Here is a 115,343-nt window from a genome sequence, read left to right on the forward strand (position 1 = left end):
GAGAGGCGGTGTAAGTGAACTGTAGTTGCCATGTTTTACGGCAATGAGAGCAGAGATAGCGCTGATGTCCGGCAGTGCTTTTGCCGTTACGCACCACGCCTTCAGTAGCGGAGCAGGAAGGGCATCTGATGGAAATGGAAACCACGCAAGCACCTTAAAATCACCATCATACACTAAATCAGTAAGTTGGGAGCATTACCTAATTCTGCACCCTGAATATGGTTACTTTAAGCCTAAGGCTGTTACTTACATTAAACTCCTGAAAGCCCGCTCATCACCTCCTTGTAGTTTTGACAAGGAGCAGGATTTTTATTGTTCAATAATTTGAACCAAAATATTTTTTCGCCTTACTATTAGTACCCTATAGTTTTATAAAAGAGGGTTTATAATTTTACTTATGACAGGGTAAGCATTTACAAAAATGTGATGCGCTTTTCATTTCCTAAAACACTTCTCACCTAAACTATCAATACTTTTAACTTAATTAATCTCCTCTTAAATACCTCAATATCGAATGCTATGTCAGTGACATCTTAAATCATCAACACAAAAATTTTCATTAAGTCAGTGGTGGTTATATGAAACTGAGAAAAAGATTCTGCTTATGCATCGTAACTTCTGTAGGGTTATTAGCTGGTTGTATCAATTCCCCATGGAACCCCTTTCCTAGTAATGCAGGCAAAATAGAAGGGGTTGTGTGGTGCAACCAGAGATATCTTGATATGGTTGATGATTATCAGAAAATTGATTACGAAACTAAAAAAAAGCTGGCTTTAGCCAAAGAAGGTTACGTTTATGCACTGGCTGCTACACTAACCTTGCAAAAAAATAACTCTGACAAGCAATTTAACTTCATAACCCCTAGTTATCTTGAGAAAATAAAAGAGCTCTCGAAAGATAATGTGGGTTTTTTTAACGGCTTTGCTGCAGAATCATTTATATATAGCAACCAATTCACTGGGGAAAAAGAACTCATTGTTGCTTTTCGAGGCTCAGATGATTTTTTTAAAGATTATCTGTTCCAAAACCTTGCACCGTTTCCGGTTCAAAATAAGTATGCTCGCGAATATGTTAAAGAGGCTATAAAGTACAGGGAAAGAAGGGCCGGTTTTTTTGGTCCAAAAACAGTTGTTGTAGGTAACTCTCTTGGCGGAGGTCTAGCAGCTCATGTAACGAATAGTGAAGAGACTGCGAATGATATTACAGACGCTTGGGTCTTTAATCCCTCGCCCAGAACAGGTGTACTTCCCCCTCTAGGTGGAAACCCTAAAATCAGGCTCCTTTCAACCAAATCAGAAGCATTAAATATCTCTCAAAGAAAGGGCTTGGGAGTTCAGCACCAGAATGAATATACAGGATTTAATCTGATAAAAAGCAGCTCAATTTACAATCATTATAGATGGGTGCTTATGAGAGAAATTCTATGGTATGCCGACTTTGCATTTTATTTAGATTCAGATAAAAAAGCCAAAACCACTCCCCCACTGGAAATAATACAGGCACAAAATATAACCTCAGCACAATGCGGAGAAACAAATAAGATAACCGACGCCAGACGGAAAGAATATGAAGAGGATGTCAGTTCTCGTATTAAGAAAGGAAGTGTTGATTTAAAAGAAGTTACTGAGGTTGATAAAAAACACCTCTAAATTACTGCGCCAAATATATTGCGATAAATGGTTATCGTTAATATGTGATAAAGCGTTTTAAGAGCCATAAAAGAGACGACTTAATAAATATTGCATCCAAAGAAGAGGCATAAATCCACCACTAAAAAGGAACCATTAAGGATTAAAAAAGGTTCCTATTTGGTACTAAAAATGAATCATTAATGTACCAAAAAGGGCATTTTTTGGCCATTTTTTCAACTTTGCGTAAGGAATTTATTGACCAGCTTAGTCAGTGCCTCTAAGGTTGTGACAATTTCAGGCTTAAATCATACGGAGTTGTCACATGATTATTCATGTTGGTAATGGTAAGGGCGGCTGTGGAAAGTCCACACTGGCCGTTAACCTGGCTATTGAGTATGCCCGTCGTGGTGAAGATGTACTTTATATCGATGGTGATAAGCAGGGTACAGGAACTCGTTTTTTTAACGACCGTAATGAAGCAGGCCACCAGCCGATAGTTCATGCCATTCAAAAGTTTGACAATATCCGCGATACCCTGCTGGATATGAAAAAACGGTAATGCTCCCAACTTACTGATAGTGTTTTATGTTCAGATAATGCCCGATGACCTTGTCATGCAGCTCCACCGATTTTGAGAACGACAGTGACTTCCGTCCCAGCCTTGCCAGATGTTGTCTCAGGTTCGGGTTATGTCGCTCAATGCGCTGAGTGTAACGCCTGCTGATAACGTGCAGCTTTCCCTTCAGGCGTGATTCATACAGCGGCCAGCCATCCGTCATCCATACCACGACCTCAAAGGCCGACAGCAGGCTCAGAAGACGCTCCAGTGTGGCCAGAGTGCGTTCACCGAAGACGTGCGCCACAACCGTCCTCCGTATCCTGTCATACGCGTAAAACAGCCAGCGCTGACGTGATTTAGCACCGACGTAGCCCCCCCTGTTCGTCCATTTCAGCGCAGACAATCACATCACTGCCCGGTTGTATGCGCGAGGTTACCGACTGCGGCCTGAGTTTTTTAAGTGGCGTAAAACCGTGTTGAGGCCAACGCCCATAATGCGTGCACTGGCGCGACATCCGACGCCATTCATGGCCATATCAATGATTGTCTGGTGCGTACCGGGCTGAGAGGCGGTGTAAGTGAACTGTAGTTGCCATGTTTTACGGCAATGAGAGCAGAGATAGCGCTGATGTCCGGCAGTGCTTTTGCCGTTACGCACCACGCCCTTCAGTAGCGGAGCAGGAAGGACATCTGATGGAAATGGAAGCCACGCAAGCACCTCAAAATCACCATCATACACTAAATCAGTAAGTTGGGAGCATTACCCGTTTCCGAATGCAAAAAAGAGAAATCTGTTACACACTCATAACGCCCTTAGCTATTCTTGTCATACAGACATTACTTAGGGAGAGAGTTATGCGATGTCCAGGCTGTCAGAAAGAGTCGTTTTTATACGGTACACGTGATGTGTGCATGGATATAAACGATCCTGAAAAGGTGGTACCCGCCGTAAGAGGAAGTCACTGCCTGACATGCGGAAGGGTGATTATAGATGGCACGGAAAGTGGAATATTCGATGCCAGGCTACAGGCGCGAGAAGCGACTGATGCGTAATCGCGCGGGTTAGCAGGTTCTGAAACGTTATTCAGGTGTTTTCCTGTCAGCCAGGTTTGTTACAGCCACTTCCTGTTCAGTTATCCTTCATTCAGCCTGAAAACCCGCAAACGCGGGTTAACACAGGTTAAGCTGTTCGCTGCACCGTATAAGTTCTGTACGACAGGATGCCTGACTCCATCTTAAGATGTTCAGGTATAACACGAAGAAATCTGTTGGCTTGGCATGATTACCAGGTCAACGGACCCGATCTCAGTCATGCTCTGATCGATCGCTTCAGCGCATCAAAACTGTGATGACGGCAGAGGTCAGCTTTATCTGAAAGTATTGCGCACTCCGCCCGAGCGCTTTTATCAAGCTCATTAATCAGCACTCAATTTCAAGTGGCCCCCACTGGGCGGACATTGACGAGCGCTGTGCGTTTAACATAACGCCTCAGGGCATGATGTAAGATATGACAGGACGTGAAACAGTCGAGATCCCAACAAAAGAGCAGGCCACCCATTACCGAAGCGGCTGAATATTTTGCATTCAACATTTAAATAAATGCTGATTATTTATGCCATGAAAAATAAGCCCTTGGGCGAGTTTCCAGATAAGCGCTGATAATCAGGAATTTCCTTACTGTTATTTAAAAAGTGTCTGGATATGATTTCCGACGCTAAGCGGAACCATTTATCCCTGATGTTCATGCTTAAAGCATATCTTTAATTGTATATTTCTTTACGACTATTTCTCGTAAGCTTCGCCGGGGCGCGTGCGCACCTGTAGAGGTTTGTGAGCCTGAAATTCAGAACGGATTTTTAAAATGAAATACAGTACACAGCAAATTATTTTACACTGGCTTTCAGCCATTATTATAATCTGGGCAACCCTGAGCGGATTTTATGTGGCGTTTTGTCATCCCGATCAGCCTGTTAAAGAGTGGATAGGTTTTTTTAACGTTTCCCTGACAACCCTGTTTATCCCGTTTTTTATATTACGAGTGTGGTATCTCTTCAGACATGGCAGTCCGGCAGAAAGTCTGTTAACGCCGGGAGAACAGCGTATTGCGCATCTGGGGCATCTGGCTTTGTATGCAAATATTAGTGTAGTGCTGATAACGGGCGTGCTGATGATGAATCATGCTATCGATGTCTTCCATATGTTTCACGTGCCGCAACCCCTGCATAGCGTGAGTGCCATTACGTTTTTTAATCAAGTACACGTTCTCGCGTGCATGACGCTTGCACTGCTAATCGCCGGACATATTCTGGCTGTTTTAAAGCATCAACTTAACGGAAAACATATATTACGCAATATGTGCCCCTGAAGCAGAATGCCTTATTGTTTGGACCTTTTCGGTCAGGTGCAGGCAGTGGCAATGTTTAAGAAACTGTCAGGTCTGGCATGAGATTTAAACATTTACTCTCTGGCTGACCACTGCAGACGTTTTTCAGACATCCAGCCCGAGGGTGGCCGGGCTCGGTGTCTGTCATTAACGCCTGAAAGATTAATAAGAAGCAAAACGTGGTAATGCTCCCAACTTCAGTAAGTTGGGAGCATTACCTAATCACGCCATGACGCAGAAGATGGCCGCTGAGCTACTGGCACTGCGTCATGCCGCCTCAGAGCTGGTGGAGGTATCACGGGCAGGGCTGGAATATATCGACGCGATACCAGCGGATATAGCCAGCGCGTTTGATGCGATGCCGGGGTTTAGCCGGGACTGGGCCGAGGACACTATAAGTGAGGCCAGGCAATTACTACTGACCGGGCGGCTATAGGACTAAATTACAGGGACAAAAAACCCGCCTTAGCGGGTTTTGGAGGAGGCCAACGATTAACCAGCTTTTGCTTCGCGGTAACGTAAAGTGCCTGTGCGCTCTGCAAGGTCAAAAGACTCTTTAAGCTGACGCATGGCTTCCGCTTTACGCTCAGCGACGGTCATTTTCTTAATAGAAGTATCTTGTTTTGATTGCATAACCTTTTCTTCCTCATGTTATTTCTTTCCGATTATGAGGCGCTGCGACGACGTTCTATCAGCGCGACCGAGAGAGAAACGATATCCGCAAAGTCTTTCGAGGCGCTGGCTCTTAGCGCCAGATTCCATTTGCTGAGTATACGGGCATTAACAGCCAACTCACTTCCGGCCTTAATCCGTCCGTTATCCGCCAGCCATTCAGCCACATCAGCCCAGTCCCACAGCGGCAACTGATTTTTGATGCGCTGTACCGGAGAAGGAAAGCCGCCCTTACCACGCGCGCCGTCTTTAAAAAGGCTGATTGCCTGGCGGGACATTTCAGTACTGGCAGCTATGTCACTGAGTCCGACAAGAGCGGAATCAACAGAACTGACTATAGCGCCGATCCGGGCTGATTCAATGTGATCTACGGCAGACGCGATGGCGATGTCCAGTGATTCAGCCTCGCGGTCAAACTCCAGATAAACCGATTTGCCATAGGCACAGATAATCGCATCGCTGCAGCCGTTCGTAAAAAGCGCATCCTCAAGACTGACGTGGATGAGGAGATCTGGCCAGGACGCGGACCGGTGAGCCCCTGTTCAATCGGCCAGTTCCGCGACGGCGATTTTCGCCGTGAACATGCGCCGTTCCGCATTGATATTTCCAACGCCTCGCAGGTGGCTTCTGTCACCAAAGAAGTGCTGGCGGAAGGGTATTTCGGCAAAAAGCTGCAGGAGGAGATCCGCTTTCGTGCGGCACGCCGTCTCAGCATCAAAAATGCGCTGGAACAGCTGCCCGATCCCAACAACCGCGTCATGCTGAGCGCCAACAAAGATGCGCTTGGACTGCCTACACCTTCTCTCTACTGGGATGTCGACGACTACGTGATAAAAGGCACAGAGAAAACGCGTGAGTGCTATGACGCCATTGCGGCCCGTCTCGGCGCCACCCGTATAAAACACAGCAAAAGCGGCAAATTCTCCAATCGCCAGCACATTACCGGCACGCTCTCTATGGGACTCGATCCCGCGACCAGCGTGACCGATGCGTGGGGACGCGCCCATGATCATGAAAACCTGTTTATGGTCGGCACCGGCGTGATGCCAACGGTGGGAACCTGTAATGTTACGCTTACCGCGATGGCGCTGGCGCTGCGTACCGCGGATAAAATCCTGCAGGAGACGCAACATGGGTAAGTCCTGGAGAACGCGACTGGCGGCGGGTGTGCTGCTGGCAGTATGCACACAATTGTATGCGGCGGATGAGAGTACGTTAATCAAGCGTGGGGAATATCTGGCGATAGCAGGCGACTGCGGTGCCTGTCACACCGAAGAGGGTAAAGCGCCGTTCAGCGGTGGTCATGCCATTGCGAGTCCGCTTGGCATCATCTTCAGCACCAATATCACACCGTCTAAAACCGCCGGTATTGGCGATTACAGTGAAGCGCAGTTTGCGGCCGCGCTGCGTAAGGGCATCCGTGGAGATGGCAGCCAGCTTTATCCGGCGATGCCCTATACCGCTTATGCCCGTCTGACCGACGAAGATGTTGCAGCGCTGTATGCTTACTTCATGCATGGCGTACAGCCCGTCGATATCCGCCCGGAGGCTACCGCGCTGCCGTTTCCGTTTAACCTGCGCTTCAGCATGGCTGCCTGGAACTGGTTGTTTGCGGACAACATGGTCTACCAGCCCGATGCAACCCAGTCGCAAGCGTGGAATCGTGGCGCTTACTTGGTGCAGGGGTTAACCCACTGCAGTACCTGCCATACGCCACGAAACTTTCTGATGGCGGAACAGCAGGACAAGAATCTGCAGGGTGCGTCACTTGGCACCTGGTACGCGCCGGATATTACCCCGGCAACACTGCAGGGCAAAGCCCACTGGACGCGTAAGATGCTGGCAGATTATCTGGCGACTGGTCATGCTGCGAACGGCGCCACGGCTGGCGGGCCAATGCTGGAAGCAATCGATAAGAGCTTTTCACGCATGACACCAGACGATCGTAACGCGATTGCAACCTATCTGCTTCCCGCCACCCAGGCAGTGAGCGAGCCGGCAACTGCAAAAACGCTGACACCGGTGCAGGGCGATGATATGCCGCAGTCTCTGGCAGGTCTCAGTGAGGGTGAGCAGGTTTATCGGGACAACTGTGCGTCATGCCATAACCTCTCAGGTCAGGGGTTAAATGGCCTGCCGGCGCTGCAGCACCATCCTGTTCTGGATAAGCCCACCGCTGATAACGTGGCAATGGCGGTATTGCAGGGCGTCTGGCCGGAAAACGGGCAGGGAATGATAGGGTTCGTCGATTCGTTAAGCGACGGGCAGGTGGCCGCGGTCACCAATTATGTGATGCAGGATATCGGGCACAGCCAGGTAACGATCAGCGCGGCGCGCGTTCAGGCGCTGCGCAAGGGCGGAGACACGTCGCCGCTGATGGTGATTGCCCGTGTCGGCATGGCGGCGGCAGGTGGGGTACTGATTCTGGGCCTGTTCTGGCTCAGAAAAAAGCGCGCCGCTAAACGCTAAATCCTGGGCCTCTGCTTCATCGCTGAAGCGGAGGTTTTTTATACATTTTCAGGTGGAAGCTTTCTGTACAGACCGAGACATGAAGGTGTAAATATGACATTGCAAGGTACAAATCTGCTTCAAGTATGCCTTACACTGTTGCGGAGTTACTGCTTTCACAATTACGCAACAGACTTTCGGACAGGCCGCAGCTGACGGTCACTACACTGAAAACCCGCTTTAACCACTGTAGGTGACAGGTAACCACTATGGAGGGAAGACCGCCGTTAGTAAGCCTTGTAGATCTTATGAGTACACTGATAAAAAATATATAAAACATTGTGTTAGTGAATAACAGCGCAGCAAAGGCTGTTTTCAGCTTATCGTTAAAACGGATTTTGCTGCCTATAGTGGATATCTGAGACACAGAAATGAAATACTCATACATAACGATGCAGCCCTGACTAGGCGCTTCAAAGCATTTTATTGGGTGCATACCTACACAGTGAAGTTATCAATGAGAGTGTGTAATGATTTTTACTGGCCAAAAGCAGCTAACCACAAGAAGCTATCGAAATTAACAAACAGGCATCAACGACAAGCAGGACAGTGAGCAACTGGCAGGTTGAGCCTGATGGGCCAGCAGTACGTTTGAAGACATTGCAACGTTAGGGATGAACCCCATAATTTAACATAAATAGCATTATACGAACTGGGTGGTGTTTTTTATATTAAATCACTTTGGCTAATTTTGACCATTTCCAGCTATTTAGTGACAAGACTGCTTCAGCTCTTCATCTCATCAGTCAGACCAGTTGCACTCATAACAGACTGAATATTCATACCATTCTTTAACAGATTGTGGGCGATCTCGAGGCTGTCTTCCTGCACGCCCTCCCGTAAACCTTCTTCTCGTTCCTCCAGACGACCTTCCTGACGGCCTCTCTGCTCAAGCTGCTGTGCAATCGTCATCAGTTCATCTGCATGTTGTGGTACCCGCTGCGCCAGTTAGCGGATAAAGCCGCCTGCATCGGGGGGGGGGGCACCCGCCTGGAGCATATATATTACCAGTGCGTGCATCACTGCCGGACTCCAGCCTGAGCGTCGAGGGGTCGTAAATCGCGAACAGCGCAGGCGGCAGATGTAGCTTCATAAAGTCCCGCGCAGTCTGCTGGTGAGAGAGAAATGTTTTGAAGACCGCATTATGCGGCGCAGGCGTGTTGTTGTTCTTCATTGCGTCACCTGAGCATTTTCCCTGAGCTTCTATGATATTAACGAGGCTTGAATCAAAGCAGACTTCCTGAAGCCTGATATATTTCTCAAATTGACGGCGCACTCTGTCAGACAAATATTTTTTAGCCATTCTTTAGCGACTGCCCCAACCAAATATAAAAGAGTATCAAAGCGTTATTTATAAATACTATCAATAATAACTACGCATCAATACCGGATTACTATCCGCCAGCGCAGTAAAGGGTAACTACAGGGAGATCACGCGTGAAAGATTTTAAAGGTAACAAACAGGCTCTGCCTGTGCGCTACTGTAAACAGTGTCACAAACCCATGACGTGGCGCAAAAAGTGGGAGAAAAACTGGGACGAGGTACAGTACTGCTCTGAACGCTGCCGCCGCGCCGCGAAAGCGGCACGGACAGCAGCAGAGTCATAAGGGGTTAGTTTGCAGGCGCCGTTTCTTGGCGCTTGTCACCAAACCGTTCCCGCATGTGCGCTTCAATCTGCTCCAGTGACTTGCCACGCGTTTCCGGCAGCACCAGCGCGACAAAAATCAGCGATCCGACATTGATAGCGGCAAAAATAAAGAAGGCGTTGTTACCCACTAGCGACAGCAGAGGCGGAAAGGCAAAGGCCACTGCCGCATTACAGATCCACTGAAAAGCCACCGCCGAGCCGGTCAGTACGCCGCGTACCTGCATTGGAAAGAGTTCTGACATCAGCAGCCAGTATACCGGTGAAATGCACATCTGCATAAAGAACAGAAATACCAGAATACAGGCGAGCGCCAGCAGGCTCTGCGTCATGCTGTTCGGCATAAATACCAGCACCGCGCCCAGCGCCAGCTGCATTGCAATCACAATACATAACCCGGTCATCAGCATTTTGCGTCGGCCAAAGTGACTGATTGCCTTGATACCGGCAAACGTCGCCAGTACGGAAACTACACCATTGCCGATGGTCGCAGCAATCGAGGCGCTGGTTCCCATGCCGGTACTCTTCAGGATAATCGGCGTGTAGTACATAAAGGCGTTGACGCCGGTAAACTGCAGCACAATGCCCATGCCGCAGCCCATCAGCAGCAGACGGACAATCCACTTCTCTTTCAGCAGTTCACGCGCCGCGGGCCCCTGTCGTGCCATACGGGCGTTTTCGCGCATCTCTTTCATTTCAGCTTTAATTTCGCGCGGGTTTTCGCGCAGCTTACGCATGATGCGCATCGCTTCACTGAGGCGGCCCTCCGCGACCATCCAGTGCGGCGACGCCGGGACAAAGAAAGTGCCGATAAACAGCAGTACGCCCGGTACCATTGCCAGCGCCAGCATATAGCGCCACATTTTCGGATCGTGCAGCAGCAGACTCATCGCCGCGCTGACGATATAAGCCAGCAGCTGGCCTGAAACAATCATCAGCTCATTGCGGCTTACCAGCGGCGCACGACGCTTGGGTCCTGCGATCTCAGCGATAAACACCGGCACAGTCGATGAACCGCCGCCCACGGCAATGCCGAGTATAAACCGCATTACCACCATGATTTCAATATCGGGGGCTACCGTGGTACCAAAGGCGCCGGCGACAAACAGCAGCGCCAGACTGCGCAGCGTAATACGGCGGCCAAAGCGATCGGAAACGTAACCGCTGAGAAACGCACCTACCGCGGAGCCAAACGTCAGGGAGGATGTCACCAGCCCTTCGGTAAAAGGCGTAAGGTTAAGCCCGCCCTGTGCGGCAGGTAGTGTCATATAGGGCAGTGCGCCGGAAATAATTCCGGTGTCATAGCCGTATGCGAGGGCTCCCATTGTGGCCACCAGCACCACAAAAAACAGTCGTTGCTGAACGGTGAAATTAAGCGCGCCGCCGTCGTCCGGCGAGTCTTGAGAAGAGTTTTGCATAGCTGCATCCCTGTTTAAATGGCACACACAGCACGTTGCTGTGTAAAGAAAGGTATGAGTATAGGAGCGATTTTCGGAATGGGATCTGAATCACATAATTCGTTAAAAGCAGCGGGTCCCCGGTACTAAACCAGTAAGGTATGCCGTCTGCCTCTGTAAGCCGGGCGCAATCATATTGCTGTATCCGTTTCCGGTACGCCCGTGCCGGCCGATACCTTACCCTGCACTGCCTGAAAGGATGCTGCCTGATGCCCGTGAATTTTGATCTTAATGACCTCTATGCGTTCCGCGCGCTGGTGGAATATGGCAGCTTTCGCCTGGCAGCAGAGTCGATCTGCCTGTCGCAATCTGCGCTGAGCCGCCGGATTGAAAAACTGGAAGCGGCGCTCGGCACGCGGCTTTTTGACCGCACAACGCGTCGCGTTATGCTGACGCTCTATGGCCAGAGCTTTGCTGAGCGATCTGAACAGCTGCTGGCAAACGTGGAAGCGGTACTGGCTGACATCAATCAGGTAAGCCAGGAGCGCACCGGTCTGGTGACGGTCACGACAGTGCCTTCGGCTGCGTACTACTTTATGCCTGAAGTGATCCGGCGCTTTCGCGCACGCTATCCGCGGGTGCGGGTCAAAATTATCGACAGTAGCGTGGGCAATGTTATTGAGGCGGTCAGCAGCGGCCAGGCGGATTTCGGGATTTGCTTTGCGAAAAGCCTGCCGCCAGCCATTGAATTTTTACCGCTGGAAGAGGATGTGTATGTTGCGGCCTGCCGGCACGAACACCCGCTGACGCGCCGATCATCACTGAGCTGGGAGGAGTATTTTCAGCAGGAGTATATCGGGCTGGATAAGGTATCAGGTAACCGCTCCCTGCTCGACCAGGCGCTGGCGCATATCATTCCGGCCCGGCCCAGCATCTGTGAAACGCGCCACGTCACTACCCTGTTAGGCATGGTCGAGGCGGGCATTGGTATTGCGGCAGTGCCGGCGATGTCGATGCCCTCCTCAGGACACTCCTTACTGGCGCAGATACCGCTGACGCATCCGGTGGTGACCCGATCCGTGGGTCTGATTCGCCGTCGTGGCCGTATTCAGTCATACGTTGCCGCCGAGCTGGAGAAGCTCATTACTGAACAGTATCACCCTGCTTAGCGGTCGCGGTTACGCTGTGCATACCGGTTGCGGTCACAATTTTCTGCGCCTGCGGAGAGGCCAGGAAACTCAGAAGCGCTTTACCTTCATCGGGATGCTGCGCGTTTACCGTTACCGCGCCGGCGAAGCGGGTAATGTACTGCACATTTGCCGGCAGCTCACCGGCAAAACTGACACCCGGCACCGGCAGCAGCTCGCTGACCTGCTGGAAGCCAATGGCGTAACGTCCCTGCGCCACCTGCGAGGCGACCGGAATGCGCTCCACCATCTGCGCTTTTGTCTGCATCTCCCGATCGATCCCCAGCTTTTTAAACAGCTCATTACTGACATAGCGGCCGCTGGCGCTGTCTGAATAGGCGACAGACTTTGCGCTAAGCAGTGTCGTACGCAGCTCAGCATCGGTTTTAATCGCCGGCAGCGGATCGCCCTGCTTTACCACGATACCAATCGGCGAGTCTGCCAGCTCCTGGCGGGTGCCGGCGGCAATGCGCTTATCCTGCTGCAGATGCGTCAGCGCATCACCGACCATAATTACTACATCAGCCTGTTCACCGCGTGCCAGGCGGTTAGGGATAGCCTGCGGCGTCTTCCCCATAGAGGGGCCGGGGATAACTACCAGATGGTTACCGCTCTGTTTTTCATAGACGGGTGCCAGTTTTTCCAGTGCAGCTTTAAAGCCGCCGGAGATCATCACGCTGACATCCTGCGCCAGCACGTTGGTGCTGAACGAAGCGAGCATGATTGCAGTAAGGCTCAGAATCGGTTTATACATTATTTCATTCCCTGTTAGCGTGCGGTTTGCAGCGTCAGTGCGCGACGACGATAGAGATAGAGCGTGGCGAGCAGCGCGCAAATTGCGGCAAAGCTCATCCAGTAGCCTGGCGACGCTTTATCACCGGTATACTCAATCAGCGCAGTGGAGATAACCGGCGTAAAGCCGCCAAAGACCGCGGTCGCCAGGCTATAAGCCAGTGAAAAGCCCGCCACGCGCACTTCAGCTGGCATGATCTCGGTCAGAGCAGGGATCATAGCGCCGTTATAGAGGCCGTAAATGAAGGAAAGCCACAGCAGTACCGTCAGCATCATAGAGAAGCTTGGTACCGCCGCCAGCATGGTCAGCGCCGGGTAAGCGGTTGCCAGCGCCAGCAGCGTCATCGCGACCAGCACTGGCTTACGGCCAAAGCGGTCAGACAGGGCACCGCCCACCGGCAGCCAGAGAAAGTTAGAAATGGCCACCAGCAGCGTGACCAGCAGACTATCTGATGCGCTGAGCATCAATACTTTTTTGCCGAAGGTGGGCGCGTAAACCGTGATCAGATAGAACGCGGTAGTGGTCATCGCCACCATCAGCATGCCCGCAATCACAACCGGCCAGTTGCTCAGCAGCGTTTTAAATACCTCACCCATCGCCAGATGTTTACGGCGCGCGGTAAACTCCTGCGTCTCTTCCAGCTTGCGACGCAGAATAAAGATAAACGGCACGATCAGGCAGCCAAACAGGAACGGGATACGCCAGCCCCAGCTGCTGATTTCACCCGGCTCCAGCGCAGCGTTCAGGGCAAAGCCCATTGCGGCTGCAACCATAATGGCAACCTGCTGACTGCCAGACTGCCAGCTGGTGTAAAACCCTTTTCGTCCCGGCGTGGCAATTTCAGCAAGATAGACCGAAACACCGCCCAGCTCAGCGCCTGCTGAAAAACCCTGCAGCAGACGGCCGGTCAGCACCAGCAGGGGTGCCCAGAGGCCGATACTCTGATAAGAGGGGATCAGTACAATCAGGAATGTGCCCGCCGCCATGATAGAGAGCGTGACGATAAGCCCTTTACGACGGCCCACTTTGTCGATGTACGCGCCAAGTACAATGGCGCCGATAGGACGCATCAGAAAACCGGCGCCAAAGACGGCAAAGGTCATCATCAGTGAGGCAAACTCACTGCTGGCCGGAAAAAAGGTATGGGCGATATAGGTGGCGTAGAAGCCAAAGAGAAAAAAATCGAACTGCTCCAGAAAGTTACCGGATGTCACGCGCAGTATGGCACTGATACGCGAACGGGTGGTCATGGGTGAGGTAAAGGAATGCATCAGAATCTCCAATTGTCATGGGCGCTTTATCGTTGCGCCTGTCACGAAAGACTGGATCAGAAAAATAGAGTTAATAAGCGCAATAAACTCATGCACTGATGCGTTACATGCATTAATACAGACCCGAAGCTGAAAATCATTTTATATATTAGGTTGTTAAATATTTGTAAGCATCATGTCAGGAATATTCAGGCTGAAAGGAGATACATCAGCTTTGTGACCAGCTTCAAGCCTAAAGTCCAAACTTTTACACTCAAAAGCTGGTAATGCTACCAACTTACTGATTTAGTGCACGATGGTGTTTTTTGAATTGCTCCAGTGGCTTCTCTTGCCATCAGTTGTCCCTCCCGTTCAGCTACTGAAGGTGTGGTGCGTAACGGTATAAGCACTGCCGGACATCAGCGCTATCTCTGCTCTCACTGCTGTAAAACATGGTAACTGCAGTTTAGTTACACCGCTTCTCAGCTCGGTACACACCAGAAGATTATTGATATGGTCATGAATGGCGTCGGATGCCGGCCCTCAGCGCATTATGGACGTGGGCCTCAACACCATTTTCCGCCATTTGAAAAACTCGGGCCACAGTCAGTAACCTCGGGTATACAACCGGGGGTGATGTGATTGTCTGCGCTGAAATGGACGAACAGTGGGGCTAGGTCAGTGCGAAATCACGCCAGCGCTGGCTGTTTTACACGTATGACAGGATACGCAGGACAGTTGTGGCCCGTGTATTCGGAGAACGCACTATGGCCATGCTGGAACGTCTTATGAACCTACCGTCGGCCTTTGACGTGGTGATATGGATGACGGACGGCTAGCCGCTGTATGAATCACGCCTTAAGGGAAAGCTGCACGTTATAAGCAAGCAATATACGCAGCGAATTGAGCAGCATAACCTGAATCTGAGGCAGCATCTGGCAAGGCTGAGCAGGAAGTCACTGTCATTCTCAAAATCGGAGGAGTTGCATGACAAAGTTATCGGGCATTATCTGAACATAAAACATTATCAGTAAGTTGGAGTCATTACCCGTAAGTTATGGCATTGATAACTGTATACTGAAGTGGTCAACTAAAACTGGCCACCGCGTTAGAGTTTTTCCAGTATCGGTTTTCCGATTCGTTTGGTGGTAACCCACAGTTATATTCATGCGGCCTGAGCGCGCTGTAATACCCAACGATATAGTCCGTTATAGCGTGAGCTGCTTCGCTGAAGCTTACGTAGCCCGTCATCGGCACCCATTCGTTCTTCAGGCTCCTGAAGAAGCGCTCCATTGGGCTATTATCCCAGCAGTTTCCGCGCCGGCTCATACTCTGCTTGATTCGGTATCGCCACAGTAACTGCCGGAACTGCCTGCTCGTATAATGACTGCCCTGATCGCTGTGGAACATTAACCCCATGGGCTTACCGCGAGTTTCCCATGCCATTTCCAGCGCTTTCATGGTGAGCCTGCTGTCCGGCGAGAACGACATTGCCCAACCCACTGGTTTTCTTGCGAATAGGTCGAGGACAACGGCGAGGTACGCCCAGCGTTTACCTGTCCAGATATTGGTCACATCACCGCACCACACCTGGTTTGGCTCTGTTACGGCGAACTGTCGCTCAAGATGATTCGGGATAGCAACGTGCTCATGCCCCCCACGCTTATACCGGTGAGTCGGCTGCTGACAACTGACCAGCCCCAGCTCTTTCATGAGTCTGCCAGTGTCACGGGGCAGACGGAAAGCAAGATTGTTGCCTGTCTATAAATAAACTCTGTTCTCAACGAGACGCCTGCACTAAGGCCATGCCGGGCTGGCACGGACACGTGCGTATCCTGAAAGAGAAACCTGCCAGCACACTGATTTCCTCACGAGCTCAGTTTCTGCGATTTCCTGGCTTTGCAGATTCAAGGTAATTGTCTGCCATGACGTTCATCGCCTGTCATGAGTGGTTATATGTGAGAACTATCACTCCTTACAGCTTATATAAGCTATAAGGAGTGGATGTTATGGCTTGATCATAAGCTGTAGTGAGTAAACATAAGCTATAGGAAGTAATGTAAGTTCTGCTATTTTATAGCTGAGAAGCCGGAAATGCATATAAACCCTTAAAAATCAGCAGGATAATCTCAAGTAAGAAAGACTCTGACTTGTTAATCATAAGCTGTAGTGAGTAATCAGCTACTCGCCATCACTGCATAAGCTATAGTGAGTGGAATAAGCGGCAATTTGCGTTCTTTATAAACTGTAGTGAGTAAGAGTCTTCAGGGGGAGAGGTTATATAAACTATAGTGAGTGACCTCGACTCCTCAGCGCATAGATATAAGCTATAAGGAGTAAAACGCGCCCTTTGTACCACAGAGCTAAGCTGTAGTGAGTAGTTTTTCTAAAATTAATAAAATTCAGAGAGTTACTATAAGACTGTACTTACAGCCTCATTAATTCTTTGCTCTCCTGATAAGAGAACCACTCATCACAGCTTATCTGTTACTGAGACTTAAAAATCTTTTCCAGATCCTGAAGTGAAATACCGAGCTTATCCAGAAGTTCAATCTTTTCCTGCAGTTGCGGATCGAGTGGCTCTTTTGTTTTCGTTGTTGCCTTCGGTACTTCCAGCTGCTCCGTCTTGGGCGCTCTGAGCTTTGGATAGCGATTATGGACCTGGAAGTAGACGCTGCGTCCCTTCTGAACTTCGCTATAGTCCAGATAACCAATCTCTTTGAGCTGCTCCATCGCACGGCGCACTGTCTGGTTCTGCGAAAACACAGGAGAGCGCAGATTCAGCCTTTCGCGAAGGCGCGCCAGTGAGATAGGGGCCGGGTTCTTGGGAAGGCTTTCAATGTAGGTATAGAGCGCCTGAGCGGACTCACGGCGTTTAAGCGCGTTGATCGCCTTGAGCTGCAGTAACACCTTGTGATCAAACTCGTAGAGCTCGAAAAGCTTCGGGTCAGCCTGCAGGATAACAATGTCCTTTTTGGTATCGTAAAAAGCAGACTGGACCAGATGCGTGATGTATTCTTTTGCATCGTCGCCGCTTTTTGAAGAGAAAGAGATGGTAGTGCTGGCAATACGCTTCAAAGACGGGCTGATACGCTCTCTGAGCTGCTTTGAGGAGCGACTTGAGGGAATGCCGCAGAGCTTGGCAAACTCTACAAATGAGAGCTGTACCTTGTCGCCAATGACCTTGTCTTTGTGCTTTGCAAAGGAATGGATGATCCCGACCCAGGTCTTGAAATCGTTATCCATATCCAGGCGCGGGCCGACTATCTCAACCTTTTCATAACCTTCTGCTTTCGCAAGAGACAGGCGCGTCAACTCCTCGGTGGCATCGGTTGTTGAAGAGGTGTTTTTCTTGCTGTTTTTTAACGACTTAAGCGTAGGGACAAATACGCCCAGGCGCATCAGTGCCACCGGCTGCACGGTATTATTGGCATTCGGCGTCAGGGTTACGATTTCCCCGGATTTTGTGTCTTTTTCTTCAAAAAGCTTTGTTAAGTCAAGATTGTCGCTGGCCACAAGCGTTCCTGCACACGTTTCAGAGGATCGTTGAGCATGATCAACCGATCCGGATTGTGAATTGTTAGATAACAACTCGCCAATGATCGAAGTAACCCTCTGACAAGCAATCAGATTAGTTATCCACAATCAAAACGGGAAATGAGCGATAAACTCACTATAGCTTATGTCTTTTCCTAATTACAGCTTATATTTTACTTTCTATAGCTTATTGTGATCTCTGTATAGCTTATATTTTACTTGTTATAGCTTATGCGGACCCCTCTTCAGGCCAGAGCTGGTGCGGCCTGCGGCGATCGGGGATCTCTTTGGGATCTATAAAGGATCTCATTAGGATCAATTTATTGGGATCTATCGCGTGGATAAGTGGATAACTCTAAGGGCTTTCTGCTTAACAGGCATACTCGCGCCATCATCAACGGGTCATTTACAGCCGATCTCTGCTGCAGATAAACCGTCGCTGTAGCCACTCTTAGCCAGCCTGCATTTATGTGCTGGTGAAAGCCTTGAGGTGCTATGGGGTCTCACCCTCACTCTATGAAAGAAATGTGATGAGAGACCTCTCTGAAATTGTCTGAGGTGTTTTGTGCTCACTACCAGTTCGTCATACATTCCCTTTTAAGCGATTACTCAGCAATAATGTCACAGGATGAGGAGCCAACATTATGCTCGCATATAAAAACCCTGGTCGTATAGGACTGCTAAAAGGTATGCTAAAAATGCTCCCACTTATTTTTTAAGAAACTGTTATTAAATAATATTTTTATTTTATCAGGCTTGATTGTGTGTTTTTTGCACAGACCTATAAGATATTGAAAGCAACGTTATCAGCACAGCCACCACAACTATCGGACAAGTTCTTCGCATCAATTTGTACGTTGAGACGCTACAGATATACCTCCTCCTATGATTCAAGACGTGGGCAACGAACAGCGGTTCCAGTTAACAGACCATGTGGCGTCTTAAGTGGAAAGTAGTCATTATGAGTTTCCCTATCACTTCTGCATGTTTGATCGATAATTCTTATAAGCTGAACGTTAGGGATTCAGGGCCAGGCAGATTGGGCAGTTGAGTCAACTGTGAAGACTAAGCCGTGCAGAATCAGGATATTCAATGATGGGAATTTCAGGTTGAAATTTTCCCATATTGGCGAGATATAACAGTAAGTTAGAGCGGTTTTTTGGTGGGTATCCAATAAAAAGGGGAGATACTCACTGGAGTAACTCCCCTTCTTTTGCACACTGGATTGAAAATTATTTTGTGAGCATCTTTTCAATTACGGCTTTCACCGCATCATCCAGCTCTGCCTGCCAGGCCGCAGGAAGACGCGAAAACTCATACGTCACAAGACGCTTTTCGGCGTCCGTTTTTTTCCGCGCAAACTGCTTTTTATCGCTGAATTCCGCTATTTTTTCGGTCACGACTTTTTTCGCATCACGCGCTGACTTAGGTTCAGCACTGGCTGCACGAAAGTAACCAATAATCTTTGCCTTAACAGCCGGATCATCGAGCTCAGTGAGCGCATCATGCGCAATACGTTCGCGCACGCCCTCTGCCAGTTCTTGGACACTGATTTGCCTGCTCGCCGCTTTTTCTGCAATATCCAGTAAGGTCTTATAGTCGTTAATAGAGAGCTCGCCGGCGGAGGGAAAGACCGCAATCATTTCATCAGGTACCGACGCCGCCTGAAAAGCACGCGTGACTTTTGCCGGCGACAGCCCTTCCGCAGCAGCAATGTCAGACTGATTCATATGCTCCGGGTACATCAGCTTAAGGCGATTACCCAGTTCACGCAGTGTGTGCTCTTTTGCCGTCTGAATGTCGATGGCCAGCTGCCGGGCGTCTGAAAGCGACAGCTCATCTTTCGTCACTAACACTTCAAATGGCATACCGCTGTAAAGGCACGCGGCCCTGCGGCGTGAACCGTCCAGGACTTCAATATGCCCGTCTACCTCACGGCCAATAGCCGGAAAGAACTGCTGCAGTTTAATGGTGCGTGAAATATCGCTGACGGATTCTTCAGTTAAAAAGGCCTGATCGCGGCCGTTAATCGTGGCATCCACGTAAGTCTGCGTTTCGATGTCATCATGCAGAATCTTGCTAAGCGTAAACCGTGCGGTGGCACCGGATTTAAGGGTAAAAGTACGGGCACTTTCCGTTTCGCTCAGCATTTTGCTGAAGCTGGAGTTACCCAGGGTGCGTCCCATTTTCTTCAGTTCTTTCATTATTGCATCCCTCTGACGAACTCAATCCGTTTAAACACGGCCTGTGTAAAGCGTTCGGCTTCACGTTTGGCATTTTTAAGCGCTTCTGAACTGCCCGGATATGACTGTGGATCGGCACTGACGATGGTGTCGAACGTTTCCCCGCAGCGCTCAAACCCATCCAGTCGGGGCAGCGTGGCGTCCAGGATGTAAGACGTAAACACGTCCCGGGCCAGCCCGTGAGTCATCTCATGATCACGTTTGGACGTCATCTTGGACATGAAGCCGATATTTCCTTTTATACGCGGTGTAATCCCCTCCTCTTCCAGTTGCTCCAGCATATCGGGTAAGCGGGTGAGATATTTCAGGGTTGAGTGGAAGTCCACCTGCGCGGGCGGTGTTGGCGTGAGAAGCAGATCGCTTGCCGCAATGGCATTAAGCATGAATGCGTCAAGATGAGGCCCGGTGTCGACAAAGATGAAATCATAGTCGCTTCCCACCCTGTCGATAATGTTTCGGCGCAGAACTTCAGAAGGCAGTACGCCGGGCAGGTGTTCCTGAACCAGGCGATCCCACTGGCTGGCCACAAACCCATCATCAATGGAAGCCGGAATAATATCCACACCCGGAATGATGGTTGGCTTGATGATTTGTTCTCTGAGCTGTTGCGCATCAAGATCATTCAGCATGGCCTGAGCGGCGGTTTCGACAATCGACCCGATGCTGTTTGCCTGATTCAGGAACATGGTGCTGGATGCCTGCGGATCTAGGTCGATAACCAGATTGCGCAAATCATACTGCAGTAAGTCAGGGTGAACGCGTAATCCATGAGCAAGCGTCACGGTACTGACCGTTTTGGACACCCCACCCTTGAGATTGACGACGAAGATCACAAACGGGCCTTCGCCCTTATGGATGTCGCGGTATTTTGGCACCTTCCGGTGAGCGTAGATATCTACAACGTCCTGAACAGTCAGCGCGTAATGTTTCGCATTACCGGCATCCTTTTTGCCAAATACATGCCCTTTGGATTCCATTTCTTCAATGGCCTGCTCAACAGCACGGCGGCTGAGCTTAGGCAGGTTGGCCACGGCATTACGTGTGAACGTCTGATAGAACTGATCGAGACCGAATTCCTGGCGCTTATCGATAATGTCATCACTCATACTGCGCAACATAGCATTCGCTCTGCGCGCAGTTTCATCCACTCCACCGTAGTTACTTTTCATCATCCGCTCCACTGACAATTAATTTCGCCAGTGTACATTTATGAATGCTTTGTGCAACATTTTTCTGTATTCAATAAAAAGTTGTACAGAGCAGGTGGTATGAACTTGTCGCCTCTTGTTCTGCTTTTACGGGGGATCAGCTAAAAGGCAGCGGGTGAAATGCCGCAAGCCCCTGCCCTTTCCCTGTTTTGCATCTCACATATCTGGGTCTGAAAGCAGAATGAAATTCCCATGCGAATTTCAATTTTAACTAATTGATTTAAAATATTTTTATGGATTTATTTCAATGTGAAATTCCCATGTGGTTTACTGCTCACTCACGGTTTGAACAGAATTTTAACCTGATTGTCAGGTGGATGGACACACGCAGTTATAAGGCCACGATGAGTAAGCATTACGGGCAGTGAAAAGTAGCCGGGCGCTGATTCACTGCCAACAGATACTGCATTCAGCCCCAGACTTGTTGAATCCATAGAAGAAGTGGAAAGCTGATCAGGTCATGGCTCAGCACGCTGGCCTGTTTAACCGCTGCGACGATAACGTGCAGGTGTGTCCTACTCATGAACATAGCAACGGATACTGACCAGACACGAAGTTTCGCAAAGGCGACCGCCCCGGCATTATGGCCGCTGACTGTATTGCAACACATGTAATCGGATTGACTGTCAGCTCTTCACGCAGTCAGGGAGAGAATGCCTGCTGTCAGGCTGCAGATGAACGTATGGGCACACCACCTTTTGAATTCACCTGTTCGCTTGCCAAATTCATCGCTGAAAGCTGGGCATTGCCCTGCCCTCTTTTATACAGACTAAAGGGAAGAAATTCCGAACGTAAAATACCGACTCAGCATTCCCCGCAAGGATGCTGGTCAGTGTCCTGGACGTTCAGGCACCGTGAAAGCTTTGCCGCGGAGAGTTGAAAAAAGTAGCGGGGAATGGTTTAGTAAACGTTAATAATCATTCACTATTACTGCATAAGGCCCATTATTTTGTCGCTACAGTCTGCAGAGTGGTTTAGCCGCAATGGCGTGGAATGCTCCCGCGTCAGTGCCTGTAATGCTGGCTTTCCAAAACATCTTCATGATGAGTACGTCATTAGCGCCAACCTAACAGGTGTGGAGGAAATCTGGCTGGCAGGTAAAACCACGTACGTTAAGAGTGGGCAGGTGACTTTATATAATCCGGGGACCATTCAGGCGTCGCGTTTTGACAGTCAGTCCGTTGATTTTATCAGCGTGCACATGCCCCAGAGCGTCATGAAACTGCTGGCTGATGAGGACAGTATACGCAGCGACAGCCATGCGCCCGTTCTGCGCGAAGGCATTATTGAAAACAGACGACTGTTTAATGCGCTGTACCGGTTTGCGGCTTCCGCGCGCGAAGGTGAAGGGGCAAATGAAGAGCAGGAGCTGATGTTGCTGTGCGGCGAACTGCTGGAGACCCCGGCATTTCTGCAGGGCAATGACGAACAGAGGCTCAACATTGTGATTGAATACCTGAGAGAAAATCTCAGCGTTAAACCCCAGCTGGATAGGCTTGCGCAGATGGCGGGGCTGAGTAAATATCATCTTGTGCGCTTCTTTACCCGGCATACGGGTATGCCGCCCCTGCAGTACCATATGCAGCTTCGCCTGCATCACGCTCGAGACTTACTTCGCAGAAACGTTTATCCGCTTGATGCGGCAATAATGCTGGGTTTTTACGATCAGAGTCATTTCATTAATGCCTTTCGAAAAGTGATGGGGACGACGCCCCATCATTATGCTTCGCAGGTCTGCTCAGGCCACCATAAATTCCCGGTATCCTGATACAATGACATAGAGCGCAAAATAGCTGAAGATAAGGGCCGAGGCGATGTAGGAATATTTAAGCAGCCGCTGACCCAGCATCCTGCCGCCGAAGCTCCCGACAAGGCAAAGCACGCATGTCCAGAACATACCCGCTATAAAGAACCCGCTCAGAAACCACGATGTACCAGTCAGGCTATGATGACCCATCCGCGAAATCAGCGCACCGCCCACGGTGGCAAACCACAAGATGGCTGTGGGCGAGGACATGGCTAGTACAACACCCCGTCCGAACTCCCGCAGGAGTGGGCGAGCCTGATGAGATTCGCTGACATTAAGTTCTGCTGCTTTTCGGTATGCGGCCACCAGCATTTTACCGGCAAACCATAACAGCAGGGCTCCACCGCCTATCCACAGCACCCAGCGGACCACTTCATACTGAAGCAGCACTGCCATGCCTGCCAGCGCCAGTAATGCATAGGCCAGGTCACCGACGCAGGTGCCCATACCCAGCCAGAACCCATGGAAATACCCGCGCTGCATGGCAAGGGTGATCATGGCGATATTGGCAATGCCGATATCGAGACACAGCGATAAACTCAGTAAAAAGCCGTTTGAGAATTCGATCATAATAGAAAACCTTTTATCTTCTGGTCGTATTCAATCATGTCGACCGTTTTGCCAAGCCGGTTGAGCAGCATTGCAGCTTCTTCACGCTGATGATGCGGTGAATAACGTTGCAGGAACTCCCCGGCTTTTCCGGTATCACCTTGAAGAACGGAGAATGTCATTGCACTGGCCAGCGCGGTTAAAGCCGGTTTAACCGCGGCGAGATCCACTTCATAGTGGGTTCCATTCCAGTACAGGCACTGATGTTCCGTCAGCCATTTAAGCTGAATATACGCCGCCCCGGCATCGGGATAGTCGCAAGGACCACGACGCAGATACCGAAGCATCTCTAGAAGAAACACCCTCAGCTGATGCGTTTCATCCAGCTGCAGTGCCTGACGGGTATCCTCTGTGAGGCACATCAGCAGACCAAACACGTCAGCCAGCGCCTCCTGGATGACCATGGATCCCCATCGGTCCAGCTTGCTCAGGCTGCCGAACCTCATTTTTTCAATGACAATGGAATGGCCCAAATCGTGACCTCTGAACCACGCAATCAGGTGACGGGCACAGATGCTGCTTTCCGGAATAACGTTTTGTTGCCAGCCTAGCAGAGAGGCCTGGGTTCGGGCGAAGCGTTCGAACAGGTTAAGATACGTATTTGCAAACACGATGGTGCATTTTTGAGGCGCGTACTTGACGCCTTCGTCTTCAGGGAAGAAATAAGCAAAGTGTTTGGGATAGCTGTTGGCTTCGCCGGCAATCGCAAACAGATCAACGATTTTGTAACGGCAGCCGGGCAGGGCAATCAGCCGTGCATCAATATGGCGCTGCAGCCAGGTCAGGTTATCTGAAAAAAGGTCATCCACCACATCAGAAACTTCCTGCAGGGCGCGATTAGGTAATCCAAACCATGCGGAGTAATGCTGTGCTCTGGATTTACCCACCCATGTCGACATATAGCCAATACCCTGCACCAGTTCCTGTTCATCAAGACCGGCTATCTGCGGGAGCAGTTCGCCTGCGGTACGGGGATCTGAAAGCACATCAGCGCGCAGTTGCAATGCTTTTCGGGTGTCCGGGTCGGCAAATTCCCGGGCGAGCTTAAAACAGATAATGCTGAGCTTTTCTTCGACGGACTGAAGTAAAGTGGTACCGGTTCGCGTGGCAACCGGATGAATATGATTTGCTGCATCGGCAAGCCGGGTAGCCTGATGAATAAGGTCCAGCACAGCCGGAGAAAGTGAGTCTGGCAGCGGAATATCCATCATATGGATGTGATATGAATCAGCTGCAGGCCAGAATGGTGTCGTAAACATGAAATTCCCTTCCATAATGATTAACGAGATACTCACTTAACCAGTCCGCATGTTTTCGGTATTGGAAAGAATTGCGCTGTAGCCTCAGTTCACGTTAACGGGCAGGCATACAGCTACTGACAGCGTCTTGTTACTGTCTAAAACCGGCTTTAGCAAACCTCACAGTAAAGTCAGATATCGTTTGTCTGGCGCCGTGCGCATTGTCAGAGAGGAGAAGGGGAGAAATATGGCAGACCTGACATTACTTCAGCAGAACGGTATTTTAGTCATCACGGTTCCGGATGATGTGGCTGTCCGGGCCGGCTGGATGCCTGGCATCCGGCTTAACGTCACCGTTGAGGGTGAGACAGTGTCACTGACACCGGCTTCACGCCTGCCCCACGGCCGTAAAACGCAGGCGCATCTGCTGTCCGTTATCGATCTGAATGAGATCAGCTACCTCAACGAAGAAAGTCACGACGGACTTAATGACGCGCCGCAGGGTAAAGAATTAATCTGAGGGTCTGCGTTCATGACAGACCCGCTGTTTAGCAGGCCGGGGCCTGCCGCTTACCCTGAGCGTATTCAGTCTGGCTGATGTCGGGCATATTGCATTTATACAGCCTGCCACCTGCGCAGATATGAAAACCTGGCGATAAAGGATGTTGGTATAGCAGACAGAGCGCAGTATTGAAAAAATAGACTGTGATATATATGCTGTATAGACTGTAATATATAAAGGTGGGCGTGTGTGGATCGTTGAAACCACGGATTTATTCGCGGAATGGCTCAGAGAGCAGGACAGGGCGATGCAGCTGGATGTGCTTGCCGCACTGAACCTCCTGAAGCAGGAAGGCCCGCATCTTGGCCGGCCGCATGTGGATACGCTTTACGGCTCAAAAATCCCGAACATGAAAGAACTGAGGGTGCAGAGCAACGGGCGGCCCGTAAGAGGGTTCTTTGTGTTTGACCCCATGCGTAAAGCGATTGTCCTGTGTGCGGGTAATAAAGAAGGCGCAGATGAAAAGCGCTTCTACAAGACCATGATCAAAACAGCGGAAAATGAGTACCACCGACATCTGGACCAACTGAAACGGAGCGGGAAATGAAAACGCTTGATGACCTGATGGCTGATCTGACACCTGATGAACTCACGCAGGTTCATGAAAAAGTCGCGGCAATGCGACTTGATTCTCAGCTGTATAAACTGCGTGAGGCGCTGTCGAAAACCCAAAAGCAGCAGGCTGAAGCCATGGGTATTGCACAGCCTTCTGTTGCGGCTATTGAAGGGCGCGGTGAAGATCTGAAAATTGCCACGCTCAAACGTTATGTTGAGGCGCTTGGCGGTCAGCTGACAATTGGCGTCAATATGCCGGGCGGTGAGCACGTCGATTTTACCCTCTGAGTGATGCTGATATCCCGGTGCGTCAGCGGAATTGCGCCTGACGCATTTTTTCGACAAGTGCCGGTGAGCGCTGACCCTGTTAGTAACGCAAAACAAGGGTGTGATGCCTGGCTTCGGGGCCTGTCCGGTAAAAAATTTTTCATACAGACCCCTCTGAAAAAAAACAGTCGATGTTCCGTTTGCTTGCCCGGCTATAAAATGCGGGCAACTGGAATGTCATCCCAGCGCATGGTCCATGCCGGCGAAAGCATCTCACGTTTCATCTGCCACTCTTTGCTGACACCCTGACGGGCAAACCACATGTGCCCCAGCCCGGACTGATTAATGCCGTCCAGCACCTTCATCAGCTGCGCGCTGTTTGCCCGTGGCTTATCCTCATCAAACAGGTTCAGCTGACTGACGCCGTTCGGTGTGACGTCATCGAGTATAATGCCAGCCTTCATAAAGCATAGCCCGTCAGGCCAGATTCGGTCGAGCGATCATATCGTCCCCCGATCAAGTCCCGCGTATCCTGTGTGACCACCTTTGTCGTGATGCGCTCCTCAAATGACCGGCCGCAGACGATCTGCTATTTCGCCGGCGAAAACTCCTCGAGGTGAATGCACGATTCACCGTTGAGCTCGCGAACGGTGCGTTCGATCACTACGCTGAAGTTTTTTCGGATGAGGGCAGGGTGCGCGCGCCAGCAGTAGGGCGTTTTAAATGCCCATCAGGTTGAGCCTCTTGCCGGTGCGCCGGCCGGCCGGTCATTACCGGTGAAACGGCTGACACGGACAGCATTTATCTTCCTGATTTCAGTTAGCGTACACTGTTATCAGCATTTGGTGAGGAAAATGCCGCCTCTGGCGGCGTCAGTCAGCTCAGTCTCCTCCGCTGCAACCGGCCTTGAGCCCGTCAGAGACATCTGGTACATCCCGGCACTCCAAGATGATATTAAGCATCTGCAGGATATGGCCCACCGGCTTGTCTTCGAGGTCGCTGAGGCGATGGGCTGTGCGGACAACGTGCGGAAAGATAAACACTCTCAGTCAGCAGGCTTTGCCGCCTCCGAAACCAGTAGTGAATTTGTCCTCTTTCTGGCGGGTCTGTTCAGCTCCCTCCCAACAGACAATTCTATATGTTTATGTTCTGCCTAAATTTCTTCGGTACTCAGTCTCCGGAAACCGTCAAAAGCGTTCTGCAAATGCTGCGGAGCGGTAATACGCTGTGGCCTGGTGAAGATGAGTTCTAAGGCAGTCTTTGCTGGAACATCTGCGTGCCGGATGCCACAGGTATTGGGTGCTGAAGGAGATCGACAGGGTTACAGACGGTGAGGTTTTCAGTTAACACGGCCCTGCCTGTTTGTTAGACAGCCTTAAGCCGCTGCCTGACAAACAGGCAGGCTACAGGTGCGGGCGGCATAGAGCCGGCGATTATTTTGACTCATTCGAGCTGAGCCTTTTCAAGGCTATTTTATTGACAACACAAACGTGTTTTTGTATTTAAATAGTTGCCTGGTGTGATCTGTATACCCGTCCAATCATTCCTCTCACGCCGGGACAAAAGCCTTATCCGTACGGATAAGGCTTTTGTTATTTTTACGGTAGCTCCATTTACCCTGCATCTATACACATCACTGAAACGGCTCTGAATTTTATACAGAAGCCGTGTTTCTCTTCTGCGACCATTAGGCGTGATATTGACCGCCATACCCAGACTTCGCTCTCTGCGGTGGGCAATGGCCTCGCATTTGGCATCTTCCGTAATCTGATCCATCACTGTCAGCCAGCGGCGTGCAGCGCGTCGCCTTAAGCCCCGTCATTCCAGTGGTTCTGCTGCAGTGTTTTTCGGTTCCATATGCCTCCATTGGCGTAACTCCTGCATCAACAGTGCAACCGATTCTTTTATAGAAGTAATCACGGTTCCTTATTTAACCCAGCGTGCATTCTCAGAAAATGGAGTTCCGTGTGTTAACAGGAGCCTATTGATGTGTATCCGTCGCTTTTTAATGCAATAAGCTGGTGCCCGTCTCGCCGTAGTGCATGCGTTTCTTCCAGAGGTCCATCTATTCATCGTGCCATCTTGCGAGGGGGTTGCGCAGAAATATTTTGCAGTGAGCTGCATCATATTAATATGTTATTACATACCAGTTTACCTGTCATTGTCGAATACTTATATGTTGACAACAGTGCTGGTTCTCGAAGCCGAGCACCTGACACTTACCTTGAATGGCAAAACGATTGTCCACGCTCTCTCTTTTTCGTTGCTACGTGGCGAGCGCGTTTGCTTATTGGGCGCATCTGGCTGCTGTAAATCCTTAACCGTGCGCGCCATCACCGGTACGTTACCGGCCCAAACCCGTATTGATGGTGCGGTTCACGTCACTACCCGCATTGGCTCGTCCACTAGTTAAGCATGCAATGCTGCGCGTGCCGGGTATTGCGTTGTCTTTATCAGCGTTGGGATTTTTGGGCCTGGCGCAGCACCGCCGTCACCGGAATGAGGCCGTTTGCTGGCGGAGGGGTTACCCTATACTGAACGCGCTTGGTGGGTAGTGTTCGCGCCGATCAGTGCGCTAATTTTTAGCTTATGCTTTCCTGTATCAGTCCGCGCGGGCTGTCCTCAGACAGGTTGAAATTGCAGCCGATATAGGCCATCCGGTGCTAATAGCTGCTCCAAAATGGGTTAGTGCAGTACGAAGCATCCATATCATAATACGTCGCGGGCCCGGTCAGGCTGGCGGCTTCGTGAACGTGATCAATCAGCATGTTTATTATGTGAGCGCCCCTGTCTGCTCTGACGAACGAGTCGGCCAGTTGAGTAGGGCGGATGCGCAGAGTATTCATGGTGGACTAAGGCGTTGAGTGTCCCGTTCACTGCATCAGTTCGTACAGCGGCATGCCATGCGGTACGCTGGTCAGCGCGGTCACTGCTGAGGCACGCCCCCGGCTGCTGGTTGTCATTCCGCCGCTTGTGCAGAACATAATTACATACGACTCTCAAAGGTGATTTACTCTCTTTCCGGAGAGCATGTTAACCCCCTGTATTAATTTCCAACCGCTGGGGTAGCTCACTTTTGCATCGTTGGTGACAGCAAAGACAGATGGGTTGATAACAAATAGTCTCGGAGAGAAAAGAGGTGATGAGAAAACGGCATGGCTTTTGCTTGACTCACTTTTTCGCATCAAAGGGTGAGGGAGCAATGGATGACGCACTGAGTTGGTTACAGGCCTCAAGGCAAAGCGATATTGCCAGCCTGCAACGCCTACGCCAGACCGGCAAACTCATTACCACCGTCAGCGAGCTGGTGCATCAGCTTCAGCGCGAGCGGGGGGCGAGCAATCTGTGGATATGTTCAGAAGGCAGGTTTTACGGCGAGCAGCGGCTCGCCAGTGAGCAGGATGTGACGCGCTGCCAACGGGATTTTTGCCAGGCCTTACCCAGGGTTGAAGCCCAGCCGGGATACAGCCGCTTCTGCAACCTGATCGCCGCCGCGCTGCAGGCCCTGGCCGGATTACCGGCGTTGCGCCAGCAGATTACGCAACAGCAGATCGCGCACGCGCAGGCCGTTGCGGCGTTCAGTACCATTATCCGTAGCTTACTGAACCTGGTCTTTGAGGCCGCCGACACCGCCAGCCATCCTGACATTACCCGCGCGCTCATTGCGCTGTTCAGCTTTATGCAGGGCAAAGAGCTGACGGGACAGGAACGCGCCCTGGGAGCGGCCGGCTTTGCTGCCGGACAATTCAGCGCGGAGCAGCGCAGCGCCATGGTGGCCTTAATTGAAGCAGAGGAACAAAGCTTTTCGACCTTCCAGCAGTTTGCCGATGAGGCGGTTTTACACCACTGGCAGCCGCTGGCGCAGGCCAGTCGTGAAATTGAACGACTGCGACGCATTGCCTGTACCGACGGTCGGCGGGACGACAGTGGCGCGCTGCACTGGTTTTCGCTGCTGTCACAGCGCATCGACCAAATGAAATTGCTGGAGGATCGGCTGTCAGCCACGCTGATGTTGCGCTGCCGTGAGGCGATCGCACTGGCACAGCATCAGGCAGCTGAACCTCTGCATGTGGCGCAGTCAGGCTGCGATTTTACTTTATATGTCTCCGGTGTGGACTGGCTGCCCACCGAGTCCGGTGCGCTGAACAGCGACGGGCTGGCACCCCAGCTAGGTCGTTCACTGCTGTCGTTGATCACGGAGCAGTCTCAGCGTTTACAGCATCAGGCCAATGAGCTGGCCACCCTGCGCGCCACGCTGGAAGAGCGGAAACTGCTCGACCAGGCCAAAACCTGGCTGATGCAGCAGCATGGGCTGAGTGAAGAGCACGCTTGGCAACGGCTGCGTAAAAGCGCGATGGATCAGAATAAACGGCTACCGGAAATCGCCCAGGCGATCGTCACGGTGGCAGCCACAATGAAGAGATAACTCTAAAGCGTTAGCTGCACAATGCTTGTGCGTGGTCTGCGTCACAAACGTGCAAAATCGGTTAAGAAAGCAGCCCGGCGAAAGCCCTGATCGCCACGCGCAGGGCCGTTTCAAAGCTGGCATGCAGTTTGCTTTACCCTATTAAGTGTATGCATTTGCTTTGCCAACGGCGGTAAAGCGAGTGCTTTTGGATAAAGGCGTCCATCTCCCTGTGAAAGCAGTGGAGAGGACGCCTTTTTTTATTTCCTGAGGGTGGCAAAAAATGAGCAAATCGCCAGTTTCACTGTCTCGACGTCAACTGCTGTTATCCAGCGCCGCCGCTGGCGGGCTGTGGCTGTTGCCGGGATTGCGCAACGCCGTATGGGCGGCGGGTTCCGATGCGCCAGAAAAAGCCACCGTGCGGGTGGGATTTATTCCACTGACCGACTGTGCGCCGGTCGTCATGGCCTCGGTGAAAGGCTTCGACAAAAAATATGGTCTGATGCTACAGCCCAGTAAAGAAGCCAGTTGGGCAGCCGTCCGCGACAAACTGATCTCCGGTGAGCTCGATGCGGCACACGTCCTGTACAGCATGATCTATGGCCTGCAACTGGGCGTTGCCGGCCCTCAGCATGCGATGGCGAACCTGATGACGCTCAATAACAATGGCCAGGCAATCTCCCTGTCGAGCCAGCTTAAAGCGCAAAAGGTCACCGATGCCGCCAGCCTGAAAAAGACCATCGACAGCAAGGCCAAAGGCAGTCTCACCTTTGCGCATACCTTTCCGACCAGTACCCACGCGATGTGGCTCTACTACTGGCTGGCGAATGCCGGCATCAATCCATTTGATGACGTGCGCACTGTCGTCGTACCGCCGCCGCAGATGGTGATGAATATGAAGATTGGCAATATGAGCGGCTTCTGCGTGGGCGAGCCGTGGAATCAGCGCGCCATCAGTGATGATATTGGTTTTACCGTCGCTACCAGTCAGCAGATTTGGCCCGATCACCCCGAAAAAATTCTTGGCACCCGCGCCGCGTGGGTGAAAGAGAATCCCAATACGGCGCGCGCGCTGACGGCGGCTGTCCTGGAGGCGGCACGCTGGATCGATGCCTCCGATGATAACCGCCGCGAAACGGCGCAGGTGCTGGCCGGACGCGCCTGGATCAACACCAAACCTGAGATTCTGCAGGGTCGCATGCTCGGCCAGTACGAAAACGGGCTGGGACAGAAATGGCAGGACCCGCATGCGATGCGCTTCTTCCATGACGGCAGCGTCAGTTTCCCGTATCTGTCCGATGGCATGTGGTTCCTCACCCAGCTGAAGCGCTGGGGAATGCTGACCGAGGATCCGGACTATCTGGGCGTCGCAAAGCAGATCAACCGAATTGATATCTACAAACAGGCAGCGAGCGCCGTCGGCAACATCACGTTGCCCGGCAGTGAGATGCGCAGCAGCACCCTGATCGACGGCAAGGTGTGGGATGGCACGAATCCTGCCGTTTACGCCGCCAGCTTTGCCATTAACCACAAAGAGAGGTCGTGATGAAAAGCCAGACTCGCTCCCTGACGCAGCCTGAGACGCTGCCCACCCGGGCCACGGTGGTGCCCCTTCAGGTCACGCCAAAAAAGATGCGCTCGCCTGCGCGCCTGCGTCCGATTTTGCAGCGTGCCATTCCCGCGCTGTGCGGTGTGATGCTTCTGCTTCTGATCTGGCAGATCGCGGCCCTTTCCAGCAAAGGCTTTCCCGGCCCGTACGCCACCTGGGAAGCGGCGAAAATCCTGTTCGCCGATCCGTTATATAACAACGGCCCCAACGATCAGGGCATCGGCTGGAATGTGCTGGCCTCGCTGCAGCGCGTCGCTATCGGCTTTGGTCTGGCCGCGCTGGTAGGGATTCCCGCAGGCTTTCTGCTGGGGCGTTTTGCCTTTGTGGCACGCATGTTCAATCCGGTTATCGCGCTACTGCGTCCGGTCAGCCCGCTAGCCTGGCTGCCTATCGGCCTGCTGCTGTTCCAGCGCGCCGAACCGGCCTCCAGCTGGACCATTTTTATCTGTTCTATCTGGCCGATGATTATTAATACCGCAGAAGGTGTACAGCGCATTCCACAGGATTACCTCAATGTGGCGCGCGTGCTGCAACTGTCGGAATGGACCATCCTGCGCCGCATCCTGTTTCCCGCCGTTCTGCCTGCGGTGCTGACCGGGGTCCGCCTGTCGATTGGTATCGCCTGGCTGGTGATCGTGGCTGCCGAAATGCTGACGGGAGGCCTGGGGATCGGCTTCTGGATCTGGAACGAATGGAACAACCTCAATGTTGAAAACATCCTGATTGCCATTTTGCTGATTGGCGTCGTCGGCCTGCTACTGGAGCAGGGACTGATGCTGCTGGCGCGTCGCTTTAGCTGGGATAAATAAGGGGAACACTATGCAACCTATCATTCGTGTACAGCAGGTCAGCCAGCGTTTTACCACTTCCGGCGGCGATTTTCTGGCGCTCGATAATGTCAGCTTTGATATTCATCAGGGGGAAACCCTGAGCCTGATCGGCCACTCCGGCTGTGGTAAATCCACGCTGCTCAACCTGATAGCCGGTTTAACCCGACCTACCAGCGGCGTCCTGTTATGCGATAACCGCGAAGTCACCGGCCCCGGCCCTGAGCGCGCCGTTGTGTTTCAAAACCACTCGCTGTTGCCCTGGCTGACGGCGTATCAGAACGTTGAGCTGGCGGTGGAGCAGGTGTTTAAAGGCAAGATGAACAAGGCGGAAATGCGTGACTGGATCGAGCACAACCTGAACCAAGTGCAAATGAGTCATGCCATGCATAAACGCCCCAGCGAGATCTCCGGCGGCATGAAGCAGCGTGTCGGTATCGCCCGCGCGCTGGCAATGAAACCTCGCGTGCTGCTGCTCGACGAACCCTTCGGTGCGCTGGATGCCTTAACGCGCGCGCATCTGCAGGACAGCGTCATGCGCATCCAGCAGGCGCTGAACACCACCATCGTCCTGATTACCCATGATGTGGATGAAGCCGTGTTGCTGTCCGATCGGGTACTGATGATGACCAACGGTCCGGCGGCGCAGGTGGGCGATATCCTGACGATCGACCTGGTCCGGCCGCGTTCACGCGTGGCGCTGGCGGATGACGTGCGTTATCACCAGCTGCGCCAGAAAGTGCTGCATTTTCTCTACGAAAAACAGACTTCGGCGGCATAAGGACGACACCATGAGACAACGGCTGCTGGTTGCGGGTAACGGGATGGCGGGCATGCACATGGTAGAAACTCTGTTGCAGCTGGCGCCGATGCGTTACGACATCACTGTGATTGGCCGTGAGCCGCACGGCAACTATAACCGTGTGCTGTTGTCGCCGCTGCTGGCCGGAGAAACCACCGTTGAGCAAACGCTGATCCACGACCCTGACTGGTATCACCGTCACGGCATAACATTGCGGGTGGGAGAGACGGTGGAACAGGTGAATATTGCTGAGCGGACCTTACGCACCGACCAGCGCCTGCTGCACTGGGACCGCCTGGTACTGGCGACCGGATCGCAGCCCTGCAGGCCGTCTGTTCCAGGCAGCGACCTGCCGCATGTCAGCACGTTTCGCACGCTGCAGGATGTGAACACTTTGCTGGCCGGGCACGGTCCGGTAGTGGTGGTCGGTGGGGGCTATCTGGGTATTGAAGCCGCCGCCGGACTTCAGGCGCAGGGACGTCAGGTCACGCTGATTCATCGTCAGTCACGTTTGCTGGACAGACAGCTGGATATCAGGGCAGGGGAATTACTGCTGGCTCAGCTCCGGGCGCGCGACATTCGCTGTGAACTGAATGCCAGCCTTGCGGCGGTCCGGACGGATAGCGTGATCCTCCATGATGGCCGTGCGCTGGCTGCGCAGCAGGTGGTGATGGCCATTGGTGTCCAGCCGGCGATCGCCCTGGCGCAGGCCGCCGGTATTCCCTGTCAGCGCGGCATTCTGGTGGATCGCCAGTTGCGCACTGCGCACGCCGGAATTTATGCCGTAGGCGAATGTTGTGAAATCAGCGGCGAGACCTTCGGTCTGGTCGCGCCCTGTCTGGCCCAGGCAAAGATTCTGGCGGCGCAACTGGCCGATCGGCCTCAGGGAGATTTCTACAGTGCGGCCACGGGCACCCGTCTCAAAGTCAGCGGCATTTCCCTGTTTAGCGCTGGTGACGTTCGCGAAGCCCCGTCTGTCACCAGTTTTGACCCGATCGCCGGGCACTATCGCCGCCTGTTCCTCAAAGACGGCCGACTGAACGGCGTGCTGCTGTATGGCGACTGCCAGCAAAGTGGCGCGCTGCTGAACCAACTCCATAATGCCGGACCGGTTTCTGTGAATACGCTGTTCGGCCTTGATGAACCTGAAACGCAGCCGCTGGCTGCAGGAAACCCTGTGATGAGCCAAACGAAACCTGTATTAGCCGTGGTGGGTCACGGCATGGTCAGCCACCATTTTCTGGAGCAGCTGGTCGCCCGTAACCTGCATCAGCATTATCACATTGTGGTCTACGGCGAAGAGCGCTATCAGGCTTACGATCGGGTTCACCTTTCTGAGTATTTCACCGGTAAAACGGCAACAGAGTTGTCGCTGGTGAGCGAGGATTTTTTTACCCGGAACGCAATTGAACTGCGCAGCGGTTGCCGGGTAGAGGCGATCGATCGCCAGCAGCGCAGCCTGCGTGACAGCGCGGGACGTGAGCTGGCCTGGGATAAGCTGGTGTTGGCCACCGGCTCCCGCGCCTTTGTACCACCGGTACCCGGCCATGACGCCGGGCGCTGCTTTGTCTACCGCACGCTGGACGATCTGGATGCCATCGCAGCTTGTGCCCGCCAGAGTCAGCGCGGCGTGGTGATCGGCGGCGGGCTGCTGGGGCTGGAAGCCGCCAATGCGCTGAAGCAGCTGGGGCTGGAGACGCACGTGGTTGAGTTTGCGCCGCGCCTGATGGCCGTGCAACTGGATGACGGCGGGGCGCTGATGCTGCGGCAAAAGATCGACTCGCTGGGCGTGACGGTGCATACCTCGAAGCAGACCGAACAGATTGCCACCCAGCCTGACGGCAGTCTGGTGCTGCACTTTGCCGATGGCGGCGAGCTGGCCACAGATCTGGTGCTGTTCTCTGCCGGTATCCGCCCGCGTGATGAGCTGGCCCGGAGCGTCGACATCAGCGTGGGGCCGCGCGGCGGCATTACCATCAATGATCAATGCCAGACGAGTGACAGCGACATTTATGCTATCGGCGAATGCGCGTTGTGGAACGGGCAGATTTTTGGCCTGGTAGCGCCTGGCTACCAGATGGCGCGTGTGCTGGCCGGGCATCTGGCGGCCGAACCGGCGCAGTTCACCGGTGCCGACATGAGCACTAAACTGAAGCTGCTGGGCGTAGAAGTCGCCTCCTTTGGCGATGCGCACGGCAAAACGCCGGGCAGCCTGAGCTACCACTGGGCCAACGGGCCAAAAGGCATTTACAAGAAGATCGTGGTTAGCGCCGACAATGCACGACTGCTGGGCGGCGTGCTGGTGGGAGACAGCAGCGACTATGCCACGCTCCTGCAAATGATGTTAAACGCCATGCCGCTGCCGACGGCAGCGGAAGCGCTGATTTTGCCTGCGTTGAATGGCGCGCCGGCCAAAGGGTTGGGCGTCGCTGCGCTGCCGGACAGTGCCCAGGTGTGTTCCTGCCATAACGTCAGTAAAGGCGATATCTGCCATGCAGTGCAGAGTGGCTGTGGCGATATGGCCAGTATAAAAAGCTGCACCAAAGCCGCAACAGGCTGTGGCGGCTGCGCCGCGCTGGTAAAACAGGTGATGGAGCTTCAGCTGGAAAACCTGGGCGTCGCTGTTAAAAAAGACATCTGTGAGCACTTCGCCTATTCTCGTCAGGAGCTGTATCACCTGATCCGTATTAATGGCATCAAAACCTTTGACGATCTGCTGGCCAGCCACGGACGGGGTTGTGGTTGCGAGGTATGCAAACCGCTGGTGGGGTCGCTACTGGCCTCGTGCTGGAACGATTACCTGCTGAAACCGGCACATTTACCGTTACAGGACACGAATGACCGTTACTTTGCCAATATCCAGAAAGATGGCACCTATTCGGTCGTACCGCGCGTGCCGGGGGGCGAGATCACGCCACAGGGCCTGATTGCTATCGGCGAAGTGGCCGTGCGTTACGATCTCTATACCAAAATTACCGGCGGCCAGCGTATCGATCTGTTTGGTGCGCGGCTGGACCAGCTGCCTGCTATCTGGGAAACCCTGCTGGAAGCCGGTTTTGAAACCGGTCATGCCTACGGAAAATCTCTGCGTACGGTGAAATCCTGCGTCGGCTCGACCTGGTGCCGTTATGGCGTGCAGGATTCTACCGCCTTCGCCATCGCGCTGGAGAACCGGTATAAGGGCCTGCGCGCACCGCATAAGATCAAGATGGCGGTGTCCGGCTGCACCCGCGAATGTGCGGAAGCACAAAGTAAAGATATCGGGGTCATCGCCACGGAAAACGGCTGGAACCTGTACGTCTGCGGCAATGGCGGCATGAAGCCGCGCCATGCGGAACTGTTTGCCAGCGATCTGGACGATGACACGCTAATCCAGTACGTCGACCGGCTTCTGATGTTCTACGTGCGCACGGCGGATCGCCTGCAGCGTACCAGCGTCTGGATGGATAACATGGAGGGCGGGCTGGACTACCTGCGTGAGGTGGTGATTCATGACAGCCTGGGGATCGCCGCCACGCTGGAACAGGAAATGCAACAGGTGGTGGACACCTGGCAATGCGAATGGCAGACCACGCTGGCCGATCCCTCGCGACGTGCGCTGTTTACCGCCACAGTGAACAGCGACCAGCCGGATGAAACGCTGCACTATGCACGCGTGCGCGGACAGCGCCAGCCACACAAGGCCAGTGGTATTCCCCTGATGCATCTGCCCGCCGAACCCTGGAGCGAAATCTGCCCACTGGAGGCCATTCCGCCAGAGGCCGGCATCGGAGCCCGTCTTGGCAGCGTCCGTATTGCCTTATTCCGCATGGGTGATGACTGTTATGCGCTGGAGGATCGTGAGCCGGGCAGCGAAGCCAGCGTACTGTCACGCGGTATCCTTGGTGATGTTGCGGGGGAGCCGGTGGTGATCTCGCCGCTTTACAAACAGCGTGTACGCCTGCGTGACGGACAGAGCCTTGATAATCCCCAGCATCAGCTGCGTTGCTGGCCGGTTAAACTGGAGGACGGCCAGGTCTGGGTCGCAAACCGTCCGCTTAACCTGATGGCGCAGGCATCATGAAAACTACCTGCGCTTATTGCGGGGTGGGCTGCGGCGTCGAGGTCACGCAGCCGCAGAGCGCGTCGCCTCAGGTCAGTGGCGATACCCGTCATCCGGCGAATGCCGGGCGGCTATGCGTAAAGGGCGCGGCACTGGGCGAAACCCTGACACAGGCCGGACGGTTGCTGCATCCTCAGCTTCATCACCAGCGGGTCAGCATGGAGACGGCACTGGATGCCGCGGCTGATGGTTTGCGCAGGATTATCGATGCGCATGGCCCGGAGGCAGTGGCTTTCTACGGTTCCGGCCAGTTGCTCACGGAAGATTACTATGTGGCTAACAAGCTGATGAAAGGCTTTCTCGGCGTCGCCAACATCGATACCAATTCACGCCTGTGTATGGCCTCCGCGGTGACAGGCTATAAACGGGCATTTGGGGCGGATGCCGTACCGTGCTGTTACGAGGATCTGGATGAGGCCGAGGTAGTCATTCTTGTCGGCTCGAACGCCGCCTGGGCCCATCCGGTGCTGTTTCAGCGCCTGAAACAGGCAAAAGCGCAGCGCCCTGAGATGCAGGTTGTGGTTATCGATCCGCGCCGCACGGCCAGTTGTGAATTCGCCGATCTGCATTTACCGCTCCGGCCGGGCAGCGATCCGGCCCTGTTCTCGGGCCTGCTGCACTGGCTGGAACAGCATGACGGCATTGACGCCACGATGCTGCCGCATCTGGACGGTGTAGACACAACCTTACGGGCCGCGTGGCAGTGGGATGGTGCGGCGGTGGCAGCCCATTGTGATATCAGCCAGGAGGTGATCGCTGCGTTCTACCAGTTGTTCGCCCGGCATGAGCGCGTACTGACCTTATGGTGCATGGGCATTAACCAGTCACAAAGCGGCAGTGACAACAACAATGCTATTCTCAATGCGCACCTGCTGAGCGGCAAGATTGGCCGACCCGGCTGCGGCCCGTTTTCGCTGACCGGACAGCCGAATGCGATGGGCGGGCGGGAAGTAGGGGGGCTGGCCAACCAACTGGCGGCGCATATGAGTTTCACCGCAGAAGATTGCGACCGTTTACAGCGTTTCTGGCGCAGTCCGCGTATGGCGCGTGAGCCCGGCCTGACGGCGGTTGATCTGTTTGACGCCATTGACCGTGGAGCAATCAAAGCTGTGTGGATTATGGGCACCAATCCGGCGGTTTCGATGCCAGAAGGCAATCGCATTGCCCGGGCGCTGGCTGCCTGTCCGCTGGTAATTGTGTCAGACGTGCTGGCGCAAACGGATACCACCGCCTTTGCGCATATTTTGCTACCCGCGCAGGGCTGGGGGGAAAAGAACGGCACCGTGACCAATTCTGAACGCCGGATTTCCCGTCAGCGCGCGTTTATGCCTCCGGCCGGAGAAGCTAAACCGGACTGGTGGTTACTCGCGCAGGTCGCCCAGCGTCTGGGCTTTCATGAAGGCTTTACCTGGCCGCATCCGGCAGCCATCTTCCGCGAACATGCGGCGTTGTCGGGGTTTGAGAATAACGGCCAGCGCGCCTTTGATATCAGCGGTCTGGCCGGTATGAGCGACGCACAGTGGGATGCGATGAAGCCGGTACAGTGGCCAATCAACGCTCGTTATCCCGAGGGCTGCGCCCGGCTGTTTAGCGACCGGCACTTTTACCATCCTGATGGTAAAGCCCACCTGTTGCCACCGGCCACGCCGCAGCCAGTGGTGTGCGAAACGGCTTACCCGTTATTAATGAACAGCGGACGGATCCGCGATCAGTGGCACACCATGACGCGTACCGGCCTGGTTCCCCGGCTCATGCAGCACTGTGATGAGCCATTTGCAGCCCTGCATCCGCAGGACGCACAACGCTATGGCCTATGCGCGGGCGCACTGGCACGGGTGCAGTCCGATGCGGGCTGGATGACGGTGCGTGTGACGCTGGACAGCGGTCTGCGGCGCGGTGAGATCTTTGTCCCTATGCACTGGAACCGACAGTTCAGCCTGCAGGGCACGGTTGGCGGACTGGTGGCTTCAACCCGCTGTCCAGTCTCGGCACAGCCTGCATTTAAACAAACCGCTGTGCGTATCCACCCGCTCAACGCCAGCTGGCAGGGCTGGCTCTGGCAGCGCGACGCAAGCCCGCCTGATGCGCTGCGCTACTGGGCGCGAACACCCTATGAGGGCGTGCAACGCTTTAGCGTGGCTGGAGACGGTTCGCCAGAACAGTGGCTCATGGCAACGATCCCGCTGGCCGGGCTGCAACTGCAAACCGCTCATGCGGCGGAACCGCTTTACCGCCTGCTGGCCTGGCGTAACGGTGAGCTGCACCTGGTCTTTTATGCAGGCGCGTCTTTACCCGAGATCAATCATGACTGGGTTGCGCAGGCTTTTCGCCTGGCACCTGTGAATGCGGCGGACCGGCATGCTCTGCTGGCGGGACAATCGGCACAACGTGCCGTGGCTGGCCGGACGATCTGTAGCTGCTTTGGCGTCGGGGAAAACACCATCTTACAGGCGATTAAACAGGGCTGTCACAGCACCCAGGCACTGGGTAACGCACTCAGCTGTGGTACCAACTGCGGCTCATGCCTGCCGGAGCTAAAACACCTTTTGCTTTCTGTTGCTGTACCGGAGGAAGAATGATGGACGCGATCAACCCCTTAGATAAACTGCTGGCGCCGGACAACGCGTCCAGCCCTGGCAAAGTCTGGCTGGTAGGGGCCGGACCGGGGGATGTGGATCTACTGACAGTCAAGGCGCTGCGCCTGCTGCAACGTGCGGATGTCGTGGTCTATGATCGCCTGGTCAGCGAAGCGGTGATGGCGGAAGTCGCCAGCAGTGCACTCTGTATCGACGTGGGTAAACAGCCGGGTCATCATGGCCTGAAGCAGGCTCAGATTAATCAACTGCTGGTGGACCTGGCTGCCAGCGGGCGCAATGTCGTGCGTTTAAAAGGCGGCGATCCCTTTATCTTTGGCCGTGGCGGTGAAGAGATGGTCAGCCTGCAGCAGGCGAATATTGTCTGCGAAGTGGTGCCCGGTATTACCGCCGCAGTGGGCTGTGCGGCTGCCAGCGGCATTCCGCTGACGCACCGTGACTGTGCCCAGTCATTGCGCTTTATCACTGGACACGGGCGCAGCGGCGAACCACAGCTGGATGCGGCGGCGCTGACCGCGACCAATCAGACGCTGGTTTTTTACATGGGGTTGAGCTGGAGCAGCGTGATTAGCGCCCGGTTGCAGGAATATGGCCGCAGAGAGGCAACGCCGGTGGCGATTATTGAGAACGGTACGCGTCAGAACCAGCGGGTGCTGATCACCACGCTGGCCGGGTTGCCCGAAACTGTTGATCAGCAAAAACCGGTGTCGCCGTCGTTACTGATTGTGGGCGACGTGGTGCGCTATTACCGTACCGATCTAATCGCAGCTCATGAGGGGGAGTTGGCGTTAAGTGATATTGCAGCGCACTGATGCTTATCGTACCGAAGGAAGGAGGACACGATTTTTTCGGGTAGGGGATGAGACGGTCAAAACCAATATTACACCCAGCGCTTATTATGTGGAATACACATTCAACCCTAGAAATAGCCATTTAGCTTATCAGGTCGGGTTACAATATACGTGCAACAGGAATATCTGACCAGCGTGTAGTCCAGGAAGGGCTGAGCATTTCCCGCTTCATTCTCCATTCAGTATTAGTTCCCTGTCCTGCAAACCACACGTGACCCAGCCCGGACTGGTTGATGCCGTCGAGTACCTTCATCAGCTGTGCGCTGTTAGCCCGCGGCTGTACGTCGTCAAAGAGGTTAAGCTGACTCACGCCGTCTAGCGTGAACTCATCAAGCATAATACCGGCTTTCATGTACCGGCGGCCTTCCAGCCAGATGCGGTCCAAACTGCGCATGGCCACTTCAATGATGTCGCGCGTATCCTGCGTGGGCAGCGTCAGCTTTTCACCGGCCGTGTTGCCGTAAAACACCTCGTTAACAGCATGTGGCGAGGTTCTGATAAAGACACTGATGCGCCTGCAAAACTGTCGTTCGCATAGGAGCTTCTCAGCCGCACGCGTGGCGTACTGACACAGCTCCTGCTGCATGGCCACTTTTGAGGTGATGCGTTCGCCAAAGGATCTTGAACAGCAAATCTGCTGCTTGGCTGGCGGTAGCTCCTCGATCGGAATGCATGACTCGCCGTTCAGTTCGCGTACGGCTCTCTCCAGCACCACGTTGAAGGCTTTGCGAATGAGGGCAGGGTGCGCACGCGCCAGCTGCAGGGCACTGCTGATGCCCATGACGTTCAGTCTTTTACCGATGCGCTGGCCAACGCCCCAGACTTCCTCCACGGGCTGATTGGCCAGCAGTGTTTCGGTGCGTTTCGGATTGCCCGGCGTAAGTGCGAGCACGGCGCGGAACTGCTTCCACTCTTTACTGGCCTACTGCGCTGATTTCGCCAGGGTTTTTGTCGGCCCCATGCCCACGCCGACGGTCAGTCCGGTTGTGGCCAGCACATGCGCGAGCAGGCGCCGGCCGAAGTGCTCAAAGTCTTCGCATCCGTTTATTCCCGTCAGAACGAGAAACATTTCATCAATACTGTACTGCTCGACACGAGGCGTCAGCTCTTCCAGAGCAGTCATCACACGCTGGCTGAGACTATGGTTTATGTGGAATACAGTTTCAACTGCTTAATTAATAATCGTCTCAGAGCACACGTGCTTTAGGAATGTCTGACCAGCGCGTGGTCCAGGCAGGGCTAAGCATTTCACGCTTCATTTTCCACTCAGTGTTAATTCCCTGTCCGGCAAACCACACATTTCCCAGTCCTGACTGATTAATGCCGTCCAGTACCTTCATCAGCTGTGCGCTTTTAGCCCGTGGCCGATTATCGTCAAACAGATTTAGCTGGCTTACGCCGTTCGGCGTAAAGTTATCAAGCATGATGCCTGCTTTCATGTATCTGCGCCCCTCAAGCCAGATACAATCGAGCGACCGCATCGCAGACTCAATGATGTCCCGCGTATCCTGTGTTGGTAGTGTCAGCTTCTCTCCGGCGCTGTTTCCGTAAAACACCTCACCGCTGGCGTGTGGCGACGTCCGGATAAACACGCCGATGTTGCGGCAGTACTGACGTTCCCCTCGCAGCTTTTCCGCTGCGCGTGCAGCGTACTGACACAGCGCCTGCTGCATGGCTGTTTTTGTTGTAATGCGCTCCCCGAAGCTGCGACTGCAGACTATCTGCTGTTTTGCCGGCGGCAGTTCTTCCAGCGGAATACATGACTCACCGTTCAGCTCGCGTACGGTGCGTTCCAGTACCACGGAAAAGTTATCGCGAATGAACTTTGGACGCGCGCGTGACAGCTGCAGGGCGGTTTCGATGCCCATCAGGCTGAGTCGCTTACCGATACGCCGTCCCACACCCCATATTTCCTCAACGGGCTGGTTAGCTAGCAGAGTTTCGGTACGTTTCAGATTACCCGGCGTCAGCGCCAGCACGCCGCGAAACTGCTTCCACTCCTTACTCGCCCACTGGGCCGATTTTGCCAGCGTTTTAGTGGGCCCCATGCCGACACCGACGGTAAGACCCGTTGTGGTAAATACATGCGCGCGCAGGCGACGACCAAAAGCTTCGAAGTCCTCACAGCCGTTAATACCGGTAATATCCAGGAACATTTCATCAATGCTGTACTGCTCGACGCGTGGCGTTATCTCCTCAAGCGCGGTCATTACTCTCTGGCTCAGGCTGTGATTTATGTGGAATGCAATTTAAACAAAAAAAATCAGTTACCATTCCTCTGAAGTTTATTTTCTGAACAGGAATTATTCAGCCTTGAACTACCTCAGTATGCTTACTGACAGGGGGGAAGGTTGAGGGTGGTAAGACATAGTCGGAAAATCGATTTGCCCGCCAGGATTTAATCTGCCACGCTTACTCTGAAGCCCTCAATCGGGCAATGAGTCTTATCCCTTACCCACCCCAATGCAGGAAAAATGATGATAAAAAAATACAGGATCCCGGGACTGACCGCGGTGGCGTTTCTTCTTATCAGCACCCTCGCCGGTGCCGCAGAGGAACGCTGGACGTTTGACGGCGATATCCACAACAATTCCCTTGCTGTCAGTCCCGATGAGAAAACGGCGGTGGCGTCCTACAGTGAGCGCTCTGAGGTGGTGGTCTACGACCTGGCTGCCGGGAAAGTCAGAAAGGTGCTGAAGGGATACGTCACGCCCCGCAATGCGCTTTTCTCCCCCGACGGGAAGGCCGTATATCTTTCAGACAGCAGCCTCGGCGTGGTCAGAAAAATCAGCACCGGGACGCTTGATGTGGAGACCTCGCTGCCGCTGGGGCCCGGGGCATTCGGCACAGCTATCAGCCGTGACGGTCAGCGCCTGTATGTGAATAACGAGGCCGCCAGCACGCTCTCGGTGTATGACCTGACGCACAACCGGCCCGTTGCGGTCGTGACGGGTTTTGCCCAGCCCCGTCAGGGCATAAAAATCAGCCCGGACGGCAAAACCGTCTACGTCACTAACTTTAAGGGCGATAAAATTACCCTGGTTGACGCCGTAACGGGCGAGATTCGCGGCGAGATAACAGGCTTCAGCAAGCTGCGCGCCATTTCAGTCAGCGCCGACGGCCGCACACTGTACGCGGCTAACAGCGGCAGCAACACCATCGCCGTGGTTGACACGCAGAAGCTCGCCATTACGGCAACCATTCCCGTGGGGCAGGATCCTTACGGTGCCGCCCTGACGCCGGATAACCGCTATGTTTACAGCGGCAACCTGGGCGACAACAGCCTCTCCGTTATTGATACCGCCGCCGGTAAGGTGGTCTCCACCGTTACCGGACTGGATGCGCCCCGTCAGGCCATCGTTTTCAGCAAAGACGGTGCCCGCGCGTGGGTGCTGAATAAAGACCTCAGCATTGCGGTCGTTGACCTGAAACAGAACCGCGTCACGGCCACGATTAAAAGCCCGCCGCAGGCCTGATTCAGTCCTTCCCTCACTCCGGCGGTGTGACGGTCCTTCCCGGAGTGGGAGAGTCTAACCACTTTTACTGGTTTATTTTAACTGAATAACCTGTTTTAAAGATTTAACCCGACGTGCCTATACTCTTTCTGTCTACTCAGGAGATTACGGCATGAACGATAAAATATTTACCCTGCATAACGGAGCGCGCCCGCTGAGCGCGCTGAGCAGCCCGAAAGAGGCCATACGTCAGTTCACGCCTAACTGGTTCGCCGCGACCATGGGGACCGGTATCCTGTCTCTGTCTCTGGCGCAGTTCCCCTGGCCGGTTCCGGGATTACGCCTCGTCGCCGAGGGACTCTGGATGTTTAACATCTTCCTGTTCAGCGTCTTTGCCGTGATGTATCTGGCCCGCTGGGTGATGTACTTCGGTGAGGCAAAGCGCATCTTTGGCCATTCAACGGTGTCCATGTTCTTCGGCACCATCCCGATGGGCATGGCCACCATCATCAACGGGCTGCTGGCGTTTGGCCTCCCCCGGTGGGGGGCTGACGTCATTCCCGTAGCGCACGCCCTGTGGTGGCTGGACGTGGCGATGTCGCTGCTGTGTGGCGTGTGTATTCCCTACATGATGTTTACCCGGCAGCAGCACAGCATTGACCAGATGACCGCCGTCTGGTTACTGCCGGTCGTGGCCGCCGAGGTTGCGGCAGTCAGTGGCGGCCTGCTGGCACCGCACATTGCCGACCCCCACGCGCAGCTCGGCATCATTATTACCAGCTACGTGCTGTGGGCGTACTCGGTGCCGGTGGCGCTGAGCATCCTCGCCATCCTGCTGCTGCGTATGGCGCTGCACAAGCTACCACACGAAAGCATGGCGGCCTCAAGCTGGCTGGCACTGGGGCCGATTGGTACCGGCTCGCTGGGGATGCTGGTCATCGGCGGAGATGCGCCCGGGGTGTTTGCCGCGGCGGGCATGCCGGAAATCGGTCATATCGCGCAGGGCGTGGGGTTCGTTGCCGGCATTCTCTTCTGGGGCTGCGGCCTGTGGTGGATGCTGCTGGCCACGCTGATAACCGTGCGATACTTCCGTGAAGGCATTCCGTTCAATCTGGGATGGTGGGGCTTTACCTTCCCGCTGGGCGTGTACACGGTCGCCACGCTGAAGCTGTCCACCCTCGTTGACCTGGCGTTCTTTAAAGGCTTCGGTGCGCTTCTTGTCGTCATGCTGGCCGCCATGTGGCTGCTGGTCGCGGTGAAGACGGTGCGCGGGGCATGGAGCGGGAAACTGTTTGTTTCCCCCTGTCTGGCAGGCCTGGACCGGAAGCCGTGAGTGAAACCTGCACGTCGCTGCTGGACCCGTTTTTACGCGAGGAACGCCTCGCGGCAGTCACCGCGCCGCACGTGGCCGCGCTGAATCGCTGGGTCAGCGGGCTGCGTCAGCACGGCGTGGAGCTGCCGTGGTTTGATCCGGCCGACGGCGGGACCGGGGCCGGACTGCTCGTCCTGCTGCAGTCGCCGGCGCGCAGCAGCCCGTCACCCCGGTTTGTGTCGCGGGATAACCCGGGGCCGGCCCAGCAGAACCTGGGGCGGTTTCTGGCGGAAGCCGGTATTGCGCGCCGGGACAGCGTGCTGTGGAATACGGTGCCCTGGGTCAGCGACGGGCCGCAGAAACGGCCCTCAGCGGCGGACATCCGCAGCGGCTGCGCCTGGCTTGAGGACGTGCTGGCGTATCTGCCCGCGCTGCGCGTGGTGGTGCTGGCCGGTGCCGTAGCGGCTCAGGCCCGCGGGACGGTCAGTCATCAGTGCCCCGGCGTCACGGTGCTGAAGATGCCTCACCCCAGTCCGCTTTCACTTTGCACAAGCCCGGCGGTGCCGGAAAACATCCGCCGGGTGCTCCGCGAAGCACGCGCTGCGCTGGCGGGCTGAGGGTGCCAGCAGAATAATACTGACAGGCTTTCCGTCTGGCTCTATACTCAGAGTACAGGGTGATGGCGTTCCACCTTTCCCAACCGCTCCGTTCCGGAGCTGATGACGCCTGATGTGACTCTTGATTTTCAGGAGGTGCGTCAGGCCGTCCTTACTTTCCTCCCGGCCTGCGTACTTCCCTTTACGGGGAGAGACCCTTGATACACGTTTTTGGCCACATCAATCCTGACAGCGACGCCATCTGCACGGCGGTCGTCACCGCTCACTGGCTGACCGGGCGCGGCATGGACGCCCGCGCATGGCGTCTCGGCGAGGCTAACCGGGAAACCCGCTTTATCTTTGACACCGCCGGTCTTACGCTGCCGCCGCTGCTCGCTATTCCGCTGCAGGATGAACGGGTGTGGCTGGTCGATTTCACCGAGCCGGCGCAGGGGCCTGACGACCTGCTCCGGAGCAACGTCGTGGGCATCACTGACCACCACCGGCTGGGCGGGCTGATAACGCAACTGCCGCCGGAGGTGCATATCCGCCCGGTTGGCAGCAGCGCCACGCTGCTCTGGCTGCTGATGGACGCTGAAGCGCGCCGCACGCTGCCCCCGACGCTCGCCGTGCTTCTGCTGGGCGCACTCCTGAGTGACACCGTGAATCTTCGCTCGCCGACCACCACCGAAGACGATATCCGTTCGGCGACCGAACTGGGCGTGCTGTCCGGCGTAAACCGCAGAGCCTTCGCCCGTGACCTCCTCACCGCCAAAACGGACGTCAGCGGCCTCAGCGCCCAGCAGCTGCTGGGCAGGGACCTCAAGGCCTTCGTCATTGCCGGCACCGACGTGCGCATTGCCCAGATTGAGGTCAGCTCACCGACACAGGTTGCCCCCGTGATGGACGACCTGCTCGCTGCCCTGGCGTATCTGGCGGACCAGTCGGGTGCCGGGCTGACGGTGCTGATGTTGACCGACATTCGCGCCGGGTTTTCAACGCTTTACTTCGCCGGGCGGGAGAGCGTTAACGCGGCCTCCTGCTCCGTACCGGGCATGCTCAGCCGCAAAAAACAGCTTCTGCCGTGGCTTGAGTCCCGCCTTAACCAGAACGGGAGTTCATTATGACCTGCTACACCCACGCACTGATACTTGTGAACGACAAAGACGACGGCACCCTCCTGCTGAAACGGGCGGTCGCGCTGGCGCAGCCGCTCGGCATGAAAATCACCCTGGCCCACATCAGCGACGACTACCGGGAAATGAACTACGTGTCCGACAGCCTGATGGACGACGTCGTGTCGGAAGAGGTGCTGAAAGCCAAAGCGTTTATGAGCGAGCTGGCGGCCTCCGTGCCTGAGGCGGTAGACACGCGGGAGCTGGTGACCATGCGCCGCTTTGAGGACGTGGAGAAGTGCATCAATGAGCTGGGCGTGGACCTCGTGCTTGCCGGGCACCGCAACCGCTTTATGGGAATGCTGACGTCCCGCTCGGCGGAATACATCAACCACCTCACGGTGGATGTGCTTATTACTCACCTGAATGACTAAACCGGGAGAAACGCTATGCACTTTACACTGGATAACGTGACCGCCCGGGAAATTCTTGACTCTCGCGGCAACCCCACCGTTGAAGTTGAGGCCCGGACCCCGGACGGGATGATGGCACGCGCCTCGGTGCCTTCCGGGGCCAGCACCGGGTCGCGCGAGGCCGCAGAGCGCCGCGACGGTGACGCACAACGTTTTGGCGGCAAAGGCGTGCTGGATGCCGTCAGGGCGGTTAATACGGAAATCTGCGAAGCCGTGCGCGGCCTGGACGTGCGCGAGCAGCGGCAGCTGGACAACATCATGCTGATGCTGGACGGCACGGAGAACAAGAGTCGCCTGGGTGCCAATGCCATTCTGGGCGTATCGCTGGCGGTGGCCCGGCTGGCGGCACAGGCCTCGCACGAGCCGCTGTGGCGCTACCTGGGGGGCCTGCAGGCGAATCTGCTGCCCGTGCCGTGCATGAACATCATCAACGGCGGCGTGCACGCCCGCGGTCAGGGCGCGGACTTCCAGGAGTTCATGATAGCGCCACACGGGGCACCCACGCTGCGCGAGGCCGTGCGTCAGGGCAGCGAGGTCTACCAGGCGCTGCGCCAGATCCTGCTGGACAAAAAACTCTCAGCGGCAGTGGGCGACGAAGGCGGTTTTGCGCCCGCCGTGTCGTCGAACCGTGACCCGCTGGCGTTTATCGTACAGGCGATTGAGAAGGCGGGATACAGGCCCGGAGAGGACATCAGCATCTGCATGGACCCTGCCTCAAGTGAGTTTTTCGCTGACGGTCAGTATCATCTGCGCACCGAGGGCAGCGCGCTGAGCGCGGCGGAAATGACGGCATACTACGGCGAGCTGATGGACCAGTTTCCGGTCATCCTGCTGGAAGACGGCCTGGCCGAGGACGACTGGGCGGGCTGGAAGCATCTGCACCAGCAGCTTGCGGGCAGGGCCGAGCTGGTTGGTGACGACCTGTTTGTAACCAACGTGAAGTACATCCAGCGCGGCATTGACGAAAACCTCGCCAGCGCCGCGCTGATCAAGCTCAATCAGATAGGCTCGCTCAGCGAAACGCTGGACGCCGTGGCTCTCTGCCAGCGGCACGGCTGGGGTGCGTTCATGTCTCACCGCAGCGGGGAAACCACGGACACGTTCCTTGCCGATCTGACGGTGGCCCTGCGCGCGGGACACCTGAAAACCGGCGCGCCGTGCCGCGGCGAACGCGTGGAAAAGTACAACCAGCTGATGCGCATTGAGCAGGCGCTGGGTGAGGACGCGCACTACGCGGGGCTTCATGCGTTTGTGCGCCGCACGTAACACATCCGCCGGACGGTCCCCGTCCGGCAAAGAAGGAATGCCTGTGGCCCCTGCAACGCTGATCCTCCTGCGGCACGGCGAAAGCCAGTGGAACCGGGAAAACCGTTTTACCGGCTGGACGGACGTGCCGCTGACGGTCAGGGGGCGGCAGGAGGCCGACCGGGCCGGTGACGCGCTGCGGGCAGCGGGCCTTATGCCCGACCGTGTCTTCACCTCGGTGATGACACGCTGCGTTCACACGGTCTGGCGGGTGCTGGACCGTCTTGACCGAAGCTGGACGCCCGTGGAAAAGAGCTGGCGACTGAACGAGCGCCACTACGGTGCGCTGCAGGGGCTGAACAAGGACGACGCTGCCCGGATGATGGGGGAAGAGACCGTCCGGCTATGGCGCAAAAGCTTCAGCGGCATTCCGCCCGCAGACGCGGAGGCTCCGGCGCAGCTGCGTCGGGATCTGCGCTACCGCCGCGTTGCGCTGGCCGACCTGCCTGCAACGGAAAGCCTGGAAATGACGCTGCGTCGCGTCATGCCATACTGGCACCACGTTGTGGTGCCACAGCTGCGCTGCGGAAGTACCGTTCTGATTGTGGCGCACGGCAACACGCTGCGCGCCCTGACCGCCTTTCTGAACGGCATGCCCCACGACAGCGTGGCACAGCTGCACATCCCGACCGGCGTGCCGGTTGTATATGAAATGGATACGGCCGCACAGGTCGTGTGCCGTTATGTTCTGAATATTAAAAAAAAGGAGTGAACGTGAATCAGCTTTTTGCCGTCATCACCGGCGGTGCTTTAGGGTGTGTTATCCGCTGGCAGCTGGGCGCGCGCCTGAACGCGCTTTTTCCGGACCTGCCGCCGGGGACGCTGCTGGTCAACCTGCTGGGTGGATTTATCATCGGGGCGGCGCTGGCGTATTTTCTGCGCCATCCCGGCCTCGATCCGGCCTGGCGGCTGCTCATTACCACCGGGCTGTGTGGCGGAATGACGACCTTCTCCACATTCTCAGCTGAGGTTTTTGCCCTGCTGCAGTCAGGCAGCTATGCCTGGGCAGCCGCCTCGGTGCTGATACACGTGCTGGGTTCGCTGGCCATGACGGCGGCCGGATTTTATATCATGACGCTGTGTGGTTAACCCGGACCGTACGGCCTCTATCCAGGGGAGACCTCAGTGCAGCGACCGCTGCACTGAGGTCAGACAGTTCAGTATATTGTTCAGAAGCGCTCTCTGCGGGCCTGATCCGACAGGGTTTACGCCTGTAAGGCTTCCCCTAAATCCGGGACACTGTCGTGACAGAGTTTCAGGTCTGCCTGTTCTGGTAAAGGTCCCAGCGATTGCCATAGATGTCCTCAAACACGACAACCATTCCGTATTCTTCCTCGCGCGGCTCCTGACAGAAGTGGACGCCTTTTGCCTTCATAGCATTGTAGTCGCGCCAGAAGTCATCGGTCTGCAGGAACAGAAAAACCCGTCCGCCGCACTGGTTGCCGATAAAGCCTTCCTGCCGGTCGTTCGACGCGCGGGCAAGAAGAATAGCACAGTCGCTGTCAGGGTCCGGCGTCACCACGACCCAGCGCTTACCCGGCTGCGGCGTGTCCTCAATCAGGGTAAAGCCCAGCTTATCGGTGTAATACTCAATTGCACGATCGTAGTCATCGACCACGACAGCCACATACCCCATACACCGCTTCTGTTTTCTCATCTGCTGTTCCATCAGTTACGTCATAACGCCCGCTATAATCAGATTCATATCAAATACGACGTTCGGTCGTCTGTACTGACTCTGAACTGACACCCTCAGACCGGACATTGAAAGCATTTGAGCACTCAGGATTTTGGGCCCAATTTTGTAAGAGCCTGCTCAACCTTTTCAGCATCCTGCTCCAGTACGGCTTTCTCATCGGGAGTGAGCGGGACCTCTTCGAGGTAACGCCGGATGGATGCTTTACTCTCCAGAATAAGCCCGCGCGCGCTGTCCTTCAGCAGGTTAAAATCGCAGCCGATGCAGGCCATCCGGTGCGGGCAGCTGCTCCAGAACGGATTTGTGCAGTATGAATCACCTAAATCATAATACGTTGCAGGTCCGGTCAGGCTGGCGGCGTCAGGGTCGCGATCAATCAGTACGCTGATCATGTGCGCGACTCTGTCTGCTTTTACAAACGAGGCGGCCAGCTGTGTCGGGCGGATACGGAGATAATGCATGGTGGACTGGGGCGTTGAGTGACCAGCCCACTGCATCAGTTCATACAGTGACATGCCCTGCGGTACGCTGGCCAGTGCGGTCACGGCTGAGGCGCGTCCCCGATGGCTGGTTATCACTCCGCCGCTGTCTTCAGAAGGAACGCCCGCTCTTGCGCAGAGCATCGGTATCACCGTGCGGTTGAGGATAGCGCTGCCGGCAGGCTTCCCCCGGTACTGAAACAGCAGCCGGACCTTCTCACCGGTCCGCTCATCAGCCAGCATGGCCTGTTCTGCCGGGCGTTCGGCCAGCCAGATGTCGACATATTTTTTTACCACTGTCGCCACGGGTTTAACAAAGGCTTTTGATGTTTTTCCGGCGGGGACATGAAGGTAACAAAGGGTTCCGGCCGGGATGACGCTGCCGTCATCTTTCGTTATTTCATCTGCCTGCGGCGCGATGCAACCGGTAGTCAGGCGGAGCAGCTCATTTTTCCTCAGCCCCGCATGGGTCCAGATGACGGCCATCGCCTGCAGCATGGCCAGCGGATAATGTATTTCAGTAAGCAGGTCTTCCTGACGCAGATTGAGGCTGGCCCAGATGAGCTTGAGCCAGACCGGATCGTCGATAACACGGGGATTGACGTCGCGCCGAAACAGGGTGGTATCCGGTGTGGAAAGATGACGGGCAGGGCTGAAGCGCAGGCGACCCCAGCCCCAGTTTTCGTAGTCGACCATAAAACGGCGCAGTGAGTAGATAAAATGCGCCCTTGAATGCGGCATCATAGGCTCACCGGATCGCACCGATTTTCGGGTGCCCCTTTCCGTGCCCAACTGTAGCTCATCCACGTTCATTCGGCCGACCGCAGCGATAAAGCTGGCGCAGATTTCCATGCTCCAGTCTGACGGTTCACGCACCTCCGGATGCGCCTTTGCCAGCCAGAGGCCGCAGCGCAGTATAAAGCTGTACTGGCCTTCACGGGTGCGAGGCCTCAGCACAGACGTTTCCCGCCAGCGCCGGCACCACCTGACCCAGGCCGGATCGATCCCGTCTACGGGTTTTTCATACCATCGGGTATAATTACGCATCCTCATCGGGGCGCTGAAGATGCCCAGCGCAGCAAGGCCGTGTGAAATCCGGCCAATGTACCGGGATGTCCCGCTATCTGTGTTGTTCTGGGCTTCCCACAGCAGTTCAGGCGTAAAGGTTTCAAGACGGGGATCTCTGTTCATGACCATCAGCGTGGCCAGTATGCCCGACAGATGCGTGACCTGACTACCCGCAGCATAGCCCAGCGATTTCAGGGTTTCAGTCAGGCGGTGAAGCTCCCGGAAGTAAATAGCCTGACCAAAAATGGCACAGGTATACAGGGCAGGTTTTCTGATGTCTGGCAGGCTGAGGGGATCATACCGTCCGGCGAAATGCCATGCAAAGGCGGCCATCAGCGGCCGTCCTTTTCCGTCCGTCCGGCTGAATGTCTGCCAGCGTTCCTGCGGCCATCGCCAGTACGGTATACCCGAAAGGTGCATCTCACGCAGGAGGTCCAGTATTATCAGGTCAGCAACCTCGCGGCTGCATCCGCTTTCTGCTGCGATGTCTTTCAGCGGCCTGATAAACTCAGGAGCAGGTTTCATCCGCAGCAGCCTGCCCCGGCTGTGAGAGGTGGCCAGTGCGGCCTTTTCAGGCTCAGTCAGTAAAGCATCAAGCCTGTAAGCGGAGAGGTCGAAGGGAGCCCACACATTCTCAGGTAGTTGCGAGGGTAACATTCTTATTCCTCCAAGCCGAAAATGAGGTTCGCCATCCTGATATCTGCCGTTTCAATCGCGCCTGCCATCCGGGCGGCAAGATCCCTGCCGGAAAGGTGAATATAAATCTGAGTGGTGCGCGGATCACGGTGACCTGCGTAGGTGGCAAGTTCGTGCAGTTTCCAGCCCGCACGGGCCAGATGCGTCAACCGCAGGTGACGGAAAGTATGGGTTGAAATGTCGGGCAGCCCTGACTCAAGCGCCCATTTCCGTACCGTTTTGCTCCAGCTCCAGTAAGAGAGCGGTGCCCCCTGATTACGATCGGACTCAGAGCGGAACAGGGCTCTTTTTACCATCCCCGACCGCTTCATCTGTAAAAGATGAGCCGCCAGCACCGGCGTCAGGGCGGGACTGTAACAGACGATCCGTTCATGACGGTTCTTGGTGGTTTCAGCCCGGACGCGGATGAGGCGGTGGGCAAAGTCAAGGTCATCAGTACTCAGCGCGGTGACTTCCGATCGTCGCAGCGCACCGCAGTAGGTTAACGCCAGCATCAGCCGGTCACGAAGCGGAGAATCCGCGGCATGAGCCTGAAAAAGCTGCCACTGTGCATCGTCAGGAATACGCGGCAGCTTTACGATACGGGGAACCAGCCCCCGTGCGGAACACAGCATGCCCGGCGTGCCGGAACGGGGCAGCGGATTTACCTTACACAGGTCAAGATACATCAGGAAGTCGTACCAGAGACGGACAGCCGACAGGCGCAGCTGGAGCGTGGCGCTTGCGGCCGGGAAAGGCATACCGGGTAACTGAGGACGGATGTAGGCAGCCATGTCATCAAACCTGACCTTTTCAGGTTCAATCCTGTTCCGGCTGCAGAACGCAAAATAATGACAGAGGGCTGCGCGGTAGGCGGTCAGGGTGGCGGGTGCCCGCCCCAGGTCGGACAGCAGCTTCAGCCAGCGTTCCGCCAGTAAAATGGCACTGTTGTTTAGTGGAGTCGTCATTGCGTTTACCTCTGAGGTCAGCGTTGCTGTTCAAAGTCTATACGATCAATGTTGCATTCCACTTAACTTACTACAGCGCATAGTTTGAGCTGAACACGTGTATCTTTTCCGGATAGTCCTGCGTTTTTATCTGGAACCACGGTGCACCCATTTTTATACCCAGAGCTTTTGCGCCAGCAGAGCGCGCAATAACGCAGCCATCGTTGTTACTGAGCACGACTACCGGCCTGCCACGCAGGTCCGGGCGGAAAAGCGTCTCACAGCTGGCATAGAAAGAGTTGACGTCAGCCAGTCCGAACATGGGCATAATTATCTCCGACGGGCCCGGGTACTGTTAAAGAACCAGGTGACAACGCCGAGCAGCTGCAGCTCTTCCGGATAGATGGCGGCGTAAGCAGGGTTCATGGGCAGCAGTGCCACCCTCGGGAGCAGCTGCAGGCGCTTAACTGTGAACTCACCGCCAACCTCGGCAATGACGATGTCGCCGTGCGTGGGTGGCTCCGCGCGATCGACCACCATAACATCACCGTCATAAAGCCCCAGCTCCTGCATGCTGTTGCCACTGGCCCGTACGAAGAATGTGGACGCCCGTCTGCGAATACAAAGCTCATTCAGGTCCAGCTCTTTCTCTACATAATCCTGAGCAGGGGAGGGAAAGCCAGCTGAGCAGGGATCTGCGTACAGCGGCACCTTTACCGTTGGGGTAAAAATCGGCGGCCATAACAGCGTCAGGCCCTGAGCGTAACTGACCGCTTTCATAACGCGGCGTCCCGGACGTGCTGCTGTGTACGGATTAGGGAAAAAAATGTAAAGCGCATAAAAATCCTCCTTTAAATTATACTGGTTATATGAACAGTATTATTGAGCCTGGAATTTCTGGCAAGAGGAAGCGAAACGGTTATGGCTAAAGCTGTTGTCAGAGTGCTGGAATTTTACCGAAATGCTGAGCCATGGCCTTTTTATATGCTCTGCCACTGCAGCCGGATCAACAGGGTATAAAAGGCTTTCTTTTTGAGCGCAGCACTTTTATGGCGGGAAGAGGCTTGACCATTCCGTCCGCTTTAAATTATATTTCCATTATTCTGGAAATGTAGATTTGGTGATGATGTGGACATACAAAATGCTGCGGCTGCTCTCAGGGAACTGGGACACGTGACGCGACTGGGAATTTACCGTGAACTGGTGAAAGTCGGGCCTGAAGGACTGCCTGTGGGTGACATCCAGAAAAGACTGGCTATTCCGGCCTCCACGCTAAGTCATCACCTTTCTGCGCTGATGTCAGCTGGCCTCATAAGCCAGGAACGGCAGAGCCGTACCCTGTTCTGCAGGCCCTGCTATGCGCAGCTTGAGCAGCTGATGGCCTTTCTGACGGAAGAGTGCTGCGCCGCTGGCTGCTGCTGCAGCCTGTCGGCTACGATTACTCATAAAGAGACTCTATTGTGAATAACTTCAATGATGCCCTGAACAATATCGATCCGACGCACCTGGATGCACCGCTGACGGAAGAAAAATTAAAAGTCGAAGAGGTGGCGCATCCGCCCCGCATACTGATGCTCTACGGCTCGCTGCGGGAGCGCTCTTACAGCCGACTCACCACGGAAGAGGCCGCCCGGCTGCTGACGGCCATGGGCGCGGAGGTGAAGATATTCAATCCGTCTGGCCTGCCGCTGCCGGATGATGCACCTGAGACGCATCCGAAGGTCGCAGAGCTGCGCGAGCTGGTACTCTGGTCAGAAGGGATGGTCTGGTGCTCCCCTGAGCGTCACGGTGCCATGACCGGCATCATGAAGACGCAGATTGACTGGATTCCGCTGACGTCCGGGGCGGTCCGGCCCTCGCAGGGGAAAACCCTTGCGGTAATGCAGGTCAGCGGCGGCTCACAGTCGTTCAACGCCGTAAATCAGATGCGTATTCTCGGGCGCTGGATGCGGATGATCACTATCCCGAACCAGTCATCCGTGGCAAAAGCTTGGGCCGAGTTTGATGAGGCCGGCCGCATGAAGCCTTCTCCGTATTATGACCGCATAGTGGACGTCATGGAGGAACTGATGAAGTTCACTCTGCTGACGCGCGGTCGCAGTGGTTATCTCACCGACCGCTACAGCGAAAGGAAAGAGAGTGCCGCGCAGCTCTCTGAGCGTGTAAACCAGCGCAGCATATAAAAAAGCCGGCATCTGCCGGCTTTTTCAAATTTGCTATGCCCGCAGCCTGGTGAAACATCAGTGGCTGACGCGGTTTCCGTGCTCATCAATGACGGCTTCGCCGTCCTCTTTGGTAAACGCTCCCTTCTGCGGGTCCGGCAGTATGTCCAGAACCATTTCTGAGGGGCGACACAGCTTCGTTCCGAGCGGCGTAACCACAACCGGTCGATTAATGAGGATCGGATGAGCCAGCATGGCATCGAGCAGTTCGTTATCGCTGAACCGGTCCTCTGCCAGGCCGAGCTGCTCGTAAGGTTCGGTATTTTTACGCAGCAGGGCGCGCACGCTGATCTCCATATCCGCAATAAGCTTTTTCAGCTCATCACGCGCCGGCGGAGTTTCCAGATACAGAATCACCGTGGGCTCGGTGCCGCTGTTGCGGATAAGTGCCAGGGTATTGCGGGACGTCCCGCAGGCCGGATTGTGGTAAATGGTAATGTCAGTCATAAGCGGTACTCCGTAAAGGCGCTGCACAGGCGCAGCGCCGGGGTTTAGGTTAAACAGACAGGCGCAGGGCCAGTGCGGCCAGCGTCACAAACAGCACCGGCAGGGTCATCACGATGCCCACACGGAAGTAGTAGCCCCAGCTGACGGTAATGTTTTTCTGTGCCAGGACGTGCAGCCACAGCAGGGTAGCAAGGCTGCCGATGGGGGTGATTTTCGGACCGAGGTCGCAGCCGATGATGTTGGCGTAAATCATCGCCTCCTTCACCACGCCCTGCGCGGTGCTGCCGTCAATGGAGAGCGCGCCAACCAGCACGGTAGGCATGTTGTTCATGACTGATGAAAGCGCCGCCGTCAGAAAGCCGGTGCCGAGCGTTGCGCCCCAGACGCCATGCTCTGCAAACCGGTTTAGGGCGGCAGAAAGGTAATCAGTCAGCCCGGCATTGCGTAGTCCGTATACCACCAGGTACATGCCCAGCGAGAAGATAACGATCTGCCAGGGCGCACCTTTCAGTACCTTTCCGGTATCAATCACATTGCCTTTCCGGGCTACCAGCCAGAGAATAAACGCCGCCACCGCGGCCACAAGGCTGACCGGTACGCCGAGTGGTTCGAGGGCAAAGAAGCCGATCAGCAGCAGGATGAGAACAATCCAGCCGGTTTTAAAGGTACGCGCATCGCGAATGGCCTCACGCGGCGCCTTCAGCTTCGCCAGGTCGTAAGTGGCCGGGATGTCCCTGCGGAAAAACAGGTGCAGCATCACCAGCGTGGCGGCCACGGACGCGATATTCACCGGCACCATCACCGAGGCATACTCGCTGAAACCCAGTTTAAAGAAGTCTGCCGTGACAATGTTCACCAGGTTCGACACGATGAGCGGCAGGCTGGAGGTATCAGCGATGAAGCCTGCCGCCATCACAAACGCCAGCGTGGCGCCCGGGCTGAAGCCCAGCGCCAGCAGCATGGCGATAACGATCGGCGTCAGAATAAGCGCTGCCCCGTCATTGGCGAACAGGGCGGCTACCGCCGCACCCAGCAGAACGATATACGTGAACAGCAACCGGCCCCTGCCGCCGCCCCAGCGTGAAACGTGCAGCGCGGCCCACTCAAAAAAGCCGGACTCATCAAGCAGCAGGCTGATAATGATGACCGCAATAAACGTGGCCGTGGCGTTCCAGACAATCTGCCAGACCACAGGAATGTCCCCGATGTTTACCACGCCGGTCAGCAGCGCCAGTGCGGCGCCGATAACGGCACTCCAGCCAATGCTGAGCCCTTTCGGCTGCCAGATCACCAGTATCAGGGTCAGGATAAAAATCGCACCCGCCAGAAACATACTCTCTCCTTCTTAATTATACCTGCCCGTTAAAGCGGGCTGCTAAGTGTACCCTGTAAATATATTCGTTTAATCGAATGTGTTTAGATAAAATTTTTACATGCAGACAGCTTTGCCGTTGGTGGTTGCGTTATCACGCTCAGCCTGCTGACTGAGATGAAGAATTTCATCCCGCTGACACAGATATGCCTGCTCAATGACCGCTGCTGCCCACGCAGGCATGTGTGGCGATAACCGGTAATGGATCCACTTGCCGTCGCGCCTGTCGATAAGCAGTCCACTCTCTCTGAGCAGGGCCAGGTGCCGCGATATTTTTGGCTGTGTTTCTTTCAGGATAGATACAAGCTCGCAGACGCAGAGCTCCCCTTTTTCGCGCAACAACAGCACTAGGCTGAGCCGGGTTTCGTCAGAAAGATTCTTAAAAAGTTGCAGGGGCAAAAGTGACGGCATAATTTCTCCTTCGTGGCGGACAGCAACAAGTCTCGTCTTCTGCAGACGAAAGGTCAATTTTATATTGATAAATTCATATATGTTGTGACGTGATTACAGGCTTTTCTGTACAGCTTAATGAGGGAATAGCGGTTAAACGATGTCACACAGATTTTAACGGCAGCACACTTTCAGCTGCCTTAATAGACGGGCAAGACGAAGTCACATCACAAAAAAGCCTGTTTCTTTAGTGAACAGTTCTACTTACAGCAGAAAGCAGCATCAGTAAGAGTGGCTTCCGGCCAGATGACCTGCAGTGATAACCGGCACGATATCCTCAGACTCTTCTGTCTGCTCCAGTTCGCGCAGAATTCCGCAGTCCCGTGTTGCCCGGTTGGCATTGCAGTGGCTTTGGAGCTCAAAAAGTTGTTTTTCCAGCATATTCAGTTCACGAATACGGGCCTGAACGTGGTTCAGATGTTCATTTATCAGGGCATTAACCGTACCGCAGTCTGCGTCAGGCTGGCTGCGCGCCTGCAGCAACACCCGGATTTCTTCATGGGTCATATCGAGCGCCCGGCAGCGCCGGATAAACATAAGCCTTTCGAGATGTGCGCTGTCGTAATGGCGGTAGTTATTAGTCTGGTCCCGCAATGCGGCCTGCAAAAGCCCCTCTCGCTCATAATAACGTACCGTCTCTACAGGACATCCCGCCTGGCGGGCCAGTTCACCAATTTTCATATCACACCTCTTCTGAGCTTGACCCTGTAGTTACATCAGGGTCTTTAATGCCAGTATACGTTATGAACGGGATAAAAAAATGAGTGACTGCTGCAGTAATAAAAAATGTGGATCAGCCGCAACCGTAGAGGAGGCGTCTGTTAAAAATACCGCAACTGCCCCGACTGAGGCTTCCGAGAAGATGCCACCAAAAACGACTGAGACCACACCGGCTTGTTGCAGCACCGGGAGCTGCTGCTCAACGGACGGCCTGAGCCAGGTGTCCGAACTGGTTGCAGAGCATCCCCGCAACGATGACGTTCAGACGCGTCTGCGCATCATGCAGATGGACTGCCCGACGGAGGAGGCGCTCCTCCGAAAAAAACTGGCAAAATTATCTTCCGTCAGCAATCTCGAATTCAATCTTATACAGAGGGTGCTTACCGTGACCCATACGCCGCAGGCGCTGGAACCGGTTCTGCAGGCGGTGCGCTCGCTGGGTTTTGACCCGGAACCGATTGATAAAGCAATGCAGCCTGAAGGCAACTGTTGTACAGGCCGTGAGGCGGAAAGTACCGGCGGTTCCTGCTGCGCACCTGCCCCTGTCACATTCGGTGAGCTGCAGACGCAGCAGTTGACCGCTGACGGGGTGCGTACCAGTATCAGGATCATGCAGATGGACTGCCCTGTTGAAGAGGGCATGATTCGTAAAAAGCTGGATGGCATGTCAGCCGTCAAGGAACTGGATTTCAATCTTATGCAGCGCGTACTGACGGTGGTTCACGCACCGGATGCGCTGGAGCCAGTTCTGGCCGCCATTCGTTCGCTGGGCTTTGAACCTGAACTTCCTGACAGTAATGGCCGGCACGTGGTCACTGAGGAAAAGAAAAAACCCTGGTGGCCGCTCGCGCTTGCCGGTGTGGCGGCAAGCGCCGCCGAAGCCATGCATTGGGCGGGCATGCCGGAATGGCTGGAAGCGGCTCTTGCTCTTGCTGCCGTTGCGGCCTGTGGCCTGTCCACGTACAAAAAAGGCTGGATTGCTCTTCGCAACGGCAACCTGAACATCAACGCCCTGATGAGTATTGCCGTCACCGGGGCGCTGGCGCTCGGACAGTGGCCTGAAGCCGCCATGGTAATGGTCCTGTTCACGATTGCGGAACTGATTGAAGCAAAGTCTCTTGATCGCGCCCGCAATGCCATCGGCTCTCTGATGAAACTGACGCCTGAAACGGCCACAATTCAGCAGCCGGACGGCTCCTGGAAAGAAACTGAGGCCGTGTCTGTATCCCTTAACAGCGTGGTCAGGGTAAAACCGGGCGAGCGTATCGCCCTCGACGGCACGGTGGTTCGGGGAAGGACCGCCATTAATCAGGCACCTATTACCGGCGAAAGCCTGCCGGTGGATAAAGGGGAAGGCGACCCGGTCTTCGCCGGGACGGTCAACGGATCCGGTGGCTTTGAGTACCGGGTAACGGCGGCTGCCGGAAATACCACGCTTGCGCGTATCATTCATGCCGTGGAGGAAGCGCAGGGGGCAAAAGCCCCTACGCAGCGCTTTGTTGATCGCTTTGCGCAAATTTATACCCCTGTGGTGTTTGCTATTGCCGTCGCAGTTGCCGTTCTCCCGCCGCTGATTGCAGGTGAAAGCTGGCAGGCGTGGATATACAAGGCGCTGGTGATGCTGGTTATCGCCTGCCCCTGTGCGCTGGTCATTTCCACGCCAGTGACCCTTGTCAGCGGCCTGACGGCAGCAGCCCGCCGGGGGATATTGATCAAGGGCGGCGTTTATCTTGAAGAGGGTCGAAAGCTGAAGTGGCTGGCGCTCGACAAGACCGGCACCCTGACGCACGGTAAGCCGGTACAGACGGATGCGATTATCTATACCGGGGTGGCAGAAGACGAGGGGCGCAGGCTGGCTGTGAGCCTGGCAGGTTACTCCGATCATCCGGTTTCGCAGGCTGTATCGGCGGCATCAGATAGCATTCAGCGTTATGAAGTGGAAAACTTTGAGGCTCTGCCAGGCCGCGGCGTGCGTGGCGTCATCAACGGTCAAACCTACAGTCTGGGCAATCTGAGGCTGGCTGAAGAAACGGTGCGCTGCCCGGAAGCGGTCAGGGCTGCACTAACGGAACTGGAGACCGGGGGTAAAACGGTCATCATGCTCTGTGACACTCATCAGGTGCTTGGGCTGTTTGCGGTGGCTGATACGGTGAAGGAAAGCAGCCGCGAGGCGATAAGTCAGTTGCATAGTCTGGGTGTCAAAACGCTCATGCTGACCGGAGACAATGCGCACACTGCGCAGGCCATTGCCGGTCAGGTTGGTATCGATGAGGCGCGGGGGGATCAGCTGCCGGAAGATAAACTGCGTGCTGTAGAAACGTTTACGGCGCAGGGCACGACCGGCATGGTAGGCGACGGCATCAATGATGCACCGGCGCTGGCCCGCGCCGATATCGGCTTTGCCATGGGCGCAATGGGCACGGATACCGCCATCGAGACTGCCGATGTGGCCCTCATGGATGACGATTTGCGTAAAATCCCGGCTTTTGTCCGACTCTCCCGCCAGACGTATAACGTTCTGGTTCAGAATATCGTTATGGCTATTGGGATCAAGGCAGTGTTTCTGGCCCTGACCATTGCAGGTATGGGCACCATGTGGATGGCGGTATTCGCGGATGTGGGTGCAAGCCTGCTTGTCGTGGCAAATGGTCTGCGCCTGTTACGTAATAAGCAGCGGTTGCTGCCTATCAGATTATGATGGGCAGTGTCAGGAGAAGCCGTTGGCTTATATCTTCTGCGTTTTGTTGCCAATGCCGGCTCTGGAAAACTGAGTGACAGCATCACTGACACAGCACTTTTCATAATAGACGTAGTGCAGTTTCGATACCCATCCTGATATAAAGGCTCTCTCCGACAGAGGGCCTTAGAATGTCATGATACGTCTGTTTTATGCCTGCGCAGCCAGATTAATTTGTAGGCAGCAGGAATAATGAACAGTGAAAGAAGCGGAGCTGTTATCATCCCTCCAATCATGGGGGCCGCAATCCGACTCATGACTTCTGAGCCTGCTCCGGTTCCCCACAGAATGGGTAGCAGGCCCGCAATGATCACCGCTACAGTCATGGCTTTTGGCCGGACACGTAATACTGCTCCATGATAAAGAGCTTCATCAAGGCCTTCAGGTGTGAACGTCTCCCGGTGGGACAATTCCGGGTGTGCTTCAATGGCATGACGCAGATACATCAGCATGACCACACCAAATTCTGCCGCCACCCCGGCCAGGGCGATAAACCCGGTTCCGGTCGCCACAGACATGTGGAAGCCCTGCCAGTAGAGGAACCATATTCCCCCGACCAGCGCGAACGGCAGACTCATCAGGATCAGCAAGGCCTCATCCACACGACGGAATGCCAGATACAACAGGATGAAAATGATCACCACCGTCATCGGAACCATCAGTTTCAGTTTCTTGTTGGCATGCTCCAGTAATTCAAACTGACCGGAGAATGACACGCTGGTCCCCGGTCTCAGTTTCACTTTTTCGCTGATAGCCGTCCTGATATCGTTGACCACCGACACCATGTCCCTGCCGCGGGCATCAACATAAATCCAGCTGGCCGGTCGCGCGTTTTCCGTTTTCAGCATGGTAGGTCCGGATACAACGTTAATATCGGCAACGTCACCCAGCGTGATCTGCTGTTTCATGGGTGTCAGGATGGGCATTTCCCTCAGAGCTTGTGGACTGCTCCGGTAATCCTGCGGGTAACGGATATTAATCGGATACCGGGCCACGCCCTCAACCGTTTCCCCCACCGTCGCGCCGCCGATGGCTGAGGAGACAAACAGCTGGACATCACCCACCGTCATCCCGTAGCGGGAGGCTTTTTCACGGTTAATATCGATGTCAATGTAGCGCCCGCCCTCCAGTCGCTCGGCCAGAGCCGATATCACGCCCGGCACGGTTTTGGCTACCGCCTCAATGCTCTGCGCCGTTGCATCGATATCGGACAGAACAGTACCTGACACCTTGATACCTATCGGACTTTTTATCCCGGTTGAGAGCATATCAATACGGTTACGGATGGGGGGCACCCAGAGGTTAGCCAGACCGGGTAAACGGACCGTTTTATCGAGTTCGTCAATAATCTTGTCAATCGTCATGCCGGGCCGCCACTGATCCTCTGGTTTAAGCTGGATCGTGGTTTCCATCATTTCGAGCGGCGCGGAATCCGTCGCGGTCTCGGCCTTCCCGGTCTTGCCAAAAACAGAAGCTACTTCAGGTACGGTTTTAATGAGCTTATCCGTGGTCTGTAAGAGCGCAGCGGCCGCTGCCGGCGACACGCCCGGCAATGTTGAGGGCATATACAACAGGTCGCCCTCATTTATCTTCGGCAGAAACTCGCCGCCTACCTGACTCAGGGGCCAGATAACCGTGAAGATGGATAAGGTCGCAACCAGCAGGGTTATTTTTGGCCAGTGAAGTACCCGCAGCAACAAAGGATGATACGCTTTGATCAGCAGCCGGTTCAGGGGATTGCTGGTCTCGGCAGGAATTTTCCCGCGGATCCAGAATCCCATCAGAATCGGAATGACGATGATGGCCAGCGCGGCCGCGCCCGCCATGGAGTAGGTTTTCGTAAAGGCCAGCGGACCAAACAGACGACCTTCCTGTCCTTCCAGGGTAAAAATAGGAATAAAGGACAGGGTAATGATCAACAGACTGATAAACAGCGCGGGTCCCACTTCAACGGAGGCATCGGTGATAACCTTCCAGCGGGTTGCGTTATCAATCTGCTCACCCGGATGCTGATGATCCCACTCTTCCAGCCATTTATGCGCATTTTCAATCATCACGATGGCGGCATCCACCATCGCCCCTACGGCAATGGCGATCCCTCCCAGCGACATTATATTGGCGTTCAGCCCCTGGAAATGCATGACAATAAAGGCGATACACAGACCAAGAGGCAGAGAAATAATCGCCACCAGGGCCGAACGAACATGCCACAGGAACAGGGCGCAGACGATGGCCACCACGATAAACTCTTCCAGGAGTTTGTAGCTGAGGTTGTCAATGGCCCGGTCAATTAACTGGCTGCGATCGTAGGTAGTCACAATCTCAACGCCTTCAGGCAAACTTGCCTTCAGGGTCTCCAGTTTATCTTTCACTGCCGTGATAACGTCGCGCGCATTTTTACCCGACCGCAGGATCACGACGCCGCCGGCGACTTCTCCCTGACCGTTAAGTTCTGCTATACCACGCCGCATTTCAGGCCCGGTCTGCACGCGGGCCACGTCCCGCAGATAAATCGGTACACCGTTTTCTCCGGTTTTCAGGACGATGTTATTGAAATCGTCTATGGACTGGAGGTAACCGCTGGCCCGGACCATGTACTCCGCTTCGGCGATTTCAACGGATGAGCCACCGGCTTCCTGATTAGATGACTCAAGGGCCTGTTTTACTTCTGGCAGGCTGATGCCGTACTGGGCCAGTTTCTCCGGGTTAACCTGGATTTGGTACTGCTTGACCACGCCGCCTACTGATGCAACTTCCGCGACGTTAGGGATAGTTTTCAGTTCAAATTTCAGGAACCAGTCCTGCAGAGAGCGCAGTTCGGAAAGGTCGTGTTTTCCGCTGTGATCAACCAGAGCATATTCAAATATCCAGCCCACACCTGTGGCATCAGGCCCGATTTCCGAGCTTACACCGGAAGGCAGTTTTCCCTGAACCTGATTAAGGTATTCGAGCACACGCGAGCGGGCCCAGTACAGATCGGTCCCGTCCTCAAAAATGACATACACGTAGGAATCGCCGAACTGGGAAAAACCGCGCACGGTCTTGGCACCGGGTACCGACAGCATGGTGGTCGTGAGCGGATATGTAACCTGGTTTTCAACAATCTGCGGAGCCTGACCAGGATAGCTGGTCTTGATAATTACCTGTACATCGGACAGATCGGGTAGCGCATCCACAGGGGTGTTGATGATAGTCCAGGTGCCCCAGACACTAAGAAACAGAGCGGCCATCATAACGAGGAAACGGTTGGCAACCGATCGCCGTATAATCCATTCAATCATCATCGTCTCCTCAATGACCGGAATGTGTATTTGCAGACGGAGCGGACATTGGCGACATTGTGCCGTCCGTTGTTTCCGGATGACGCATACGTTCCAGTGCGCCCGTAATGTTGGCTTCGGAGTCAATCAGGAACATGCCGCTGACTACCACCATATCGCCTTCATTGAGGCCGGTGCCGATACCGGACTGTTGCTGAGATTCGTGGAGAACGTGGACCCTTTTTGGCACAAACCGACCTTCTGCATCGACAGTGATCACGCGCTGTTCTTTACCGGTGTCAATAACGGCCTGCGACGGGATCAGCAACATTTCCTGGCTCCGGGTATTCAGTTTCAGATAGGCATTCATGCCCGGTTTAAGACGTTCGTCCTTGTTTGATACCTGCAGACGTACCTGCAGGGTCCGGGTGGTTTGATCGACGCTGGGAAGAATGTTCCATTTTTCTACATGGAACAATTTATCCGGATAGGCCGGTACTGAAATTTCAAATTGAGAGGTGTCTTTCAGGAGATAGGCGATGGATTCGGGTACTGCCGCACTGATCCAGACCGGATCCATCCCCTGAATCTGTGCCACCACTTTATCTTTTGAGATATTCATACCAGTGCGCAGGTCAAACGCCGTAATGACACCATCTATCGGTGCCTTAATGGTAAACCGGGTCTGAATACTCCGGGTTGACCGCAGTTTCTGGATATCCTTTTCCGGCATTCCGGCCAGACGAAGTCGTTCAAGCACACCTTTAATTTGCGTTGGTGTCCCTCCGGTGCCAGATAACAGTAGAAACTCACTTTGTGCTTCCACCCATTCCGGAATGGTAATATCGATAAGCGGTGTACCTTCCTTCACATGATCGCCAATCGTCAGGGGATACACTTTTTCGACGAAACCGTCAGAGCGCGCCTGCACAATGACAAACTGATACTCGTTGTAAATAACATTGGCCGGTATTGTCTGAGAATAATTCAGCATTCCGCGTGTGACTTTTTGCGTTTTTAATCCCAGGTTCTGAACCAGCGTTGGATGAATACGGATCCCATCGCTGATTTTCTCGCCGCTTTCATCTGCATATTTTGGCACCAGGTCCATGTCCATAAAGGGTGATTTTCCGGGTTTATCAAATTTCGTATCCGGTTTCATCGGGTCATACCAGAAAAGTATCTTTCGCTCCGGTGTCTTTAGTTCCGTTTGTACTGTTTTTTGTTCCGGGTTTACATACTGCAAGGCAGTAACCGATATCAGCCCCCCTGCTATCAGGCTGCTGATAATTATTGCAGCATATTTTATCTTTAAAGAAGCCATACAATTTCTCGCTGAAAAATCAAAACACCTGGCATATGCGCCTGATCATTAATTCACAGAAATATCTTTATAAGTGTTCAGGCCCACTGGATATATTCGCTCCGGGCTGTCAGTCAGGATTGGGTAACGTTAATGCTTTTGAGTAAGGCGATATTGCCCTGCTGAATAAACGAGAAATCAACGTGGTTACCGGTTTTCAGGGCATTAATGGTGTCGTCTACATTCACAAAGGTGAAGCGCATGGTCATTGCAGGCCAGCCCACCGCAGGGATAGCTCCGTGCGAAATGGTAATTTTTTTACTTTTTATATCAATGACTTTAACGACACCGTTGCCATAAATAATTTGCTGTGTCGAAGCATCACTGGCAGCATTCATATCACCATGGTGATGTGTTTCAGCATGAAGACCGGCAGAAATCATGACAGAGAAGGTGCCCAATAAAACGGCTTTAAGTGAATTACGCATTTTTTATTTCCTGATTAATGAATTAAATTTACTCTACCCAACCGCCACCCAGTGCGGTGAACAGATTGATTTCGTTAACCTGATGGGAATATGTAAGATCGAGAATGGTTTGCTGTGTCGTGAACAGGGAGCGTTCTGCATCCAGCACTTCAATGTAGCTGACAGCACCACTTGAATATAATCCTCTGGCACGCTGGAGGGTTATCTGCAGTGAATTGAGATAACGCTGCTGTGCCTCAAGTTGCTGGCTAAGGCTGTCCCGCAGCGCAAGCGTATCGGATACATCCTTAAAGGCGGACTGAATTTTTTGTTCGTAGTTAACCATCGACTGTTGCTGGCGAATTTCAGCCAGTTTCAGATTGGCTTTGTTCCTGCCGGCATTAAAAACAGGAATTTCAATTTTGGGAATAAAATTCCACATTCCGCTTCCTGACGTAAAGAGGCTGGACAGCTCTGTACTGCTTGCGGAAAGACTACTGGTCAGGCTAATGGATGGGAAAAAGGCCGCTCGCGCTGCGCCAATATTGGCATCAGCCGCTTTGAGCTGGTATTCCGCTTCCATGATATCCGGGCGCTGCAGCAAAATTTGTGACGACAGGTTTGGTGGCAGTTTTACTGGTGCGATCTCACCACCTTTCATCGTTTTTTCTGACGGAAGTGCGTGGTAGGTTCCCAGCAGCAGTTGCAGGGCATTGTTTGCCTGCGCCAGATCGCCTTCTCGTTTGGCTATCTCAGCGCGGGTACTTTCGATTTGTCCCCTGGCCTGTTCAAGCGCCAGAACGTTCGCACTCCCGGTCACCAGCTGTTGTTCAACGAAAGCATAAGACTGTTGATAATTTTTCAGCGTTTCTCGCGCAATACGGAGTTGTTCGGACGCCAGTTGCTGGCTGAAATAGCTCTGTGAAACGTTCGATACCAGCAGGATGTGTACGGCACGACGGGCTTCTTCGCTGGCAAAATAGTTCTGGCGGTCAGCTTCACTCATGTTCTTAAGCTTGCCGAAAAAATCGAGCTCATAGCTGAGCTCCAGACCCGCGTCGTACTCCTGTGCGGTCGGCTTGTCACCTTTCAGACTACCGCGGTAGGTGATCCCGGATGAGGCATTCAACTGGGGATTACGATCTGCATCCGTGACGTTGAACTGGGCCCGGGCCTCTTCAACCTTCAGGGCGGCCATTCTCAAATCACGGTTGTTTGTCAGGGCTTCACCGATCAGCAGGGTAACATGGGGATCGACAAAAAAATTACGCCAGCCCGTATCCTGATAGCCATTTACCGCTGGCGTCAGGCTGTTGCGTGACAGAGAAAACTGCTGTGGTACTGGCGCTGCCGGCCGCTGATACTCAGGTGCCAGTGAAACGCAGCCTGTCAGTATAAAAATCATGCTGATGCTTAATAGTTTTAATTTGAACATAACGCTTCTCTTCCAGGCAGGCCTGGTAAATGGTTCAAATGAAGTCCAGAGTATTGATAGGGGGATTTTACAGAATGCTCTCTGTTTGCCAGGTGACTGAATAATGACAATGCTGTCATTTTTAACGTAAGTCGTTGATTACATGCTTAGGCTAAATAGAATGAATGGCATGAGTAGTCAGCTAGGGGAGCAAGATGAAAATACTGATCGTTGAAGATGAAGTAAAAACTGGAGAGTACCTCAGTAAAGGGCTTACTGAGGCGGGATTTTTAGTTGATCTCGCTGATAATGGTCTGACCGGATATCATCTCGCCATAACAGCCGAATATGATTTACTGATTCTGGATATCATGCTCCCGGATGTAAACGGCTGGGATATTATTCGTATGCTTCGTGCCGCAGGTAAAGGTATGCCTGTTTTGCTGCTTACGGCTCTCGGCACCATTGAGCACCGGGTTAAAGGACTTGAGCTGGGCGCGGACGATTACCTGATCAAACCATTTGCGTTTGCTGAGCTTCTTGCCCGGGTCAGGACACTTTTACGACGGGGTAACACAGTCATCACGGAAAGCCAGTTTAAGGTGGCTGATCTGATGGTAGACCTCGTTTCAAGGAAGGTTAGCCGCGCAGGGAAACGTATTTTGCTGACGAGTAAGGAGTTCTCCCTGCTGGAATTCTTCATTCGTCATCAGGGAGAGGTGCTGCCCCGTTCGCTGATTGCATCGCAGGTCTGGGATATGAACTTTGACAGCGATACTAATGCTATAGATGTGGCAGTAAAACGCCTCAGGGCAAAGGTAGACAACGATTATGAGCCTAAGCTGATCCAGACGGTCCGCGGCGTGGGATATATCCTGGAGGTTCCGGATGCGTTTTAATTTCTCAGGGCGCCCTTACTCTCTCGCACTGAGACTGACCTTCTTTATCAGCCTGTCCACCATAATTGCGTTTTTTGCTTTTACCTGGTTTATGCTGCATTCCGTTGAAAAACACTTTGCAGAGCAGGATGTCCGGGATCTGAAACAAATCAGTCTCACGATGAACAGAATACTGCAGACACCTGTAGCTCCGGACCAAAAAAAAATAAGTAAAATCAAAGAATCCATCTCAGATTACCGCAACGTCGCTGTTCTTATTTTGACTGATGGGGGCGACGTGTTGTTCAGCTCACCACAAGGGGCGACGTTACGCTCTGCGGTCAATGCATCAAACTTTACCGCGCATAGTCGGGCCAGGGAAATATTCCTCTGGACAGTGAAAGAGCCAGCTTTACTTATGCGCAACGGCTCTGACATGAAAATGCAGACTTACAGAATCGTTGCATCTTCAGGCAAAGCAACGCTTAACGGAAAACCACAGACGTATCAGATGATAATTGGGCTCTCGATTGATTTTCATCTTCATTACCTGGAAGCACTAAAAAAGAATTTAATTGCCATTGCCTTCGTAATCAGCCTGTTGATTATTTGCATTATCCGCATAGCGGTTCGCCAGGGACATCTTCCTCTCCGCAACGTCAGCAAGGCCATTAAAAATATTACCTCGGAGAACCTGGATGTGAGACTGGAACCGTCCAAAGTTCCCATCGAGCTGGAGCAACTGGTGATATCGTTTAACCATATGATTGAAAAGATTGAGGATGTATTTACGCGACAGGCAAATTTCTCTGCTGATATCGCCCATGAAATCAGAACGCCCATAACCAATCTGGTTACACAGACTGAAATCGCGCTAAGTCAGCACAGAACGCAGAAAGAGCTGGAAGATGTGTTGTATTCCAGCCTGGAAGAGTATAACAGAATGACAAAAATGGTCAGCGACATGCTTTTTCTGGCACAGGCTGATAATAATCAGTTGATCCCCGAACGGATAATGTTTGATCTCCGCACAGAAGTGGTCAAGGTGTTTGATTTTTTCGAAGCCTGGGCAGAAGAACTCAATGTTTCTCTGCAGTTAAACGGGTCGTGCTGCCTTATTAAAGGAGACCCACTTATGTACCGAAGGGCATTAAATAATCTTCTGTCTAACGCTCTGCGTTATACGCAGTTAGGGAAGACAGTGACTGTAACCATTGCGGGGAATGAGAATAGTGTTCAGCTTATAGTTGAAAATCCAGGGAAACCGATACCTGCAGAACACCTGCCACGTTTGTTTGATCGGTTTTATCGCGTCGATCCATCGCGGCAAAGAAAGGGAGAAGGCAGTGGGATTGGTCTGGCGATTGTAAAGTCAATCGTAAACGCTCATCACGGGAAACTGTGGGTCGAATCAGATACGGTTTCGACACGATTCATATTGCTATTACCCAGAATGGCTGCATAGTGTCCCGAATTTCTCCAGTTTTTTCGATGAATAATAAATATATTACAGAGATGTCATTAAGTTGTCATGCCTTCAACAGAATTAAGCAGGTAGAATCGTCCTCAATAAGCAGGCAGAACAGTCTTTATGGATCAATATCAGCGGAATACAGGCACTGAGTTACGTATATTATCTTTTTTAAGATGAAATCAGTCTGGCTTGTGAGTTCTTTAGTTGATGACATCATTGACAGTCCGTTATTTATTTCATTGTCAATGGGGACCTTATTATGAAAATTTTAATCTTCGCTTCCTTTGTCGGTCTTAGCTTAATTCCTTCAGCCTGGGCGGATGGAAACATTAACATTCATGAGCATGTTAATAATGCCCAGGCGGCAGCGCACCAATAACCGTCTTCATTCGTTCCTGAATCTGTCAGGGGGGAAGTATCACAAATGAAGAGTATGGATCAGCAAGAACAGGCCCTTATTGTTCATAATTCCATGAAAAATGGTGCTTCTGATGCCCATCAGAAAATGGCGAAGAACCATCAGAAGATGTCTGATGAGATGGCCGGCATGAAATCAAGTACCGCGCCATCTTTTGCAGAAATGGATGAACATGAAAGGGCCGCCGTTGTCCACGAAAATATGAGTAACGGCCAGTCAGAAGCACACCAGTCAATGGCTGCAATACATCGCGGCATGAAGTAAAACTGACGGAAGCGGGTTGCTATATCAGTCCTTAATATTTTATTCAGATGCAGAAATTCGTACCTTACAGATACGAACCATTTATTCAAATCAGCCCCTGTTCGGGGCTTTTTTGCAACACTTATAAACGAACAGCATCTTTTTATGATATTTAATTTTATTTTTTATTTTCCTGATGCAATTGAAGACTTTATCGATTCGAACTAATGCTGAGGAATTCTGTCGAAGCCATTTCAACCATGTTAGTATTTTTACATGACGCAATGTGTTATTTCTAAATAAATGGCTTGCTTAATTCTGCTTGTTTTTTCGAGTGCTGCCAAAGAACGTTAATCAATTTCTTTGTCAATTTTTTAAATACTTACGGGCGAAGCAATAATGCGCTTTCCTGAACGGTTTAGAGTTTTTCATTATGCATGACAGCGGCGTATACGACATTAAACGTAAAAAAATGACCTTCAAAATTTATTGGTTCTGATGACATTCTGTAAGCGGCTGTATTTTCATTTCGATGCTTTCTATCGTTTCAGCATGAGGCCGTTCAGGCATAACCTGAAGATAAATCGCAGATTGCAGTGCAGGTTCAGGGCGGTTAGCTGGCAGACAACACTTGAACCGGGTAAAAAAGGTAAATACAGTTACACCTTACTGCTCGTTGAGTAAACCGGGGTCTGCGGTAAAAAGAATGTTTAAAATATAAAAATGTAGCCCGCCACAGTCAGCGGGCCGGCTGAAATCAGCCTGAAAGAAGATTTACCGGAAATACATTAATGATGAGGGTAATACACAACACATCCCGGATGCAGTGGCAAAGAAGAATAGAAAACTCCGGGCGAATTTTCTGTCTACATACTATCCGTTATTTCTCTTCCAGCATCATTTTACGGTGCATATCGATAATGCTCTGATGCGCAGCTGAGTTTGCATTATCCATGCTCTCATGCGCAAGAATGGCACGTTCATGCTCATTCATCAAAGAGACAGAAACACGGTTATCAGTGTTATCTGGTGCTGTTTCAGGATGCTGCTGTGCCCATGCGGACGAAGCGGAAATCAGGATCATAAGAGGGATAAGCATTACTTTTTTCATGGTGGCAGTCCTTAACGTTGAATGTAAAAGAAGAATAAACAATTACCAGCCGGGTTTACCTGTGGCCTTAGTGATGTTCATCGTACAGAAGAAAAAACGTTACGGCGAAAAATGACAGAAATGTAATTTATAAACAGTGCGTTCCAACATTACACAATTGTAATCACACAAAGTCTGTAGCTGTGGTAGCTTTCCGGTAACAAAAAATTTTTCATCCTGAACGGTAAGCACGGCTTGTGCTTCCGATGCGGAGAGAGCCATTCTCCCGGGATAACAGGAAATTGCCGGAGTTCAGTCATGCAGCTTAAAAGTTCACGACGTAATTTCATTAAAGGGATCACTGCCACTGGCATTGTGGGCGGACTGGGCCTGCGAACATTCGATGCATTCTCGGCGGTAAGCCTGATGCAGTCCCGCACACTTACCGGCACAGACTTTGATCTGTTTATTGGCGAGACGCCGCTTAATATCACCGGTAAAACCCGGTATGCAAAAACCATTAATGCCGGCCTGCCAGGCCCTCTGTTGCGCTGGAAAGAAGGCGATACCGTTACATTAAGAGTTAAAAATCGCCTTTCTGAACCGACATCAATTCACTGGCATGGCATTCTTCTGCCAGCGAATATGGATGGCGTACCGGGACTGAGTTTTCATGGTATTGAGCCGGACGATACCTATGTTTACTCCTTTAAGCTAAAGCAGAACGGTACATACTGGTATCACAGCCATTCCGGCCTGCAGGAGCAGGACGGTGTTTATGGCCCGATTATTATTGATGCTGCTGAACCAGAACCGTTTGTCTGGGACAGCGAACACATAGTCATGCTTACCGACTGGTCTGATGAAAAAGCATCAGACATTCTCGCTAAACTGAAAAAGCAGTCCGATTATTACAACTTTGCGAAACCTACCGTTTCTGACTTTTTCCGTGACGCCAGGGAAAAAGGTCTCGGCAGTACCTTGTCCGATCGGAAAATGTGGGCAGAAATGAAGATGAATCCGACGGATCTGGCAGACGTCAGTGGTGCCACATATACCTATCTCATGAACGGACAGGGGCCTGGAAAAAACTGGACAGGGCTGTTCCGTAAAGGCGAGAAGGTACGCCTGCGTTTCATTAACGGTTCCGCCATGACCTACTTTGATGTGCGCATTCCAGGGCTGAAAATGACGGTCGTGGCGGCTGATGGTCAGTATGTCAAGCCTGTTGCTGTTGACGAGTTTCGCATCGCTGTGGCCGAAACTTACGATGTAATCGTGGAGCCGGCTGAAGATGCCTACACTATTTTCGCGCAGTCTATGGACAGAAGCGGCTACGCTCGCGGCACGCTGGCTGTCCGTAAAGGGCTTTATGCTCCGGTACCAGATCCGGATCCACGCCCCTGGCTAACTATGGACGATATGGGGATGGGCGGGATGGATCACGGCAGCATGGGCGATATGGATCACAGCCAGATGCAGAGCATGAATAACGACACCATGACAGGCATGGATGGTAATGCTATGCAGGCTATGGATGGCTCAGCTGTATCCGGAGCAGCAGAAAGTATGCCGGAAATGGACCATAGCGCCATGGCCGGGATGGATCACGGCAGTATGAGTGGCATGGGGGACATGCAGAAACATCCTGCATCTGAAACAGACAATCCACTGGTTGATATGCAGGCCATGATGCCGGCGCCTAAATTAAGTGACCCGGGCATTGGTTTACGTAATAACGGCAGAAAAGTCCTTACGTATGCCGATCTGAAAAGCACATTCGAAGATCCGGACGGGCGTGAGCCGTCGCGTACCATCGAGCTACATCTCACCGGACATATGGAAAAATTCGCCTGGTCATTCAACGGTATTAAATTCTCCGATTCAGAACCGGTTACGCTGCGATATGGAGAACGCGTGCGTGTGGTGCTGGTTAACGACACGATGATGACGCACCCCATTCACCTGCATGGTATGTGGAGCGATCTGGAGGATGAGGACGGTAATTTCCTGGTACGCAAACACACTATCGATATGCCTCCGGGCACCCGCCGAAGCTATCGGGTGACTGCCGATGCACTCGGGCGGTGGGCTTATCACTGTCATCTTCTTTTCCATATGGAAACCGGCATGTTTCGTGAAGTCCGGGTTACAGAGTGAGGTAGCGATAATGTCAGTTTCAGGATGGAATGATATGACAAAGTATTTTTCACGTTCCGCTGCAGGATTGCTGGCCTGCACTGCGTTTGCCGGAGCGATAGTGATGCCCGCGTTTGCAGCACCTACGGGATCATCTGACAATATACAACAGCATGATATGTCAGGCATGGACCATTCTGCTATGCAGGGAATGGATCATGCGTCAATGGAAGGAATGATGCATGGGGCATCCGGTATGGAGGGTATGGAATCCATGCAGCCCGCGGCGCCAGCAGAAAGCCGTACACTCATTCCGCCGGTTACGGAGGCGGACCGTAAGGCAGCATTCCCGGACGTACATGGGCATAAGGTTCATGACAACAGCATAAATTACTTTGTGCTTGCCGATCAGCTGGAATGGCAAAAAAACAACAATCCGGGTGGCTTCAGCTGGGATGTAAGCGGCTGGGCTGGCGGGGATATCAATCGACTCTGGTTACGTAGCGAAGGTGAAACCACCCGAGGTAAAGCCGAATCCGCAGAAGTTCAGGCTTTATGGGGACATGCTCTGACACCCTGGTGGGACGTGGTTGCCGGTGCCCGGCAGGATTTCAGGCCCGGAAAACCGCAAACCTGGCTGGCTGCTGGTTTTCAGGGCATGGCGTTGTACAACTTTGAAAGCGAGCTGACTGCGTTTGCCGGCGAGCAGGGACGGACTGCGCTCAGGCTGGAAGCCGAATACGATGTGTTGCTGACCAATCGCCTGATCCTGCAGCCTTCCTTTGAGGCAAATATTTACGGGAAAGATGATGAAGCACGGGAAACCGGTAAAGGCCTTTCCAGTACCGAACTTGCTCTTCGCCTTCGCTATGAAGTGAAAAGAGAATTTGCACCTTACGTGGGAATTTCGTGGAGCCAGTTCTATGGCAATACTGCTGATATGGCTGCCCGTGAAGGTGAAAAAGATAATGAAGTGCGCTTCCTCCTCGGGGCTCGCATGTGGTTCTGATGCAGTTAATTCAAACAAAACAGGTATTATTATGAAACATTCATCTGCCAAATATTTCTTTGCTTTAGTTGCTTCTGTCGCGACTTTCGCTGCACAGGCGCATCCGGAACTTGCGTCTGCTGTCCCTGCTGATAAGTCTCAGATAACGGCACCGTCTAAACTGGAACTGCATTTCACCGAAAATCTGGTAACGAAATTTTCCGGCGCACGTCTTGTAATGACCGCCATGCCGGGCATGTCTTCTCATGCGCCAATGCCCGTTGCGGCGAAAGTCTCAGCGGGCAGCGATCCGAAAACGATGGTTATCACACCGGCAAAAACTCTGCCTGCAGGAACCTATAAAGTGGAGTGGCGGGCGGTATCTTCTGATACTCATCCCCGCACCGGCAACTACAGTTTTAGCGTGAAGTAATACCATGAACGATCAGACTTTTATTATCATCCGTTTTTTTCTTTACCTTGATCTTATGCTTCTTTTTGGCCTGCCTTTATTCGAAATTTATGGGGTAAAGGGAGTATTGAAGAAATCGGTATCGTTATTCAGTGTCTGGTCGTTCTTTTTTACGCTTATCTCTGCTGGCATGGTTTTGTCCCTTGCAAATATGCTGCTTGTCGCTCAGGCCATGAGTGGCGTCAGTGATCCCGGCGAACTGACTCTGCATATTATGGAGATGGTTGTCGGGGAAACTGCTGTGGGCATGAGCTGGGTTATCCGCTTCGCTGCGCTGGTCATGGCGTTTATCGGACTTGGCCTCCGGCTCAGGCATGTAGGGCTGTCACGTTATGTGCTTACCCTGTCCGGCGGTATAGCACTTGCTACACTGGCATGGGGCGGACATGCAGCAATGAATGACGGCATCAGCTACTATCTTCATCTTCTGAGCGATATTATTCATCTGACTGCGGCCGGGGCCTGGATCGGTGCACTGGCGGCTTTTACTCTGCTCTTATGCATCAAAAAGGCTGAAAAGGCTGTCTATGCCAGCCAGCTGGCCGCAGCGCTGTCGGGTTTTGCCCGGGCCGGCACGATCATTGTGCTGAGCATTGTCATCACCGCCGTGGTTAACTTCGTATTTATGGTTGAAAAGCCTCTGAGTACCCTGCCGGGCAGTGACTATGGTCTGCTGCTGCTGATAAAAACTGCTCTGTTTTTTCTGATGCTGCTGCTGGCCGCCGCCAATCGCTTCCGGCTTACACCGCGACTGGAAACGGCCCTGCGTCAGGGCCAATATAAGATGGGTATTTACCTGATGCGTAAAAGCATTATCACGGAATTTACTGTTTCGGTACTGATACTGGCAACCGTCGCCTGGCTGGGCACGCTGTCGCCGGGTACCGGTATGGAATAACGACTAACCGTAGCCTGCAGGAAAGCTGCCCATGACCACTATGCTGATCGTTGAGGATGAACTGAAAACCGGTACCTACCTGAGACAGGGGCTTCTGGAAGCGGGATATGATGTAACCCTTGTAAACGACGGGCGTCAGGGACTGGAGCATATCCTGCGACAGCATTATGATCTCATTATTCTGGATGTAATGCTGCCCTCAATGGACGGCTGGGATATTCTTCAGCAGATGCGTATGGCCCGGCACGAAGAGCCCGTGCTGTTTCTGACTGCCCGGGATAACGTCAGTGAAAAGATTAAAGGTCTCGATCTTGGCGCGGATGACTATCTGCTCAAACCCTTTGATTTTGCCGAGCTACTGGCGCGTATCCGCACCCTGCTCAGACGCAACCGTACGCAAACGTCCGGTACGCACCGCATTGCTGATTTGGTTATGGATGTCACCCGCCGGAGTGTGAGCCGTTCCGGCAAAAAGATACATTTGTCTGCTAAAGAATTTGTGCTGCTTGAGCTGCTGTTACAGCGGACCGGAGAGGTGCTGCCAAGGAGCCTGCTTTCATCTCTGGTCTGGAATATCAATTTTGAAAGCGATACCAATGTGATTGATGTGGCCGTCAGACGACTTCGCAGTAAGGTGGATGATGACTTTACACCAAAGCTTATTCACACGGTACGGGGTATCGGATATGTGCTGGAGATACGGGAAGAGTGAAGCGTAACTGGTCTCTGACATCACGACTGAGCATAATTTTTGCCGGCGTGATGATGTCCGTCTGGCTTCTTTCGAGTGTGCTGCTTGTAGCCGCCCTCAGCAGTTATTTTCGTCATCAGGATGCCACATTGCTGACCGGAAAGCTTGAGCTTGCCACAGAGCTTCTTGAGGGTGAGGTGCACGCCGGAAAGCTCGACAGCGCATCGCTTGCACGAAAGCTTTCGGATGCCATGGTTGGTCACAGCGGACTTTATCTTTCCGTTAAAACAACTGATAACCAGATGCTGGCCGACTATTCATCTCCCGGTTTTTTGGTGCCTTATGAGCGGTTTAGCGGCGAAGCTACCCGTCCGGGTATTATGCAGACGGTGGAGGAAGACAGCAGGCGTTATAACGTTATGGTCAGAAAAATTAATGCGAAGAGCGCAGGTAAACTAAACGATGTACTGATTACGGCAGCCTATGATACCAGCCTTCATGATGAGTTTATCGGTCAGCTTAAAAGATGGCTGGTCTGGTTTAATGTCGCTCTGATATTTATCTCCGTTTTTCTGGGATGGCTCGTCACCCGGATGGGACTCAGGCCTCTGAATGAAATAAACCGGCTTGCCTCGGCGATTACGATTAACAGCCTGAGCAAACGTCTCCCTGGCCATAATCTGCCAGCCGAACTGAAGGTAACAGTAGCTGAATTTAACAGCATGCTTGAACGGCTGGAAGATTCATTTAGTCGTCTGTCTGAGTTCTCTTCGGATATCGCGCATGAACTGCGTACCCCTGTCAGTAATCTAATGATGCAGACTCAGGTTGCGCTGTCACGTGAACGTGATGCCGAAAGTTACCGTGAGGTGCTTTTTTCAAATCTGGAAGAGCTGAGCCGGCTCGCCAGAATGAGCAGTGATATGCTTTTCCTGGCTAAATCTGAAAACGGGCTGATGCCTCTGGAGAAACAGGACGTTTCGTTAAACGCAGAGCTGGAAGAGCTCCTCGATTTTTTTGAACCGCTTGCCGGTGACAGCGGCAAAACGCTTTCTCTGCAGGGGGAGGCAGTTGTCAGAGGCGATCGCCTGATGCTGCGTCGTGCAATGAGTAATCTGATAACTAACGCCATAAAATATTCATTACCCGGATCAGCCATTAATGTGCTGGCTGAACACCACGCCGGCAGGGTTTTTATACATGTCTCTAACCCCACAGAAAATATCAACCGGGATAGTCTGAACCGGCTTTTTGACCGCTTTTACCGGGGCGACGCTTCCCGTCAGCATAATACGGACGGTGCCGGGCTGGGGTTGTCCATCACCCGTTCTGTTTTACTGGCTCATGAGGGCGATCTGCAGGTTTCCATGAACAATAATGTAATTACGTTCACGGCCATGATACCGGCTCCCCGGGAGGTGTCTTAACGTTTTACCAGCAGGTCGGCAATTTTCATGGTCTTGTACTGCCTTAGTATCAGTAATAGGTTTCCCGGCACATTAAAGGATATCGGGAAAATCTGAAGTCTGAATCCAATACATGAAGGAGTGACGTTATGAAAAAAACGCATTTTGTTTTTGCTTCACTGATTTTTGTTCTGCCGGCTGCCGTTATAGCTCAGCAGCCGGACTCAAAGATGTCCCAGGATATGAATATGTCTCCGGCTTCAAAAGAGTACATGTCTGGTATGCAAAAGATGCACAGCGGCATGATGAATGCCATGAAGGAGCAGGACGCTGACAGAGCGTTTGCCTCGGGCATGATTGAGCACCACAAAGGGGCTATTGCCATGGCCGAAACGGAACTGAAATACGGGAAAGATCCGGAAATGAAGAAGATGGCAGAGGACATTATCAAAGCGCAAAAAGGTGAAATTGAGCATATGGAAACGTGGCTGAAAAAATAATCCTCTTCCGCTTTGGGGTCTGTTAACGTAAAGCAGGTTTCTGGCGGAGGACCTCTGGGAATCTTTCATGAGAAAGTAATATAACCTGTCTGAACCTTCGCCCCGGGTCCAGCATTCATTTTTCAGGCGAAATGGTTCTCCGGGGCGAAACAGGGTGCTTTACTGTTTTTTCAATGCATAATCCAGTTTTTCCATATCGTTAACGACAATTTCTTGCTCGTCAGCTGTCAGCGGAACTTCCTCCAGATAACGCTTCACTGAAGCCTTACTTTCCAGCAACAGGCCTCTGGCGCTTTCTTTAGGAAGGTTAAAATCGCACCCGATACAGGCCATACGGTGAGGGCAACTGCTCCAGAATGGGTTCGTACAGAAAGAATCCCCTAAATCGTAATAGGTTGCCGGTCCGGTCAGGCTGACAGCTTCCAGATCATGATCGATTAGCACGCTCATCATATGCGCCACCCGGTCCGCCTTCACAAAAGACACAGCCAGCTGGGTAGGACGTATACGAATATAATGCATGGTGGACTGAGGCGTAGAATGACCTGACCACTGCATCAGCTCATACAAAGACATGCCCTGCGGAACACTGGCCAGGGCTGTAACTGCTGAAGCGCGCCCCCGATGGCTGGTAATTGGGCCCCGGCTGTCTTCCACAGGCACACCCGCTCTGGCACAGAGAACCGGGATGACAGTCCGGTTTATGACATCCCTGCCGACAGGTTTGCCCCGAAACTGAAACAGGAAGCGGACTTTTTCACCGGTACGCTCATCCGTAAGAGCTGCCTGTTCCTGTGGACGTTCGCTGAGCCAGATATCAACGTACTTTTTCACGACGGCAGAGATAGGTTTTACAAAGGCTTTAGACGTTTTTCCTGCCGGTACGCTGAGGTAGCAAAGCGTTCCTGCCAAAATGATGTTACCATCCTCCTGCCTGATATCATCCGCCTGCAGAGTGATGCAGCCAGCAGTAAGACGCATTAACTCGTTCTGGCGCAGCCCGGCATGTGTCCAGATAACGGCCATCGCCTGCAGCATGGACAGAGGATAGTGAATGTCACTCAGGAGATCTTCATGGCGCAGATTGAGGCTTGCCCAGATCAGCTTCAGCCAGACCGGATCATCAATGACGCGGGGATTTACACTCTGACGGAACAGTGGAGTGCCAGGCGTAGAGAGATGTCGTGCCGGACTGAATTTCAGTCGCCCCCAGCCCCAGTTTTCATAATCGATCATGAAACGGCGAACCGCATACACAAATCCGCTACGGGAATTCGGCAGCAAGGGCTCACCTATCCGGGCAGATTGCCGGGCACCTCCTCCGGTGCCCAGTGACAGCTCGCCCACCTTCATTCGTCCAACTGCCGCAATAAAGCTGGCACAGGTTTCCATTGTCCAGTCGGCCGGTTCGTGAATATCCGGATATTGCCGGGCAAGCCACAGCCCACAGCGGAGAATAAAACTGTACTGGTTCTCCCGTGATCGGGGGCGAAGCACTGACGTATCCCTCCATTTCCGGCACCACCTGACCCAGTCTGCCGCGATACCTTGCGTGGATTTTTCATGCCATTCTTTATAATTCCGCATACGCACAGAATTTTTTATGATGCCCATTGCGGCAAGTGCGTGTGAAACCCTGCCAGCTGTTTTTGCTATTCCCCGGTCGTGATAATTCTGCGCCCGCCACAGCAGATCGATCGTAAAGCTTTCAAGTTGAGGATTGTTATTCATCAGCATCAGTACGCCGAGTATGGCTGACAGAGCATTTTTCTGGTTCTGACTTTTATACCCAAGAGAAACCAGAACTTCAGTCAGACGGCTGAGCTCCTGACTAAAAATGTTCTGTCCAAAAATGGCTCGGGCATACAGCGATGGCGCGCCCTGATGCGGCAAACTGAACGGAGAAGAAAATGGGCCAAGATGAAAGGCAAAAGCGGCAAGCAGCGGCCTGCCTGATTCATTCTGCTGTAACAGAGAAATCCATTTTTCCTGCGGCCACTGCCAGCAGGGTTTCCCTGTCCGGTGTGTTTCTGCCAGAACTGAAAGAATTATGATTCTAATCAGCCTGTCACTGGTTCCACTGCGAGTGGCAATATCCTGCAAAGGCATCAGTAACAATGACAAAGAACCCGGCTGGTTGAGAGCGTCTGATCTGCGATAGCCTGTACTTAGCGCTGCCCGTTCTTCATCAGTGAGCACATCATTCAGCTGATAATTTGTACGTTCAAAGGGGCTGTAAGTACAAATGATTACTTCTTCTTTCATCAGCGAATCTCCGTCTGAAAAATAAGGCCGACAACTTTTCGATCAATTTCAGCTACTGCAGCGGCCATCCGGCCAGCTAAATCAGAACCTGAAAGATGGATGTAAATCTGGGTAGTACGCGGATCGCGGTGTCCTGCGTATGTGGCTAGTTCATGGAGTTTCCATCCAGAGCGTGCCAGGTGCGTCAGGCGAAGATGGCGGAAGGTATGTGTGGTGATTTGTGGAAGGCCTGCATCAAGAGCCCATTTCCGGACAGTTTTACTCCAGTTCCAGAAAGACAGGGGGGCACCGTGGTTACGATCAGAAGACGAGCGAAACAATGCACCTCCACGGTAACCCGCGAGCCGTAACTGCCGGAAATGATTTGCCAGCACCTGTGTTACGGCGGGACTGTAGCAGACTATCCTTTCCCGCCTGTTTTTCGTCGTTTCGGCGCGGACACGAATCAGACGATGAGCAGGGTCGATATCCTCAAGCGCCAGGGCTGTCACCTCTGCACGGCGGAGTGCACCAAAATAGGCAAGCGCGAGCATCAGCCGATCACGCAGGGAGGCAGTTGAAACATGTTTAAGAAATCTCAGCCATTGCTCATCATCAGGAATAACGGGCAGACGTGTGATACGGGGAACCAGACCACGTCCCGTATAAGCACTCCCCGGCAAACCCGCACGGGGTAATGGATTGAGACTGCATATATCCTGATAAACCAGAAAGTCATACCAGAGACGGATCGCAGAAAGGCGCAGCTGGAGCGTGGCGCTGGCCGCGGGAAAAGGCATGCCGGGTAACTGAGGGCGGATGTAGACGGCCAGGTCTTCAAACCGGGCCTTTTCAGGTTCAATGCTGTTATGGCTGCAGAACGCAAAATAATGGCTGAGGGCACTGCGGTAGGCGGAGAGTGTGGCCTGAGCCCGGCCCAGGTCGGACAGCAGTTTTAGCCAGCGCTCCGCCAGTACCAGAACGTCCTCATTTGGTGGAATCATCATGGTGTTTACCTCTGATAGCAGCATTGCTGCTCAAAGATTAGCCAGTCGATGTTGCATTCCAATTAACTTACTAAAGCCCGTAGTTCGAACTGAAAATGAACACTTTTTCTGGATAAGGCTGATTCTTTATCTGAAACCAGGGGGTTCCCATTTTAATGCCAAGTACCTTTGCATCTATGTTATTTGGAAATGACTATATTTCATACAAACGATTCTCAGAGGGTCACGCCGTGCAAAAGAAGCTGACAGACGCTTTGCCTTTACTGGCCGGAGATGCTTCGGCATGCCGCTGGATAAACCTCCAGGAAGACCTGTTGCGAGCTCCAAATACCGTTGACGCTTATGCCCGTGTGGTCAATGACTGGCTGAGCTTTTGCCACGCTTGTGGCCTGACGGCAACCGGCGCCGGGCATGATACTGTTGCACTGTATATCCGCAGCCTGCATGCTGGCCGTCACCTCTCAGCTGCGACTATCCGTCACCGGTTGACGGTGGTGAGACTCTACAGCGACTGGCTTTGTGAAGAGGGGCTACGGGAAAAAATCCAGTCAGAAGGGGGATCTGGAAAAATAACGGGAAGGGAAAACCGGGCATAGTTCCTGTACAGCGGCGACTGCCGTGGATTCCTGCTGATGAAGACTGGCTGCATTTTCTGACTGTAGCTGCGCAGGCTGACATCAGAACCCGTTTTATGCTGGCACTGGCGTACGACTGTGGATTACGCCGGGAAGAACTCTGTTCAGTGACTACTGGTGATATCGATCCATCCCGACGGTTGCTCTCTGTTCGGGCAGAGCATACCAAAAACCGATCTGGCCGGGTGGTGCCTTATTCCCCGGTGACCGGTGAGCTTTACATGGCCTGGTTGGCTGAGCGGCGTCAGCTCAGTGCATCCCGAGGCCCGCTTTTTCTGTCGCACTCGCCGCGTAACCGGACGGAGCCCATCAGCGGCTGGACCTGGTCAAAAGTGGTACGCAGCCTGGCGCTGCAAGCCGGGCTGCCACTCATCAGTACACATACCTTTCGGCATCTCTGCCTGACGGAACTGGCCCGCACGGGGTGGGATATCCACGAAATTGCCGCATTTGCCGGGCACCGTCGCATCCAGTCAACACTGCTGTACATTCATCTCAGCGCACGCGATCTGAGCCGTCGGTTCAACTGTACAGTGGAGTCTTTGTATACTCACCGCCTTACTCTGTTGCACCTCCAGGATTCTTCACCATGATGCAATCTGAACAGACCGCGCCCTGTCCTGCAATACAGTTCAGCCTTCCCGATCCGCTTTGGGATACGCGACCTGATTTTGCTGTGGGCGAGCTTGAAGCGCTGGACACGCTGATTAGCATTTCCGGCAGGGTGGAAAAAACTGGCCGCCTGAGATATTAAAACAACTGTCTCGTCTTCTCTTACCGCTACGCGACACACTGGTAAGGATGCATGCGGCCAGGGCTCCATACAATTCATCCCTTCACGATATAACCGTAAAGATGCAACGTCTCCGAAAAACATACTGGGCCTGGACACAGTCAGAGTGGTCCGAAGTCATCTGCAGCACAGAAGGTGATTTTCACCAAAGGTTTGGAGCCAGTGGTAATTGCCGGCAATACGTGATGGCACTGGCGTGGTTGCTGTGTGGTTTTGATCGTCTGGAATCCTGCGGTGTTTTTTATCAGTATCGGCTCTGTCTCAAAGTTTTTGGGCGTCAGCATACGGATGCTGCAGTCTTCAGACTTAGCGAAATGATGACTGCAGTGGGATATGTTCCTGGCGATGGGAGAAATAACGGCATCAGGAATGCCTTGTGCATGGCAATGCTGCTTCAGCGGGAACCACAGCCAGAGCGCGTCAATGTCGACACGTTGCAATATATAGCTTCTGCAGGGCCGGCTTACCTCCGCAAGTCTGCTGCTACGTTGTCGCGTATACTAGCGTCATCAGGGATTTTCAATGAAGGTTTCGATTATCGGGTGTCGCAACGTCGCCGGCCGCCCCGGGAATACAATGCTGTGACCGATGTGCCCGCTGAATGGCTTTCCTGGTGTGAACGCTGGCGTGCTACCTCTGTGCAGCGTCCCTCCAGTATTGAAGCTTGCTGGTATGTGTTGCTTAAGTGTGGTCGCTGGCTGGCGGATTGTCATCCGGAGTGCGTGTCACCAGTCAACTGGACACGGGAGACTGCCATGGCATGGGTGACGGCAGCATGCAAAATGAAAGTTGGTGAATGGTCGAACCCAGGAGGAATGTACCGTGAGCGTCGAGGTAGTATGATGAAACCGTCTGCGAGAGCAGGGCTAATCAGACACGTACATACTTTTTTTCATGACCTCCAGGAATGGGGATGGATGCCGGTCAAATTCAGCCCTGAAAGAATCCTCAGGTCTCCGCGGAGTCTTAGCACGCAGATTGGGCCTGACCCTCGCATTGTGAGTGATGAGCTCTGGTGTAAATTAATTCACGCCGGACAAAACCTGCAGGAGACAGACCTGCCAGGCTGCGTCGGGTATCCCTATTTTTATCCGCTTGAGATGGTCAGGGCATTAAGTGTGCTCTGGTTATTTGGTGGTCTCAGACGTGATGAAATTCTGCGCATGCGGTGCGGCTGTATCCGCTGGCAGGCCTCAGAAGAAAATGACGGACAACGTATTTGCCTGATGGATGTCCCGGTCAGTAAGACTTATGCAGCATTTACAAAACCGGTTGACTCCATTGTTGGAGATTATATTGAACGCTGGGAACTGGTTCGTAGCCCGCAGGCGCTTCAGGAAGATCCAAAGACCGGCGAGAGTGTTCATTTTCTTTTTATGCATCGGGGAAAACGGGTGCATGGAAGCTACATCAATAATTCTCTCGTTCCGTTGCTGTGTAAAAAAGCGGGCATTCCTGAGCATGATGCCAGAGGCAGGATCACCAGTCATCGAGCAAGAGCGACTATCGCCAGCCAGCTTTATAATGCCCGGGAACCGCTTGATATTTTCGAACTGCAGAAATGGCTGGGGCATTCTTCACCGGAATCCACCCGACATTATGTCGATATTACGCCAACGAGGCTTGCCGCTTCATTCGATAAAGCGGGGTATTTTGAACGTAATCGTCGCGTGGTTTCGTTACTCATCGATCAGAACATAGTCGCATCAGGTCAGGCAGCAGAGGGAAAGCCGTGGCGCTATTATGATCTCGGGCATGGTTTCTGTACTTATGATTTTTTTGATCAATGTCCACATCGCATGGCCTGTGCAAAATGCTCTTTTTACATACCAAAATCCTCATCGGAAGCTCAGTATCTGGAAGGCCGCCAAAACTTAATAAAGCTTATGCAAGAAATTCCCTTAACCGAGGATGAACTAGCAGCGGTAGATAATGACATTGAAGCAGTCGAGCGGCTTCTGAAAAAACTCAGAAGCGTTGCCTCTCCCGGACAGCGGAAATAGTATGTGGTTAGCTGAATGTCCAACTTATGAGCTTTCGAGAGCCCCCAAGGGTACTGCTCCCCGGATGGCTCTGATGAGCAAAATAAATACTTTAAATAAGTTGCCGGAGTAAAGAGAAATTCAGGTTAAGAGCTTGCTTTAACTGTGTCAGAACAAGCTTTGACGGTCTAATACCAGCCTCAGCAATTAGGCAGATTATTGATTCAAGTGATTCGTTTAGCGTTTAATTGATTGAATAAAGTTGCGCAAATCCATACTGGCCAATGGCAAAGGCAATATGGGCGACGATGATGTAGATAATCATTAAGATCTGATTCGGTAATTTTCTCCCAAAAAAACCGCCACCCATGGCAGGCATCAGCAAAGCTAAGCCTGCAAAAGTGCTGACAACAACGCCAATGATGAAGACAGGGAGAAGGCTCGGTTGCAAAGCAAAGCGGGTACCCCAGAAAACTAACAACAGCAGTGCATAAGCAATACCGATGAGGTAATGGAAAATCCATCTTGTCATTTTTTCAATCGTTCCGGGTGCTCTGGTAGTACGGTTATCGAGAACAATGTTCCCCCGCAGAATCTCTGTAAGCCAGCGGCCAACCATGCCCCAGTCCGTTGGTGGGACTCCCGCTACTTTTTTAACCAGGGTTACCCACAGATCCAGAATAAGGGTAGAACCGATACCCACAATCAGACTAAAAGCAATCCACGTACTCATTTTTGCCCCATTGACCTGCTCCCCGTTGAATAACACACCCCGATGTTAGTAACGTCTTCATAAGCCACATGAGGACATCCCCATGAAGAAGCGTTTTTCCGACGAACAGATCATCAGTATTCTTCGCGAAGCGGAAGCCGGCGTTTCTGCCCGTGAGCTCTGCCGCAAGCACGCCATTTCCGACGCCACCTTTTACACCTGGCGCAAGAAGTTTGGTGGTATGGAAGTTCCTGAGGTGAAGCGGCTTAAATCTCTTGAAGAGGAGAACGCGCGCCTCAAGAAGCTGCTTGCCGAAGCCATGCTGGATAAGGAGGCACTTCAGGTGGCTCTGGGGCGAAAGTACTGACGACAGACCAGAAGCGGGAAGCCGTTGAGTTTATGTGTGATGCGACCGGTCTGTCGCAACGTCGTGCCTGCAGGCTTACAGGTTTGTCTCTGTCGACCTGCCGCTATGAGGCTCAGCGCCCGGCGGCTGATGCGCATTTATCAGGGCGCATTACTGAACTGGCACTGGAGCGCAGGCGTTTTGGCTACCGCCGCATATGGCAGTTACTGCGCCGAGAAGGGCTTCTGGTTAATCACAAGCGCGTGTACCGCCTTTATCATCTGAACGGACTGGGCGTTAAACGCAGACGTCGTCGTAAAGGGCTTGCAACAGAACGTCTGCCGCTGCTCCGCCCGGCGGCGCCCAACATGACCTGGTCGATGGATTTCGTCATGGATGCGCTGGCTACTGGTCGCAGGATCAAGTGCCTTACCTGCGTCGATGACTTCACAAAGGAATGCCTGACGGTCACTGTTGCCTTCGGGATTTCAGGCGTGCAGGTCACGCGTATTCTGGACAGCATTGCGCTGTTTCGCGGCTATCCGGCTACGATAAGAACCGATCAGGGCCCGGAGTTTACCTGCTGCGCGCTCTATCAGTGGGCCTTTGAGCATGGAGTGGAGCTGCGACTTATCCAGCCCGGCAAGCCGACACAGAACGGATTTATTGAGAGTTTTAACGGACGCTTTCGCGATGAATGCCTGAATGAACACTGGTTCAGCGACGTCAGCCATGCCAGGAAAACCATCAGCGAATGGCGTCAGGATTATAGCGAATGTCGTCCACATTCAGCACTGAATTATCAGACGCCATCAGAGTTTGCAGCACGGTGGCGAAATGGAGAATGTGAAGGTAAACAAACCGACATTACTAACTGAAGGTTGTATCTAATATTGGGGGCAGGTCAGTCACTATTACCTCTGTCGGTTGGTGTCAGCGGCTGCTGCTTTAACATCACCTGAAGATCTTACCAGCCCCCGCTTATCCTGATGCTTCTTTTTATCCATAGTGATCTCTTCAAAATTTCTAAATGTAACATTATAAATTCCAAAATTTTCAAGATGCGCATACACCTTACTAAGCGTGTAGCTCTTTACTGCCATCAGTGTATTTACCCCATCGAACCTGATTAAGTTATAATCCGAATAAATCTGGTTTTAAGCTCCGCAAGGCTCGGTTGGCGATGATAAAACACCTAACCAAATACCACTTCATAGCGCAGTCTGCAATGAAGTGTTAAAATCCTTAACTTGATATTAAAACACGGGGCAGGAAATGTTTTGTCATTACCGCCTGCACGCAGACGGTATCGCCAAAACGACCTGCTCAGGGCTCCGCCCCGAGACCCGGGTAATGTGCCAAGGTTGAGTTATGTCGAAAAGTGAGAAGCGTCAGAAGAACACACTCATTCAGCTTCGCTGTACGGAAGCTGAGGCTGAAGCTATTAAGGCAAAGGCTGTCGCTGCCGGACTTACAACGTCTGAGTACCTGCGGCGCACCGCTCTGAGCCGCCGCATTATGGTGCGTACGGATATCCGGATGATGAACGAACTTCTCCGCCTGGGTGGTCTGCAAAAGCACCTCTATACCCAGATGAAGGACAACATGACAACCGAACTCAGCCAGCAGTTTTCCGGCGTACTGACCAGCATCACTCACGCCATCAATGCGCTGGACATGGCGCCGGTTCCGGCAGAGGAAATCAAGGACTGATGAACGTCATCATCCCGCCAAAACGTCGCGACAAAAAGACCAGCTTCAGAAAGCTAGTTGAATACGTCAGCACGCGCGAAGAAAACAAAAATGCTGAACAGGTGCAGCCTGAGCCTGCGCATACCCCGAATGCCGGTTCTACGGCGACTCCGGGCTTTAGCCAGCTTGTTGACTACGTGGGCCGTAAGAACATATCGCCTGCTTCTGAAATTATCAGCATTTCACCTGAGGGCATTCAGCGCGTGCTTTCAGGTGAAGTGTTGTGCGAAACCAACTGCTTTTCGCTTGAAGCCGCAGCGTCAGAAATGAACATGACCGCGATGCAGAACCGCCACTGTAAGGATGCGGTTTATCACTTTATTCTCTCGTGGCAGAGCGACGAAAATCCTTCTCCTGACGCCGTCTTTACCTCAGTGCGCTACAGCATGGCGCAGCTGGGGATGGCAGATCATCAGTACGTTGCCGCGATTCATAAAGATACCGATAACGTTCACTGTCACGTGTCCGCTAACCGCGTTCATCCGGTCACGTTCCGCGCACAGAATATGTGGAACGATGCAGACACGCTGCAGAAAGCCTGCCGCGTGCTGGAGCGCGATTTAGGCTTCAACGTGGACAACGGCAGCTGGGAAATGAGCGGGGACGGCAGCCTGTACCGCACGCGTCGTGCGCTGCCTTCAGCGCCGCGCGGCGCAGCTAAAAGAGAAATCTTTTCCGATAAGGAAAGCCTTCACGGCTACGCCGTTCGCGAGACGCGTCAGATGATCAGCGACCTGTCCGAAGAGGGCAGTCTCAGCTGGCCGCTGCTTCACAACGTCATGTATACACGCGGGCTTGGCGTGCGGGAACAGAACGGCGGCCTCGCCGTTTTCGATCTGCTCAATCCTGACAGCATCAGCGTGAAAGCATCAGACATTCATCCGGCTATCGGTCTGCAGGCGATGGAAGCAAAGCACGGCAGTTTCCTGCCCGCACCGCCCGCATCCGACCCGGAAAATCATGAGGCCGGCATGCTCATGGTTGATAAGTTTTATCTGCCGCAGCTGCACGTCCGTGACGGAGAGGCCCGCCGTGAACGTCGCGAAGCGAGAGCCGTTGCCCGCGACATCCTGCGCACGCGCTATGATGCTTATCGCGCCGGCTGGGAAAGACCTGACCTGCGCGCGGGCGAACGCTTCCGGCAGATATCCGCTCACTGCGTGGCTACGAAGGCGAACGTGCGTCAGGCCGTCCGGGATCCGCTGATGCGCAGGCTGATGTATCGGGTTGCTGAGTTTGAGAAGATGAAGGCAGCAGCAAAGCTGAGACTGCAGCTGCGTGAAGAGCGGCAGACGCTGAAAGAAACCGGACAGGCGCGTCACCTGACCTGGAAGTCGTGGGTTGAACAGGAAGCGCTTAACGGCGACGTCGCCGCAATCAGTCAGATGCGCGGATGGGCCTATCGTGAAAAGCGTGCAGCGTCGAAACGTCAATCTGCCTGGCCGGAGCCAAACGCTGTTATTCATTTCGGGCCGGCTGAAGACGTACCGACATTCAAATCCAGCGCGCATGACACAGCGTTATTACGAGACGGTACGGTGACCTATCTGCGCGACGGTAAACCTGCAGTAACCGACTTTGGCAACAGGGTTGAGGTTTACGCAGCCGCTGACGCAGCGTCTGACCGTCATAACAACGATCTGGCTGCCGAACTGATTGCCTGGCGCAGCGGTGAGAATACTGTTTTACAGGGGGACCCGGCTGCCGTTAACCGCGTGCTTTATGCCGGCGCGGTGAGAAACGTCACGAAACGGGACGAACATTCTTTCAGCGTCAGCGATCAGCAGCACATGGCAAACGTGCGCGCAACTGAGCGTCATCTGAGCGGTCAGGACGTCAGGGCGGAAGCAAGTCATACTGAATATCAGAGCAGGATGGACGATGCAGTCCGTCCGTTACCTAAAAATTTACCACGACCGTGAGGAGAGTAATAGCGAAGACATAACTCAAACTGAAGTACTTAGTCGCTGATTGCACAGGCTGAACCCCTCTACAACCAGCTAACCATTACAACCTGTTGAGGAGGCTGCCATGGCTGCCGTGGATCCTATTCATTTGAAGCTGTTTACAAGTTATTTCCTAGCGTTATTAAAAATTAGGTTACTAAAATAAACCGGTATTGTGCAGGAGCTAATTTTTTTATGCTGGTAAGTCTAAGATGTAGCGCCAATATATTAATATTTCCCGATGCTTAATGGTGTTTTTAATATTTTCGATCTCTAATCAATTAGGGTGTTATCAAATGGCTTAATTTTTTTCTCGCCGATAAGTTTGAATTATTAGGGGGTTGGGTTTTTTGTTTTTTTGTCAACATCTTGCTGTTCTTGATATTTTTTTGATTTTTTTATTCGTCCCATCAGTTATAGGTTTTTTTATTTTTTATTTATTTTCAATGTGCTGAATCCTAATATCCAAGCCTTGTTCCTATATGCATTATTATAAAGTGGTTTGGTTTTTTTAATTTCTTACTAATTTCAATGGTGTTAATAATAAACATGAAGATCAATAAAGCGCTTGGTTAGTTTTGTTGTTATATATTTTATTTGGCTTTATGTTTATTATGGTTTTTATTTTAACTTATTGAAATTCTGTAAAGCTAAGGGGGTGGCAGAAATTACCTTTAAAATGGAGTTATTAATTATGAATTCAATCATAGAAGTGCGTAGGTAAAAGGATGTTTTATTAACTCACGTGTTAATTTGAAGGTGGTTTAAATTTATTTATGATTGGTGGCGGCATCATATCTAATTATAATGTTTTAAGTGCTGCCATTGCCATTATGAAATTTCCCCCTTTATGTTAGCGAAATTGAATTTATCAAGGCGATAGTTCATTCTCGCCTTGATACCTGTACCAGTTGTTATTAACTTAATAAACGGGGATCTTTGAGCAAATGCTTCTTTGCCGGCGCGGTAATAATGCCGAGGCAGACGACGATCAGACTGACACCTGCCCAGCCGGCAAAGGGCAGCCTTTCACCCACCAGCAGAACCGCCAGCAACGCCGCAATCACCGGTTCGAGCAGGGTGATGGTGGTGGCCATGCTGGCGGGGATACGCGCCAGGCCATAGCCGTAGCAGAGATAGCCGACAAACATCGGGATCAGGGCCATGTAGATCCCGACAGCCGCAGTGTTCCAGCTCGCCAGTAGCGGAGCACCCGTCATAAACAGTACGGGCATCAGCAGGATGCCGCCCGCACCAAACGTTGCTCCCATGGCCGCGCCGGATGCCACACCCGCCTGCATCAGGCGTCGCGCCGACCACGAATAGAACGCGTAGGTAAACCCTGCCAGCAGACCCAGAGCGATACCGCTCAGGGCGTGTTCGTTGCCGGCAGCCTCAGCCTCTCCGCTGCTCTGCGCCAGGCAGAGCAGTATCATTCCGGCGATCCCCGGCACTGCGCCGCACAGCCACTGCTTTGTCAGGCGCCCGCCGTCGAAGCGATACTCAATCAGAGCTGAAAGAAGCGGAGCCGAACCAATCGAAATCACCGTGCCAGTTGTGACGCCGGCATAACGCATTGAGGCATAGAAGGCAAGGGGATACACGGCAACCGCGAGCGCGCCGGTGACCAGAAAGTGCCACTGTGCGGCAATAAGCCGGCGCTGACGAAGAAGTGTGCCAGCCGCAATAAGCCCCTGTAATAAACCGCCGATGCCCATCGCTACGGCCCCAATCGCCAGCGGACTCAGCTCAGGGGCGAAGGTAGCCGCCGTGCCGGTGGTACCCCAGAGGATGGCGGCCACCAGCACGCCCGTTATGCCGCCCAGCCGTTGTCCCGATGAAAGCATCAGCACGCCTCCATCATCTGTTCAGCCATCGCGCGGGCCTGTGCCACACAGTGACTGCTCCCTTCCAGGCCTGCCCGGGAGATGCTGCCTTCCAGCAGGAAGGCGAAATGCTTTGCCACCAGGCCGGCATTTTTTTCCTCTCCGTGTATCAGCTCAGCCAGATGCGAAGCCAGAATCGCTTCAACTTCCTCTTTGTGTTCACGTACAGCCTGGCGTCCCGGTGCTCCGGCAGGCAACTCTGCAGCGGCATTCAGCAGCCCGCAGCCGCGAAAGCCGTGTTCATAAGCATACTCAGCGTGATCTTCATACGCTTTAAAGACGGCCAGAACCCGCTCCCGGGGCGTCGTAGCGATCTGACGCCGCTTTTCATACAGCGCCAGCCACTCTTCATGCCGCACCCTGAGATAAGCCGCTACCAGTTCATCTTTAGAGGCAAAGTTGTTGTACAGGCTTTTCTTTGCGACGCCAGCCCGTTTCACAATCGCATCAATGCCTGTGCCGCCTATTCCGTGGTTGTAAAAAAGAATGCGTGCGGCGTTGAGTAGCTTTTCATAAGCCGTTTCTGAATCAGCAGACTGTTGCGTCATTGTCAGCCCCAATGGCGTTGTGAGTAGGTAGACTAGTCTACCTACTCACAAGTGTATGGCAACCCCAGGAGGCATTCAGCGGAGTGAATGACTTTTTTATCCCGTTAACAAAGGGCAGGCGGAAAAAAGTGAATACAAAACAGCCCGCAAAAGCGGGCTGGCAGCATGATTAATGTTATTAACGGCCAAACAGCATAGCGAGCAGCTCGCGCAGATGCGCAGCCTCTGCGGCATTCTCGGTGCTGTCCAGCCAGCCGATCAATTTAAGGCACACTGCAGTTCGGGTAAGACGTCGCTCCTGACGAAGGATTTCGACAGTGATCCTGCCCAGCATTTCAATCTGGCAGGGGTGCGTTACCCTGCTGAAGTAGCCAGTCAGCCCGATTGTATTTTCAGAAGGCAGTCCGTCCTGGCGCATTGAAATACCTGAAAGTTAATAGAGGGGTCGTGCGCAAAGTAAACGATGCGTAGCGATGTGTACAGCGTTGATTTGTAAGAGCGGCCGCAGACTGGTCTGGATCTAATAAATATCTATAAGTTACAGTCACCTATACAATTTATTTTTCTGATGATTAACAATTCATGCAGGGATAGCATCCTCTTTCTGAAGACAAAGCATTGCCTACAAGCTTTCTGCATCAGTTACTGCTTTTTTATCGAAGCTGCTGATATAGCTGTACAACTTACTTATCCTTATTTTCATTTATAACCCCATGATAAATAGTGCTTAGCATTTTTTGCAAAAAAATCAAGCCAGGGGATATACACAATCGCTGTACAAGTTTATCAATGTTGTATAACTTTACGCTCATTGAGCGATGAGTATATTTCAACCATTACAGAGGTTCCCCATGCGCCAGGACATTGCGAACTATCCAACTACAGCAAATGATATTGCCCATTACTTCAGCAAGGTTTCCGTACCGGGACAGCAGGAAACGTTGGGCCAGATTGTGGTAGAAATCCTGCGTGCGGGTAAAAATCTTAATCGCAAAGCGATCTGTTCAAAGCTCTTACGTCGTCTGGAGGTCGCAGCGAGTGTGGAAGAAGAGCGTCACTACCAGGCGCTTATCGGGCTGCTGTTTGATCGCTGAGACGCCTTCAACCGCGTGTTCAGTTTATCCTGCAGCACTTTCAGGGCTGTCCGGACTGGCAGCCAGATATCACTGCCGGAGCAGGCACGCAAATATAAGAAGCGGGTATGCAACGAAGTAACCTGGAAAGACTGACTGATATCGTTATCGGCGAAGCAGTAACATTACTGCTCGGTGATGCCGGCCGTATCAATTCAACCGCTCTGGTTGCTACTCTGAAGCGAATGGCAGCGCTGGAGTCACATCCTGAACGGCTGGCGGCACTGCAGTGTGCACTGGATGAAGTAGCAAAAGAGTTTCCGCGCGCGCGGCAGACTCAGGATATGCCGGTGATGGCGCTACAGTCGGTTCAGGCAGGCAGTAAAAAGCATTAAGAGATATATTCGCGCAAGCGAAGTGTGGCAATAAGCCCGCAGGATGCGGCCATCTGCGGATGGCCGTCTTTATTTCAGGCAGTTAGCCTGGTAACTCAGCCGCTGGTGCGGAATTAAACGGAAAGACTATGCAGCAAGAAATGCAGCACACCCAAACGACCGAAGCCGACATCATTCACCATTTTCGTCACGCTGGCGAGAAGCTGGCTGCTGAAACAGCCGTGCTGGATGCGGTCATCCGCGATATTGTTGTGCACGGCAAACGCGTCACCAGCAAAACCATTATCCTGTATCTTATCGCCGAGCTGGAAAGCACATCAGACATTGTACACCTTGATGTACTGCGTAATGCGCTGGAGATAGTGGTCGGACGCACACCGGACGACGAAGGTATTTAAGATTTTTATTCCTGCTGCACGCTCTGTGCGGCAGGAATGGCTGCTGAGGTCTCAAAACCACCCTTTGAAGCCCATACTGAGCAGCTCGCTGCAGCGATCAACGTAATAGCAATCCACACCTTCATCATCATTCTCTCCCTATCAGTAACGGCTTTAACGTTAAATAAGCCTGGCACGGATTACGCGATCTGCCTGGAGCAGATGAGACAAAAGGATAATTCCGATGTGAGTTTTTGCAGCTAAGGCCCGCTGCCTTAATGCACGTTATCTTCTGCCGTGTGAGATGCAGCGCTATCAGCCTCAACAGCTGTTGTTAACTGCATTTCGCGTCTGATGCCGTCAATAACATGTAATGCTGCGCGCAGATAGGTTTCATCAGCGTTGCTGCTGACTTTGTCATACAGCCGATCCAGCAGCATTTGCAGGGATATAGTAGTGCCAGCATCAAGCAGCTCCGTTACTGTTTCGCCGATAATTATTTCTGCCAGTTTTTCTTCTAGGTCACTTTTCATTACGCGGTCCGGCTGCAGGTTTCCCGGCGAGTCTATCACAGGGCATTGAGGCGTTGTCAGGCTCAGTCAGCCATCTCATTTTCATCAAGACGATAAAGATTGATATCGTTTCTTTCACGATAACGGGGCGGAAATACCATGGCGCCGTTACCATCCCCCAGATATTGCATACCCAAAGGCTCGATAATGGCATAGGGCTCTGCCAGTGCGCGGCGATAACGCAATATTTCGCGCGCCATTTCAACGGCTTCTGGGGAATTATTATCAGGGTTACCTGCTATATATTGCAGGCGTTCGTCGCTAAGCATCGCTGCCTCCTGTGTTGCTCTGACGCTTTACGGCTCTACCTACGTCGTGACTGGATGTCATCATAGCCAGAAGCGTGGCGGAAACCAAAGCCTGCGTTACGTTGTGATGCACACAGCAGGATGTTGTGAAGCGTAAAAGCAGCAGATCTATTAAATGAAAAGTCGGATTCTGCCATTGGACTTTTCAGAGGCCGGAGTAGCGGGAGAGGATTCTGTCAGGAGAGTCGAAGGATATTATCGATTGGATCGTGAGTTCTTTTCGTATCAGAAGCAATGCTTTTTGAATCAGCCGGTATTGGGCTCTTCACACGTGTAAAAACCAGACCGCAGCAGGGCTGCTGCGGTCCGACAACAGATTATGCGCTCTGCCACTCGGCTTCAACGTCATCCTTTGATTTGGAAAGAATGACTTTATTATCATCAACTTCTTTAACCCAGCTGAATGGGATGATGTGGTGCTTACCGCCCGCTTCCGGATCGCTTTTCGCCAGTTTGATTTTATCTTCGCCTTCGAAGTGATCGACAATGCCCACGTGCTCACCGTTGACGTCAACAACCTGTGCGTGATCCAGGATTTCTGATTTGCTTACCATATTGCCTCCGTTCTGTGAATGTAAATGCAGCAGTTCTGCTGCCGGACTGCTTAAGTCTGGTTATTAATCCGCAGATTTCCAGTAATTTACAGAATGAAATATTTAGGCGAACCGTGACGCGACCAATTCTGCTGCGCCGACTATGATTTCCTGTAGCCGCTGGCGGCACGCGCTGCCAGCCTCCTCTCTGTTCATAACGGGAATTAACAGCATGCAGATATCACTGGAGAAACAGGTTGCGCTGGTTACCGGCGCCAGTTCAGGGCTTGGCTACGCCTGCGCCGAAGCGCTGGCTGCGGCGGGTGCAGCGGTGGTAGTCAACTATAACAGCCAGCAGGAGCCTGCCGAGGCGCTGGCAGAAGCGATCCGGCAGCGCGGCGGTAAGGCGGTGGCGGTAGGGGGTGATGTCTCTGATGAAAAAGCCGTAGAGGCGCTGTTTGCTGAAACCATCAACCATTTTGGGCGGCTGGATATCCTGGTCGCGAACTCCGGACTGCAGCGCGATGCGCCAGCCAGCGAGATGACGCTGGAGGAGTGGAACAAAGTTATCCAGGTTAATCTCACCGGTCAGTTTCTCTGTGCCCGGGCAGCGCTGCGTCAGTTTCGCCAGCAGGAGAAACGTCTGGACGTGAGCCGCGCTGCCGGAAAAATCATTCATATGAGTTCGGTTCATCAGCTCATCCCTTGGGCTGGCCATATCAACTATGCCGCCTCTAAAGGGGGTGTCGATCTGCTGATGCGTAGCCTGGCGCAGGAGGTGGGTGAGGAGCGCATTCGCATTAATTCGATTGCGCCGGGGGCCATCAGAACCCCAATCAATACCGAAGCCACGGAGGGCGACGCGGAGAAAAAGCTGCTGCAGCTCATTCCCTATGGCCGGGTAGGCGATCCGGAAGATGTGGGTAATGCGGTGATATGGCTGGCCAGCGATTTATCCGACTACGTGCATGGCACCACGCTGTTTATTGATGGCGGGATGAGTCTCTATCCTGGCTTTCGCGATAACGGTTAAGCACTTACCAATTACGCTGTCGCAATCAGTCGATTGCGACACTTTCACGGCTAATGAGTTGCGTCGCCGGGCCGATATAACTAACTCTCCACCTTCAACCGGAAGTTAATTATGTCGCTGAAAAAATCCTCACTGCTGGTGTTCCTCACGATGCTGGTACTGTTTCTGGCCAGCGTGGCCATCAGCAGCTGGCTGCTGGTGCGCAGTAACGCCTCGCTGACCGCCGTTAACAAAGAGATCCGCGTAGTGCTCTCCGTTATCGATCCTATCAACCACAGCCGTACGCTGCGCGTCAGGGTGATGGAATATATGAAAGCGAGCGAGGGGGACGATACCGCATCAGCAGCGTCACTTGAGAGTGTTAAAGCGGTGGCTGTCAAAGCAGACGCGGCATTTCAGGCCTATATGGATGCCCCGCGTCTGGCCGGTGAGGCAGCAGAAGCAGAAGCTTACCGGCAGGCTTATCTCAGCTATCGCGATGAAGGGATCCGGCCGCTGGTGGCGGCCGCTGAAGCGCACGATCAGGCACGCTTTAAAGCGCAAATCCCGACCGTCGTCCGTCTCGATCGCCAGTATGAAATTATCCTCGATAAGGTACTGGCGCAGCATGAAGCTTATGCACGCCAGCTCAATGATGACGCACAACGTCACTTTCACTCCGGCCTGATGCTGCTGGTGCTGTTTGGTGCGCTGTTTGTCGGCATCATTGTTGTGATTTCACTGCTGATGCATCGCTTTGTGCTGCTGCCGCTCAGCATGGCAAAACAGCATTGCGATTTGATCGCCGCCGGCGAGCTTAACCGCCCTGTTCCGGCAAAGGGCGCGTCGCGCAGTGAAATTCAGAGTCTGATGGGCTCGCTGGAAGCGATGCGTCTCGCCCTGACACAAATCATTATGCAGGTACGTGACTCCGCGCATTCGGTCTCCACCGCCTCGGGCGAAATCGCAGCCGGAAACGTTGACCTGGCCTCGCGCACTGAGCAGCAGGCTGCGGCGCTGACGGAAACCGCGGCCAGCATGGAACAGCTGGGTGCTACGGTGAAGCAGAACACTGACAACGTCTTTGAAGCCTGCCGCCTGACAGGCGAGGCGGTGCAAAATGCGGAAACAGGTGAAAAAGTCTCGCGTGAGGTGATTGTGTCGATGGACCTGATCAACGCCAGCTCGAAAAAAATCGAAGAGATCATCTCGGTGATCAACGGGATCGCGTTTCAGACCAACATCCTTGCGCTGAACGCCGCTGTGGAAGCAGCGCGAGCGGGTGAGCAGGGCAGGGGGTTTGCAGTGGTTGCCGGAGAGGTCCGCAATCTGGCACAGCGCAGCGCGCTGGCAGCCAAAGAGATAGAGACGCTGATTGCAGAGTCGGTAGCGATTATCCACACCGGCTCGGAGCAGGTCAGCCGCACCGGGGAGGCGATGAGCGCTATCATCGCGTCGGTAAGCCGCGTTAACCTTTTGATGGAGCATATTTCCGTGGCGTCAGGTGAACAGAGTCGCGGCATCGGTCAGATTGAGAAAGCGGTGACTGAAATGGACTCTGTCACGCAGCAGAACGCTGCACTGGTACAGGAGTCAGCGGCTGCGTCAGCATCGCTTGAAGAGCAGGTACAGTATCTGACCCGTTCAGTTTCCACTTTCCATCTGGCATAAGCGCCCCGTGCCGGCTCTTTTTAAGGGGCTGGCAATCTCTCAGACCACAATACAGAACCTTTTGTGAACACTGCTTCACTATTAATGATTAAAAGAGCACATCTGAAAATTCATCTATAAAAAGCTACTATTTCAATGCATTAGAAATAGTGGTGCCTTTTTGACAAATTTATTTTCTTCAAAGCGTAAATTTATCTTACGCTTTGCCGATATTCCTCCCTGCCACCTTAGCGCAAACCGGTACGTTTGCGCCTGTTTTACAGGTGTGCTGCGGGCAAGAGTGCGCCGCAGTTAATTCTTCTCAGGGAGCAGTAAATGAACCATCGTAAACCCCTGGTGGCGGCCGTCGTCGCCTCCTGCATCGTTCTTTCCGGCTGCAGCGCCATGACTACCGCCATCAAAAAGCGCAATCTTGAAGTTAAAACGCAGATGAGCCAGACGGTATGGCTTGAGCCTTCCAGTCAGAAAACGGTCTATCTGCAGGTGCGTAATACCTCTGACAAAGATATGAGCGATCTGCAGTCGCTGCTGGCGCAGGACCTGCAGGCTAAAGGGTATACTGTCACATCCTCGCCCGATACCGCGTTCTACTGGATTCAGGCTAACGTGCTGAAAGCGGAAAAAATGGATCTGCGCCAGTCGCAAGGCTTCCTGGCGACCGGCTATGAAGGCGCGGTTACCGGTGCAGCGCTGGGTGCCGGCATTACGGCCTATAACGGTAACTCGGGTGGTGCGATGCTTGGCGTCGGTCTGGCCGCAGGCCTGGCAGGAATGGCAGCCGATGCGCTGATTGAAGATGTTAACTTCACCATGGTGACCGATCTGCAGATCTCCGAACGCAGTAAAAACGCCGTGACCACTGACAACATTGCCGCACTGCGTCAGGGCACATCGGGCATTAAGTTGCAGACCAGCAGCGAAGAGGGCAACCGCATGAAGTATCAGACGCGCGTGGTGTCCAACGCCAACAAGGTCAATCTCAAGTTTGAAGAAGCGAAGCCGGTGCTGGAAGCGCAGCTGGCGAAATCCGTGGCAGGCATCATGTAATCACGGGTGCCGCTGGTGCTTTCCGGCCGGCGGCAAATCACAACTGTATAACTCTGAATATACGTCCTGAATAGTTACAGCATCCCTTAACATGAAACACTAACCGGTGCCGGTTTGACGCACACAGCCCCTCTTTGACCCTTTCAACCTCAGGCGCAGATCTGAAACAGAGTTGCCCCTCCTGACCCGCCGCCGCGCCCGGCCCGCAGGGCCGGAATGAGTAGAATAAGTAAAAGAGTGCTGTAACTAACAAATCGTCTGACAGGAAAGGAATTGTCACTTATTTAGTCTGACCGTTACGCTTCCGGACGCACCTGCGACAGAGAATGTTTTGTCTATTGCCACCAGAGTCTGCTTTCAGGAACACAGACAGCAACCTGCCATACCCCGCTTTCTGCATTTAATCGTCCTCATGCGCCAGATATCAAAACAACTGCATTATCAGTTGCTTAATCAATAATCGCGTAACTGCTTTAGCGCAAGTGACGATTTTGTGATCTGCTTCGCCAATGCAATTCATTATATGTTGTTATATTCGTCATGCGTCATCCCATAATGAAAAACAGCAAAGCGCATTCCCGCCATCTTGTACACAGATAGTGCGGTGACCTGCTGCCTTCATTCAGGCGCACTTAACCCTACAACTCCATTTAATCATTAAAAAGGTAACGATATGGAAAGCCAGGAACTCCAACGCAAACTCGGCTTTTGGGCCGTGCTGGCCATTTCCGTCGGAACGACCGTGGGTTCAGGTATTTTCGTTTCGGTTGGTGAAGTAGCAAAAGCGGCAGGTTCTCCATGGCTTACCGTACTTGCTTTTGTTATTGGCGGACTGATTGTTATCCCGCAGATGTGCGTGTATGCGGAGCTCTCTACCGCCTATCCGGAAAATGGCGCTGATTATGTGTATCTGAAAAACGCGGGCAGCCGTCCGCTGGCGTTTCTTTCCGGGTGGGCCAGTTTCTGGGCAAACGATGCGCCGTCACTCTCTATTATGGCGCTGGCGATTGTCGGTAATATGGCCTTTCTGATACCAATCGACCCGTTCATCGGGAAACTCATTGCCACCGGTCTTATTCTGGCATTTATGCTGCTGCACCTGCGGTCGGTTGAGGGCGGCGCAACCTTTCAGACGCTGATCACTATTGCCAAAATTATTCCATTTGCCATTGTGATTGGCATCGGCGTGTTCTGGCTAAAAGGGGATAACTTTAGCGCACCCGCGACCGCCACCACCGGTACGGCGGCAGGGATCATGGCCCTGCTGGCCGGGATTTCCGCCACCAGCTGGTCATATACCGGTATGGCCTCTATTTGCTACATGACCGGAGAGATCAAAAATCCCGGTAAGACGATGCCGCGAGCGCTGATCGGCTCCTGTTTACTGGTGTTAGCACTCTATTCACTGCTGGCACTGGTGATCACAGGCCTGATGCCGTTTGACAAACTCTCCGCTTCAGGGACACCCATTTCCGACGCACTCACCTATATTCCGGCGCTCGGTAGCGTAGCGGGCATCTTTGTCGCCATCACTGCCATCATCGTGATTCTGGGCTCGCTTTCCAGCTGCGTGATGTATCAGCCGCGCCTCGAGTACGCGATGGCGAAAGATAATCTGTTTTTCAAAAGTTTCGGGCACGTACATCCGAAATACAATACGCCGGATGTCTCTATTATCCTGCAGTGCGCCCTCGGCATCTTCTTTATCTTTGTCTCTGACCTGACCAGCCTGCTCGGCTACTTCACGCTGGTGATGTGCTTCAAAAACACCCTGACCTTCGCCTCGATCATCTGGTGCCGCAAGCGTGAAGACTATAAACCGCTATGGCGCACCCCGGCATTTGGCCTGATGGCCTTTGCTGCTATCGCCTCGAGCTTAATTCTTGTTGCTTCCACCTTTGTGTGGGCACCCGTCCCGGGGCTGGTCTGTGCCCTGATTGTTATCGCTACCGGCCTGCCCGCTTATGCCTTCTGGGAAAAGCGCAACCGCCGTCTGGCTCATGTTTCTTAACCCTGTCTGGAGAGTTATTGCATGCTGAATATTGATAAAAACACGGTGGATTTCCTGGTAACTGAAAATATGGTCAGTGAAGTGGAGAAGGTGCTTGAGAAAGACGTTCCCCGCGTACATGCCATTGTTGATGAAATGATCGGGCGTGGCGTATATCGCATTTACTTTGTCGCCTGCGGTTCCCCGCTGAATGCAGCGCAGACGGCAAAGCATCTCGCAGATCGTTTCTCCGGCCTTCAGGTATACGCGCTTTCTGGCTGGGAATTCTGTGATAACACCCCGCATCGACTGGACTCACGCTGTGCGGTAATCGGAGTCTCTGATTACGGTAAAACTGAGGAGGTCATTCAGGCGCTTGAGCTGGGCGCAGCGTGTGGCGCGCTGACCGCCGCCTTTACCAAACGTACAGACAGTCCTGTTAATCAGGCTGCTCAGCATGTGGTGGCGTATGAAGCAGACTGCATCTGGGAAATCCATCTGCTGCTGTGCTACAGCGTGGTGCTGGAGATGATTACGCGCCTCGCGCCGCATACCGAAATCGGCAAAATCAAAAACGATCTGCGCAAACTTCCGCAGGCGCTCGGGCATCTGGTGCGCACCTGGGAGGAAAAAGGACGTCAGCTTGGCGAACAGGCCTCGCAGTGGCCGATGATCTATACCGTTGCCGCCGGTCCGCTGCGTCCGCTGAGTTATAAAGAGGGGATTGTGACGCTGATGGAGTTTACCTGGACCCATGGCTCAGTGATCGAGAGCGGCGAGTTTCGTCACGGCCCGCTGGAAATCGTTGAGCCGGGCGTTCCGTTTCTGTTCCTGCTGGGTAATGACGAGAGTCGTCACACCACGGAGCGCGCCATCCGTTTCGTGCGTGAGCGTACCGATAACGTGATTGTGATCGACTATGCCGACATCGCTCAGGGACTACACCCGTGGCTCGCGCCGTTCCTGATGTTCGTTCCGATGGAGTGGCTCTGTTACTACCTCTCTATTTACAAAGATCACAACCCGGACGATCGCCGTTACTACGGTGGCCTCGTCGAATATTAATCTCCTGCCCGGCCTCTATACAGGCCGGGCAGCACAGCAAGGAACAGAGAGATGAAAACGGGTAGGGTTGCCTGCGAACATCAGCGTTTAGCGCTGGCGCAGGTCTATTGCACTATGAGCGCGCCGCTCTCACAGGAGGGACAATGAAACGTCTGGCAACGGTAGGCGATAATTGCGTAGATATCTATCCTCAGCTGGGTAAAGCGTTTTCCGGGGGCAACGCTGTTAACGTGGCGGTTTACAGCACGCGTTACGGGATGCAGCCCGCCTGCGTCAGTTGGGTAGGGGAGGACGATTACGGTGCCATGCTGCGTCGCGACCTTGCGCAGCATGGCGTGGATATTTCCCGTCTGCGAGTGATGCCCGGTGTCACAGCGCAAACCCAGGTGGAGCTGCAGAATAACGATCGCCTTCTCGGTGATTATACCGAAGGTGTAATGGCAGACTTTCGCGTCGGTGAGCAGGAGCTGGCGTGGCTGATGGAGTTCGACATTATCCACTCTGCCATTTGGGGGCATGCAGAGTCCGCTTTTCCTGCACTGAAGGCGGCGGGCAAAATTCTGTCTTTTGATTTTGCCGATAAATGGGAAAGTCCGCTGTGGCACACACTACCGGAACATCTTGATTTTGTTTTTGCTTCGGCAAATAAAGATAATCCGTGGTTGCGCGACCGGCTGCAGAGCGTGGTGCAGTGTGGCGCGGGTGTGGCGATCGCCACGCTGGGAGAAAATGGCAGCCTGGCGTGGGATGGCACGCAGTTCTGGCTGATACCGCCGCAGCGCGTCGAAGTAGTGGATACCATGGGGGCCGGGGATTCCTACATCGCCGGGTTCCTGTGCGCTATCGCTAACGGGCTGCCGCTCCAGAACGCCATGAAACAGGGTACCCGGTGTGCTGCACGCACCATTGGCTACCATGGTGCGTGGTAAGCGCCGGCGCTGGCGTAACATTACTCGTGCCAGCGCCTGTTACTCATCCGGAAACGCTCATATAATCAACCCCACTCCTTTTACAACATCAGGGTCGATTCATGCCAGCTACGGAGCGCTACTCCCATCAACTCCTTTACGCCACTGTGCGCCAGCGCCTGCTGGATGATATCGCGCAGGGAGTCTACCGGGCTGGTCAGCAGATCCCGACTGAAAGCGAGTTGTGCACGCTCTATAACGTCAGCCGCATTACCATTCGCAAAGCGATCAGCGATCTGGTCAACGACGGCGTGCTGCAGCGCTGGCAGGGCAAAGGCACCTTTGTACAGAGTAAAAAAGTTGAGAATGCGCTGCTGACGGTAAGTGGTTTCACTGACTTTGGCGTGTCCCAGGGTAAGCCAACCCGGGAAGAGGTTATCGAACAGGAGCGCATCAGTGCCGATCCATTCTGCGAACGGCTGAATATACCAGGTGGCGGCGAAATTTTTCGCCTGATGCGGGTCATGTATCTCGACGATGAGCCGCTGTTTATCGACAGCTCCTGGATCCCGCTTTCCCGTTATCCGGCCTTTGACGAAATTTATACCGCAGGCGCCTCGACTTATAAGCTGCTTCAGGAAAAATTCGACACCCGCGTGGTGAGTGATAAAAAAACCATCGATATTTTTATGGCCACCAAAGCTGAGGCCCAAAGGCTGAAGTGTGAACTGGGCGAGCCGCTGTTCCGCATCAGCAAAATCGCTTTCGATCAGAATGCGAAACCGGTGCACTATTCGGAGCTATTCTGCCGCGCCAACCGGGTCAGCCTGACTATTGATAACCAGCGCCAGAAATGAAAAAGAGAACCGAAGCCCTCTTAACGGTTCCTGTCGCCGGATTATTTAAAACCGCATGCCGCTCATGTCCTGAGCGGCCCTTGTGCTCAAGCATCAGCAGCGCAGGATATTTCTGCTTATCAGTCAGGCGAGCTGTAACCCTTCTCGCCGTTTTATCCCCGCCTGTCTGCCGCAATGATCTGTTCTGCTATCGCCTGTAAATCGGGCCCGCAGATATCGGGCTGTTCGCCCAGCAACAGCGGCGCGTTACCGGCGCGGGTGAGCAGGGCGCCTTTCCAGCCACAGGCCATGGCACCAATAATATCCCAGGCGTGCGTGGCTATCATTCTGAGCGCAGCAGGAGGCCGATCCAGCGCCTGACTGACACTCCCATAAGCGGCAGCGGCAGGTTTGAAACAGCCGCTCAGCTCAACAGAGAACTGTTGTGAAAAAAATGGTGCCAGTCCGGATTGCGCCAGCACTTTTTTGCCCGCTTTTGCCGATGAGTTCGTGAACGTCACCATTTCAAAACCCGCAGTACGAAGTTTTTCCAGCGCGGGCTGCGCATCAGGATGAGCGGGTAACGCCGCCATCTCCTCCTGAAACTGCGTTATCTGTGCTGAAGTGAGCGCTGTACTGCGGATGGTGGCTACCATTTTCAACACGGCAACCGCCAGTTCACCAAATGGCACATAGCGTCCGCTTAAGGTGAGCGTCTGGGAGTAGAGGATCTGTTCTGCAAACCACTGACGCATGACCTGCGTATCGCCAAACGTGTTCAGAAAAAAATCATCCAGATAGGTCAGATCGAGCAGCGTTTCATTAACATCAAATACCAGCAGGGTGCTCTCTTTCATTATTATCTGCGTACCTTTTTTGCATAAAACGTATTGCTGCAGAGCATAACGTGCGGGCTGCCAGAGGCGCAGCCCGCGCGGATATCACTCAATAACCCAGACGCTGACGCTGCCGCCGTTGCAGGTGAATACCGCTTCACCCTGTTCGTTGGTGGTGATCGTCTCGTCGCGATTGTCAAGGAAATCGCGCCAGTTTTTGCCGGCGTAATTCTCTCCCAGCGTCAGCGTTTTCTCTCCGCTGTCGCCGTTAGACATCACAACCACGCAGCCTGGCTCATCTTCCGTGCCGCTGCGACTGAACGCGATGCAGTTGGGGTGATCAAACCACAGCGTCTGCACCCCGTGTGCAAAACGCTGGCGCGCAATCATCAGCCGATCGAGCTTGTCGATCACCGGCATCTCAACGTTATGCGTTTCGCCATCGCTGCCGGTGTCCTCATAGCTGGCGCCGTAGAGATCCGGATAGAACACGCACGGCACACCGTTTTCACGCAGTAAAATCAGCGCATAGGCGAGCGGCTTGAACCAGGCCTCTACCGGCGCTTCAAGCGCCTGCAGCGGCTGAGTATCGTGGTTAGCAACGATAGTGACGGCGTGGAACGGATCGGCTTCTACCAGCGTACCGGAGAAAATCTGGCTCATGTCGTAACTGCTGCCCTGCTTAGAGGCTTCATGAAACTTCATATGCAGTGGCGCATCGAACAGCAGCGTTTTGCCCTCAACCTGATTGATATACTGCTGCAGTTTATCCAGCTCAAAAGACCAGTACTCCGCCACGATAAACAGCGGCTTTTCAGAGACCTCCTGTACATGGTCAATCCACTCTTTGTAGAACCAGGCCGGAATATGTTTAACCGCATCGAGACGGAATCCGTCGCACTGGGTGGTTTCCATCATCCAGCGCGCCCAGTATTTGATTTCCTCCGTCGCCGAGCGGTTACGGAAATCGATATTGGAGCCCATCAGATAATCAAAGTTGCCCAGCTCATTATCAACCTGGTCGTTCCAGCCCTCGCCGGTATAGTCGTTCACAATCTTGAACACGCCATCTTCATCGGGATTTTCGATGTGATCAACGCCGCTGAAGCACTTATAGTCCCAGATAAACTTTGAATACTTTCCGGCACGAACCGGGAAGGTGTAGCGCGTCCAGGCATCACACTCCACCACCTCTTCGTGGATTTGTGAGCGATCCTGTTCGTCGACCCGGTTGACCAGAATGCGCTCTTTCTCATCCGCGCCCATTTTGTGGTTAACCACCACATCCATCAGCACCGCAATCTGATGCTGATGAAGCGTTTCAATCGCCGTATGGAGCTGCGCTTTGTCGCCATATTTAGTGGCAACGGTACCTTTCTGATCAAACTCACCCAGGTCAAACAGATCGTAAGTGTCATAGCCGACTGAACTGCCGCCTGAAGCACCTTTATAGGCTGGTGGCAGCCAGATCATATTGATACCCGATTCGCTCATATGCGCTGCCCGTTCGGCCAGCTCAGGCCAGAGCTGGCCGCCTTCGGGGTAATACCAGTGAAATGCCTGTAACAGGGTTGGATTTTTCATCGCCGGGCTCCGTTTATAGTCAAAAGAATTATGGAGCGGGAATGGAAAAGCGCGCGAATATTCAGCGGCCACCGCACTTTTTGCTGTTGCAACAGCAGGACCGGCACGGGATGTGCATTACTCTTAAAAACAGGCCAGCCGCTTTGCAGCGGCGTTTTTTAATTTATGCTGACCCCGCCATTTGCTAATGCGGAACGCACATGACCCGATATTTCTCTTTCTGTTCGCTTATTGTTCTCGCCTCTCTGTGCGTAACGCAGGGAGTGCATGCGGATACGCCCAGGGCGCCGCTCGTTGCCGGCTACGGTAAGCTTTATGACACCCCTGACGCGGCTTTTAAGCCTGACAGTACGCAGCACTACAAGCTGGTTTTTAAAGTGAGCGAGGCGGCCAGCAATGCAGCAGATATCAATCCCGGCCTGAATGAGGTGGCACGCGTCATCAATCTTTATGGCCGTTCCGGCGTGCCGGCTAATCAGCTGGACGCCGTGGTGGCGGTTAACGGCGGTGCCACGCCCGCTATGCTGGATGAGCAGCACTACCGGAAGCTGTTTGGCGCGGCTAATCCTAACCTGCAGCTGATAAAAGCGCTGAACGATGCGGGTGTAAAAGTGACGCTGTGCAGTCAGGCGCTGGCCTGGCATCATTACGATCCGCGCTGGGTCGCGTCCCCCGTGATCCGCACTCCTTCAGCGCTGACGACGCTGACCACGCTGCAGAACCAGGGTTATGCGCTGCTGGATACGCAGGGGGCCGGACAGGTTGAATAATCCCTGCTGATTGATGCTGGAGATGGATTATGCGGATAAAATAGAGATTCAGGTACGCTCAGTGCTGGCCTGACAGGCGACTACCTCAATCAGCTCAAACTCTTCAGTCACCAGCTCCATACGTTCATCAAAAACGCCACTGTTTTCAAAGAAGCGCTGGTGCTCCTGACGCCAGTAGCGGAGGCTCAGATCGCCTTCACCCTCTTTACGGGCAAACGCTTCGGTGACGTCGCAGAAGCGTATCAGCTGCAGACTGACGATGCGGACCACGCAAACCGGCTGATTGCGGCCGTCGAGGACGATGCTGTAGCGGCCCACAGTTGGCGCTTCAGCATCGTTCTGAAAAGCAGCCAGCGAACTGCAGGTGGCGGTTTTCCTGCCCTCTGTAATCAGTTTCGCCAGCGTATCTGCCAGGGCAGGGGAATCACCAAACGTCCAGCTCAGCGCCTGCGGGTATTTCGCTTTAAGTGCAGCTATCTCAGTCATATTGACTCCTTTCAGGTGTTCAGAGTGACAGTCACAACAGGTGGTTCTGACAGGGTGGCATAAATTCATTAACACCAGCCATTTTCGGGTTATTCACAGCACCAGAGCAATAAAAAAGAGGAGCCAGGCTCCTCTTTTGTCATGCCGTCACTAACGCACAATGTGCAGGAAGTGCAGGTGCTTCTCATACTGGTCGAGGATATCGTTGATGATCTGCTCCTGATTCCAGCCCATCACGTCATAATCCTGGCCGCCCTCTTTGAGGTAGACCACCGCACGGTAATATTTCTGCTCTTCTGCCTTGTCGCTGGCTGACATACCCGCCAGCGCAAAAGCGGGCTGCAGATAGGGGCGCGCGCGGACTTCGTAAACGAAGTTCAGCTCCTGCCCCAGATCCACCTCAAACCGCACGCGATCGTCTTCATCGGCACGGGTATGCGACGGGGTGTTTTGCTTTGCCAGCTCCTGCTCGACCATCTCCATCGCCGGATAGATCACCTCAGTCATAAAGCGTTTCACCTGCGAGCGCTTCGGGAAATAGGCGATATTACGTAAACGACGCTGCCACGGAATCGGATTGCGCGCGGCCGTGGGCGCGATGGTCGCAATCTGCTTGCTGTCCCGCTTCCAGGCATCGATACGAAGCGCTTTAAGCAACCCGTACATCGACATCAGCAGAATGATGGCAAACGGCAGGGCGCTGGCGATAGTCACAACCTGCAGCGCTTTCATGCCGCCAGCTAACAGTAAGGTGATGGCTACGACGCCCATCAGCGCGGACCAGAAAATACGCTGCCAGACCGGCGTTTGATCGGTGCCCCCTGACGCGAGCGTATCCACCACCATCGCCCCGGAATCCGCGGACGTGACAAAAAAGACCACTACCATGGCGACGGCAATGCAGGAGAGGGCAAAGCTGAAGGGAAAATGCTCCAGAAAATTAAACAGCGCGAGCGTTTGATCGCTCATCACCGTCTGCGCCAGATCGGTGGCGCCATGCTGCATGATCATCCAGATTGCGCTGTTACCAAAGAAGGTCATCCAGAGCAGCGTAAAACCCGCCGGCACGAACAGCACGCCGGTGACGAATTCACGGATGGTACGACCGCGCGATACGCGGGCGATAAACATGCCGACAAAGGGTGACCAGGCCAGCCACCAGCCCCAGTAGAACAGCGTCCAGCCGCCCAGCCACTTACTCGATTTAGGCTCATAGGCATAGAGGTTGAAGGTTTTTGTCACCAGCTCGGAAAGATAGCCGCCGGTATTCTCTACAAATGACTTCAGCAGCAGGACCGTTGGCCCCAGCGTGCCGACCAGGATCAGCAGCAGCACCGCCAGACCAAGGTTTATTTCCGATAAAATACGGATACCTTTGTCCAGTCCGGAGACAACGGACAGTGTCGCCAGGGCGGTGATCACCACAATCAGAATCACCTGCATGGTGGCGCTGACCGGTAAACCAAACAGATGATTGAGACCGGCGTTAACCTGCAGTACGCCGTAGCCCAGCGAGGTGGCCACACCCAGCACCGTACCAATCACCGCAAAAATATCCACGGCGTGGCCCATCCAGCCATAGATGCGGTTACCGATAATCGGATAGAGCGCTGAGCGCAGCGTCAGCGGTAATCCATGACGATAGCTAAAGAAGGCCAGGATGAGCGCCACAATCGCATATATCGACCAGGCGTGCAGGCCCCAGTGGAAGAACGTGATACGCAACGCTTCCCGCGCCGCATTGACGGTTTCCGGCTCGCCTGACGGCGGTGCCATGTAGTGCATCACCGGCTCAGCTACGCCGAAAAACATCAGGCCTATCCCCATGCCGGCAGAAAAAAGCATGGCAAACCAGGAGTGATAACTGAAATCGGGCTCAGCGTGATCGGGCCCGAGTTTGATATCGCCATAGCGCGATATTCCCAGGTAGATCACGGTCAGCAAAATCAGCGCAACGGCGAGAATATAAAACCAGCTGGCATTGGCAAACAGCGACGTCTGCAGGGCGGTGAGCTGGGTATCCGCCTGTTCAGGAAAGAGCGCGGCAAAGGCGACCAGGATAAAAATCAGGGCGGCTGAAGTGAAAAAGACCGGTGGGTTAATCTGACTTCGCTTTTTTTGGATGTCCGTTTCTGATGTTGGCATAAGTATCCTGCATAACGTGAATGAAGACCAAATGTAACAATCAGTATGAAAGAGTAAAAGCGAAACGCCAGCAGGTGCTTAAAAACCAGGCTAATCACAGGAGATTTTTTCCGGAAGCGCCCAGATGGCTGCACGCTCCACGGCGGTTTTATCAGCTGCGCAGTTCATAGCCATGTTTGCGCGTGCCAATGCAAGCCTGGCATGGCGCTGTGCATCAGCGGCGTAACGATGCGGCGCAATCAGCGCCAGCGCCTGAAGCGATTTCTGCAGACGAATTTGTACCTCAGCCAGGCCTGCGCCATCGCGTCCGATGGCGGTGAACACATCATCAAACATATCGCTGATTTGGGCGGGCCGGATAAATATGCGCGGCCAGGCTACTTCATCAGAAGCCGGAGGAACAGGGTGGCCGAATAGCCTGACAGCCCGGCCAATGATATCTATGGCGGTGCCGGGATCGTTAACCGCGGGGGAAAGCGCGCGTGAGGCGATTTCTGCGAGCACGCAGAGGCCAAAGCGCGGGTCCTGCTCATAAGAGCGCTGCTCACCGATAGTAAATGCACTCTGCAGATGGTGCTGTTCTTCTTCGGACATCGGCTGGGTGCACCATAGCAGAGGCGATCCCGGATGAACAAAGCTGCCGGGCTGAGCAGCCAGATAGAGATGCACCTGCTGCGCGTCTGCCCGGTCGTTCAGCCGTTGCAAATCGATATGCTGCAGGTAACCAATACTCTCCGGCAGAAGCGGATGGGGTCGTGCCGCGGCGGGCAGATCACCCTGCCAGGCCGAGCCGCCCATACAGGGGTTCTGTAATCGTTCAGTCAGCGCCGCGCGGGTTGCCTGCTCGACACGCTGAGAGGTTTCGCCCAGGCTGCCAAAATTAGCGAGATGCTGGATCCAGCGCAGCAGGGTGATCACAATCATGGCGATCACCAGCAGCGTCACAAAGAACAGCACCACCCGCCCCTGTGTGCCGTATGCGCCCATACCCAGTGCGATGATCCCCACCAGGCTGTAGAGAAAGGAGCCAATGAACGTTGCCAGCACATTCTGCGTGGTGCGATCTTCCATCAGCAGACTGGTGGCACGCGGCGTCACGCTGCTGCTCGCGGAGTTATAGGCTGTCACCATGATATTCAGCGAAAACGTCGTCACTGCCAGCATACTGGAGGCGAGGATAGCCAAAATCTCATCCACGGCTTCACTGCCAATCAGGCCCGATACGGAGGCAGGAATAAACGGTTTCACCGCAATAGCCACCAGCGCGGTGATCACCGCCAGTACCGCAAACAGCGAGCTGCGAAACCAGAGCTGTTTAGTCAGCTGGCGCAGTAACCATTGTGTTTTGGACATTGTATTCTCTGTTGTTATACACCGATCGTCAGGCGCACCTCAGCCGGCATCAGGAGGTTTGCTGCAGCACAGTCGGATAGCACTGATGATCCTGGAAAAAGTGAGCCTGTGAATGACATCGTCGCTTTGAGTGTGCGATAAAACACCATAGTTGATATATACGCAGCGTGCATAACTGTCCGGCAGCGCAGAGAAGGAAAATCACAAACAATGAAAACCATTGGTATTCTGGGCGGAATGTCTGCCGCCTCAACGCAAACCTACTATCGTCAGCTATGTGAGCTGACGCGCCAGCAGCTGGGTGGCCTGCACTCGCCGGAGCTGCTGATTCGATCGCTCGACTTTGCGCGTATTGAGCAGCTGCAGGCGAGCGGGCAGTGGGCGGCGGCCGGAAAGATCCTCAACGCAGAGGCGCACGCGCTGGCGCGCGGCGGCGCAGATTTTATCGTGCTGGCCACTAACACTATGCACAAACTGGCTGACATCATGATGAAAGATGTCGCTATTCCGCTGCTGCATATCGCCGATGCTACCGCTGAGCGCATCGTAGCGTCGGGACTGCGCGCGCCGGGCCTGATCGCCACCGCCTTTACCATGGAGCAGCAGTTCTATCGTCAGCGGCTGGAAACGGCCGGGCTGCAGCCGCTTATCCCGGACAACGACGATCGCGCCAGAGTGCACCACATTATTTATGATGAGTTGTGCAAAGATATCACCACGACAGCCAGCCGCGAGGCGTTTGAGCAGGTGGCTGAACGGCTGGTAGCGCAGGGCGCGGATTGCATGATCCTCGGCTGTACCGAGGTCGGGATGCTGCTTAATCCGCGTAATGTGTCGGTTCCCGTCTTTGATACCACGCAGATCCACTGCGAAGCGGCGCTGGCGTTAGCGCTGGCCCCCTGAAGCCGGCTGCAGCGCCAGCCGGATAAACGCGGTGATATCCATCATCGCCTGCCGATGCTTCTCTGCTGAGGGAGTGATGCTCAGCACCTCAGCGTAACCATTGAGCATAGCGCTGAGCTGGCGGGTCACCCGGGCTGCATCAGCGGTGTGAAAGCGCTGCTGCTCCACTCCCTGCTGGATCATGCCGCCAATCAGTGCGCTCCAGCTGGCGATATTCTTTTCAGCGAGTGCGGCCCAGACCTCATTGTTCGCCGCCTTCTGCCAGAGTGAATCGTAGAGCTTCCACGTTGCATCCACACTATTGGGCAGGTAAATCTCTGCCAGCCGGAGAAGCTGCTGTTCCGGTGCCAGTTCCTCAGCTTCGCGCGTGAACTGTGCGATCTCCTGCGCCATAAAGCGCTCAAGCGCCGCCAGCGAGAGCGCCTGCCAGTTACTGAAGTAGTGATAGATATGGCTGCGCGACAGGCCAAGTTGCTCGGTGACGTCACGGGTCGTGACGCCGGCAATGCCTTTTTCAATAAACAGCGCCACAGCGGTATCAAGAATACGGTGCTTTAACTCGTCGGTATTTTTCTTCATCTGTGCTTTTTGCATTCCGGCCACAATACAGGGCGCATGGTAGCAGATATATCGGCGATTACCGCGTTTAACCATTGGTGTGGTCTATAACAGCAATTGCTGAAGATTGTGCCCGACAGGTCGATAACCCTGGTCCGCTGCTGCACAGATCAGCGTGCAGCAGCGGTCACTCACTGATGAGTTCTGATTGCGAACGGACCCTGCTTTTAGCCCTCTTTTAACCACACCAGGATGCGCAGTTTCAGTGCGCAACAGCTTACAGCAGGAAATATAAGAATATGTCTTTAATGAAGACGATGTTTAGCCGCGCCCGTTTTAACGCACGATCTCAGCCTTCAGATGGTCTCTTTCATTGCCAGAATCTGCCCGCCTCGCCGGGTGATATTGGTCTTTCCTCACGCGCGGCCGGGATTTTACTGACCTTTGTACCGCCGGAAGCGGACTTTTATCGCGTCAGCCAGGCCTGGCAACGTTTCAACTCAGCCGCCTTAACGGTCATTACGCTGTCATCCAACGGCGCATTGAGCGCCAGCGGTAAACACAGCACCTACTGTGAGGGTAACGGGCAGGAGGGCAGCTGGCTCTGGCTGCCTGATTCACTGGTCGCTGAACATGAAACGCATATTATCGATTTGCATCTGGAGGATACGCACAGCGTTACCGACCGTATCAGCGCCATCCAGCGCGACCTGGCCGCCCTTCAGCTGCGTATGCCGCTCTCTGCCGATCGCACCTTTGCCATGATCTACTGCGACGGCTTATCTGCCTCAGAAGGCTTTTTTATGCAGGCCTGGTATAACAGCGGCCGCTTTCCCTGTCTGGCCATCGGCGGTTCTGCAGGCGGGCGCGTGACGTTTGATGGTACGTGGATAGGGGCGGGTGGACGGGTGCTGCAGGGGAAAGCGGTGGTGGTGTTCTGCCGCATGGCGGCCGGTAAATCATTTGCGCCGTTCAAAAGCCAGAATTTTACGCCGCTGGATAAAAGCTGGCTGATTGCCGAGGCCGATCCGCTGACGCGTACCGTGACCTCTGTCTTTACCGCTCAGGGACAGCAGCAGCCGTTCACTGCCGCACTGGCAGAGCAGCTTGGCTGCAGT

97 protein-coding genes, 13 pseudogenes and 1 riboswitch (1 of these 111 running past the window's edge) are annotated in these 115,343 nt (G+C 53.5%); of the genes and pseudogenes, 61 read left to right on the forward strand and 49 right to left on the reverse strand.

Features of this window, described 5'->3' with window-relative positions; all coding sequences use genetic code 11:
- Positions 1-145, reverse strand: a 145-nt coding sequence (locus BBA90_RS19030; protein WP_139074162.1) for an IS1 family transposase, incomplete at its 3' end; no start/stop codon positions are given.
- Between the two features lie 433 nt (positions 146-578).
- On the opposite strand from BBA90_RS19030, the gene BBA90_RS03360 reads away from it, so the two are divergent.
- Complete coding sequence (locus tag BBA90_RS03360; protein WP_139074163.1) at positions 579-1,649, forward strand: hypothetical protein; 1,071 nt, start codon at positions 579-581, stop codon at positions 1,647-1,649.
- A gap of 304 nt (positions 1,650-1,953) precedes the next feature.
- The gene (locus BBA90_RS03365) at positions 1,954-2,190 is read left to right on the forward strand and encodes a ParA family protein (protein ID WP_065647930.1); all 237 of its coding nucleotides are present in this window, start codon (positions 1,954-1,956) and stop codon (positions 2,188-2,190) included.
- A gap of 10 nt (positions 2,191-2,200) precedes the next feature.
- Here the strand turns inward: BBA90_RS03365 and BBA90_RS03370 are convergent.
- A pseudogene (locus tag BBA90_RS03370) lies at positions 2,201-2,900 on the reverse strand (IS1 family transposase).
- Positions 2,901-4,051: 1,151 nt separating this feature from the next.
- Here BBA90_RS03370 and BBA90_RS03375 point away from each other — a divergent pair.
- Positions 4,052-4,555, forward strand: coding sequence for a cytochrome b (locus tag BBA90_RS03375; protein WP_065647931.1), 504 nt, complete (start codon positions 4,052-4,054; stop codon positions 4,553-4,555).
- A gap of 510 nt (positions 4,556-5,065) precedes the next feature.
- Here BBA90_RS03375 and BBA90_RS19285 read toward each other — a convergent pair.
- Together BBA90_RS19285 and BBA90_RS03385 are read right to left on the reverse strand one after the other, a co-directional pair.
- Positions 5,066-5,206 (reverse strand): hypothetical protein, encoded by a 141-nt coding sequence (locus tag BBA90_RS19285; RefSeq protein ID WP_167350660.1) that lies wholly within the window; start codon positions 5,204-5,206, stop codon positions 5,066-5,068.
- A 32-nt stretch (positions 5,207-5,238) separates the two neighbouring features.
- On the reverse strand, positions 5,239-5,748 hold the full coding sequence (locus tag BBA90_RS03385) for a DNA-binding protein (RefSeq protein ID WP_065647933.1): 510 nt from the start codon (positions 5,746-5,748) through the stop codon (positions 5,239-5,241).
- Between BBA90_RS03385 and BBA90_RS03390 the strand changes: the two are divergent.
- Both BBA90_RS03390 and BBA90_RS03395 read left to right on the forward strand, forming a co-directional pair.
- A pseudogene (locus BBA90_RS03390) lies at positions 5,740-6,384 on the forward strand (GMC oxidoreductase); the annotation flags it as partial. The gene BBA90_RS03385 and the pseudogene BBA90_RS03390 overlap by 9 nt on opposite strands.
- Positions 6,377-7,714, forward strand: coding sequence for a cytochrome c (locus BBA90_RS03395; protein ID WP_065647934.1), 1,338 nt, complete (start codon positions 6,377-6,379; stop codon positions 7,712-7,714). The pseudogene BBA90_RS03390 and the gene BBA90_RS03395, both read left to right, overlap by 8 nt.
- A 765-nt stretch (positions 7,715-8,479) precedes the next feature.
- Here BBA90_RS03395 and BBA90_RS19640 read toward each other — a convergent pair.
- Positions 8,480-8,665 carry a hypothetical protein gene (locus BBA90_RS19640; RefSeq protein ID WP_065647935.1) on the reverse strand — a complete coding sequence of 62 codons (186 nt, stop codon included), beginning with the start codon at positions 8,663-8,665 and terminating at the stop codon, positions 8,480-8,482.
- 109 nt (positions 8,666-8,774) lie between these two features.
- A pseudogene (locus tag BBA90_RS19645) lies at positions 8,775-8,927 on the reverse strand (Rpn family recombination-promoting nuclease/putative transposase); the annotation flags it as partial.
- Between the two features lie 263 nt (positions 8,928-9,190).
- Here BBA90_RS19645 and BBA90_RS19580 point away from each other — a divergent pair.
- Positions 9,191-9,361, forward strand: coding sequence for a DUF2256 domain-containing protein (locus tag BBA90_RS19580; RefSeq protein WP_071882943.1), 171 nt, complete (start codon positions 9,191-9,193; stop codon positions 9,359-9,361).
- Between the two features lie 4 nt (positions 9,362-9,365).
- Here the strand turns inward: BBA90_RS19580 and BBA90_RS03405 are convergent, their stop codons facing one another.
- On the reverse strand, positions 9,366-10,817 hold the full coding sequence (locus tag BBA90_RS03405) for a sugar porter family MFS transporter (protein ID WP_065647936.1): 1,452 nt from the start codon (positions 10,815-10,817) through the stop codon (positions 9,366-9,368).
- 248 nt (positions 10,818-11,065) lie between these two features.
- Between BBA90_RS03405 and BBA90_RS03410 the strand changes: the two genes are divergently transcribed.
- Positions 11,066-11,965, forward strand: coding sequence for a LysR family transcriptional regulator (locus tag BBA90_RS03410; RefSeq protein WP_065647937.1), 900 nt, complete (start codon positions 11,066-11,068; stop codon positions 11,963-11,965).
- On the opposite strand, the gene BBA90_RS03415 is transcribed toward BBA90_RS03410, so the two are convergent.
- Entirely contained in the window at positions 11,940-12,704 is a 765-nt protein-coding gene (locus tag BBA90_RS03415; RefSeq protein ID WP_370512315.1) for a substrate-binding domain-containing protein, read from the reverse strand. The two genes, BBA90_RS03410 and BBA90_RS03415, sit on opposite strands and share 26 nt — an antisense overlap.
- Before the next feature lie 47 nt (positions 12,705-12,751).
- A complete protein-coding gene (locus BBA90_RS03420) occupies positions 12,752-14,047 on the reverse strand; it encodes an MFS transporter (RefSeq protein WP_065648041.1) in 1,296 nt (431 codons plus the stop codon).
- 318 nt (positions 14,048-14,365) lie between these two features.
- Between BBA90_RS03420 and BBA90_RS18910 the strand changes: the two are divergent.
- A pseudogene (locus tag BBA90_RS18910) lies at positions 14,366-15,060 on the forward strand (IS1 family transposase).
- A gap of 52 nt (positions 15,061-15,112) precedes the next feature.
- Here the strand turns inward: BBA90_RS18910 and BBA90_RS03425 are convergent.
- From BBA90_RS03425 to BBA90_RS03440, 4 genes and pseudogenes are all read right to left on the reverse strand, one after another.
- Positions 15,113-15,748 (reverse strand): annotated as a pseudogene (locus BBA90_RS03425) (IS3 family transposase); the annotation flags it as partial.
- A gap of 765 nt (positions 15,749-16,513) precedes the next feature.
- A complete protein-coding gene (locus tag BBA90_RS03430; protein ID WP_065647940.1) occupies positions 16,514-17,542 on the reverse strand; it encodes a RepB family plasmid replication initiator protein in 1,029 nt (342 codons plus the stop codon).
- A gap of 1,253 nt (positions 17,543-18,795) precedes the next feature.
- Positions 18,796-19,770, reverse strand: a complete 975-nt coding sequence (locus BBA90_RS03435) for a ParB/RepB/Spo0J family partition protein (protein ID WP_065647941.1) — start codon at positions 19,768-19,770, stop codon at positions 18,796-18,798.
- Positions 19,767-20,975, reverse strand: a complete 1,209-nt coding sequence (locus BBA90_RS03440; RefSeq protein WP_065647942.1) for an AAA family ATPase — start codon at positions 20,973-20,975, stop codon at positions 19,767-19,769. The genes BBA90_RS03435 and BBA90_RS03440 overlap by 4 nt, the downstream gene beginning before the upstream one ends.
- A gap of 988 nt (positions 20,976-21,963) precedes the next feature.
- On the opposite strand from BBA90_RS03440, the gene BBA90_RS03445 reads away from it, so the two are divergent.
- Entirely contained in the window at positions 21,964-22,782 is an 819-nt protein-coding gene (locus tag BBA90_RS03445) for a helix-turn-helix transcriptional regulator (protein ID WP_065647943.1), read from the forward strand.
- Here the strand turns inward: BBA90_RS03445 and BBA90_RS03450 are convergent.
- Together BBA90_RS03450 and BBA90_RS03455 are read right to left on the reverse strand one after the other, a co-directional pair.
- A complete protein-coding gene (locus BBA90_RS03450) occupies positions 22,753-23,391 on the reverse strand; it encodes a LysE family translocator (RefSeq protein WP_065647944.1) in 639 nt (212 codons plus the stop codon). The genes BBA90_RS03445 and BBA90_RS03450 overlap by 30 nt on opposite strands.
- Positions 23,388-24,725, reverse strand: a complete 1,338-nt coding sequence (locus BBA90_RS03455) for a hypothetical protein (RefSeq protein WP_240484878.1) — start codon at positions 24,723-24,725, stop codon at positions 23,388-23,390. The genes BBA90_RS03450 and BBA90_RS03455 overlap by 4 nt, the downstream gene beginning before the upstream one ends.
- A gap of 190 nt (positions 24,726-24,915) precedes the next feature.
- Here BBA90_RS03455 and BBA90_RS03460 point away from each other — a divergent pair, with 190 nt between their 5' ends.
- The 3 genes from BBA90_RS03460 to BBA90_RS03470 all read left to right on the forward strand — a co-directional run bounded on the left by BBA90_RS03460 (position 24,916) and on the right by BBA90_RS03470 (position 26,073).
- A complete protein-coding gene (locus BBA90_RS03460) occupies positions 24,916-25,188 on the forward strand; it encodes an AbrB/MazE/SpoVT family DNA-binding domain-containing protein (protein ID WP_065647946.1) in 273 nt (90 codons plus the stop codon).
- 229 nt (positions 25,189-25,417) lie between these two features.
- Positions 25,418-25,777, forward strand: coding sequence for a type II toxin-antitoxin system RelE/ParE family toxin (locus BBA90_RS03465; RefSeq protein WP_065647947.1), 360 nt, complete (start codon positions 25,418-25,420; stop codon positions 25,775-25,777).
- Positions 25,774-26,073, forward strand: coding sequence for an XRE family transcriptional regulator (locus BBA90_RS03470; RefSeq protein ID WP_065647948.1), 300 nt, complete (start codon positions 25,774-25,776; stop codon positions 26,071-26,073). Before BBA90_RS03465 ends, BBA90_RS03470 begins: the two co-directional genes overlap by 4 nt.
- A 191-nt stretch (positions 26,074-26,264) precedes the next feature.
- On the opposite strand, the pseudogene BBA90_RS18915 reads toward BBA90_RS03470, so the two are convergent.
- Both BBA90_RS18915 and BBA90_RS19035 read right to left on the reverse strand, forming a co-directional pair.
- Positions 26,265-26,813, reverse strand: a pseudogene (locus BBA90_RS18915) (DUF4113 domain-containing protein); the annotation flags it as partial.
- Between the two features lie 712 nt (positions 26,814-27,525).
- A pseudogene (locus BBA90_RS19035) lies at positions 27,526-27,855 on the reverse strand (hypothetical protein); the annotation flags it as partial.
- 572 nt (positions 27,856-28,427) lie between these two features.
- Here BBA90_RS19035 and BBA90_RS19490 point away from each other — a divergent pair.
- The 8 genes and pseudogenes from BBA90_RS19490 to cobA all read left to right on the forward strand — a co-directional run.
- A pseudogene (locus tag BBA90_RS19490) lies at positions 28,428-28,687 on the forward strand (ABC transporter permease subunit); the annotation flags it as partial.
- Positions 28,688-29,254: 567 nt separating this feature from the next.
- Positions 29,255-30,478 carry a nitrate regulatory protein gene (locus BBA90_RS03485; RefSeq protein ID WP_065647951.1) on the forward strand — a complete coding sequence of 408 codons (1,224 nt, stop codon included), beginning with the start codon at positions 29,255-29,257 and terminating at the stop codon, positions 30,476-30,478.
- A gap of 262 nt (positions 30,479-30,740) precedes the next feature.
- Positions 30,741-32,003, forward strand: a complete 1,263-nt coding sequence (locus BBA90_RS03490; RefSeq protein WP_065647952.1) for a CmpA/NrtA family ABC transporter substrate-binding protein — start codon at positions 30,741-30,743, stop codon at positions 32,001-32,003.
- Complete coding sequence (gene ntrB, locus BBA90_RS03495) at positions 32,003-32,875, forward strand: nitrate ABC transporter permease (protein WP_065647953.1); 873 nt, start codon at positions 32,003-32,005, stop codon at positions 32,873-32,875. Before BBA90_RS03490 ends, ntrB begins: the two co-directional genes overlap by 1 nt.
- Before the next feature lie 10 nt (positions 32,876-32,885).
- On the forward strand, positions 32,886-33,674 hold the full coding sequence (locus tag BBA90_RS03500; RefSeq protein ID WP_065647954.1) for an ABC transporter ATP-binding protein: 789 nt from the start codon (positions 32,886-32,888) through the stop codon (positions 33,672-33,674).
- A gap of 10 nt (positions 33,675-33,684) precedes the next feature.
- Positions 33,685-37,758, forward strand: coding sequence for a nitrite reductase large subunit NirB (gene nirB / locus BBA90_RS03505; protein WP_075050706.1), 4,074 nt, complete (start codon positions 33,685-33,687; stop codon positions 37,756-37,758).
- Positions 37,755-40,376, forward strand: coding sequence for a nitrate reductase (locus tag BBA90_RS03510; RefSeq protein ID WP_065647955.1), 2,622 nt, complete (start codon positions 37,755-37,757; stop codon positions 40,374-40,376). Before nirB ends, BBA90_RS03510 begins: the two co-directional genes overlap by 4 nt.
- Entirely contained in the window at positions 40,373-41,203 is an 831-nt protein-coding gene (gene cobA, locus BBA90_RS03515) for a uroporphyrinogen-III C-methyltransferase (protein ID WP_065647956.1), read from the forward strand. The genes BBA90_RS03510 and cobA overlap by 4 nt, the downstream gene beginning before the upstream one ends.
- Positions 41,204-41,342: 139 nt before the next feature.
- Here the strand turns inward: cobA and umuC (BBA90_RS03520) are convergent.
- Positions 41,343-42,383, reverse strand: a pseudogene (umuC, locus tag BBA90_RS03520) (translesion error-prone DNA polymerase V subunit UmuC); the annotation flags it as partial.
- Between the two features lie 46 nt (positions 42,384-42,429).
- Positions 42,430-43,470, reverse strand: a pseudogene (umuC, locus tag BBA90_RS03525) (translesion error-prone DNA polymerase V subunit UmuC); the annotation flags it as partial.
- 249 nt (positions 43,471-43,719) lie between these two features.
- Between umuC (BBA90_RS03525) and BBA90_RS03530 the strand changes: the two are divergent.
- The 8 genes from BBA90_RS03530 to crcB all read left to right on the forward strand — a co-directional run bounded on the left by BBA90_RS03530 (position 43,720) and on the right by crcB (position 50,587).
- The gene (locus BBA90_RS03530; protein WP_014606787.1) at positions 43,720-44,718 is read left to right on the forward strand and encodes a YncE family protein; all 999 of its coding nucleotides are present in this window, start codon (positions 43,720-43,722) and stop codon (positions 44,716-44,718) included.
- A gap of 151 nt (positions 44,719-44,869) precedes the next feature.
- Positions 44,870-46,030: a TDT family transporter gene (locus BBA90_RS03535; RefSeq protein ID WP_014606788.1), complete on the forward strand. Its 1,161-nt coding sequence runs from the start codon at positions 44,870-44,872 to the stop codon at positions 46,028-46,030.
- Entirely contained in the window at positions 46,027-46,626 is a 600-nt protein-coding gene (locus tag BBA90_RS03540) for a uracil-DNA glycosylase family protein (RefSeq protein ID WP_014606789.1), read from the forward strand. Before BBA90_RS03535 ends, BBA90_RS03540 begins: the two co-directional genes overlap by 4 nt.
- Positions 46,627-46,675: 49 nt before the next feature.
- Positions 46,676-46,745: riboswitch (Fluoride riboswitch) on the forward strand.
- Between the two features lie 78 nt (positions 46,746-46,823).
- Positions 46,824-47,732 carry a DHHA2 domain-containing protein gene (locus BBA90_RS03545; protein WP_014606790.1) on the forward strand — a complete coding sequence of 303 codons (909 nt, stop codon included), beginning with the start codon at positions 46,824-46,826 and terminating at the stop codon, positions 47,730-47,732.
- On the forward strand, positions 47,729-48,154 hold the full coding sequence (locus BBA90_RS03550) for a universal stress protein (protein ID WP_014606791.1): 426 nt from the start codon (positions 47,729-47,731) through the stop codon (positions 48,152-48,154). The genes BBA90_RS03545 and BBA90_RS03550 overlap by 4 nt, the downstream gene beginning before the upstream one ends.
- Positions 48,155-48,169: 15 nt before the next feature.
- The gene (gene eno, locus BBA90_RS03555) at positions 48,170-49,459 is read left to right on the forward strand and encodes a phosphopyruvate hydratase (protein ID WP_014606792.1); all 1,290 of its coding nucleotides are present in this window, start codon (positions 48,170-48,172) and stop codon (positions 49,457-49,459) included.
- A gap of 43 nt (positions 49,460-49,502) precedes the next feature.
- The gene (locus tag BBA90_RS03560; RefSeq protein WP_028722238.1) at positions 49,503-50,210 is read left to right on the forward strand and encodes a 2,3-bisphosphoglycerate-dependent phosphoglycerate mutase; all 708 of its coding nucleotides are present in this window, start codon (positions 49,503-49,505) and stop codon (positions 50,208-50,210) included.
- Between the two features lie 2 nt (positions 50,211-50,212).
- Complete coding sequence (gene crcB, locus BBA90_RS03565; protein WP_010260804.1) at positions 50,213-50,587, forward strand: fluoride efflux transporter CrcB; 375 nt, start codon at positions 50,213-50,215, stop codon at positions 50,585-50,587.
- A gap of 166 nt (positions 50,588-50,753) precedes the next feature.
- On the opposite strand, the gene BBA90_RS03570 is transcribed toward crcB, so the two are convergent.
- From BBA90_RS03570 to umuD, 5 genes and pseudogenes are all read right to left on the reverse strand, one after another.
- Positions 50,754-51,155, reverse strand: a complete 402-nt coding sequence (locus BBA90_RS03570; RefSeq protein WP_014606795.1) for a VOC family protein — start codon at positions 51,153-51,155, stop codon at positions 50,754-50,756.
- A 125-nt stretch (positions 51,156-51,280) separates the two neighbouring features.
- The gene (locus BBA90_RS03575) at positions 51,281-53,398 is read right to left on the reverse strand and encodes a tyrosine-type recombinase/integrase (protein ID WP_047714191.1); all 2,118 of its coding nucleotides are present in this window, start codon (positions 53,396-53,398) and stop codon (positions 51,281-51,283) included.
- A 2-nt stretch (positions 53,399-53,400) separates the two neighbouring features.
- A complete protein-coding gene (locus BBA90_RS03580; protein ID WP_065647957.1) occupies positions 53,401-54,384 on the reverse strand; it encodes a tyrosine-type recombinase/integrase in 984 nt (327 codons plus the stop codon).
- Positions 54,385-54,457: 73 nt separating this feature from the next.
- A pseudogene (locus BBA90_RS03585) lies at positions 54,458-54,685 on the reverse strand (DNA polymerase V subunit UmuC); the annotation flags it as partial.
- A gap of 8 nt (positions 54,686-54,693) precedes the next feature.
- On the reverse strand, positions 54,694-55,143 hold the full coding sequence (gene umuD / locus BBA90_RS03590; protein ID WP_075050708.1) for a translesion error-prone DNA polymerase V autoproteolytic subunit: 450 nt from the start codon (positions 55,141-55,143) through the stop codon (positions 54,694-54,696).
- A 348-nt stretch (positions 55,144-55,491) separates the two neighbouring features.
- On the opposite strand from umuD, the gene BBA90_RS18660 reads away from it, so the two are divergent.
- Together BBA90_RS18660 and arsH are read left to right on the forward strand one after the other, a co-directional pair.
- Positions 55,492-55,827 (forward strand): ArsR/SmtB family transcription factor, encoded by a 336-nt coding sequence (locus BBA90_RS18660; RefSeq protein WP_075050709.1) that lies wholly within the window; start codon positions 55,492-55,494, stop codon positions 55,825-55,827.
- Positions 55,828-55,853: 26 nt separating this feature from the next.
- The gene (gene arsH, locus BBA90_RS03595; RefSeq protein WP_162287177.1) at positions 55,854-56,546 is read left to right on the forward strand and encodes an arsenical resistance protein ArsH; all 693 of its coding nucleotides are present in this window, start codon (positions 55,854-55,856) and stop codon (positions 56,544-56,546) included.
- 57 nt (positions 56,547-56,603) lie between these two features.
- Here the strand turns inward: arsH and arsC are convergent, their stop codons facing one another.
- From arsC to cadR, 4 genes are all read right to left on the reverse strand, one after another.
- On the reverse strand, positions 56,604-57,032 hold the full coding sequence (arsC, locus tag BBA90_RS03600; protein WP_065647959.1) for a glutaredoxin-dependent arsenate reductase: 429 nt from the start codon (positions 57,030-57,032) through the stop codon (positions 56,604-56,606).
- 49 nt (positions 57,033-57,081) lie between these two features.
- Positions 57,082-58,365: an arsenic transporter gene (locus BBA90_RS03605; RefSeq protein ID WP_065647960.1), complete on the reverse strand. Its 1,284-nt coding sequence runs from the start codon at positions 58,363-58,365 to the stop codon at positions 57,082-57,084.
- Positions 58,366-58,461: 96 nt separating this feature from the next.
- Complete coding sequence (locus tag BBA90_RS03610) at positions 58,462-58,815, reverse strand: metalloregulator ArsR/SmtB family transcription factor (RefSeq protein ID WP_006785991.1); 354 nt, start codon at positions 58,813-58,815, stop codon at positions 58,462-58,464.
- 261 nt (positions 58,816-59,076) lie between these two features.
- Complete coding sequence (gene cadR, locus BBA90_RS03615; protein ID WP_065647961.1) at positions 59,077-59,535, reverse strand: Cd(II)/Pb(II)-responsive transcriptional regulator; 459 nt, start codon at positions 59,533-59,535, stop codon at positions 59,077-59,079.
- Positions 59,536-59,854: 319 nt separating this feature from the next.
- On the opposite strand from cadR, the gene BBA90_RS03620 reads away from it, so the two are divergent.
- On the forward strand, positions 59,855-62,272 hold the full coding sequence (locus BBA90_RS03620) for a heavy metal translocating P-type ATPase (RefSeq protein ID WP_370512314.1): 2,418 nt from the start codon (positions 59,855-59,857) through the stop codon (positions 62,270-62,272).
- A 173-nt stretch (positions 62,273-62,445) separates the two neighbouring features.
- On the opposite strand, the gene silA is transcribed toward BBA90_RS03620, so the two are convergent.
- The 4 genes from silA to BBA90_RS03640 all read right to left on the reverse strand — a co-directional run bounded on the left by silA (position 62,446) and on the right by BBA90_RS03640 (position 68,776).
- Positions 62,446-65,592 carry a Cu(+)/Ag(+) efflux RND transporter permease subunit SilA gene (gene silA / locus BBA90_RS03625; RefSeq protein WP_065647963.1) on the reverse strand — a complete coding sequence of 1,049 codons (3,147 nt, stop codon included), beginning with the start codon at positions 65,590-65,592 and terminating at the stop codon, positions 62,446-62,448.
- A gap of 10 nt (positions 65,593-65,602) precedes the next feature.
- The gene (locus tag BBA90_RS03630) at positions 65,603-66,895 is read right to left on the reverse strand and encodes an efflux RND transporter periplasmic adaptor subunit (protein ID WP_065647964.1); all 1,293 of its coding nucleotides are present in this window, start codon (positions 66,893-66,895) and stop codon (positions 65,603-65,605) included.
- Between the two features lie 113 nt (positions 66,896-67,008).
- Complete coding sequence (gene cusF, locus BBA90_RS03635; RefSeq protein ID WP_065647965.1) at positions 67,009-67,362, reverse strand: cation efflux system protein CusF; 354 nt, start codon at positions 67,360-67,362, stop codon at positions 67,009-67,011.
- 28 nt (positions 67,363-67,390) lie between these two features.
- A complete protein-coding gene (locus BBA90_RS03640; RefSeq protein WP_065647966.1) occupies positions 67,391-68,776 on the reverse strand; it encodes an efflux transporter outer membrane subunit in 1,386 nt (461 codons plus the stop codon).
- Positions 68,777-68,970: 194 nt separating this feature from the next.
- Between BBA90_RS03640 and BBA90_RS03645 the strand changes: the two genes are divergently transcribed.
- The 3 genes and pseudogenes from BBA90_RS03645 to BBA90_RS03655 all read left to right on the forward strand — a co-directional run bounded on the left by BBA90_RS03645 (position 68,971) and on the right by BBA90_RS03655 (position 71,789).
- Complete coding sequence (locus tag BBA90_RS03645; protein WP_065647967.1) at positions 68,971-69,654, forward strand: copper/silver response regulator transcription factor; 684 nt, start codon at positions 68,971-68,973, stop codon at positions 69,652-69,654.
- A complete protein-coding gene (locus tag BBA90_RS03650) occupies positions 69,644-71,098 on the forward strand; it encodes a Cu(+)/Ag(+) sensor histidine kinase (protein WP_065647968.1) in 1,455 nt (484 codons plus the stop codon). Before BBA90_RS03645 ends, BBA90_RS03650 begins: the two co-directional genes overlap by 11 nt.
- Before the next feature lie 268 nt (positions 71,099-71,366).
- A pseudogene (locus BBA90_RS03655) lies at positions 71,367-71,789 on the forward strand (copper-binding protein).
- A gap of 859 nt (positions 71,790-72,648) precedes the next feature.
- Here BBA90_RS03655 and BBA90_RS03660 read toward each other — a convergent pair.
- Complete coding sequence (locus BBA90_RS03660; RefSeq protein WP_139074164.1) at positions 72,649-72,867, reverse strand: hypothetical protein; 219 nt, start codon at positions 72,865-72,867, stop codon at positions 72,649-72,651.
- 309 nt (positions 72,868-73,176) lie between these two features.
- On the opposite strand from BBA90_RS03660, the gene BBA90_RS03665 reads away from it, so the two are divergent.
- From BBA90_RS03665 to copM, 7 genes are all read left to right on the forward strand, one after another.
- Positions 73,177-75,018 carry a copper resistance system multicopper oxidase gene (locus tag BBA90_RS03665; RefSeq protein WP_065647970.1) on the forward strand — a complete coding sequence of 614 codons (1,842 nt, stop codon included), beginning with the start codon at positions 73,177-73,179 and terminating at the stop codon, positions 75,016-75,018.
- A 103-nt stretch (positions 75,019-75,121) separates the two neighbouring features.
- Entirely contained in the window at positions 75,122-76,006 is an 885-nt protein-coding gene (locus tag BBA90_RS03670; protein WP_113655716.1) for a copper resistance protein B, read from the forward strand.
- Positions 76,007-76,037: 31 nt separating this feature from the next.
- Positions 76,038-76,418 carry a copper homeostasis periplasmic binding protein CopC gene (copC, locus tag BBA90_RS03675; protein ID WP_065647972.1) on the forward strand — a complete coding sequence of 127 codons (381 nt, stop codon included), beginning with the start codon at positions 76,038-76,040 and terminating at the stop codon, positions 76,416-76,418.
- A 4-nt stretch (positions 76,419-76,422) separates the two neighbouring features.
- The gene (gene copD, locus BBA90_RS03680; RefSeq protein WP_065647973.1) at positions 76,423-77,355 is read left to right on the forward strand and encodes a copper homeostasis membrane protein CopD; all 933 of its coding nucleotides are present in this window, start codon (positions 76,423-76,425) and stop codon (positions 77,353-77,355) included.
- 31 nt (positions 77,356-77,386) lie between these two features.
- Complete coding sequence (locus BBA90_RS03685; protein WP_065647974.1) at positions 77,387-78,067, forward strand: heavy metal response regulator transcription factor; 681 nt, start codon at positions 77,387-77,389, stop codon at positions 78,065-78,067.
- Entirely contained in the window at positions 78,064-79,473 is a 1,410-nt protein-coding gene (locus BBA90_RS03690) for a heavy metal sensor histidine kinase (protein ID WP_065647975.1), read from the forward strand. The genes BBA90_RS03685 and BBA90_RS03690 overlap by 4 nt, the downstream gene beginning before the upstream one ends.
- 128 nt (positions 79,474-79,601) lie before the next feature.
- A complete protein-coding gene (gene copM / locus BBA90_RS03695) occupies positions 79,602-79,952 on the forward strand; it encodes a CopM family metallochaperone (RefSeq protein WP_065647976.1) in 351 nt (116 codons plus the stop codon).
- A gap of 159 nt (positions 79,953-80,111) precedes the next feature.
- Here the strand turns inward: copM and BBA90_RS03700 are convergent, their stop codons facing one another.
- The 3 genes and pseudogenes from BBA90_RS03700 to BBA90_RS19495 form a co-directional block, all read right to left on the reverse strand.
- Positions 80,112-82,217 carry a tyrosine-type recombinase/integrase gene (locus BBA90_RS03700; protein ID WP_065647977.1) on the reverse strand — a complete coding sequence of 702 codons (2,106 nt, stop codon included), beginning with the start codon at positions 82,215-82,217 and terminating at the stop codon, positions 80,112-80,114.
- Positions 82,217-83,203, reverse strand: coding sequence for a tyrosine-type recombinase/integrase (locus tag BBA90_RS03705; protein ID WP_065648044.1), 987 nt, complete (start codon positions 83,201-83,203; stop codon positions 82,217-82,219). The genes BBA90_RS03700 and BBA90_RS03705 overlap by 1 nt, the downstream gene beginning before the upstream one ends.
- A gap of 73 nt (positions 83,204-83,276) precedes the next feature.
- Positions 83,277-83,360: pseudogene (locus BBA90_RS19495) on the reverse strand (hypothetical protein); the annotation flags it as partial.
- A 19-nt stretch (positions 83,361-83,379) separates the two neighbouring features.
- Here BBA90_RS19495 and BBA90_RS19500 point away from each other — a divergent pair.
- From BBA90_RS19500 to BBA90_RS03720, 4 genes are all read left to right on the forward strand, one after another.
- The gene (locus BBA90_RS19500) at positions 83,380-83,799 is read left to right on the forward strand and encodes a site-specific integrase (protein WP_233496330.1); all 420 of its coding nucleotides are present in this window, start codon (positions 83,380-83,382) and stop codon (positions 83,797-83,799) included.
- Positions 83,800-83,894: 95 nt separating this feature from the next.
- Positions 83,895-84,431, forward strand: a complete 537-nt coding sequence (locus tag BBA90_RS19505) for a tyrosine-type recombinase/integrase (RefSeq protein ID WP_233207451.1) — start codon at positions 83,895-83,897, stop codon at positions 84,429-84,431.
- Positions 84,428-84,592 carry a hypothetical protein gene (locus BBA90_RS19510; RefSeq protein WP_233207452.1) on the forward strand — a complete coding sequence of 55 codons (165 nt, stop codon included), beginning with the start codon at positions 84,428-84,430 and terminating at the stop codon, positions 84,590-84,592. Before BBA90_RS19505 ends, BBA90_RS19510 begins: the two co-directional genes overlap by 4 nt.
- Positions 84,593-84,816: 224 nt before the next feature.
- Positions 84,817-86,634, forward strand: a complete 1,818-nt coding sequence (locus BBA90_RS03720; protein ID WP_240484880.1) for a tyrosine-type recombinase/integrase — start codon at positions 84,817-84,819, stop codon at positions 86,632-86,634.
- A gap of 223 nt (positions 86,635-86,857) precedes the next feature.
- Here BBA90_RS03720 and BBA90_RS03725 read toward each other — a convergent pair whose 3' ends face one another.
- Positions 86,858-87,346, reverse strand: coding sequence for a DUF2938 family protein (locus tag BBA90_RS03725; RefSeq protein ID WP_065647978.1), 489 nt, complete (start codon positions 87,344-87,346; stop codon positions 86,858-86,860).
- Between the two features lie 82 nt (positions 87,347-87,428).
- On the opposite strand from BBA90_RS03725, the gene BBA90_RS03735 reads away from it, so the two are divergent.
- The 3 genes from BBA90_RS03735 to traI all read left to right on the forward strand — a co-directional run bounded on the left by BBA90_RS03735 (position 87,429) and on the right by traI (position 91,345).
- A protein-coding gene (locus tag BBA90_RS03735) for an IS3 family transposase (RefSeq protein ID WP_139074165.1) occupies positions 87,429-88,549 on the forward strand; the annotation gives its coding sequence in 2 pieces (ribosomal slippage) (positions 87,429-87,687 and positions 87,687-88,549; 1,122 coding nt in all).
- Between the two features lie 493 nt (positions 88,550-89,042).
- Positions 89,043-89,384 carry a plasmid mobilization protein MobA gene (gene mobA, locus BBA90_RS03740; protein ID WP_065647980.1) on the forward strand — a complete coding sequence of 114 codons (342 nt, stop codon included), beginning with the start codon at positions 89,043-89,045 and terminating at the stop codon, positions 89,382-89,384.
- A complete protein-coding gene (gene traI, locus BBA90_RS03745) occupies positions 89,384-91,345 on the forward strand; it encodes a TraI/MobA(P) family conjugative relaxase (protein WP_065647981.1) in 1,962 nt (653 codons plus the stop codon). Before mobA ends, traI begins: the two co-directional genes overlap by 1 nt.
- Before the next feature lie 941 nt (positions 91,346-92,286).
- On the opposite strand, the gene BBA90_RS03750 is transcribed toward traI, so the two are convergent.
- The 3 genes from BBA90_RS03750 to BBA90_RS03760 all read right to left on the reverse strand — a co-directional run bounded on the left by BBA90_RS03750 (position 92,287) and on the right by BBA90_RS03760 (position 94,221).
- Positions 92,287-93,216 (reverse strand): DMT family transporter, encoded by a 930-nt coding sequence (locus tag BBA90_RS03750; protein ID WP_084798743.1) that lies wholly within the window; start codon positions 93,214-93,216, stop codon positions 92,287-92,289.
- Complete coding sequence (locus BBA90_RS03755; protein ID WP_065647982.1) at positions 93,216-93,803, reverse strand: TetR/AcrR family transcriptional regulator; 588 nt, start codon at positions 93,801-93,803, stop codon at positions 93,216-93,218. The genes BBA90_RS03750 and BBA90_RS03755 overlap by 1 nt, the downstream gene beginning before the upstream one ends.
- A gap of 178 nt (positions 93,804-93,981) precedes the next feature.
- On the reverse strand, positions 93,982-94,221 hold the full coding sequence (locus BBA90_RS03760) for a biofilm development regulator YmgB/AriR family protein (RefSeq protein WP_065647983.1): 240 nt from the start codon (positions 94,219-94,221) through the stop codon (positions 93,982-93,984).
- Positions 94,222-94,654: 433 nt separating this feature from the next.
- On the opposite strand from BBA90_RS03760, the gene ycgZ reads away from it, so the two are divergent.
- The 3 genes from ycgZ to BBA90_RS03775 all read left to right on the forward strand — a co-directional run bounded on the left by ycgZ (position 94,655) and on the right by BBA90_RS03775 (position 95,669).
- Entirely contained in the window at positions 94,655-94,897 is a 243-nt protein-coding gene (ycgZ, locus tag BBA90_RS03765) for a regulatory protein YcgZ (protein ID WP_065647984.1), read from the forward strand.
- Positions 94,898-95,004: 107 nt separating this feature from the next.
- On the forward strand, positions 95,005-95,271 hold the full coding sequence (locus BBA90_RS03770) for a hypothetical protein (RefSeq protein ID WP_065647985.1): 267 nt from the start codon (positions 95,005-95,007) through the stop codon (positions 95,269-95,271).
- Between the two features lie 140 nt (positions 95,272-95,411).
- Positions 95,412-95,669: a biofilm/acid-resistance regulator YmgB/AriR gene (locus tag BBA90_RS03775; protein ID WP_065648047.1), complete on the forward strand. Its 258-nt coding sequence runs from the start codon at positions 95,412-95,414 to the stop codon at positions 95,667-95,669.
- A 254-nt stretch (positions 95,670-95,923) separates the two neighbouring features.
- On the opposite strand, the gene BBA90_RS03780 is transcribed toward BBA90_RS03775, so the two are convergent.
- The 3 genes from BBA90_RS03780 to BBA90_RS03790 form a co-directional block, all read right to left on the reverse strand.
- Positions 95,924-96,181 carry a hypothetical protein gene (locus tag BBA90_RS03780; RefSeq protein WP_065647986.1) on the reverse strand — a complete coding sequence of 86 codons (258 nt, stop codon included), beginning with the start codon at positions 96,179-96,181 and terminating at the stop codon, positions 95,924-95,926.
- Positions 96,182-96,243: 62 nt separating this feature from the next.
- Positions 96,244-96,489 carry a hypothetical protein gene (locus BBA90_RS03785; protein WP_040113408.1) on the reverse strand — a complete coding sequence of 82 codons (246 nt, stop codon included), beginning with the start codon at positions 96,487-96,489 and terminating at the stop codon, positions 96,244-96,246.
- Positions 96,490-96,845: 356 nt separating this feature from the next.
- Positions 96,846-97,082, reverse strand: coding sequence for a DUF2171 domain-containing protein (locus tag BBA90_RS03790; protein ID WP_065647987.1), 237 nt, complete (start codon positions 97,080-97,082; stop codon positions 96,846-96,848).
- A gap of 211 nt (positions 97,083-97,293) precedes the next feature.
- Here BBA90_RS03790 and BBA90_RS03795 point away from each other — a divergent pair, with 211 nt between their 5' ends.
- The 7 genes from BBA90_RS03795 (at position 97,294) to BBA90_RS03825 (ending at position 105,611) form a co-directional block, all read left to right on the forward strand.
- The gene (locus tag BBA90_RS03795) at positions 97,294-98,094 is read left to right on the forward strand and encodes a glucose 1-dehydrogenase (RefSeq protein WP_065647988.1); all 801 of its coding nucleotides are present in this window, start codon (positions 97,294-97,296) and stop codon (positions 98,092-98,094) included.
- 111 nt (positions 98,095-98,205) lie between these two features.
- On the forward strand, positions 98,206-99,744 hold the full coding sequence (locus tag BBA90_RS03800; protein ID WP_065647989.1) for a methyl-accepting chemotaxis protein: 1,539 nt from the start codon (positions 98,206-98,208) through the stop codon (positions 99,742-99,744).
- 315 nt (positions 99,745-100,059) lie between these two features.
- Entirely contained in the window at positions 100,060-100,791 is a 732-nt protein-coding gene (gene traT / locus BBA90_RS03805) for a complement resistance protein TraT (RefSeq protein WP_065647990.1), read from the forward strand.
- A 673-nt stretch (positions 100,792-101,464) separates the two neighbouring features.
- On the forward strand, positions 101,465-102,802 hold the full coding sequence (frlA, locus tag BBA90_RS03810; protein ID WP_065647991.1) for a fructoselysine/psicoselysine transporter FrlA: 1,338 nt from the start codon (positions 101,465-101,467) through the stop codon (positions 102,800-102,802).
- A gap of 21 nt (positions 102,803-102,823) precedes the next feature.
- Positions 102,824-103,846, forward strand: a complete 1,023-nt coding sequence (frlB, locus tag BBA90_RS03815) for a fructoselysine 6-phosphate deglycase (protein WP_065647992.1) — start codon at positions 102,824-102,826, stop codon at positions 103,844-103,846.
- A 143-nt stretch (positions 103,847-103,989) separates the two neighbouring features.
- Positions 103,990-104,775 (forward strand): fructoselysine 6-kinase, encoded by a 786-nt coding sequence (gene frlD / locus BBA90_RS03820; protein ID WP_065647993.1) that lies wholly within the window; start codon positions 103,990-103,992, stop codon positions 104,773-104,775.
- Between the two features lie 101 nt (positions 104,776-104,876).
- Entirely contained in the window at positions 104,877-105,611 is a 735-nt protein-coding gene (locus BBA90_RS03825; RefSeq protein WP_065647994.1) for a GntR family transcriptional regulator, read from the forward strand.
- Positions 105,612-105,763: 152 nt separating this feature from the next.
- Here the strand turns inward: BBA90_RS03825 and BBA90_RS03830 are convergent, their stop codons facing one another.
- Together BBA90_RS03830 and amyA are read right to left on the reverse strand one after the other, a co-directional pair.
- Positions 105,764-106,447, reverse strand: a complete 684-nt coding sequence (locus tag BBA90_RS03830) for a haloacid dehalogenase type II (protein WP_065647995.1) — start codon at positions 106,445-106,447, stop codon at positions 105,764-105,766.
- An 84-nt stretch (positions 106,448-106,531) separates the two neighbouring features.
- Positions 106,532-108,010, reverse strand: a complete 1,479-nt coding sequence (gene amyA / locus BBA90_RS03835) for an alpha-amylase (RefSeq protein ID WP_065647996.1) — start codon at positions 108,008-108,010, stop codon at positions 106,532-106,534.
- Positions 108,011-108,210: 200 nt separating this feature from the next.
- Between amyA and BBA90_RS03840 the strand changes: the two genes are divergently transcribed.
- Complete coding sequence (locus BBA90_RS03840) at positions 108,211-108,780, forward strand: DsrE family protein (protein WP_084798744.1); 570 nt, start codon at positions 108,211-108,213, stop codon at positions 108,778-108,780.
- Positions 108,781-108,828: 48 nt separating this feature from the next.
- On the opposite strand, the gene BBA90_RS03845 is transcribed toward BBA90_RS03840, so the two are convergent.
- The 3 genes from BBA90_RS03845 to BBA90_RS03855 all read right to left on the reverse strand — a co-directional run bounded on the left by BBA90_RS03845 (position 108,829) and on the right by BBA90_RS03855 (position 112,764).
- Entirely contained in the window at positions 108,829-109,266 is a 438-nt protein-coding gene (locus tag BBA90_RS03845) for an ASCH domain-containing protein (protein WP_065647997.1), read from the reverse strand.
- A 150-nt stretch (positions 109,267-109,416) separates the two neighbouring features.
- Positions 109,417-111,411 carry a choline BCCT transporter BetT gene (gene betT, locus BBA90_RS03850; RefSeq protein ID WP_065647998.1) on the reverse strand — a complete coding sequence of 665 codons (1,995 nt, stop codon included), beginning with the start codon at positions 111,409-111,411 and terminating at the stop codon, positions 109,417-109,419.
- 90 nt (positions 111,412-111,501) lie between these two features.
- On the reverse strand, positions 111,502-112,764 hold the full coding sequence (locus BBA90_RS03855; RefSeq protein ID WP_065647999.1) for a DUF2254 domain-containing protein: 1,263 nt from the start codon (positions 112,762-112,764) through the stop codon (positions 111,502-111,504).
- 210 nt (positions 112,765-112,974) lie between these two features.
- Here BBA90_RS03855 and BBA90_RS03860 point away from each other — a divergent pair, with 210 nt between their 5' ends.
- A complete protein-coding gene (locus BBA90_RS03860) occupies positions 112,975-113,667 on the forward strand; it encodes an aspartate/glutamate racemase family protein (protein WP_065648000.1) in 693 nt (230 codons plus the stop codon).
- Here BBA90_RS03860 and BBA90_RS03865 read toward each other — a convergent pair.
- Positions 113,650-114,261 carry a TetR/AcrR family transcriptional regulator gene (locus BBA90_RS03865; protein WP_240484881.1) on the reverse strand — a complete coding sequence of 204 codons (612 nt, stop codon included), beginning with the start codon at positions 114,259-114,261 and terminating at the stop codon, positions 113,650-113,652. The genes BBA90_RS03860 and BBA90_RS03865 overlap by 18 nt on opposite strands.
- A gap of 263 nt (positions 114,262-114,524) precedes the next feature.
- On the opposite strand from BBA90_RS03865, the gene BBA90_RS03870 reads away from it, so the two are divergent.
- Positions 114,525-115,343, forward strand: partial view of a methyl-accepting chemotaxis protein gene (locus BBA90_RS03870; RefSeq protein ID WP_065648001.1) — the beginning only. 1,137 nt of this gene lie beyond the right edge of the window; only the first 819 of its 1,956 coding nucleotides appear in the window; its start codon is at positions 114,525-114,527; its stop codon lies beyond the right edge, outside the window.

Origin of the sequence: Pantoea eucrina (assembly GCF_001691555.1) — a bacterium.
Taxonomy (GTDB): domain Bacteria; phylum Pseudomonadota; class Gammaproteobacteria; order Enterobacterales; family Enterobacteriaceae; genus Pantoea; species Pantoea borealis.

Coding starts and splice junctions, on each gene's coding strand:
- BBA90_RS03360 (WP_139074163.1), top strand. CDS start 579: ATGAAACTGAGAAAAAGATTCTGCTTATGCATCGTAACTTCTGTAGGG.
- BBA90_RS03365 (WP_065647930.1), top strand. CDS start 1,954: ATGATTATTCATGTTGGTAATGGTAAGGGCGGCTGTGGAAAGTCCACA.
- BBA90_RS03375 (WP_065647931.1), top strand. CDS start 4,052: ATGAAATACAGTACACAGCAAATTATTTTACACTGGCTTTCAGCCATT.
- BBA90_RS19285 (WP_167350660.1), bottom strand. CDS start 5,206: ATGCAATCAAAACAAGATACTTCTATTAAGAAAATGACCGTCGCTGAG.
- BBA90_RS03395 (WP_065647934.1), top strand. CDS start 6,377: ATGGGTAAGTCCTGGAGAACGCGACTGGCGGCGGGTGTGCTGCTGGCA.
- BBA90_RS19640 (WP_065647935.1), bottom strand. CDS start 8,665: ATGACGATTGCACAGCAGCTTGAGCAGAGAGGCCGTCAGGAAGGTCGT.
- BBA90_RS03405 (WP_065647936.1), bottom strand. CDS start 10,817: ATGCAAAACTCTTCTCAAGACTCGCCGGACGACGGCGGCGCGCTTAAT.
- BBA90_RS03410 (WP_065647937.1), top strand. CDS start 11,066: ATGCCCGTGAATTTTGATCTTAATGACCTCTATGCGTTCCGCGCGCTG.
- BBA90_RS03415 (WP_370512315.1), bottom strand. CDS start 12,704: ATGCTCGCTTCGTTCAGCACCAACGTGCTGGCGCAGGATGTCAGCGTG.
- BBA90_RS03420 (WP_065648041.1), bottom strand. CDS start 14,047: ATGCATTCCTTTACCTCACCCATGACCACCCGTTCGCGTATCAGTGCC.
- BBA90_RS03440 (WP_065647942.1), bottom strand. CDS start 20,975: ATGAAAAGTAACTACGGTGGAGTGGATGAAACTGCGCGCAGAGCGAAT.
- BBA90_RS03450 (WP_065647944.1), bottom strand. CDS start 23,391: ATGATCGAATTCTCAAACGGCTTTTTACTGAGTTTATCGCTGTGTCTC.
- BBA90_RS03460 (WP_065647946.1), top strand. CDS start 24,916: ATGGCAGACCTGACATTACTTCAGCAGAACGGTATTTTAGTCATCACG.
- BBA90_RS03470 (WP_065647948.1), top strand. CDS start 25,774: ATGAAAACGCTTGATGACCTGATGGCTGATCTGACACCTGATGAACTC.
- BBA90_RS03485 (WP_065647951.1), top strand. CDS start 29,255: ATGGATGACGCACTGAGTTGGTTACAGGCCTCAAGGCAAAGCGATATT.
- BBA90_RS03490 (WP_065647952.1), top strand. CDS start 30,741: ATGAGCAAATCGCCAGTTTCACTGTCTCGACGTCAACTGCTGTTATCC.
- ntrB (WP_065647953.1), top strand. CDS start 32,003: ATGAAAAGCCAGACTCGCTCCCTGACGCAGCCTGAGACGCTGCCCACC.
- BBA90_RS03500 (WP_065647954.1), top strand. CDS start 32,886: ATGCAACCTATCATTCGTGTACAGCAGGTCAGCCAGCGTTTTACCACT.
- nirB (WP_075050706.1), top strand. CDS start 33,685: ATGAGACAACGGCTGCTGGTTGCGGGTAACGGGATGGCGGGCATGCAC.
- BBA90_RS03510 (WP_065647955.1), top strand. CDS start 37,755: ATGAAAACTACCTGCGCTTATTGCGGGGTGGGCTGCGGCGTCGAGGTC.
- cobA (WP_065647956.1), top strand. CDS start 40,373: ATGATGGACGCGATCAACCCCTTAGATAAACTGCTGGCGCCGGACAAC.
- BBA90_RS03530 (WP_014606787.1), top strand. CDS start 43,720: ATGATAAAAAAATACAGGATCCCGGGACTGACCGCGGTGGCGTTTCTT.
- BBA90_RS03535 (WP_014606788.1), top strand. CDS start 44,870: ATGAACGATAAAATATTTACCCTGCATAACGGAGCGCGCCCGCTGAGC.
- BBA90_RS03550 (WP_014606791.1), top strand. CDS start 47,729: ATGACCTGCTACACCCACGCACTGATACTTGTGAACGACAAAGACGAC.
- eno (WP_014606792.1), top strand. CDS start 48,170: ATGCACTTTACACTGGATAACGTGACCGCCCGGGAAATTCTTGACTCT.
- BBA90_RS03570 (WP_014606795.1), bottom strand. CDS start 51,155: ATGAGAAAACAGAAGCGGTGTATGGGGTATGTGGCTGTCGTGGTCGAT.
- BBA90_RS03575 (WP_047714191.1), bottom strand. CDS start 53,398: ATGTTACCCTCGCAACTACCTGAGAATGTGTGGGCTCCCTTCGACCTC.
- BBA90_RS03580 (WP_065647957.1), bottom strand. CDS start 54,384: ATGACGACTCCACTAAACAACAGTGCCATTTTACTGGCGGAACGCTGG.
- umuD (WP_075050708.1), bottom strand. CDS start 55,143: ATGAAAGCGGTCAGTTACGCTCAGGGCCTGACGCTGTTATGGCCGCCG.
- arsC (WP_065647959.1), bottom strand. CDS start 57,032: ATGACTGACATTACCATTTACCACAATCCGGCCTGCGGGACGTCCCGC.
- BBA90_RS03605 (WP_065647960.1), bottom strand. CDS start 58,365: ATGTTTCTGGCGGGTGCGATTTTTATCCTGACCCTGATACTGGTGATC.
- BBA90_RS03610 (WP_006785991.1), bottom strand. CDS start 58,815: ATGCCGTCACTTTTGCCCCTGCAACTTTTTAAGAATCTTTCTGACGAA.
- cadR (WP_065647961.1), bottom strand. CDS start 59,535: ATGAAAATTGGTGAACTGGCCCGCCAGGCGGGATGTCCTGTAGAGACG.
- BBA90_RS03620 (WP_370512314.1), top strand. CDS start 59,855: ATGCAGATGGACTGCCCGACGGAGGAGGCGCTCCTCCGAAAAAAACTG.
- silA (WP_065647963.1), bottom strand. CDS start 65,592: ATGATTGAATGGATTATACGGCGATCGGTTGCCAACCGTTTCCTCGTT.
- BBA90_RS03630 (WP_065647964.1), bottom strand. CDS start 66,895: ATGGCTTCTTTAAAGATAAAATATGCTGCAATAATTATCAGCAGCCTG.
- cusF (WP_065647965.1), bottom strand. CDS start 67,362: ATGCGTAATTCACTTAAAGCCGTTTTATTGGGCACCTTCTCTGTCATG.
- BBA90_RS03640 (WP_065647966.1), bottom strand. CDS start 68,776: ATGTTCAAATTAAAACTATTAAGCATCAGCATGATTTTTATACTGACA.
- BBA90_RS03645 (WP_065647967.1), top strand. CDS start 68,971: ATGAAAATACTGATCGTTGAAGATGAAGTAAAAACTGGAGAGTACCTC.
- BBA90_RS03650 (WP_065647968.1), top strand. CDS start 69,644: ATGCGTTTTAATTTCTCAGGGCGCCCTTACTCTCTCGCACTGAGACTG.
- BBA90_RS03660 (WP_139074164.1), bottom strand. CDS start 72,867: ATGCTTATCCCTCTTATGATCCTGATTTCCGCTTCGTCCGCATGGGCA.
- BBA90_RS03665 (WP_065647970.1), top strand. CDS start 73,177: ATGCAGCTTAAAAGTTCACGACGTAATTTCATTAAAGGGATCACTGCC.
- BBA90_RS03670 (WP_113655716.1), top strand. CDS start 75,122: ATGCCCGCGTTTGCAGCACCTACGGGATCATCTGACAATATACAACAG.
- copC (WP_065647972.1), top strand. CDS start 76,038: ATGAAACATTCATCTGCCAAATATTTCTTTGCTTTAGTTGCTTCTGTC.
- copD (WP_065647973.1), top strand. CDS start 76,423: ATGAACGATCAGACTTTTATTATCATCCGTTTTTTTCTTTACCTTGAT.
- BBA90_RS03685 (WP_065647974.1), top strand. CDS start 77,387: ATGACCACTATGCTGATCGTTGAGGATGAACTGAAAACCGGTACCTAC.
- copM (WP_065647976.1), top strand. CDS start 79,602: ATGAAAAAAACGCATTTTGTTTTTGCTTCACTGATTTTTGTTCTGCCG.
- BBA90_RS03700 (WP_065647977.1), bottom strand. CDS start 82,217: ATGAAAGAAGAAGTAATCATTTGTACTTACAGCCCCTTTGAACGTACA.
- BBA90_RS03705 (WP_065648044.1), bottom strand. CDS start 83,203: ATGATGATTCCACCAAATGAGGACGTTCTGGTACTGGCGGAGCGCTGG.
- BBA90_RS19500 (WP_233496330.1), top strand. CDS start 83,380: ATGTTATTTGGAAATGACTATATTTCATACAAACGATTCTCAGAGGGT.
- BBA90_RS19505 (WP_233207451.1), top strand. CDS start 83,895: ATGCTGGCACTGGCGTACGACTGTGGATTACGCCGGGAAGAACTCTGT.
- BBA90_RS19510 (WP_233207452.1), top strand. CDS start 84,428: ATGATGCAATCTGAACAGACCGCGCCCTGTCCTGCAATACAGTTCAGC.
- BBA90_RS03720 (WP_240484880.1), top strand. CDS start 84,817: ATGGCACTGGCGTGGTTGCTGTGTGGTTTTGATCGTCTGGAATCCTGC.
- BBA90_RS03725 (WP_065647978.1), bottom strand. CDS start 87,346: ATGAGTACGTGGATTGCTTTTAGTCTGATTGTGGGTATCGGTTCTACC.
- mobA (WP_065647980.1), top strand. CDS start 89,043: ATGTCGAAAAGTGAGAAGCGTCAGAAGAACACACTCATTCAGCTTCGC.
- traI (WP_065647981.1), top strand. CDS start 89,384: ATGAACGTCATCATCCCGCCAAAACGTCGCGACAAAAAGACCAGCTTC.
- BBA90_RS03750 (WP_084798743.1), bottom strand. CDS start 93,216: ATGCTTTCATCGGGACAACGGCTGGGCGGCATAACGGGCGTGCTGGTG.
- BBA90_RS03755 (WP_065647982.1), bottom strand. CDS start 93,803: ATGACGCAACAGTCTGCTGATTCAGAAACGGCTTATGAAAAGCTACTC.
- BBA90_RS03760 (WP_065647983.1), bottom strand. CDS start 94,221: ATGCGCCAGGACGGACTGCCTTCTGAAAATACAATCGGGCTGACTGGC.
- ycgZ (WP_065647984.1), top strand. CDS start 94,655: ATGCGCCAGGACATTGCGAACTATCCAACTACAGCAAATGATATTGCC.
- BBA90_RS03770 (WP_065647985.1), top strand. CDS start 95,005: ATGCAACGAAGTAACCTGGAAAGACTGACTGATATCGTTATCGGCGAA.
- BBA90_RS03775 (WP_065648047.1), top strand. CDS start 95,412: ATGCAGCACACCCAAACGACCGAAGCCGACATCATTCACCATTTTCGT.
- BBA90_RS03780 (WP_065647986.1), bottom strand. CDS start 96,181: ATGAAAAGTGACCTAGAAGAAAAACTGGCAGAAATAATTATCGGCGAA.
- BBA90_RS03785 (WP_040113408.1), bottom strand. CDS start 96,489: ATGCTTAGCGACGAACGCCTGCAATATATAGCAGGTAACCCTGATAAT.
- BBA90_RS03790 (WP_065647987.1), bottom strand. CDS start 97,082: ATGGTAAGCAAATCAGAAATCCTGGATCACGCACAGGTTGTTGACGTC.
- BBA90_RS03795 (WP_065647988.1), top strand. CDS start 97,294: ATGCAGATATCACTGGAGAAACAGGTTGCGCTGGTTACCGGCGCCAGT.
- BBA90_RS03800 (WP_065647989.1), top strand. CDS start 98,206: ATGTCGCTGAAAAAATCCTCACTGCTGGTGTTCCTCACGATGCTGGTA.
- traT (WP_065647990.1), top strand. CDS start 100,060: ATGAACCATCGTAAACCCCTGGTGGCGGCCGTCGTCGCCTCCTGCATC.
- frlA (WP_065647991.1), top strand. CDS start 101,465: ATGGAAAGCCAGGAACTCCAACGCAAACTCGGCTTTTGGGCCGTGCTG.
- frlB (WP_065647992.1), top strand. CDS start 102,824: ATGCTGAATATTGATAAAAACACGGTGGATTTCCTGGTAACTGAAAAT.
- frlD (WP_065647993.1), top strand. CDS start 103,990: ATGAAACGTCTGGCAACGGTAGGCGATAATTGCGTAGATATCTATCCT.
- BBA90_RS03825 (WP_065647994.1), top strand. CDS start 104,877: ATGCCAGCTACGGAGCGCTACTCCCATCAACTCCTTTACGCCACTGTG.
- BBA90_RS03830 (WP_065647995.1), bottom strand. CDS start 106,447: ATGAAAGAGAGCACCCTGCTGGTATTTGATGTTAATGAAACGCTGCTC.
- amyA (WP_065647996.1), bottom strand. CDS start 108,010: ATGAAAAATCCAACCCTGTTACAGGCATTTCACTGGTATTACCCCGAA.
- BBA90_RS03840 (WP_084798744.1), top strand. CDS start 108,211: ATGACCCGATATTTCTCTTTCTGTTCGCTTATTGTTCTCGCCTCTCTG.
- BBA90_RS03845 (WP_065647997.1), bottom strand. CDS start 109,266: ATGACTGAGATAGCTGCACTTAAAGCGAAATACCCGCAGGCGCTGAGC.
- betT (WP_065647998.1), bottom strand. CDS start 111,411: ATGCCAACATCAGAAACGGACATCCAAAAAAAGCGAAGTCAGATTAAC.
- BBA90_RS03855 (WP_065647999.1), bottom strand. CDS start 112,764: ATGTCCAAAACACAATGGTTACTGCGCCAGCTGACTAAACAGCTCTGG.
- BBA90_RS03860 (WP_065648000.1), top strand. CDS start 112,975: ATGAAAACCATTGGTATTCTGGGCGGAATGTCTGCCGCCTCAACGCAA.
- BBA90_RS03865 (WP_240484881.1), bottom strand. CDS start 114,261: ATGCAAAAAGCACAGATGAAGAAAAATACCGACGAGTTAAAGCACCGT.